This window comes from Bacillus sp. P4_E1 (assembly GCF_056401715.1).
The window spans coordinates 56,281-171,623 of record NZ_JBFUIV010000005.1; the positions used below are offsets into that span (position 1 = coordinate 56,281).

Here is a 115,343-nt window from a genome sequence, read left to right on the forward strand (position 1 = left end):
AAAATATTAGTAGCAGGGAAAATTCCAGAAATCGGATTAGAATTATTGAAAAATCATGATGTAGAAATGTACAATAAAGAAGAATTAATTAGTGTAGAAGAGTTAGCAGAACGTGTAAAAGATAAAGATGCACTTTTAAGCTTACTTTCTACGAAGGTATCGAAAGAGGTTATTGACGCAGCACCAAACTTGAAAATTATCGCAAATTATGGTGCTGGTTACGATAATATTGATTACACATATGCTGGAGAAAAGGGTATTGCTGTTACAAATACGCCGAAAGTATCTACAGAGGCAACAGCAGAATTAACGTTTGCACTGCTTTTAGCAGCGGCACGTAGAATTCCTGAAGGTGATACGTTATGTCGTACAACTGGATTTAACGGATGGGCACCGTTATTCTTCTTGGGCCGCGAAGTACACGGTAAGACAATCGGAATTATTGGCCTTGGAGAAATCGGGAAGGCAGTTGCAAAGCGTGCGAGAGCATTTGGAATGAATGTTATATATACAGGACCAAATCGAAAGCCTGAAGCTGAAAGTGAGCTGGAAGCGACATACGTAACGTTGGAAGAATTATTACAAACAGCGGACTTTATTACAATTAACTGTGCTTATAATCCGAAATTACATCATATGATTGATGAAGAACAGTTTAAAATGATGAAGAAAACAGCATATATTATAAATGCTTCACGTGGACCAATTATGAATGAATCAGCACTTGCTCATGCACTAAAAACGAATGAAATTGAAGGTGCAGCTCTTGACGTATTTGAATTTGAACCGAAAATTACAGAAGAGCTAAAAGGATTAAAGAATGTAGTACTTGCTCCTCACGTAGGAAATGCAACATTCGAAACACGTGATGCAATGGCTGAAATGGCAGTAAGAAATATTTTAGCTGTATTAAATGGTGAAGAACCTGTAACACCTGTAAATCAAAAAGTATTAGTTACAAAATAAAAAAGAAACCTTCCGAAATACGGAAGGTTTCTTTTTTATTTTTCTTTATTCGCTTTTTTAGAAGGTCTTTGTCTAATAAATTGAGATAACATATACAAAATGTATAGTGGAATGGCAATGAATAAGAAAACAGAAATGTTGCCAAAACTTGTTTGGTACATTGTGATAATAATTCCAACTAAAAATAGTGTAATAATTATGCTATATCGTGGAATTGGTACATCTTTTAAACTTGGGATACGAACACGGCTCACCATTAAAAATGCGAACGTTACAAATACGGTAATGAGAACGATTTTTGGAATGGTATGTGAAAATAATGTTAAGAAAGCAACAAGCCCTCCTGCTGCAGTAATCGGAACTCCAGTGAAATATTTCATAGAAGTAGAAGATGGTGTTACATTAAATCGTGCTAAGCGATATGCTCCGAACAGAGGGAATAATCCCGCTATGTATAGTCCAATGATTCCGTAGTTGGAAAAAGATGTGTAATACATTAAAACAGCAGGTGCTGCGCCAAATGTTACAACATCCGCGAGTGAATCAAGCTCTTTTCCCATTTGTGAATCAACGCGTAATAAACGAGCGACACGACCATCAAGACTATCTAACATCATCCCGATCAGTACTAAAATAGCAGCTGATTTATAATATCCTAAAGATGCATAGCCGATTGACAAAAATCCGCTATATAAATTCCCGAGCGTAAATAAGTTTGGAATAGCTGCTCTATACAAAATCTGATCCCTTGCTTTCTGTTATAAATTCTTAATTAGTGTATGAAAGTTTACTTATTTTATCATACCATAAATTTCTTTCTCAGACGAAAAAAATTCCCAATTTGTGAAAGATTGTATAGAAGAGAGATTTGAAAAATAAGTAAAAAAAGGAAGCAACTTTTGTAAAGTTGCTTCCTACACTATTCAAATTTCGTTGTCATCGTTCCGGTTTTATATCGATTGTTAGGATCAAATCTTAATAAATCTCCATAAATGAGTTTGTCGGATAATTTTAATTCTGTTTTTGCTTTTTCAATATAAGGCTGACATAGTGTTAAATCAGCTTCTTCACCTGTGCTTCTTTTATAGCACATATTTTTTGTATAAACATAATCTTCCGAAACAAAACTGCCGTCCCGCATTACCATAAGAGGGTCTTTTTCTTTCGTAAATAAGTCTGTTCCAAATTCTACGGATTGATTTGTTTTAATACCAAGTAAATGAAGTAACGTTGGTTTAATATCAATTTGACCAGATACTTTAGAGATGACCTTTCCTTCTTGGCCAGGCACATGAATAATGAGAGGGACGCGTTGTAATTGCATAGAATCAAACGGTGTAATAGCGTCTTTCCCAAGGAACTGAGCCATAGCTGTATTATGGTTTTCAGAAATGCCGTAATGATCACCATAAATGACAATAACGGAATTATCATATAGTCCTTCGTCTTTCAATTGTTTAATAAATAATTTAAGAGCTTCATCCGTGTAACGAACGGTTGGGAAGTAGCGATTTAAAACACCACTTTCGGAATTAAATTCATCAACATATTGATCTTCTGGATTTAGAAGAAATGGAAAATGGTTTGTTAACGTAATGAATTTTGTATAGAACGGTTGTGGTAAAGATTTTAACTTTGGAATAGATTGCTCAAAGAACTCTTTATCTTTTAATCCCCAACCGACAGACATTTGTTCCGTTCCTACGTAATCATTTAAATTAAAGTAACGATCATATCCAAGCGCAGGATACATTATGTCACGATTCCAAAACGTTTTATCGTTTGAATGGAAGACAGCAGAAGAATATCCGTATTTCTTTAATTGTTCTGGTGTGGCAGTGTATTCATTTGTTGCATGAGTAAAGAATACAGAACCACGGTCTAACGGATAAAGGGAATTTTCAACGATAAATTCAGCATCAGAAGTTTTACCTTGTCCCGTTTGATGATAGAAGTTATCGAAATAAAAACTATCTTTAATAAACTCATTTAAAAATGGAGTAATCTCTTTTCCATTTATTTTTTTATTAATAACAAAACTTTGTGTAGATTCCATTGAAATTAAAATTACATTTTTACCCTTTGCAGCTCCAAATAAGTTTTTATCAACTTGTTTATCTTTTGAGTCTGTATAGTTTTTAATTTCAGAGAACCCGTCTCCACTTGCAAATACACGCTCAGCTGAAGACTTAGATTGAAGTGTAATATCAAATAGATGATATGTGTATAACCCTAAATTTTTCACGACAGTTTGACGATCAAATGAGCGTGAGAACATTTGTGGTTTATATATAACTGAAACAACAATTTGTAGTGCTAATAATACTGTTACACCGCTAAAGAAAGTTCGCTTCTCAGAGCGAGAAAGGGGTGTTTTATCACCAAATGATGGGAATTTACGCGAAATAAACATTAAAATAATTGCGTCTGCAAATAAAAGTAATGTTTTATACGTAAATAGTTCTTTTATACTCGTCCCTAAGTCAGCCATATTATTTGTTTGGAATAAAACAGGGAAAGTAACAAAATCGTTATAGAACCCGTAAAACATTGCATTTCCAAATAAAATAAATGACAGTATAAAACTAATTACAATAATAATTCGGTTTCGGTACTTAGATGCAAGTAAAGCGAAACCAAAAAATAAAAGTAACGAAGCTAGTGGGTTAATAAAAAGCATAAACTCTTCAAAGAAGTTATCAATTCTAATATCAAATGCTAGCTTGTACACAATATATGTTTTTATCCATAATAAAACGACTGCAACTAGTGCAAATCGCAGTTTTGGAAACAGATTTTGTAGCATAATATACTCCTCTCCTAAAAGCATGACGGTTCTTGTGAGCCGGTTTGATTAGCGCCTCATTTTATATATACGAACAGTCCTTTATTATTATGTTTATTATACTATGAGTATCATTATACGAAAATAAAAGAGAGTTGTGGGCTTTTTTATAATAATTGAGTAGAAAAAGGGCAGTGGGAGACAATAAAACGGAGTTTCTATGTATGATAATTATCGTGCGCAAAAAGAATCGAGTAATAAAACGGAGGTTATAATGCGAAAATTATTATATTTTATAGTATGCAGTAGTGTTATACTTTTTGCTTCACCGAGTGTGTCGGTAGCACAATATGATGCACCCCTTATGGAAGATGCCCTTTATTCTGTTTTATTTCCAAAAATAAATAAGGCAATTGAAAAACAATATGGGAGCTTGAAGTCTTATCAATGTCCTAAAATTATTAGTTTAAAAAAAGTGTATAGTGGTACATATTTATTTCAAGCGAGTATTGAAGTAACGAAGTATGAACAGGTTGGTGGGAAAATTGTTCCACCATTTGAGAAGGTAACGATTACATTTAATAACGAAGAGGGCGAATGGGAAGTGACAAAGGTTTCAGTAAAGCGCTTACCAAATGATACAAAATTAAACTGTAAAAAAACAATATAAAAAATTGTTTGACAAATAAAATGGTCCTTTGGTATTGTTAATAGCAACAATTAGATGTTTGAAAATTAAATAGACTTACCTCATCTACTCTCAAAGGTAGAGGCCGCGATAGGAAAGAGTAAGCTATGGGAGATTTAATGGAATCTGTGATCATAGGTTGAAAGGGACTATTGCCGAAATATAAGAATAACCATCTTATTCATATATTGGGACTGCATTGAATAAATGTAGTACTGTCATAAGATTTATTTTATGAAGAGCTATTTGGAGATGTTGATGCGGTTTCTTATTTTGAGGAGATAACAACTCGTTTATTTTTTCAATATATATTTTTCCTAATAAGAAACGCGTGTGAACATTGTTCCGCGCGTTTTTTGTCTATCTAAAAGCGTGCTGCAATGAATAGAAGATTGGGGTTATGAGTTTTAGAGGAAATAAGGGAGGAATTTAAATGTATTTACACGGCACAAGCCGAATCAATGGGCAAGGACACTTAGAAATTGGTGGGTGCGATACGACGCAACTAGCAAAACAATACGGAACACCACTTTATGTATACGATGAAGAGTCTATTCGAGGAAAGTGCCGCGCGTTTCATCGTGCTTTTAAAGAAAGTGGTTTCTCTTATCAAGTAGCATATGCAAGCAAGGCGTTCTTGTGCATGGAGATGTGCCGAGTAGCTCGTGAAGAGAATATGTCTTTAGATGTTGTTTCTGGAGGAGAATTATATACTGCGCTCCAAGCTGGTTTTCCGGCATCGCGTATTCATTTTCACGGAAATAATAAAACAGAAGAAGAAATGATTATGGCTCTTCAGGCGAATATCGGTTGTTTTGTAGTAGATAATTTCTTAGAATTAGAAATCTTACATGATTTAGCAATGCAACATGGGAAATTTGTGAACATATTAATCCGTGTAACGCCTGGAGTAGAGGCACATACACACGAATATATAACAACAGGTCAAGAGGATTCGAAATTTGGATTTGGTGTTTCAAATGGTCAAGCGATGCAAGCAATTGAGCTTGCCTTGCAAAAATCAAATTATAATGTGCTAGGAATTCACTCGCACATCGGATCACAAATATTTGAAACGGCTGGATTTGTTCGAGCAATTGAAGTACTCCGCCAATTTTTAGAAGAAGTGAGAGAGCGAACACATTATGTGATGAAAGTATTAAATGTGGGCGGAGGTTTCGGTATACGTTATACGGATTCAGATACACCGTTAACACTTGAAACGTATGTGCACGCTGTAACAAGTACGATAAGAGAACAATTTACATTATGTGAATATCCGCTTCCAGAAATATGGGTTGAACCAGGTCGTAGTATCGTAGGTGATGCGGGAACAACACTTTATACAGTCGGAGCGGTGAAAGAGATTCCTGGCATTCGGAAATATGTTTCAGTCGATGGTGGAATGACAGATAATTTAAGACCAGCTCTATACGGAGCCCGTTATGAGGCGATGTTGGCGAATCGAGGGAATGATGAGAATGAGGAACTCGTTTCGATTGCTGGGAAATGCTGTGAAAGTGGAGATATGCTGATTTGGGATATTAACTTACCGCAAGTTGCTTCTTCTGATTTACTAGCAATTTCTTGTACGGGGGCATATGGGTACTCGATGGCGAATAATTATAATCGTATTCGTAGACCAGCTGTCGTCTTTGCAAAAGGCGGGACGTCACAAATTGTCGTAGAACGTGAAACATATGAAAATATCATTGGGAACGATCGCATACGTATTAAAGAGCTGGTGTGAATGAGAAAGAAGGAGTTGTCTAGTAAAGGCAACTCCTTTTAAAAAAAGAAAAATAATTAAATATATCGGAAAACTAGGATTGAAAAAAATCAGAATTGTGATAAAATACAAATACAAAGCTTATCAAGAGAAGCTGAGGGAACTGGCCCTACGAAGCTCGGCAACCTGCTTATAGAAAGCAAGGTGCTAAATCCAGCAAAATGGAATCCATTTTGAAAGATAAGGTAAAATATATTACCGAACAGTCTTTTCGAAATGGGAAAGATTTTTTTTATGAATAAAAAGGGGGGCTGTTTGCGTGAGCGTACGGGAGCATTTTGATGAAGTATCTGAGAAAATTCAAGCGATGCTTGCTGATATGAAATATGGTTCCATTACAATTGTTGTGCAAGATGGAAAAGTGATTCAATTAGAAAAAAGTGAAAAGGTTCGTTTAAAGTAAAAAGCGCTGACTAGAAAAACTAGAGGCGGTTTTAATCTATTTTTAATAGGTTAAAGCCGTCTTTTTGCTTTTACAGGGGGAAAAAACATGTTGACGTACGAAACGTGGAAAGAAAATAGTGTTTCATTTTCTGAAGAAGATGAAACGAAAGGCGCGCTATCAGTATTAAGTTGGGCTTATAACGAATATAAAGATGAAATTGTATATGCATGTAGCTTTGGGGTGGAGGGAATGGTTTTATTGCATCTTATAAACCAAGTAAATCCATCTGCTAAAGTTGTATTTTTGGATACAAATGTTCATTTTCAAGAAACGTACGAATTAATTAAGAAGGTACGCGAGAGATTTCCTTCATTAAATATTATAGAAAAACAGCCAGAACTTACACTCGATGAACAAGCGAAGCTTCATGGAGAGAAGTTATGGGAAAGTAATCCGAATCTTTGCTGTAGTATTAGAAAAATTTTACCGTTAGAAAAATCATTAGCAGCGGAAAAAGCGTGGATATCAGGCTTAAGAAGGGAACAATCAGAAACGCGTAAGCATACACAGTTTATAAATCAAGATCGTCGTTTTCAATCTATTAAAGTTTGTCCGCTCATTCATTGGACTTGGAAAGAAGTTTGGCGATATGTATATAAACATAGTTTGCCGTATAACCCATTGCATGATGTTGGCTATCCGAGTATTGGGTGTGAGAAATGTACATTACCTGTAGGTGATGGTGGCAACTCAAGAGATGGAAGATGGGCTGGGAAAATGAAGACGGAATGTGGCCTTCACTTTCAATGAGATAGATTTTGAAATAAAGCTAAGAAGGGATATAAGAAGATGAGTACAACAAATGAATTAGTAAACCGCATTGATGAAACATATGAAATATCGAACATTGTAAAGGAAATCGAGATAGACAAAATTGCACTTAGTGATTTAGAACTTTTGGCGACAGGAGGATATAGCCCTCTTACAGGATTTTTAGGGAAGAGAGATTATGATTCAGTAGTAGAAACGCTGCGTTTAGCAAATGGTAGCGTATGGAGTATACCGATTACACTACCGGTAACAGAAGAAGTAGCCGAGAAACTGCAGGCTGGAGAGGAAGTAAAACTTGTCAACGCAGGAAATGTATATGGTGTTATTCAAATAGAAGATATTTTTGTACCAGATAAAGAAAAAGAAGCGTTACTTGTATATAAAACGACGGATGAAGCACATCCAGGTGTGAAAAAATTATATGAACGACCAAACGTTTACGTTGGAGGAGCTATTATTCTTACAAAACGCTTTGGAAATAATCCGTTTCCTTCTTATCATTTAGATCCAATTGAAACGAGAGAAGAATTTAAAAAACGCGGTTGGAAAACAGTAGTTGGATTTCAAACGAGAAACCCAGTACATCGTGCCCATGAGTATATTCAAAAATCTGCCCTTGAAATTGTAGATGGTCTCTTTTTAAATCCGCTCGTTGGGGAAACGAAGTCAGATGATATTCCTGCTGATGTAAGGATGGAAAGCTATGAAGTATTACTTCAAAACTATTATCCGAAAGATCGTGTCTTTTTAGGTGTATTTCCTGCAGCAATGCGTTACGCAGGACCAAGGGAAGCGATATTTCATGCACTAGTAAGAAAGAACTTTGGTTGTACCCACTTTATTGTAGGGCGTGATCATGCTGGGGTAGGGGACTATTACGGAACATATGAAGCGCAGGAAATCTTTACGAATTTTACAGTAGAAGAGTTAGGGATTACGCCGTTATTTTTTGAACATAGTTTTTACTGCACGAAATGTGAAGCAATGGCTTCAACGAAAACATGTCCGCATGGAAAAGAAGACCGTGTCATCTTATCGGGTACGAAAGTACGAGAAATGTTAAGAAATGGTGAGATTCCGCCAAGTACATTTAGTCGTAAAGAAGTAGTGGAAGTGCTAATTAAAGGTTTGAAAAAAGAAGTAGTAACAGAATAGGGAGAGAATGAGATGGATACGAATATTACTTGGCATACAGCTTCTGTTTCAAAAGATGAGAGAAGAGTGAAGAATGGGCATCACAGTTTTGTAGTTTGGTTTACTGGTTTATCAGCTTCGGGCAAATCTACAGTAGCGAATGCGGTTGCTCGTAAACTATTTGAAAAGAATATCGGAAATTATGTGCTAGATGGGGATAACATTCGGCACGGTTTAAATAAAGACTTAGGTTTTTCTGAAAGTGATCGTATGGAAAATATAAGACGTATTGGCGAAGTGGCGAAGCTATTTGTAGATCAAGGTACTGTTGTCCTTACAGCGTTTATTTCACCATTTCAAGTAGATCGAAAACAAGTTAGGGATTTATTAGCGGCAGATGAGTTTATAGAAGTGTTTGTAAAATGTCCAATTGAAGAGTGTGAAAAACGTGATCCAAAAGGGTTATACAAAAAAGCGAGACAAGGTGATATTAAAGAGTTTACTGGTGTTGATTCACCGTATGAGGAACCAAAACAAGCAGAATTAATTGTAGAAACGCACAAGGATTCTATTGAAGAATGTGCAGAGCAAATTGTGAAGTACTTGCAAGAGCGTAGTTTCATATAGGGGGATAAAAGATGAGTTATGAAAAAGTGTGGGCTAATAATGAAAAATTAAATCAAACAGAGAAAAAGAAATTAGAGAAAGACGGATTAGAAATCTTTAATGATATTCCTTACTATGCGGAGAATGGATTTGAATCTATTCCGAAAGAAGAGTGGGACGCTTTTAAATGGGCGGGATTGTATTTGCAAAGACCGAAAGAAGCGGGCTATTTTATGATGCGTGTCAACATTCCTTCTGGAATTATTACAAATGCACAGGCAGAAGCACTTGCTTCTATCGCTGAAGATTATGGGCGTGATGTGTTAGATATTACGACAAGACAGGCGATTCAGTTTCATTGGTTAGAAATTGGGCAAATTCCGGATATTTTTAAAAGATTAGCGAGAGTTGGTTTATCTTCAGCAGGGGCATGTGGTGATATTACGCGTAATATTACAGGTAATCCACTTGCTGGAATTGATGCGAATGAACTATTTGATACAACATCGATTGTTAAAGAAATATACGATTACTTCCAACATAATGAAGAGTTTTCTAATCTACCACGTAAATTCAAAATGTCTATTAGTTCTAACATTTATAATTCAGCAAATGCAGAGATTAACTGTGTGGCATTTACACCCGCTACGAAAGAAATAGATGGTGAGAAAAAAATTGGTTTTCATATAAAAGTAGGGGGAGGCTTATCAGCTCGTCCGTACTTAGCGGAAGAATTAGATGTATTCGTTTTACCAGAAGAAGTGAAGGGGATAGCAATTGCAATTGCTACTATATTCCGTGATTTTGGATATCGTGAAAAGCGTCATTTAGCACGTTTGAAATTTCTTGTTGCTGACTGGGGTGCGGAGAAATTTAAAGAGAAACTAATAGAGTATACAGGCCCATTGCAAAGTAAAGGGGAAAGTGCTCTCAAAGGCTGGAATGCAGGATACTTTTATGGCGTTCAAGATCAAAAACAAGCAGGATTAAAGTATGTCGGCTTTAATGTACCAGTAGGGCGTTTACACGCAAAGGAAATGTTTGAGATTGCAAGAATTGCAAAGAAATATGGAAACGGGCAAATTCGAACTTGTAACTCGCAAAACTTCATTATTCCGAATGTTCCGCCAGAAAATGTTGCAGGATTATTAAGTGAACCGTTGTTTGAAGCAATTTCAGCAAATCCGAAATCGTTTATCGGTCATGCGGTTTCATGTACTGGCATTGAGTATTGCAATCTTGCGTTAGTAGAAACGAAAGAAAGATTACGCAAAATCGCAGAGTACTTAGATACACAAATTGCACTCGATGTTCCAGTTCGAATTCATATGGTAGGATGCCCGAACTCATGTGGTCAACGTCAAATTGCTGATATTGGTTTGCAAGGGATAAAACTGAAAACGAAGGAAAAGGGAATCGTTGAGGCGTTTGAAATATATGTGGGCGGAACACTATTAGACGGAGGAGCATATAACGAAAAGTTAAAAGGGAAAATAGATGGAGAAGATTTGCCGGATGTTCTCGTGTCCTTTTTAAGTTATTTCCAAAAGAATAAATTACTAGCCGAAACGTTTTATGATTTCGTAGGACGTGTTGGAGTGGAAGAATTACAAATTGTACTAAATCGTGTATTAGAAGAAGTAATAGCATCTTAGGAGGGGCAATATGGACTTATATCGATTTGAAGCTGTATTAGTAAATAGTATTGTTCCAATTGTTGTCGTTGCTCAGAGTGAAGAACAGGCATTTAAGCTTGCGGAAATTGAGCTTGAAAAACATTTTTTACCGTTACCAGAAGTGAAAGAGATTTCTTTGTTTGAAAAAAAGAAGATTCGAAAAGGGGCGGCATTTGTTATTCATGAGTAGAGAACATGTAATACGAAATAATAGTAACTTCCATTCGTGATTAAGAGTGGAAGTTTCATTTTATAGTAGAAATGAGGAGAGATTATGGGGAAGGTTTATATCGTCGGGGCGGGTCCTGGTGATCCGGATTTAATTACTGTTAAAGGGTTGAGATGCATCGAGAAGGCTGATGTTATATTGTACGACCGTCTCGTAAATAAAGAATTGCTTTCTCATGCAAAGCCTGAAGCGGATTTAATTTATTGCGGGAAACTTCCAAATTATCACATGATGAAGCAAGAGACAATTAACACATTTCTTATTAAATATGCGAAAAAAGGAAAAGTTGTAACGAGACTTAAGGGCGGAGATCCATTTGTATTTGGAAGAGGTGGAGAAGAAGCTGAAGCGTTAGCGAAGCAAAGTATCCCATTTGAAATTATTCCTGGTATTTCAGCTGGTATAGCTGCTCCTGCTTATGCTGGAATTCCAGTAACGCATCGCGATGCAAGTGCAAGTTTTGCTGTTGTGACAGGGCACCGGAAAGAAGGGGCTGAAGAGGAAGTGAAGTGGGAAAGTTTAGCGAAAGGTGTAGATACATTAGCGGTCTATATGGGGGTTAGTAATTTACCTTACATATGTGAACAACTAATAAAACATGGAAAAGATCAAAGTACACCTGCCGCTATCATTGAGTGGGGAACGACATCTATGCAACGTACTGTTACAGCGACGTTAGGAACAATTGTAGATGTTGCCAAAAAAGAACGAATTCAAAATCCAAGTATGATTGTTATTGGAGAAGTTGTCCGTTTTAGAGAAAAGATACATTGGTTTGAGAAACAAACGGAAAATGCATATCAAGTAAGCGGAGTATTGTAAAATGAAGGCTGTTATATATATATGTCATGGAAGCCGTTTGAAAGCAGCAAAAGAAGAAGCGGTTGCATTTATTACGTCATGTATGAACCGTGTAGAGGCAAATATTCAAGAAATTTGTTTTTTAGAGCTAGCGAATCCTTCTATTGAAGAAGGATTTCGTACATGTGTGAAGCGTGGTGCTACAGAGATTGTCGCTATTCCTGTTTTTTTATTAGCGGCAGGACATGTAAAGAAAGATATTCCGTTTGAATTACGAAAGTTAAACGAGGAATATCCGGATATCAAAATAGTGTATGGTAATCCATTTGGTGTATCAGAAGTGCTTGTAAAAGCGGTATATAACGGAAGTGGTATTAAAGACTATAAAGAAGAAGTAACACTTTTGCTCGTTGCAAGAGGGAGTAGTGATCCGGAAACTTTACAAGACATAAAGTGGATTTCTTCTTTATTTCAAAAAGAAGAGAACATTAAAGAGGTGGAAGTTTGTTATTTAGCAGCCGCGGAGCCGAAGTTTGATGAGAGGTTGAAAGAAATTGTAGAACAAAAAGAACGGAACATTGTTGTGTTACCTTACTTATTATTTACAGGCTTACTCATGAAACATGTTGAGAAAGAAGTGCGTCAATATGAGTCGGAAGAGATAAAAATAAGTCCCTATTTAGGAAAGAATGTAGCGTTTCGAGAGATGTTAATTCAGAAAACAGAGGAAATATTGAAGGGAGATCAATATGTATCCACTTACAGTGCGAGTTGATAAGAAACGTGTTGTTGTCATTGGTGGAGGGAAAGTAGCGGGGTTTAAAATTATTCCTTTACTAAAACAAGGTGCGGATATTGTTGTAGTAAGTACAGAATTAGATGCAAATTTAGTGAAACTTGTAGAAGAAAAGCAAATTCGTTGGTATCAAAGAGAGTATGAGAAAAGTGATATTAAAGATGCTTTTTTAGTAGTTGCAGCGACTAGTAATTCGGTACTAAATGAACAAATTGCTGAAGATGCCGCAGTGAATCAATTGGTAAATGTTATTACGAATCCGGAAAGTGGAAATGTTCATTTTCCGGCGGCAATTCATCGTGGATTGCTTAATGTAGCTGTTTCTACTGGAGGGGCAAGTCCGAAACTTGCAAAAAAAATTCGTGATGATATCGCAAATAAATATGATGAGAAGTATGAATCGTATCTTGATTTTTTATATGAAGTTAGACTAAAAGTGAAAGAATTACAAGTAGAGAAAAGGCAAAAAAATATATTGTTACAAGAAGTATTAAAGTCGATATATGTTCAAAGTGAACAAAAAAGAGAGCTTTTTTTACAAGAATTAGAGAGGGGAATTTATATAGGATAGTGAGCGAATTGTGCTTTACAAATATAAAAATATAATTTATAATCACAAGTAACTTCAAAAGATGAAATCGATGAGCAAGAAGAGTACGTATATTTGATGCGTTCAGAGAGCTGGGGTAAGGTGTGAGCCCGGTACGATAAAATATACAGAATGGGCTTGCGAGAGGTATGCTGAACATTGCAGTAGGCAACCCGGGTTCCGCCGTTAAAAGGATAGGGTATCGGAATTTTCCTGTACCTGAACAAGTGGGATTTATTGATCCAATTGAGGTGGTACCACGGTATTCTATTACATATATCGTCCTCTACATGCATATTTGCGTGTAGGGGACTTTTTTATTTTCTAAAGGAGGTGTGCGAGTATGAAATGAAAGTGTATAATTGATAAAAGTTATAATATTCAGAAAAGGAGAATTTATGATGAAAGAAACACAGCAATGGACGTCGAAAATTGGCTTTGTACTCGCAGCAGCCGGAGCCGCAGTAGGTCTTGGTGCAATATGGAAGTTTCCATATGTTGCAGGTAATGGTGGGGGAGGCGCATTCTTCCTTGTATTCTTACTATTAACTTTATTTATTGGTATGCCTCTTCTTTTAGCTGAATTTGTTATTGGCCGTAGTACTCAAAAAGAGGCCGTTACAGCTTATAAAGTATTAGTACCGAATAGCAAGTTATATCCTTGGATTGGTCGTATGGGGGTTGTTACTTGTTTTAGCGTACTATCTTTTTATAGTGTTGTAGGTGGATGGATTTTACTTTATTTATACTATAGTGTCACAGGTAGTTTCTGGAACGGAGTAGTTGATTATGGACAATTGTTTGCTGAAACAATTTCAAATCCAGTAAGTGCGATTGGGGCGCAATTCATCTTTATGCTTTGTACCATTTTTGTTGTTAGTAAAGGTGTGGAAAAAGGCATAGAAAAAGCAAGTAAGTACATGATGCCGCTATTATTCATTTTATTTATTGCTATCATTATTCGTGCGTTAACACTTGATGGTGCTATGGCTGGGGTAGAGTTCTTCTTAAAACCAGATTTTTCAAAGCTTACAGCAGATACTATTTTATATGCGATGGGGCAATCGTTCTTCTCACTAACGGTAGGTGCCTCGGTAATGGTAACGTATAGTTCGTATTTAAAGAAAGAAGAGCATTTAGCTAAATCAGCAACATCTATTGTAAGTTTAACTGTATTTATTACAGTACTTGCAGGATTAGCGATTTTTCCGGCGATTTTCGCATTAGGAGTTAAACCGACAGAAGGACCAGGGCTACTGTTTATCGTTCTTCCTGCTGTCTTTGCAAAAATTCCATTTGGACAATTTTTCTTCATTATGTTTTTAGTTTTATTCTTCTTTGCGACTTTAACATCTGCGATTTCAATGCTTGAAATTGTAGTAGCATCTGTTGCGAAAGATAATGAGAAGAAGCGTCCGTCAGCTTCGTTATTAATTGGTATTCTTATTTTTGCAGTTGGAATTCCATCAGCGTTATCGTTTGGAATTATGAGTGATGTAAAAATATTTGGTAAGACATTCTTTGATTTCGTCGATTTTTCGGTAAGTAATGTATTACTGCCACTCGGAGTGCTAGCCATTTCGCTATTCGTACCAAATAAAATGAGTAAAGAGTTATTAATGAAAGAATTAGAAGTTACGGAAACGAAAGGGAAAACATTATTTAACATTTGGTTCTTCTTACTTCGTTATGTTATTCCGGTAACTGTAATTATCGTATTTTTAAATGCGATAGGCGTATTTAAAATGTTTGCATAATAAAAAGACGGAGATTTCTCCGTCTTTTTATTATGTTGTAGCAGTATTTAATAAGCGATTATATGCTTTATAAGCTGTGACAACTGCGATAAATGATCCAATTAAAAATAACGCTGAGCCGCCGAATGTAAATAGCCGGCCAATGTATGTTTCTCTAGCTTCTTCTATTTCTTCTTGTAATTGTGTATTCATATTTATCACCCCGCAAAATATAGGCATTTAGTTGTAGTTTATGTAAAACGCCTAAAAAGTGTGAAGTAGTAAAAAAAACTCGGTATGCACCGAGTTTTTTATAATCCGATATAAGGAGACGGATCAACTGCGTTTGTCTTACCAACATTCCATTCCCCAAGGTGAAGTTCGAAGTGTAAATGTTGTCCGTATGATTGGCCAGTGTTCCCCATAAAGCCAAGTTGAGTGCCTTGTTTTACAGTTTGTCCATTAGATACAGAACGGCTACTCATATGTGCATATACAGTTGTATATGTTTTTCCGTTTATACGGTGAGATAAGTATACAACATTTCCGTAACTAGATGATAATTCTGAACGGATAACGACGCCATCTGCAGCGGCAATAATTGGCACTGTTCCTGAAGCTGCGATATCGATTCCTTTATGGTTATCTAAAGAACGTGTACCAAATCCTGAAGTTTTCGATCCAGCGGCAGGTTTAATAAATCCACCTTTGTTCGTATCTTGCGGTGTTGGTGCGGATTGTGTGCTTTCTTTAGCAGAAGCGGCGGCTTGTTTTTTTGCTTCCTCAGCCTTACGTGCCTCTTCAGCTTTACGCGCTTCTTCTGCACGTTTTTCTTCTTCAATTGCTTTTTGAACAGCTTGACGCTGGTTTTCTAAAATGCCTTTTGATTCTTCTAACCCTTCAATCTCTGAATCTACTTTTGCTACTTTCGTATGTAGATCGTTAATAAAAGTTTGTTGCTGTTGCTGATTACTTTGTAACTCTTGTTGTTTTTGTACTAATTTTTGCTCGGATTCTTTCAATTGTTGCTCTTTTTTCTCAACAGCTTCTTTTTCTGTCGTCACAGCATTTTGATCGCTTGTTTGTTTTTTCACAATATCTGTATCGTTATTTAAAATTAAACTTACAGAATACATATTATCAACAAGATCGGCAATATTTGCAGAACTTGTTATTACTTCTGTAATGATACTCGTACGAGGCTTTTCTTGCATAGATTGTAGTCGTTGTTTAATAACTTCCTGCCGTGTATCTATGTTCGTTTGTAATTGCTCTATATGTTTCTTTTTTTCAGTAATAACTTGCTGTGTGTTGCTAATTTCTTTTTTTGTATCGTTTAATTCAGCTTCGTTTTTATTAATAGAAGTAGTTAATTCGTCGATTTTCTTTTGTAATTCCTGGATTTCTTTTTCTATTTGTTCTTTCTCAGCTGATTTATTTTGTAAGTCATTTTGTTTGCCTTCTAATTCGGATTGAATATTAGATAATTTATTCTCATTCGTTTCAGCGTATACGGGTGAAAGTAACGGGGAAACGAAAATCGTTCCAGCTGCTAAAACACTAAATGCTGCAAATTTCTTTTTCATGGTTGTCTTGCTCCTTTCCCTATGAATGTTATATATCATAAGAAGAAGAGTGTCTATCGTTGTAATCATAATGTAAAGAAAATTTTATAATTTTGCTAAGTTTTGTCGGAATTTAGTATCTTTTCGTAGTGTTTGTCATAAAGTTAAAATTCTTGAATGTATAGAAAAAGATATCAATTTCTATATTTTTAAAAAAAACATGGGAAATGATGGAGTTTTCCATAATGAAACAGTATTTTAAAAACCTATCAATCACTAGTAAGGAATCGATTTCATGTGAGGTTTTCTGACATGGAGTTTGTTTTTGTCAAGAAAATTATTTGCATTCGTGCAAACTTATTTTGTTGTCAGATTTTAAATTTTGATTTATGATTTTCAACAGGGACAAAATGTAGTGAATTGTCGAATAATATGTAATACTCTTAATTTCAAGTTTTATAGAGATAGAATGAGAGATAGAGTGACACATCGAAGAGGGGGTTACCACAAGTATGAAAAGAATAGGACTTGCATGGCAAATTTTAATAGGACTTGCGCTTGGTATTACAGTTGGGGCGATTTTCTTTGGCAATCAGGAAGTGGTGAAGTACTTACAACCAATTGGTGATATTTTCATCCGATTAATTAAGATGATTGTTGTACCGATTGTTGTAGCGAGTATTGTTGTTGGGGTTGCTGGTGTTGGCGATATTAAAAAGTTAGGTCGACTAGGCGGAAAAACAATTATTTACTTTGAAATTATTACAACACTTGCAATTGTTGTTGGTTTATTAATAGCAAACATTTTCCAACCTGGAAAAGGCGTTGATATGGATAAGTTAACAAAAACAGATATTTCTAAATATACACATACGACAGAGCAAGTACAAAGTCATTCGTTCGCGGATACGTTTGTAAATATTGTTCCGACGAACATTATGAAATCATTAGCTGAAGGTGATATGCTTGCTATTATCTTCTTCTCGGTATTATTTGGTTTAGGTGTAGCAGCAATTGGTGAGCGTGGTAAACCAGTTCTACAATTTTTCCAAGGTGTAGCAGATGCAATGTTTTATGTAACGAACCAAGTTATGAAGTTTGCACCATTTGGTGTATTCGCATTAATTGGTGTTACAGTTTCTACATTCGGATTAGCTTCATTAATTCCATTAGGGAAATTACTCATTGTAGTATACGGAGCAATGATCTTCTTCGTTGTAGTTGTATTAGGACTTACAGCGAAAATATTTGGAATAAACATTTTCCAATTCTTTAAGATTTTAAAAGACGAGCTGATCTTAGCGTATTCTACAGCAAGTTCAGAAACGGTTTTACCGAAAATTATGGAGAAAATGGAGAAATTCGGTTGTCCGAAAGCAATTACATCTTTCGTTATTCCAACAGGTTATTCATTTAACTTAGATGGATCAACTTTATATCAAGCAATTGCGGCAATTTTCTTAGCGCAAATGTACGGTATTGAATTATCCATTACACAACAAATTACGTTATTACTTGTATTAATGGTTACATCAAAAGGTATCGCGGGTGTACCGGGCGTATCATTCGTTGTATTATTAGCAACACTTGGTACAGTAGGTATTCCAGCTGAAGGTTTAGCGTTTATTGCAGGTATTGACCGTATTCTTGATATGGCTCGTACAGCAGTTAACGTTGTAGGTAACTCTTTAGCGGCTGTAGTTATGTCTAAGTGGGAAGGTCAATATGACGCTGAAAAAGGACAAGCCTATTTAAAAGAGATATCTGAAAAGGGTCAAGCAGCTTAATTATAATATGAACAAGCTCTCACATAATATGTGGGGGCTTTTCTATATATAGAAGAGGAGCGGACGTAATGAAACGTAAATATGGTGACGGTTCTTCGTGGAAGCGACTAATAGAGAAGGATTATAGGGTTAAGCAAGTAGAGGATGGAATGTTAGGAATACTGGACATAAAAAAAGTGAGAGAACCTAGTTATAAAGAATACAATGGTAAACAGCTTTGCATTGCAGGTGATGGGTATACATGGATGCAATATTTTATAAACGGGGAAAACTTTGCAATTACAGCTATGTTAGACAATCAAAAACAATTAGTACAATATTATATCGACGTGACGAAAGAATATAAAATAGACGAGCGTGGTTTACCTTATTTTGATGATTTATATTTAGATGTAGTATTGTTACCGAACGGTGAGATCTATGTACTGGATGAAGACGAGTTAGAGGATGCCTATAAAATTGGTGATGTTACAAAAGAAGAATATGAGTTAGCATGGAATACAACAAAATGGATTATCGCGACGATAAAAAATAGAAAATTTTATTGGATCTCAATATTGGATAAAGAAATCGAAAAGTTAAAATGATTGGTTTATTCATATTTTTGTATAATTACCAAAAAAATCTATACAAAAAATAATTGACTTTTGTTTTGTAAGCGAGTAAAGTTAGGAAAGAAATTATTATTAAAAAATAAATATGAAACCTTCTTATAAAGAGAGGCGGAGGGACTGGCCCTACGATGCCTCGGCAGCGGACTCGATTTCAGAGTGCTGTGCCAAATCCAGCAAGCATGTGCTTGAAAGATGAGAAGAGTGTTTCTTATAGATGTATAAGACCTCTTCTCATCGGAAGAGGTCTTTTGTTGTTCATTAGAAAAGGTTGAAAACTAGGGAGAGATGATACTTTGAAAGAAACGAGAGGAAATGGTTTAGCGTTATTACCACTTGGAATATTTTTGGCGCTATTTATTGGTTCTGGAATTATTACAGGTGATTTCTATAAATTGCCGATACTTGTAGCAATTTCAATTGCCGTAGGAATTGCTTTAGTGATGAATCGTAAGGAAAGCTTTAATGTGAAAGTAGAACGATTTGCTAAAGGTGCAGGAAACCCTGATATTATGATTATGGTATTAATTTTTGTACTTGCAGGGGCGTTTTCTGAAACAGCAAAAGGAATGGGCGGAGTTGATTCCACTGTTAACTTAGCGTTATCTATTTTGCCACCAGGATTTATCGTTGCTGGAATTTTTGTTATAGGGGCATTTATTTCATTAGCGATGGGAACTTCAATGGGAACAATTGCAGCACTAGCACCGATTGCTGTAGGTATTAGTGGGCAAACTGATATCTCAATAGCACTTGCGATGGCTACTGTTGTGGGCGGAGCGATGTTTGGTGATAATTTATCATTTATTTCAGATACGACAATTGCTGCTGTTCGTTCACAAGGAACAGAAATGAAAGATAAGTTTAAAACGAACTTTTTAATTGTATTACCAGCCGCTATTATTACAATTGTACTATTAGTAATAATTACTTTAGGAAGTGATACACAAGTTAAAGCCCATAGTTTTGACTGGATAAAGATTTTACCGTATGCAGGAGTACTTATTACAGCACTACTTGGCTGGAATGTACTTATTGTGTTAACTGGTGGAACAATATTATCAGGTGCTATCGGCCTTATAGATGGAAGTTACACGTTAGAGAGTTTCTTTAAAAGTGTAACGACTGGAATGGGCGGTATGATGGAGCTAGTACTACTTGCTATATTAATCGGTGGTATGGTTGAACTTATCCAATATAATGGTGGCATTCAATATTTAATGAATCTTTTAACACGTAATATTCGTTCGAAAAAAGGAGCAGAGTTTGGTATTGCTGGCTTAGTGAGTATGACGAATATGTGTACAGCAAATAATACAATTTCTATCATTTTTACAGGTCCGCTTGCGAAAAATATTGCGGATCAGTATGAAATTGATCCCCGTAAATCAGCGAGTGTACTGGATCTTTTCTCTTGCTGTGTACAGGGGTTAATCCCATATGGTGCTCAAATGTTAACAGCGGCAGGATTTGCTGCGTTATCTCCGGTCGAATTGTTACCATATGCATTTTATCCAATTTTAGTTGGAGTATGTGGAATCATTTCTATATTAATTGGTTTCCCGAGATTTTCTAAAGTGGCGGAAAAAAAAGAGTATCATAAAACTGCATAACATAAAGAGATATTTATTATTAGCAGTTGAAAACGCTCGGAGAACATTCTCTGAGCGTTTTTTATTATTTATAAATCCTTTTTCAAATAGTAGTGTTTATAATCTCTTCCTACGTTATCGAGGATACCATACTCTTTATAACCATATTTTTTATAGAAATCTAATGCTTGAAAGCTTAAAGTGTCAACTTTTATAAAATCACAATTTCTTTCTAAAGCGATTTTTTCTACTTCTAATAACAGTTTAGTTCCATACCCTAATGCACGTATATCTTCATCGATGATAAAAGAGTGAATCTCTAACCAATTCCAACAGACTTCACCTAATATTCCCCCGCATATTTTACCATTTTCATCTTTAAGAAATAAATGAATCTCTAAGTATCTGTCTCTTAAATCAGATGGAAAGTGCTTTAAATTATATTCATAAAGCTGATTGTTTATATAGTTTTTAGCGGCGGTATTGATTTCTTTCGTAATGTGTAAATTCATGATATATCCCCTTTAATTTAAATGTAGCCTTCTGATTTATTTTAACATAATTTTCTTAATAATATATTTAATGTAATTTAATAAACGTTTGTATGTATTGCTAATTTTTTGGACGCGCAAGTTGAGATTTTCATCCGTTATTGAATAAGAATTTTTCTGTATCTATACGCATCGCATACATGTTCGTTTTGCAAAAGGCTGAATTTAACTCAGTCTTAAGTCTGAGTTAAAAACGGTTCTTAAGCTCGTTATGAAAAAATGAAAAAATAGTTAAGATAAGAGTATCAAATCGAAGGGAGGCAAGCACAAGATGAAACAATTTCTAGCGTTTATCGCAGCCGGTATTTTGGCTTTAATTGCTCTTGGTAGTCTTGCTGGTATTGTAGGATTCGCCATTGGAGTAGGAGTTGTGTACTGGAGCTATAAATCATTTGTGCGAGCTAAATCATTCTTTGGAAAGTTAGCTTGGGGTATTGTTGGTTTAATCGGTTTGTCCATTGCACTTTCTCATTCCCCAGCATTAATCGGTATCGCAGCATTAGTAGTTTTATACTACGGATACCGTGAGTGGAAAAAAGGAAAAAATGTAGTTGTTGATTCTGCTCCAGAAAGTGCTAAATCATATAGCAACTTTGAAGATGAGTGGAACAAGTTAATGAAAAACTAATATAAAATAAATCAAATTATAAAGTAGAAGAGAGGAAGATTATAATGAAACAATCTTTATTCGGACGTGTACGCGATGCAATTTTAGCTGATTTTCATAATGTGTTAGATGAGAAAGAAAGAAAAAATCCAATTGCTATGTTAAACCAATATTTACGAGATAGTGAGCGTGAAATAACAAAAATTGAGAAGTTAATTCAGCGTCATAAAACATTAAAATCTAACTTTGCTCGTGAGCTTGAGCAAGCACGTTATTTCGTTAATAAAAGATCAAAGCAAGCTATCATCGCACAAGAAGCAGGCGAATTGCAATTGCATGAACGTGCATTAGAAGAAGTAGCGTATTATGAAGGGCAAGTAACTCGCTTAGAAGAAATGTATGCTGGTGTTGTAGAGCAAATTGATGAGTTAGAGCGTCGTCTTTCAGAAATGAAAAATAAATTAAAAGAAATGAACGCAAAGCGTATGGAATTAATGGCACGTGAAAATATGGCGCATGCAAACCGCCGTATGAATACTGCTATGCATAAAATGGATGAAAATAATCCGTTCTTACGATTCGAAGAAATTGAAGATCACATTCGTGACATAGAGCTTCGTATAAATGAAGAGCATGAGCGTGATACATTTGATATGAAAATTGCAAAACTAGAGAGTGAAATGAAAGAGAAAAATGAAGTATCGTTAACGAAAGAAGTAACAAAATAATTGTAGTATATAATAAAACAGGCTTATGATATAGTGATAGGAGAAAAGGTGTTGGAAAGCAATGCCTTTTCTTCTATGTATATGTGACAAGGAGGGGGGAGCTGAAATGAAGAAGCAATTTTCAAAAACACAATTTATGGGGATGCTCCTCATCATATTTGGATTCGGTCTTTTTCTTGATATGATACTTGGACATTTTGAACCAGGTGGTCTAATATTTGCATTTATTATGATTATGTTTGGAAGACATTATCGAAAGAAGAACCGTTATGTAAGAGGGAATGTATTTTTATTTGTCGGTGGTATTGTCTTCTTATTCTTCTTATTTTCATCAGCGGCATTCGTACTTGTTGTGTTTGCTTGTTTAGCTTTAATTGGTTATCAACTTATTCAACAAGGACATCGGCAAAAAGCAATGAAAGTTGAAATTAAAGAAAAAGGATATATAAATGAAGAAAAACAAATATATCGTACAGAACCGTATATAAAAAATATGTTTGTAGGTAATGTACGAATGATGGATCATATTTATGAAATAGAGGATATTAACGTCCAATATGGTGCTTGTGACGTCGAGATTGATTTAACAACTGCTATGATTCCAGAGGGAGAAACAGTTATTGTGATTCGGGGCGTCATTGGTAATATTCGCTTATATGTACCATATGATATTGAATTGTCTTTAAATCATTCTGTTATTGTTGGGCGAGTGCTCCTGCCAGGACATGAAGAAACTGGATTTAACCGTAATGTTACGTTTAGAACAGAACAGTATAAAGAAGCCCCTCGTCGTATTAAAATTATTTCTTCGCTTGTCGTAGGCGATACGGAAGTGAGGAAAGTATAATGAAAAAACAAAGGAATATTTCGTGGATGTATATTCGTTATTCTATGTTGTCCTCTGTGAGTATCGCACTTATTTGTACAATTGTATATGTATGGAAAAGCGAGCAACAAGTTTATGATTTACTCTGGAAAGAATCCATTGCTTCTGTTCCAATTGGCTTGTTTATTATGAGTACGAGTCTTCTTATCGGAGGAATTGTAGGATATGCAATCGGTTATTATATAGAACAGCGTATACAAGGATTAAATACTTTTCTATTTGAAGTAGAGCGAGGGAATTTTCCGAGTGATGTTTCATTTACTGCGGACGATGAATTTCATGAAGTGGAACGAAAAGTAATTGGTCTTGCTCGGCGCTTAGAGGAGCAAGCTGGGCTATTTCAAAAAGTAACGAATGAACGAGCCCATTGGAATGAAGAGATGAGACAAGAAGCGATTTCTCAAGAAAGGCATCGATTAGCGAGAGAGCTGCACGATTCTGTAAGTCAGCAGCTTTTTGCAATGTCGATGATGATGTCAGCCATTAATGAGCAAGCAGCTGAAATTCCAGATACGACGAAAAAACAGTTGCAGCTTGTTGAGAATATGGTTGTAAATGCACAATCAGAAATGAGAGCATTGCTCCTTCATTTACGCCCAGTGCAGTTAGAAGGTAAGAAACTAACAGAGGGTATAGAAGAATTATTAACAGAACTGTCTAGAAAGCAACATATGAAAATTGAATGGTTAATTGAACCGATTCAATTAAAAAAAGGTGTAGAGGATCATTTATTCCGTATTGTACAAGAGGCGTTGTCTAATACTTTACGGCATGCGAAGGCAAAGAAAACCGAAGTACGCCTTCGGAAAATTGATCAATATGCGATTTTGAAAATTATTGATGACGGTGTTGGGTTTAAAGTTGGTGTTAATAAGGCTGGTTCATATGGTTTAAGGTCAATGCAAGAGCGAGTTCATGAAATTGGTGGTACATTAAAAGTTCTTAGTTTTCCGAATAAAGGTACGCAAATAGAAGTGAAAGTACCTATTATGATTGAGAGAGGGGGAGAATCATGATAAAAGTATTACTAGTTGATGATCATGAAATGGTTCGAATGGGTGTATCAGCATATTTATCAACGCAGCCAGATATTGAAGTAGTTGGAGAAGCTGAAAATGGAAGAAAAGGTTCAGAGTTAGCTTTGCAATTAAGACCGGATATTATTTTAATGGACCTTGTTATGGATGAGATGGATGGGGTTGAAGCGACACGTGCTATTATTCAAGAATGGCCAGAAGCGAAAATTGTAGTTGTCACGAGCTTTTTAGATGATGAAAAGTTATATCCTGTTATTGAGGCGGGGGCGACAAGTTATTTATTAAAAACATCAAGAGCGAGTGATATTGCAGATGCTGTAAGAGCTACTTATGATGGGGAAACGGTATTAGAGCCGAAAGTTACTGGCAAAATGATGTCTCGTATGCGTCAGAAGAAAGAACAACCTTTGCATGAGGAGTTAACAGAAAGAGAGTCTGAAATTTTGTTATTAATTGCAGAGGGGAAAAGTAATCAAGAGATTGCAGATGAGTTGTTTATTGCCCTTAAAACAGTAAAGACACATGTGAGTAATATATTAAATAAGCTAAATGTAAGTGACCGGACACAGGCGGTTATTTATGCGTTTAGACACCAATTGACGAAATAAGAAGGAAGCTTTGACTATATATGGTCAAAGCTTTTTATTGACGGTTATTTATGTAAGCGTTATCATTAAGGTGTTAACAGTACATACAAAGGGGAGAGAGTGTATGTTAGTTCAAACGATATTTGGAATGGATGAAACGAAAAAATTAGGTAACTATGTGAATGCGTTGCAAGCACTTTGTGAACAATATGATATTGAAACAGATCGTATTGCAATTATTGAGGCGACAGAAGAATATTATTTATTTCTAGTGAAGCAAGAAGATTGCTATGATGTTGTAAAAGTAGAAACAGTGGATACGAATATTGATTACTATACGAAAGCTTATAAAGTAAGTAGCTTTAATCATACTTCTTATCAAATGTAAAAAACTCCCGAAATGGGAGTTTTTTTATGATACTTTCGATTCAGGTGAATGATCCGTTAATGGTACTGCTTTGGCGCCACTTAATTTTGCGATAGCAAAACCGATAATAGCCCCAACTAACGCTGGTACTAACCAGCCAATTCCTTCATTATATAATGGAATAAACTCAAAATAAGATGTGATAAATGAAACAGGAATATTCCCTTGTTTTAATCCGTCAAAAACGCTAACAACTGCTGTTCCGATTAAAGCACATACATAAACAGATCGATAGCCACCGAAATATTTATGAAGTAATGATAATAACACGAGTACAATTGCAACTGGATATACAACAAGTAAAATAGGAACAGAGATGGCGATAATTTTTGTTAAACCTAAGTTGGCAACTAATAATCCTAACAAGCAAATGACACTTGCTAACATTTTGTATGAAAATTTTGTCAATAATGTTGAGAAGTATTGACTGCACGCAGATACAAGTCCAACGCATGTTGTTAAGCAAGCAAGTGTAACGATAAGAGATAACAGAATTAGACCATATGGACCGAATAATTGTTGTACGATAACGGTAAGTAGCTGTCCTCCATTTTTTGCGTATCCGAGAGAGACACTAGTTGTACCGAGCCAGCCAAGTGCACCATATACAAGTACGAGACCAGTAGCGGCAATAAGTCCTGCTTTTGCTGTAGCGATGGCAATTGATTTACGATCACTCACACCTTTTGAGCGAATTGCATTTACAACGATAATCCCAAATGCAAGTGCTGAAATGGTATCCATCGTTAAGTATCCTTCCATAAAACCTTTGAAAATTGGAGAAGTTTGATACTCTTGCATGGCTGGTCCAGATTGCCCGAGGGGTGTAAATACACTCTTAACGAATAATAAAAAAATAGAGAGTAATAAAATAGGTGTTAATACACTTCCGATACGATCGACGAGCTTAGAAGGGTTTAAACTAAGCCAAAATACGATAGAAAAGAAGATGACTGTGTATAAAAATAGCACTAGGCTGCTAGAGCGAATAGTTTCTGGTAAGAAAGAACTAACCCCCATTTCATAAGCGACATTAGCAACACGTGGGATGCCCATAGATGGACCGATTGCAATGTATACAACCACCGTAAAGAATATTCCGAATAATGGGTGAACATGACTTGCAAGTTGTTGCATTCCATTTCCTGATAGAGAAATAGCGATAACAGTAAGTAGTGGTAAGCCGACTCCTGTTAGTAAAAAGCCAATCATTGCTGGCCAAAAGTTTTCACCAGCATTTTGTCCAAGCATTGGAGGGAAAATTAAATTTCCTGCCCCAAAAAATAAAGAAAATAGCATAAGGCCTGTGAAAAAAACATGTTTTTTTGATACAGTGTTCATTGTTTTTCCTCCTTTTTTGTAAATTCATTGTAAGAACACAAAAAACTCGTCCCTAAAGAAAGGGACGAGTTATATTTACCCGCGATACCACCCTAATTTATACATGTAGAAATAAATCTATATGTATACGGCTTTGCAACGTACAACATGATACGTGTTCCTTGTAACGGGGGACATCCGGTAAGAACTTACTTTAGCATTCGGTTCTACTTCTCGGAGATGATTTTCGGTTAAGCACTGAACGTTGGCTTTCAGCAAATCGCCAACTCTCTGGGGAACAGTCCTATAACGTACTCGTTCTCGTCAATGAATTTTAATTCAAGTATTCTGACAGTATTTTCACATGTTTTTTTTAGAAAGTCAACATATTTTTTGGGAAATACACTTTCCTGTAGAAATATAGCTGAGAATATAAGGGTTAATACTATTTGTAAAAATGCTGTAAAACATTATAGAGAATTGTAAAGTTTATGGAGAAAATCGATATTTATAGGAGTAAGGAAGGAATTGTTTGAATTTGCAGAGAATAATACAACAATCCACTTGCTGGAAAGAACAAACCAAAAGAGGTGACTGAAATGCTTGCGATGGGAGTATTATTTGGCATTATTGCTATAATTGGTTTTATGTGGTTATATTATTCGCGTTCGTTTAAACAAGCAGAAGTTTTACTCTTTCAAAAAGGTAGTTTGTTGACAAATCAGTCTAGATATTTAGTATGTCCGAAGTGTGGAAGTGCACAGGCCAGGAGTGGAGGATATCAAGAGTGTTGTAAAATTAGATTATGAAAGAAGGAAGCCTCACATTACTTTGTGAGGCTTCCTTCCTTACAATTTTTTCGCGCTCCAAATGGTCCAACGATCTCTTTCGATGATAGGAGAGACGTTTTGTAATGCCGTTTGGATATGATGTAGAAGTTGAGAAAGTTCATTATCTGTTAGTTCATATAGAATGGATCGGCCTGTTCGAGGAGATAAATCTTGTAGCAAAGCCTCTACAGAATCATGTACTTTTCGTACTTCCCATTGTGTTTGTGTGGGGAACGCTTGAAGAGAATATTGTTGTAATTCTTGCTGAATAGTAGTGGTTTTTGGTCTTCTTTTCGCTTCTGTTTCAATGAGTTTTGGAAAGACAGAGAAAAAATATCCACGAAGGTGTTCAGGACTTCCTGGGATTATACAATCTTCAATGGTCCGGTCTTGTAAAATAAGTAGACCGTCTTTTTTTAATATACGAGAAGCCTCTCGTATAAATGTGGGAATATCATGCAAATGATGAATGACTGCACGAGAAATGACAAGGTCGAATGTTTCATTAGGGAATGAGATATTATGTGCATCACCGTGAATGAATGAAATGTTTGGGAAGGCATTACAATTTTCTTTTGCAGCTTGTAATATTTCTTTTGAAAAATCAAGCCCAACAACACTTTTGGCTCCCATAAGAGCAAGTTCTTTCGTGTAAATGCCGCCACCACAACCTATATCAATTACTTGTTTATTTTGCACATCTACAATATTGTTTATTGTTTCCTGCCATGAAATATGTGCGTTACGATTTGCATACGTATACTTATTATTTGCATCATGAAAATTAATGGACATTGTAAAATCCTCCCTTCAGTTTATAGTATAGCTCATTCTATATAATGTAACGTTTTTGTTTTATGCATGAGGGTTATAAGAATTTCTTATTGGAAAAGGAGAATCGATTTGAAAGGGAAATATTTAATGTTTTTATGTGTTATTTTACTCGCGTCGTGTGGTCAATCCGAGCAAAAGAAAGAACCGAAACAAGTAGAGGAGACAGTGAATGAAATGAGAGAACCATTACAAGTAACTGTTATGCAAAAAGGTAAAGAAGAAAAAAATTTAAAGAAAATGGATGCGGAGTTGGTGGTGGATATTATAGACAAAGCGGAAAAACAAGAAGTAACGGGTAGTTTTGGTGAACCGGAATATGAAATACAAATTAGTAGTGATGGAAAAAAAGAAACATATTATGCATGGTTAAGAGGAGAAGATCGCCGAGGATGGATTCAATATAAGAAAGATATGTATATGCTTAACGAAAAAGATACGGAAAAGCTTTTGGCTATCTTTCCAAAGATTCCAGAACAAAAAGAAGATGAGATGCAGGTAGGTACTTTAACGGAAGTAACAAAAAAAGACATGCAGATTACTGCGTTTCATATTAAAGCAGGTGATCAAAAAATGAATTATACAGTACGTTATACGATTTCACAATCACTATATAATAAGTTAGCAAAGGAACAAGAATATTATTTGCAATTAATTTTCCCTGAAAAGGTTCAAAAATTAATTGGCGCAAAAGAGAGTGAGATAATTTCAGCTGAAAAAGTAAAGGAAGGGTATAAACAGTATGAGTTGAATGTTACTGTTCCGATAAAAGATGCTTCAGAATCACAATTAAAATCACTAGAAACCTATTATGATAATCACGATTTACAAATATTAAATAGTAAGAAAGAAAAAGTAGGAGCATTTCAAAACATTATTCAAATTGTTAAAGAGTATGGTGAAAAAATGAATTTACAAAGATAAAGTGAAATTTTAATCAGTGGGGGCATCCCCCGCTGATTATTAGCACGACTCCTACCTAAATTCTTTGCTCCAGCCGAATTTTGAGGTGGGATTCTTACTGCCCGTAAATAGCGGGCAGTAAGAATCATAAAGTCTATATGGCCTTTCCTAGGAAATGATAATAGAGGGGAAAGATCCCCTCTATTATTTTGCTTTTGCAGATGGCTCATTCATTGATTTTCGTGTAATTAGAAAGGAAATCATAAGAGCAGAAAGAATAATAAGGGCTATAAATAAGTGATTTGGCAACCAATCTAATAATAATACGTAGCTGACGGTATAAAAAATAAGAGTTGAAGCTAAAAACGATAGAGCGCCTATCATAAGAGATTGTAATTTCATTTGTATTTACCTCCTTTTATTTTTATTTTTGGCTAAAAATGGATGGAATAAACATTATTTCTAACAATAGAAAAAAATATGTCATAATAGAGAAAAAGAATAAGTTTTGATGAGTGTATATGGCTCAATAAAGCGAGATAAAGGAGAGGAATATGAAAAATAATAAAAAAGGATTATGGGGAGTTATCGTTGCAATAGGGTTATTTTTACTATCTAAGTTAAAATGGGTATTTGCAATTTTTAAGTTAGCAAAATTTTCAACAGTATTTAGTATGTTTTTATCGCTTGGTGCATACGCAGTCATATATGGTTGGAAGTTTGGGGTAGCACTCGTATATTTATTGTTTGTACATGAGATGGGGCATTTATGGGCAGCGAGAAAGAAAGGGATACCAACATCGCCAGCAATCTTCATACCATTTATGGGAGCTCTTATTGGGATGAAAGAGATGCCGAAAAATGCAAAAGATGAAGCTTACATTGCATATATGGGACCTCTTTTCGGATTGTTGTCATTTTTACCTGCGATTCCACTTTATATAATAACGAAAGAGCCGTTTTGGGCGCTTATTATTTTACTTGGAAGTATGATTAATTTCTTTAACTTAATTCCAGTTTCTCCATTAGATGGTGGACGAATAATTTCAGTTGTAAGCACGAAAATTTGGGGAGCAGGGCTAGTTTTACTACTCGGCTATTCTATTTACTTCAAAAGTATTTTAGGAGGATTTATTTTTATTATCGGCTGTATGGAACTATATAGAGTAATAAAGAGAGATGAGCCGATTAAGGAATTAGGATATAAAATCGATGGAATGAAAGAATATGCTGCTAGGCTTGAAGAGGAATTAAAAGAAACTGGTGCGGTGCATCGAACGATTTATATGATTCACCATGAAATGAACGTATTAAGACAAAGAGAACGTGAAAAAGAATTAAAAACAGGAGAACTTCAAAAGATTGAAGTGCTAGAGTACCTTTTACCAAAATTTGAGCCACTTGATTATGTCCCATATGAAGATGAAAAAGAAATGCATACAATTCATATAAGAGAAGCATTTGAAATGTCAGAAAGAAAATTAAATGAATGGGAAACAGAAAAGGAACAACAAGAAAATTATTATAAAGTCGATACGAAAACGAAATGGACAGTATTTGCTTGTTATATCGGATTAATGGCTATACTCGGTTATACAGCTTATGAAGGTTATGTTGTTTTACAAGAGCATTTACCAAGGAGAAGTTTGTAGAAAAATAGTGTCGAAATGAAAAGGGGGATTTAAACAGGAATTACATTTCTACGAGAGAATGTTACAAGTGTAACAGTACATTGTAATATTCATAGTAGAAAAGGGGTTCTGTATATGAAGAAATTGTTAAGTGTATTGGTAACTATTACTGTGATGGCAATAGCGAGCTATAGTCTTATGAAAGTACTATTATATTATGCGAATAAGTCTGCTGGAGTAAATACAGTAGCACAAATAGAAGAGGTGCAAGAGAAGAAGAAGACACTCGATTTTGTTCGTACGACACATGAAAGTTATAATAATTTCTTGAATTATGGCAAGGCAGAGAAATATACAGATGGGGATTGGAAACATTTTAAACAATGGTTTCAAGAGCAAGAAGCCTCTTTAAAAAATATACATAAAGAAATAAAAAATGAAAAAATAAAACGCGATGTGAATAGAAGTTATGAAATTGTAAAAAAAGGTGTGGAGCTTCAGAATATGGAGTATGTAATCTATGCTCATCGCGTATATCATGACTTGGATATACTTGTAAATAAATATAAAGGTGAGACGAATGTATGGGGGTATACCGAGTTTGGAGATGGGCAGAATATACAAGTAATTGAACAAGCAATACAAACGAAGTAGTAGGCTAGCTAGAATTCTAGTTAGCTTTTTTTTGAGCACTATTAATGATGGCTAATTAAAATTTACTTAATATGTGCATTGTTCATATATTTTTCACAAAAACACCATGTTAATAGTGATTAAAATCACAATATGAATTATACAATTCAGTTAAACTAAAAACAGTTAAGGAAATAGAGGAGTGGGATACAATGTTAAGTGCAAAAACAATTGAAATCGTAAAGTCAACAGTACCGTTATTACAAGAAAAAGGCGTTGAGATTACAACGAGATTTTATCAAATTTTATTTTCGGAACATCCGGAGTTATTGAATATTTTCAACCATACGAACCAGAAAAAAGGAAGACAACAACAAGCATTAGCAAATGCTGTTTATGCAGCTGCAATGTACATTGATAATTTAGAAGCTATTATTCCAGTTGTAAAACAAATCGGTCATAAGCATAGAAGTTTAGGTATTAAAGCAGAGCATTATCCAATAGTAGGTACATGCTTACTACGAGCGATTAAAGAGGTCGCAGGCGCACCTGATGAAGTTTTAAATGCATGGGGAGAAGCGTATGGCGTCATTGCTGATGCATTCATTAGCATTGAAGCGGGTATGTATGAAGAAGCTGCACATAAAGAAGGTGGATGGAAAGATTTCCGCAACTTTGTGATTGTTAAAAAAGTGAAGGAAAGCGACGTTATTACATCATTTTATTTAAAACCTGAAGATGGCGGGAAAGTTTCTTCATTCATCCCAGGACAATATGTAACGATTCAAATAAATATTAAAGGTGAGACATATACACATAATCGTCAATATAGCTTGTCTGATGCTCCAGGAAAAGAATATTATCGTATTAGTGTAAAGGAAGAAAAAGGTGTAGATACACCAGATGGTAAAGTATCTAATTACTTACATGATCATGTAGGGGAAGGAGATGTCTTACCAGTAAGTGCACCAGCGGGAGATTTCGTTTTAAATATGGATTCAACATTACCTGTTGTACTAATTAGTGGTGGGGTAGGTATTACACCGATGATGAGCATGTTAAATACGCTAATTGAACAAGAATCAAAGCGTAATGTATGCTTTGTTCATGCGGCGATAAATAGTAATACACATGCGATGAAAGAGCATGTTGAGACAGTAGAAAAAGAGTATGAACAAGTTAAAGCATATACTTGCTATTCTTCACCGACAGAGCAAGATGTGGAAATGAAGAATTTTGATCAAGAAGGATTCATTGAACGTGAATGGTTACAAACTATTATTCCAACAACTGAAGCAGAATTTTATTTTTGCGGTCCAGTACCATTTATGAAGCATATAAATGCTGCATTAATTGATTTGGGTGTTAAACAAGAGAACATTCATTATGAATTTTTCGGTCCCGCAGCAAGCTTACAATAGATTAATGTTGCCAAGCAAAAAACGAGGTATTATTTTACCTCGTTTTTTGCTTGTTCTCTTAATAAGCGATTAACTGTTTCGCGGCGTACACCTATGAGCTGACCAATTTCAGTTTGTGTTAATATTTCATAAATAGGGATGTCACCTAAATATAAGGTGAACCACTCTTGTAAACGATGAAGGCGCTCTTTAGGAGAGACAGTTGTCAATTGATCGATACGCTGTTGCATCATTCTTAACTTCGATTGTAATTGTATAGCGATATTTTCATATGATGCAGGATTTGCCTGAAGTTTGTCGTACCATTCATTGCTAATTATAGGCTCCACTTCTGTTTTCATTAAAGCGATAGCTGTACCGTGATATTCCTTCGGTGAAATTAAAGAATGGTGAGGTATCGTTTCACCAGGAACGATAATATTAAATAAAAATGGTGTTCCGTCTTCTTCTAACCGAATCACTTTTAATAAACCTGTTTTTATAAAATATAATGGACCGTCCTCACCTTGACGGAATAATACATCTCCCTTATGTAGAATCAATGTTAGCCCCCCATTAAAACATTTCTATTTCTTATATTTTAGCGTATATGTATAAAGACAATATGCTTTTTAAACAGCAATTTCATTGACGAAATGTATGCTATTACAGTAGTATACTATTTAGTGTGTAATAGTACTAGCAATGAATACGCTGTAGGGGGTTTAGTATATTGTTAGATGCGATGAAGATGACGGATATGAGAATTCCGGCGAATGCTATCATTCATGTGGAAGAGATGAAAGGTGGAGTCGTTTTATCCGTTGAAATAGACGGCCAAATTATTTATACGATGGCTTATGATGAAGAAACAGATAGTTATGCTGAATTATATGATCGAAACGATAAGAGGGCGTGCCAGGTACATGAAGACTTTATGGGATGGTCACTTCTTCACTAAAAAGATGTCAATATGACATCTTTTTTTATTGAATCGATAGATTGTACAAAGAAATGAAATATAAGGATAAAATTTGTAATAAATGATTTTGCATTGTTAGCGCTTTGTAACTGTAAGATAACTGTTTTTTCGCTATCATAAAGATAACAGTCATAGCTATAGGAGTGATCAACTTGAAGAAATTACATATTTCAAATTTTATGCTATTAAGTGTTTGTTTAGTTTTATTTGTTCTCCTAGGAGCCTTTTTATATTCATGTGTATAAGAAAAAACGCATTCTAGAAAGAACGCGTTATAAAAATGAAGTAATGATTAATCTAGTTCCAAGAATAATTAATGTGATACGTAATAAATTAATTACTGCATTACCGCTTAATTTTGTGTTAATATAAGCCCCGATTTTTCCGCCAATCCATGCACCAGGAATAAGAATTAATGCATAAGCCCAGCTGACATTTCCTAGAGAGATGTGAGTTAAAGAGCTTACAATTGCTGAGAGAAATACGATAAACATTGAAGTTGCTACAGCAATGTGTGCTGGGAACGCAAAAAGGAGCATCATCGCTGGCACAAGTAAGGCACCACCACCGATTCCAAATAATCCGGATATAAATCCAACTATAAAGGCAATAAAGATAGCGAGAAATGGTGGAAATTGATAGTCTACAGTATTTCCTTCGTTATCTGTAAAAGATCGCTTAATTACAGTCATATTTGATAGGGAAAGAGGTTTCAATTTGTCTCGTAGTATAAGAAGAATGGAGACGAATATAAGAAAAATCCCAAAGTATAGAGAAAATGTATCTTGGTTTAAAAATTTGTTTGCCCATGATCCGATAATACCACCAGGGCCACTCCCGATAAATAAAATAAGTCCACTTTTATAATCTACCCGTTTATGTTTCATATAAGTAAGGGTAGAAGCCAGCCCTGTAAAAACGACTGTTACCATAGAAGTTCCTACTGCGAGTTGTGGTGATAAACTGTGTAATCCAATTAATAACGGAACGATAATAATTCCGCCTCCAAGTCCGACTAGGCTCCCGACTGTCCCGGCGATTAATCCGATGAAAAGTAACATGATGTATTCCAAAATTGCCAACTCCTCTATATAACTTATCCATCAATCATTATACACGCTTTTTAATAAGAAATAGGCTTGTTCACAAAAAAGTCGTCTTCCTAGAAAAATAAGGAAGACGACTTTTGATTAAAAGATTAAGTGTAATAAGTAGTAAAATAATGCAGCTAAAGAAGCTGAAATAGGAAGTGTAATAACCCATGTAATTAACATGCGTTTTGCAGTTCCCCATTTTACACCTTTCACGCGATGTGAAGCACCAACCCCTAAAATAGAAGAAGAGATAACGTGCGTCGTACTAACCGGTAAGTGAATAAATGTTGCGCCGAAAATAACAAGTGATGATGATAAATCGGCAGCTACACCATTTACAGGACGAATTTTCATAATTTGTCCACCGACAGTTTTAATAATTTTCCAACCACCGACAGAAGTACCAAGACCCATTGCGATTGCACAAGATAATTGTACCCAGAAAGGGATATCGCCAGAAGTATGATAGTTATTGGCCATAAGAGCCATCGTAATGATTCCCATTGCTTTTTGTGCATCATTCGTACCGTGCGTATAAGCTTGTAATGCAGCGGTGAAAATCTGGAATATACGGAAGTTCTTGTTCGTTTTCGTTAAGTTAAAGTTTTTAAATACCACTTTAAAAATACTATATACGATGTAACCAATAACAAAAGCGATGATCGGTGAAATGATTAAAGCTTCAAGAATTTTTATAAACCCTTTATAGTTTAATGAGCTAATACCAGCAGCAGCAATTGCTGCACCAGCGATTGCGCCAATGATTGCATGCGAAGAACTACTTGGAATGCCATAGTACCAAGTGATCAAATTCCAGACTATTGCCGCAAGCAAAGCAGCTAAAATTACAAGAGAACCATTTTGCAAAGCAAACGGGTCAACAATATCTTTTGTAATCGTTTTTGCTACACCTGTAAATGTCATCGCACCTAAAAAGTTCATAATAGCTGCCATAACAATTGCATGTCTAGGCTTTAGAGCTTTCGTTGAAACAGCCGTTGCAATAGCGTTTGCTGTATCGTGAAATCCATTGATAAAGTCAAAAGCTAAAGCGCAAATGACTACTAAAACGGTCAGTATCAAGAGTGTATCCATGATCAAACTCCTTACGCGTTCTTCATAATGATTGTTTCTAATACGTTTGCAACGCTTTGACAGCTATCAGCTACTTCTTCAAGCTCTTCGTAAATCTCTTTAAATTGAATAATCTTAATCGGATCTTTCTCACGAGAGAATAAGTGCTTAATCGCATGACGGCGAATATCATCACATTGTGACTCGTAATCCTTAATCTTGATCGCATTTGTACGAATATCGACTAATTTCTTTTTAGAAAGTAGTTCAACAGAATTTGCAATCTCAATCGCACATTGATTAATTGCTTCAACGAATTTAATCATGTATTCATCAGCTTCTGTAATAGAATACATTTCGAATAGACTAGCACTGTGATCTAATCCGTCTAATACATCATCCATACTCATTGCAAGTTGTAGGATGTCTTCACGTTCAATAGGAGTAATAAACGCTTTGTTTAGCTCCATAATGATTTCGTGAATGAATGAGTCACCTTTTGACTCATACTCTTTCATGCGCATAGAAAACTCTTTTAAATCGCTAGCATTTTTAATTTTATACTCCACGAAAAACTGCGCGCCTTCTTTTAAATTTTCGGAAACGTTCATAAGCATTTCAGAAAATTTATCTTTTTTTGATTTAAAGACCATTATTGTTACCCCCACAAAAGTAATATATGTAAAATATATTGGCTAATCAATTCTAACAAAAAACTGTCGTTTTTTAAAACATTTTATCGAAAAGTTTACAAAAACTTAACATAACTCTCATTGTTGTATTAATAATATTAATACTCAACAATGAATATCTTACTTGTAGAATGTCCTTTTCTTGCAAAAAGTATGAATGTGAAAGAAAAGCTTTACACTATAGGAACGACTACGTTATTATAATAAATTTAAAAGGAGGTATATTCTTCCTTTTAAAAAGAAGAGTGTAAACAAATGAAGGAAGTGAACCAATGAAATTGAAGAACACTCACTTTAAAAAAACGCTTGAGTGGTTCAATAAGAGGAAGAAACTACGCAATTCATTAATTGTATTGGGAAGTTTACTTGCTACTCTATTTATTGTTGTAAATATAATAATTTCCATTCAAGATATATCTGAATTAAAACAAGCTGTTCCACAACCGACTTTAATTTATGATGCAAATAATGAAGTTGCGACTAAATTAGCTTCTTCTAAAACAGAAGGGGTCAAAAGGAAAGATATTCCTGATATTATGGTTCAAGCAATTGTTGCAGTAGAAGATAAGGAATTTTTTAGTCATCATGGTATTTACTATAGTGGAATTATAAGTGCTGTATTTAAGAACATTACAGCTGGTGAAGTTGTGGCAGGTGGTAGTACAATTACACAACAACTTGCGAAAAATGTATTTTTAACGCAAGACCGTACATTCTCTCGTAAAATAAAGGAATACTTTCTAACGAAAAAAATAGAACGTACTTATACGAAAGATGAAATTGTTGAAATGTATATGAATCAAATTTATTTTGGTGAAGGTGCTTGGGGGATAAAAAGAGCAGCTAAATCTTATTTTGATAAAGAAGTAAAAGACTTAACGATTTCAGAAGCTGCAACGATTGCAGGATTAATTAAAGCGCCATCTGCGTATTCGCCGTATAAAAACTTTAATAAATCAATTGAAAGACGTAATGTCGTATTAGGTTTAATGAAGGAGCAAGGATATATTTCTGAAGAACAATTTAACCAGGAGAAAGAATCAGGTCTTGTATTACGACGTGGTGTTGACGATAAATATAAGGGAAAATATTCTCAATACGTAGATTATATTGTTAGAGAAGCGATGGACAAGTATGAATTAACACAAAATGAAATTTTAGCAGGTGGCTATCGTATTTATACGGAACTTGACTCGAAAAAACAACAAGCGGTTGAAGATGTTGTGAATAATGATAGTTATTTTAAAGATAGTGGCTCAGATCAGCTTATGCAAACTGGAGTGGTCCTTATGAATCCAAAAACTGGCGGTGTTCCGGCTTTAGTTGGAGGCAGAGGTCCTTATCAATTTTTACAGTTTAATCATGCAACACAATTAAAAAGACAGCCAGGTTCAACGTTAAAGCCTCTTGCAGTGTATGTACCAGCGTTAGAACAAGGATATGAAGTATACGATGTCTTAAAAGATGAACCGTTTAATATTAAAGAATATGCACCACAAAATAGTGATCATACGTTCCATGGTAATGTGACGATGTATGAAGCGGTGGCAAAGTCATATAATGTTTCAGCAGTTTGGCTATTAGAGAAAATTGGATTAGATAAAGGATTGAAATCTTTAGAGCGGTTTGGTATTCCATTAGAGCCTGAAGACCATACGTATCCGATTGCTTTAGGAGGTATGCATGTAGGGACTTCACCATTTGTAATGGCTCAAGCGTATAGCGCACTTGCAAATGATGGTGTCCAAGTAGAAGCTCATGCCATTAGAGAAATCCAAAATGCTGAAGGGGAAACAATTGGAAAATGGTATAAGAAAGAAACTCGTGTGACGAACGAGAAAGTTGCCCAAAAGATGACATACTTATTAAAAGGTGTTATTGAAAGGGGAACAGGTGAAAAAGCGAAAGTTAATAATATCGATACCGCAGGCAAGACAGGGACTACCCAGCTTGTAAATGGACCAAGCACTGGTGCGAAGGATTCGTGGTTTGTTGGATACACACCGGATTTAGTAGGTGCGATTTGGGTAGGGTATGATAAAACGGATAGTGAGCATTATGTGCCAGGAGGCAGCCAAATTACAACGACAATGTTCCGGGATATTATGAAGAAAGCGAATGGAAATCCAACTCAAAAGGCATTTCAGTTATCACTAATACCTGAGGCGGATTATACAAAACAATTAAAAACGATTGAGGAAGAAAAACGAAGGAAAGAAGAAGAGAAAAAACGAAAAGAAGAGGAACAACAAAGAAAAGAACAGCAAAATGAATGGATAGATAAAGTGAAAGAGTGGATTCCATTTTGGTAAAAAAAGAGGCGAATAACGAGTTCGCCTCTTTTTTATGAGAAATGAGCGGTTTTATCTCGGTTCAAAATGTGGCAACAGAAAAGAAGTTAGGTGAGAATCGAGCTGCCTATAAAAATTTGATGGGTTTAACTTAATAATCCGTGGGGATGGGAAAAGCGCCACGGATTAAAGCTTCAGCTTATTTATTTAGCGTAACATTGGTCCTACCGAAGGATTGAGAATCATACGTGACGGTTATTATTCCTTTACTAATGGGTTCATATGGCAATTCCTCTTCGAAATTTCCAGTATTTTCATTATGGATAGAGAGTGTTATTTCATCAACGTCTTTATTTTTATATTGATCTTTAATCGTTTCAGCGATTTGAAGTAGGTTTTCATAACTAGAAGCTTCTGTAATAAGCATTCCTTTTATAACTTTTTTTTCATTTTGTGTGGAAGAGGAATACGGGATGTTGTTTTGTTTTGTATACAGAAGTTCGTATGGAATTGTTTTTCTTTCTGCTTTTGAAACATTTGAATAGTTTAGAGTTAAAAGAAACCCTATACATAAAATTATGCATACCATAAGAACAAACCAAAAACGTGTCAGTGATATAATTCGCATTGTCATCCCTCTTTCATGTCTTTGTCTTCACTATTCATCATACAAAAAGAGGATTAAGCTAGAGTAAATTTGAAGTAAAGAAACGTAAAGAAGGAGCACTTATCCTCCAAAATAAGTGCTCCTTTTTATTAAAAGAAAGATTTAACATACAATCAAAATAATACAAATTACTATAAATCAAACATTCTTGGTCGTTCAAAAATAAAATGAAAACTAAAATTAGTAAATTCGGAAGACTGATAGTGTAGCTGTTGTGTCACCAGTGTTAGGGATGGAAATAGTATTTACTGTAGGTTGTACAGAGATTGTTGTACCAGCTGTTAAAGTAACAATTGTGGAGAAAGAAACCGCACTACCGATAACGTTAGTTGAAAAATTACGAGTAGGTGGTTGACCGTTGAATGAAATACCGAATCCAAATGGTGAAGAACCCGGGAAGGTTGTAGATGCTGAGAAACTAATATCGTATACTCCTGTTTCTAAAATAGTTAAAGTATCTGAAGTGTCATTAAAAATGAGATTATTTAGTTCGAAAACTTGATTAAATTGGATATTCGTTCCAGGTGATATAGTTTGTGGATTAGAATTTCCTATTGCTGCTATAGTTACAGGGAGTGGTTTGCCCGATGGTCCAGTARCSCCACGAAGTCCTTGAGGTCCAGTAGCGCCGGTAGCGCCAGTAACGCCACGAAGTCCTTGAGGTCCAGTAGCGCCGGTAGCRCCAGTARCSCCACGAAGTCCTTGAGGTCCAGTAGCGCCGGTAGCGCCAGTARCSCCACGAAGTCCTTGAGGTCCAGTAGCGCCGGTAGCRCCAGTAGCACCTCCACCAAGGCAACCAGAGCCATATTTAACTAAAATGGTTTGGATTTCTATAATCAGCTTAATAAGTTTGTCTATAGTACAGCAATTAACTTTAAATAACTTAGCGATATACAGTAAAAAATTAAGCAGGCTTTGCAGTTCAACGTATAATGCTCCGCACGAGAAAGGTTTTGTTTTTAGAATAGTTAATAGGTGAGTAATAATAGAAGTTCCGATTTTTTCTTGTGCAGGTGATAAGTCTAAACATTTGAGGGATTTTTGTAGATTATCTAGGGTAGCTATAAGTTTATCAATATTACTTTGAGAAGGATTTTGGAATATATCTTTAATATTTTGTCCAAGAGCTTGAAGGATTTTAATAAATTCTTTAAGTTCAGATTTAGAGATGTTAATAAAACTACAAGCCCGGACTTCGCAACAATCGTTACCGAAGAATACTTTCCCTCTATTTTTATTGTTCATCTTTTCATTCCTTTCTTTTATAGAATAAATAGTCTCAATATAATAAAATGAAAATAAAACTAAATTCGTGATGGACAAACTACTATTTCAAAAAAAATAAGGGTTTTACCTACTTAGTAAGGGGAATTAAAGAGATTGAAAGATTTCTATCTAGCAAAAGGCTGATTAGTTAGGGTTAATAAGCAGTAGGAGATGCAAAAAACGCTGATTAAAGTTTCATTTTGTATAGTTTTTTAGGAAAATGATGAGTTAAACAAAAACAGTGGGGGCAGTTAAAAACTGCCCCCACTGTTTTTGTTTATCGACACTTTAACTATCTCTTTTGGGCAACGATGGGATAGATATTGTAAAAGTTGTCCCACTGTGATTACTAGTAACTTTTAATGTACCGTTATGATTTTGAATAATTTTCTTCGTTACTGACAAGCCCAGTCCTGTTCCTGAATCTTTTGTTGAGAAGAATGGATCAAAGATATATTCTTGAATAGCTGGAGGAACCCCAGTTCCGTTATCTGTGAAAGTAATCCGAACAAAGTTATCTAGGCGATAACTAGAGATTTGAATGGAAAGAGGTCTTTCGCCTCGAGCATCGATAGCATTTTGAAATAAATTTAAAAAAACTTGCACAAGTTCATGACGATCGATATTGACAAGTACACCATCTAATTCCGTAGAAAATTCATAGTCAATAGAAATATTGTGTAAAAAAACTTCACTAGCAAGTAGTTGTTGAATATATTCGCGTAAAAACGTATTGATGGGAAAAGGTTCTCTAGTAAATTCACGTGTTTTTGAAATGGCTAAAAATTTTGTGATAATACTATTTGCACGATCTAGTTCAGGAATGAGTAGACTTTTAAACAATTCTTTATTGGATGGAGAAACGTTATCTTGTAGAAATTGCAAGTATCCACGTACCGTTGTAAGGGGATTTCGTACTTCATGAGCAATCCCAGCTGCGATTCGTCCTGCTAATGAAAATTTTTCTGCATCACGTTCTGTGTTTAAATAATGGAAGACACTAATAACTCTAAAAATCTCTCCGTTATAATCCCGAATAATTCGATTGTTTAAAATACCATAGTTTTTGTCTAACACTTCTTCATTATATATTTCTGTTCCTGTTCTTAATGTTTCAATCGCTTTAATTTGTTCTTCTGGCAAGTTTAGTAATTGTTGAATTGGCTTTCCAATTATATCATTTCGTACTACACCAAAATCATCTGCTGCAGCTTGATTACATAAAGTTATATTTCCTTTACTATCAACAAAGGTGACATGATGTGAAAAAGCATCAAAAATATGAACAAAGTATGTTTCAAGTTGTTCAAATAAAAATAATGAATCGCAAGTAAGTTGAAAATCAGCCTTTTTATTCTCTTTTTGTATGTTTTGAATGGAGTGAGTCGTTCTCGTTTTCTTTATTTGTAAACCAATATGTGGATTTTTGTATGTGAAATGATGTGGTAATTGATTCACAAGCTCTTCATATAACCGCACTTTATTTTCTAGTTCTTCTATTCGTTTTTCATGAGATACAATATCATCGTTTGGAAGCATAAATAAATAACCCCTCAATTTAAAAATTTTTCCATTTAGTATATCATATTTTTATACGGATACTCTTAAAGAAGGGGCTACTTAATGAAATTGATTAGCTGAAATGTCCGGGAAGTGAGTAGAATGGATAGAAGGTGAAGTTAAAAAGGGAGGGATATATTTGCTTTTCATTGGAGTGACAGGGTGGGGAGATCATGATTCTTTATATATAAATCCCTATGAAAATAGAAATAAATTGCGAACTTATAGTGAACATTTTCCCATTGTGGAAGTAGATAGTTCATTTTATGCGATACAACCTGCGCGGAATTATACAAAATGGGCGATGGAAACGCCGAAAGATTTTTCTTTTATAGTAAAAGCCTATCAAGGAATGACAGGACATATGAAAGGGGAAATCCCTTTTTCTACGTTCGATGAGATGTTTGATGTGTATAAACAATCCATTCTTCCTTTAATAGAAACAAATAAATTAAAAATGATTTTATTTCAATATCCACCATGGTTTGATTGTAAAGTGAAAAATGTAGATTTACTTCGATACACGAAAGAAAAAATGGAAGATTTACCATGTGCAATAGAATTTCGAAATCAAACATGGTTTTATCCAGAAATGAGAGATAAGACGTTACAGTTTTTAGAAAAAGAAAACTGGATTCATACAATTTGCGATGAGCCTCAGGCTGGAATAGGATCAGTACCGCTTATATTAGATGCAACAAACTCGGACATGGCGTTAATACGTTTTCATGGCCGAAATGTTCATGGTTGGCTGGATAAAGGAGAAAATTGGAGATCGGTTCGCTGTTTATATCGTTATAATAGTAAAGAATTGGCGGAATGGGTAGAACGATTAGAGCGATTGAAAAAGAAGACGAAGGATATATTTGTATTGTTTAATAATAATTCGGGTGGAGATGCAGCGGATAATGCGAAACAGCTTATGAAAATGATGAACATTACATACGGTGAGCCGAAGCCTGAGCAATTAAATTTGTTTGAATGATGATAAACAAGAAAGGCACTGTACAAACAGGGGGAATGTACAGTGCCTTTCTATATGAAAAAGAGGGGTAACAATGTTACTGAGCGTTTGGTTGATTCATCAATTGTTGGCTTCATAATAAATGATAATGGTTATCATTATCATTGTCAATGGTTTTTCGGAAAATAAGTAAAAAAATTTTTATCCCGCTATTTGCGGCAGTAAAACCCCCACTGATTAAAGTTTCATTTTATATTTTAAATAGTAATAAAAAAAGAACAGCAATTACTGCTGTTCTTTTCCATTGATGATTTGTTGTAAATCAAAAGGAGTTATCGCTTGGATAAATTCCTTTGAGATAAGTGTTTGAACGAGAGTGCTTTCAGAAATTGTAGCACCTGTTTTCTTTTCATAAGATTTCTTTAATAAATCAAGTTTTTCAGCCGTTTCTTTCGGTAATTCAATTGTTAATGTGTTCATAATTTCTCCCCCTTACTATTAGAGTACCACTACAGTATAGGAGAGACAAGACAAGAAAAGAGAATATGAAACATAAAAAAGGTTACCAAATTTACAAATGGTAACCTTTTTATGTATAAGAGTTATTAAGCAATACCGATATACTTTAAAGTTTTGGATGGAGTACTGTGATCAAAGAAGTGTTGTAAAAATGCAATATCAACACCTGATTTGTATGCACAATAGCCCCAAGTTTTTCGAAGTGTATGTGAGCTAATCCCTTCTAATCCAACTTCTTTTGCAGCTTTGTTTAAAATGTACCATGCATGTTGTCTCGTAATAGACTTTGTTCCTTTTTGAGACTTTAATAATGGTTCATTACGTTTCCAAGTTTTACGTTCTTTCATGTAGTCTTCGATTGCGTGCTGTAAGTCTTCATTTACAGCAAACCATTTATGTTTCTTTACTTTTTCATTGTAAAATAAAATGGAATGGCGAACATTTTCGTCTTCATCGATTACATCACTAACTTTTAATTGTAAGATTTCACTTACTTTTAAGCCAGAATTTACAGCTAATACGAATAATAAGCCATCACGTTTCGAAGATTGTAAAAGTATATTTTTGATAGTTTCTAATTGTTTTTCATTTTGAATAGGTTGTCCTGCTTGTTTCATTTCACGCACTCTCCTCTTTTATATGTGTAAAGGAAAGGATTAACTTGTTTCTTACTATAAAGGGAGAGTGTGAATTTCATGTGAACTCCTAGTGAAATTAAGACAAATTATTTGACTTCTTTTACTTTTTGTAAATTAAAATAAAATACAACGCTATTAGTGGTATTATACACGCCGTATTCAGCGTGATGGAGATCTAAAATGTTTTTCACAATGGATAACCCAAGGCCAGTACCTCCAGTATGACGGCTACGAGAAGCGTCTAAACGGTAGAAGCGATCCCAAATTTTTTCAAGGCTTTCTTCTGGAATAGGATTACCTGTGTTTTCAATTTTGATTTTCACTGTATCTTCCGTTTCTATAATAGAGACGTGTATTTTTTCACCATCTGGAGTATATCGAATTGCATTGCTAAGTAAGTTTACAACGACTTGCTCAATACGGCTACGATTTGCTTTAACAAATAGAGAAGAGTCAGCATGGATGTCCACTTGTAAATGTTTTTCCTCCATGCTAAATAATAATTTTGTATAGACTTGTTGAATTAATTCACCGATCGAGAATGTCGACATTTCTAGTTTGTACGTACCTGATTCTAGTTTTGCTAATTCTAACATTTCAACAATGAGCCTGTTCATATTATCTGTCTCTTCCAAAATAACATTTGTATAATATGTCGTATCTTTACTTACGCCATCTTGAATACCTTCAGCGAAGCTACGAATAACACTAAGTGGTGTTTTTAATTCATGAGATACACCAGAAATGAATTCTTTTCTCGTTTTTTCCAATTGACGTTCGCGTTCAATATCTTGTTGTAATTTTGTATTAGCAACATTTAATCGGTCGATTCGATCTTTTAAATTTACAGAGAGTGTATTAATACCACTTGATAACCCGCCAATTTCATCGTCTGCTGTAACAGGTAACTTCTCGCTAAAATCAAAGTTGGCCATTTTTTTTGTAACACGATTTATCTTAATTAATGGTTTAACAATGATTTTTGAGTAGTAGAAGGATAACAAAATAATAACGAGAAACACGATAATTAAGGCATAGACATAATAATCTTTTAAAACGAGCATCGCTTCATTCACAGGTTGTAAAGATGCTATCACAAAAGCGTACTCCTTAGTTTTTCCGTTTTCCATAATAGGCTTTACAAAGACACTGTTTTTTATATTTTCCCCACTATCTAAAATATACGTGTTTAATTGATTTGAATTAGAAGTACCTTGTCTAATAGTGCTTGCAAAATATTCAACAGCTTGTAATGTTTCAAAATCATTTGCAAGGCGAACCTCAGATTTGGAAGGGATATGTAATTTAGATATCACACCGGTAAAACTGATCTGAGACGTAGTTTTATATCGATTTGTGAGTCTATTTTTAGAGGGGTTACCACTAATTGTTTGAAAATCCGAATTGACATTTTCATTTCGCCATCGATTATAATTAGTCGTCAGTTCTAGTGGCGTTATTATATTATCTTGTAAAAATCCCTCTACGTGAATCATGCCCTCTTTTTTTAAGCCTAAATTTTCGAATTTATTATATTCTTCGGGTGTTAAAAGATTATTAAGTGGGATGGAATAGGTTTTATTGTTATTAGGGTTAATTACCTCAATGTAGTAATTGTTTTCACTTTTAATAATGCCGTTAGAATCTAAAAATTGCATTTCAGCATTCGTTTTATCGTGAAATTCTTGTTTTAGCTTTCTGATTTCCTCAAAACTTTTGTCGCTTTTTTCATAATTATCTACGAATTTTTCAAAAGCCGTTTGAACGGTTTTTACTTTTTTATTAATATAAAACTTCTCTAAAAATAGAGATTGTCCAAGGAAAAAAAGGAGAAATATGATTGTAAATAAAGTTGATGTTAATAAAAATAGTTTAAAGACGATGCTTCTGTTCTTCACTGTTTCACCTCGTATGAAAAATACTGTAATATAAATGATTTCTTAATTATAACAAAGGTTACAAAAAAGTAGAGGGGATAAATCTGTCTCTCTCTAAAGTAGTTTTTTATAGAAAGTCACATAAAGAGAAGGTGCAGTGACTATAGAAGTATTTTAGCATAAAAAAGAACTCGCCAGACGTATGACGAGTTCTTTAGTGTACTATTGCTGAATTGCTGCATCTAAAGCGATTTCAATCATTTCGTTAAATGTAGTTTGACGCTCTTCAGATGTAGTTTCTTCACCAGTGAAGATATGGTCGCTTACTGTTAATACAGATAATGCATTTACACCATATTTAGCTGCTAATGTGTAAAGAGCAGTCGTTTCCATCTCTACTGCTAATACACCGTAATCTGCAAGTTTTTTAACCATGTCCATGCTCTCACGATAAAATACATCTGCTGTTAATACGTTACCAACACGAACGTGTAATCCTTTTTCTGTTCCAGCATCGTAGGCTTTCTTTAAAAGATCAAAGTTTGCAGCAGGAGCAAAATCAAAACCCGGGAATGTTAAGCGATTCATATTAGAATCTGTACAAGCCGTCATCGCAATAATAACGTCACGTACCTTAACATCTTTTTGAATTGCACCACATGTCCCAACACGAATTAAATTTTTCACTCCGTAGCTTTGAATTAATTCGTTTACATAAATAGAAATAGAAGGAACACCCATGCCTGTACCTTGAACAGATACACGCTTTCCTTTGTAAGTTCCAGTGAAACCTAACATGCCACGCACGTTATTATAACAAGTAACATCCTCTAAAAATGTTTCAGCAATATATTTTGCACGTAATGGATCACCAGGTAATAGAATAGATTCAGCAATTTCGCCTTGTTTTGCTTCAATATGTACACTCATGAAAAATCCTCCTTATAATGTATTGATAGAAATCAATATCATTTGCATTATACACTACGACTCCTTTCAATTAAAATCTTTTTTATTTGTAATATGTGCAAAAGAGGAGGATTTCATAAATCATAATCTAGAATATATATTTAAGAGGTTTTGCATGGATAAAGAAAATAAAAATGGTAGGTGATATTTTGAAAAATCTTGTCATTGGGCTTATTGCACTAGTACTTATTGTGGCAGGAGGATTTTACATAAAAAAATATCAAGAAACTGTAGAAACGACCGGAGATGTTCAAGAAGTGAAATGGGATGTGAAGAATAAAGAAGGAAATGAAAAAGTCGATATTTCGTTTCAATTGCTAAATAAAATGAATAATGAAGTTCGTGGTGTGAACGATCAAATTCGAGCAGTGATAGTGGATGGGAATTTGAAAAACATACAACAAACGAAGCCTATATTTGCTGGAAATGGATCGTATAAGCTATCTTCAGATGTAGCAAAAGGTGAAGAGCACACGATATTTTTGTATGAAGATGAAAACAAGTCCGTGGAATCATTTTCTAAGCAAGATTTTGGTGAAGAGAAAAAGGAGACAAACAAGGACAAGAATAAAAAGAAGCTACCTGTCGATACTGTACTTACAAAAAATATAGGAGAGCATCAAGTGTCTCTTTTATTTGGTGCATTACATCCGAATGAGGCAACGACATTAACATTTCAGTTTCAAGCGAAAAAGGGAGAAAAGCTGAAATTAAATTCAGGGAGAGGCGAAGTCAACGCGCTATATATCGTTGATGAAACGAGGGGACATTTTTTATATGCCATTCCTGTTGATACGGATGAGCAATTACAATATCGTATTACATTTCCAGAAGAAGGAACATATAAAATATGGGGGGATTTCTATATAAATGGTAAGAAGTATGAAAAGGAGTTTAGTATACAAGTGCAAAAACGAAAAAACAGCTAAGTACTTAGCTGTTTTTTCGTTTTCCTATTAATTTTGTTACAGAGAGCATTGTAATTGGTAAAGAATGATTCTTTCGAAATGCTAAATACTTTCCACTCCATGCAGGTTTGTATTTTTCTTTAAAATTTCGTAAACCGCTGAAGCTATATGTGTAACGAACGTTATTAAATATTGCAGCAGCAACTCGTTCAGACCAGAACGATTGCGTTGATAAACCGACATTTGAGAGTGGTGCCATACCAATATTAAAGGAATGGTATTCATTTTCTTTTGCCCAGTGGAATAAGTGGATAAAAATTGCATCCATAATTCCGCTAGGGGCATCTGGATAATAACGCATTAAATCAACAGATAATATGCCACTTTGATATACTGGCATAAAGGTTGTGAATGCAATGATTTTTCCTTCTGCATCAGATAATGTAGCGATAGGGGCACGACTAATATACTCACGATCGAAGTACCCAAGTGAAAATCCTTTCTCTTTTTTTCCGCCGAGCCAAGCATCAGAAACTTTCTTTAATTCCTCGTATAATTCGTCTGAGAATGGTGGCTGATGAATAGAGAATGTATAACCTTCTCGTTCAAAACGGTTGAAAGTGGCTCGCATACCAGCACGTTTCTTTCCTGTTATTGTAAACGTATTTAAATCAACGACAGCCTCTTCACCAAGTTTAAAGAAGTTGTAGCCAAAATCGTGGTATAAGCTCATCCATTTGCTTTCAATTTGATAGAATACGCAAATATACCCAAATCGATCAGCTTCAGTTAAAAATTCTTGCAACACAGTGCGGTAGGAGGATGGATCACCAATTGGATCACCTAGTACAACAAGACGTTTTCCAGTAATTGAAAAGAGAAGAAGTGCTTTTCCGTCACTACTGAAGAAGAACTGTTTATCTCCTAAAAAACCTAAATGACTAAGTACATTCCCGCCATGTTCATCTAAGAAGTTTTCTAACCTTTTATCATTAGCTGGTTGCCCAGGAAATTGACTACGGTAACGATTGGCAATTAGTGAGCCGATAAGTAAAAAAGTAGGAACGAAAAAGGCTGCTGCTAATGCACTTCGTTTAACTTGTGTAATATTTCGAACGACAAAATCAGGTTGGAACGCTTCTTTTGCACCCGCAAATAAAATACCTAAGTTTTTATATAAATATAGCGTAAGTAATAAGAAGATAAATACTTTTACGATATCAGAAAGTGAGACTTCCATTTTCTCGCGTATAAATCTTTTACGAAGCATATACAACACAGCAAGTACGATTAATAAAATAAAGGTTTCTTCAATGTCAATTCCTTTTAGGGTATTAAAGATTGCTGCTCCAATTAAAGAAACAATCGTCATATAGTAAGAACGCTTTGTTCCATAATATATGCCTCGCGAAAGAATCAGGAGGAGAATACCGAATGTTAATGATAAGCTAAAAGAAAATTGAATAAGGTGCTTTGGAGCTAAAATATGTAAGGCGTGAGCTCGATTTATACTAGTCGGTAAAATTGTTGATAGAATAACCATTAAGCCAGCGAATACTGTTAAAGCGGCGGATGCCCATGAACCTAATTTCCCTAAAAAATCACGTTGTAAAGTCCAAATTACACCAGTTGTTTCTAACGCAGGTGCAATAAATGGTTTATCTTCAATTTTTTTTATGGCAGCTCCTGTCATTTCAAAGGCTGCAAAAATGAGACCTAGGCAGAATGGTAAGATGTAATAGACAAGTCGGTATAATAACATAGCAGGTAGTAATACGCCTGTATCAACGCCGTATTGTCCTAGTCCAGTTAAGAAAACAAGGTCAAATGAACCAAGGCCACCAGGAACAAGACTTACGACACCAGCTAAAGCAGCAATTACGTAAACACCTAAAAACTTTTGAAATTCGATATCAATTCCAAACAATATTAAAATGACGTACATAACGATACCGGCAGATACCCACTCGACTAATGAAACTAATGAATATAAAACAGTTGGATTTTTCTCTTCTTCTTCTTCCTCTTGTCCGTCTAGCTGTTTTGTTTTTCTATTTTTAATTTTAGAAAACCCAATATATATAGGAACGAAAAGAGCAAAGAAGATAAGAACAGGCCATAACCACGGTTTTTCGTGCAGAATAAAACTAGTGTCTAATATTCCAATAAGGCCGAGGAATGACAGAATGGCTAATCCGTTAATAAAAGCGGTTGTCATCCAAGCAATACTTTTAATAAGTTTTCCATTATCTTTTATATGCGGACGATATAGCATTGTACGTACACCGGCACCAACAAGACCACCAAAACCGATAAATCCATTTAAAGTGTTTGCAATCCATGAGATACGGAAAATCTTTTGTACAGGTATATCTGCTTTTAAGTAACGAAGCATAACAAAGTCATAAAAGAACATTGTTGAAACGGCAAATGCACCGAGTGTAATCGCTAAAAATACCCCACCAGTTGGAATGTTTTTAATTGTTTCAATTGCTTCTAAAAAAGAAATGCCTGCTAATTCTTTTTTAGCTTGAAAGAAAACAATTGTTAAGACAACAAATGGGAAGATTATTTTCCCGATTTGTAAGAAACGTTTCCATGAAAACGACATAAATACAACTCTCCTTGTGTAAGAAAACTGAGACAATAATATTATTATGACAAACTTCAAGAAAAATAAAAAGGTAAATTCCTGTATAGGGAAGCTATTTTTTATATAGGTTATATTTAAAAGAATATTTCGTTTATTAGAAAATTAAGTTAAGATAAGATGAAAGAAGGAAGAGAGGGGAAGTAGATGATTATAATAGGTTATGCAGGATATGAGTTAGAAAAAGCAAAACCGAATACATCAGAAGATTTTTTTAATAGATCTGAAGTGACATATATATTAAATAATCAAGAGAAAACCTTTTCTGTCTTATATGTTCGATATTTTGAAGAAATTTTACAAGAAATTACCCCTTTTGAAGGAAATCCAGTTTATAAAGTAGAAGAACAAGACGTATATTTACGAGATATTGTAGCGATCGCTTGTTTACTGAAAGATAAAGAGCTACGCGCGCAGAAGCGCTTGTATCTCAATGAAGTAACAGACTTTCAACGATACTTTGATGAGGGAACAGTGGTGAAAGTACAAGAAATATTAGCTGAATTACATAAAAATAAAAGAGTAGAAATAGTGTAAAACGGCAAAGGAGAGAGAAGCCATGTCTAATTTGATGGTTGAAAATCAAACAGAACAAGTTTCTATATTTTTAGAAGATGTAATTTCCTTGATAACTAATTATGTAAATTATCATACGTTACCTTCTTTATTGGAGGAGACACCAACAGGAAACGAGCAATACTATAAAGGGATATTAGCATCAATAAGAAGACTTCTTGTTTTTTGTGAAGAAGGACTTGATGCATGTTTTGTTTTGCTGAATAGCCAACCATTTCGAAAGACCGCAGCTGAAACAGTTTTATATAAGATTTACCATCAAGTAATTGCAGAGTTTTTTTCGCCAAAGAATGATCATTGGTATGAAAATAGTCGTTCTGCTTATACAGGGAAAAATTCTATTGTTTTTCAGCAAATCCCCCCTAGATCTATAGAACGAATGATGAAGGATTTAGAAGGGAAATTTCAATTGATGCGTGAAGAACTAGAATATTATGAGACAGATTACCAAACAAAAATGTTGCACAAATATTAATTAAGGAAAAGAAGCTAAGGATACTTAGCTTCTTTTCCTTTTGTCCAGTTATATAAGGGATTTTAATTGAATATAGTTAAAGTGGATAGCATCAAGGAGGTGTGACATGAGTCAGCAAGGTGTATTTACAGATTACTTTCATGAAGTAGAAAGCTGGTGTGAAAGTGTTCTTCAAGTATTAGATAGCCGTGCAATGGAAGTGTATGATGTCCATATGCTTGCTTATAAAATTCAAACGTTATTAGAGCGTATGAAAGAGCATGAATACGACACAGATGCCGAGTTTATGTATGAAATAAGTGATGATGTAGAACATATTCAACACCATTTACAGGAAGTATTTATGCAAGAAGGAGAGGAATATGAACTATGTGAAAGAGGGGATAGCGAACGAGCTGTTCCGATTGGGGGGCATACCCTTCCGCCATTACCTTATCCATATAATGCGCTAGAACCGTACATTTCACGAGAAATTATGATGTTACACCATGATAAACACCATCGTAGTTACGTGGAAGGATTAAATAAAGCAGAGAAGATGATGGAAGAAGCGAGAAAAACAAATCAATTTGATTTAATTAAGCATTGGGAAAGAGAAGCGGCTTTTCATGGATCAGGTCATTACTTACACACGATATTTTGGAATAACATGAAAAAAGATGGTGGTGGAAGTCCGAGAGGGGCTTTTTCACAACAAATTGAGCAAGATTTCGGAAGTTTTTTACGTTTTCAAAAGCATTTCACGGAAGCCGCTTCTAAAGTGGAAGGTTCAGGATGGGCAATTCTTGTATGGGTACCCCGTTCAGGAAGGTTAGAAATTTTGCAAAGTACGCTTCATCAATTGTTTACACAGTGGGATACGATACCACTCCTTGTACTGGATGTATGGGAACATGCGTATTATTTACAATATCAAAATCGAAAAGATGAATATATTAAAAATTGGTGGAATGTTGTAAATTGGCCAGATGTAGAAAAGAGATTTGAAAGTGCGAAGCAAATTGAATGGACACCGTATTAGACGCATATCTCATGCGTCTTTTTTAGTGGAGGTGGAAGGAAGATTTCGTTCATATTTTAAAAGGCCAAGCATACACTTGTACAAAAAGTGCCAAAAGGACGTGGGGGGAAATATGAGACGAATTTGTATAATAATTACGCTAATTATAATGTACGCAAGCGTTATGCCAATTCCTGCATATGCAAAAATGAACGGTGGTGTCAGTGCTCGTAACGCAGTCTTAATGGAACAACAATCCGGTCGTGTGCTATATGGGAAATTAGAACATGAGCCACAAAAAATTGCTAGTATAACAAAAATTATGACAGCATTGTTAGCTGCTGAATCAGGAAAAATGAAAGAATTAGTATCGGTTAGTAATGAAGCGGTACGAGTAGAAGGATCGGCAATTTATTTAAAACCTGGACAAAAAGTTAAGTTAGAAGATTTAGTTTACGGATTAATGCTTAGATCTGGTAATGATGCAGCACAAGTAATTGCTGAAAATGTGGGAGGGAGTATAGAAGGATTTGTATATTTAATGAATGAAAAGGCGAAAGAAATCGGAATGAAAGATACGCATTTCTCAAACCCGCATGGCTTGGATGGGGATGGATCGCATTATTCGTCGGCTTATGACATGGCATTATTAACGAAATATGCAATGGGGAACGAGACCTTTAAGAAAATTTTTGGAACAAAAACGTATAAATCAGATTCTTGGGATTATCCGTGGAAAAATAAACATAAGCTTGTGACATCTTATTATGAATTTGCAACAGGGGGAAAGACAGGTTTTACGAAGAAAGCAGGACGGACGCTTGTCACAACAGCTTCAAAAGATGGATTAGATTTAATTGTCGTAACTTTGAGTGCTTCTAGTGACTGGGATGATCATATGAATTTGTTTGATAAAGGCTTTGAACGCTATAAGCAAGCGAAAGTTTTAGGACAAGGCGCACTCGCTGAAATAAATGAAAAGAAATATGCCAATCATGTTTATACGAAAAATAGTTTTTCTGTACCTTTAACTGAAGAGGAAAGAAAGAGCGTGTTATTGAAAGTTGAGCTCGATAAAAGTGCAAAACTTACGGATGGAGTAAAGATTGGGAAGACAGAAATTTATGTAGGGAACGAGAAAGTTGGAGAACGAAATTTGTTTTACAGTAAACGAAAGTTAGTAGCTACAACGGGAATGTATTGGAATAACGTAAAAGAAATCTTCTCTTACATGATAGGTGTTGGGATAGATGGTTAATCTCGTATGGGCAGCGATGGCAGTTATAGGGATTGTGTATGCCATGATAAATGGAACGATGGAAGAAGTGACCAAAGCAGTGTTTGAAGGGTCAAAAGATGCTGTAACGATTTGTATTGGACTTATTAGTGTTTTAGTATTTTGGCTCGGTTTAATGAAAATTGCTGAGGAAGCTGGATTGTTAAAGAAGTTAGTATCACTTTTTATGCCGATAGTAAAAAGATTATTTCCAGAAATACCGAAGGATCACCCGTCAATGGGATTCATTTTATCAAATATGATGGCGAACTTTTTTGGGTTAGGTAATGCAGCAACACCTTTAGGTATTAAAGCAATGGAACAACTGAAAGAGTTAAATGGTGGAAAGGATTCAGCAAGTCGTTCTATGGTGACGTTTCTAGCATTAAATACTTCAGCGATTACATTAATTCCGACTACTGTCATTTCGATTCGAATGACTTATGAATCAGCAAACCCTACTGAAATCGTTGGCGTAACATTTATAGCACAAGTGTTATCGATGATTGGAGCGATTTGGATTGACCGCTATTTTTACCGGAGAAGGAGTAGAAAGGGGCGGAAAAAATGAGTATTGTAAATACAGTTTCATTATGGGTAATTCCTTGTGTAATTGGTTTTATCCTTTTGTATGGCACGATAAAGAAAGTTCCAACGTACGAATCGTTCGTTGAGGGCGGAAAAGAAGGGATTCAAATTGCGGTTTCCATTTTGCCGTTTATGGTTGGAATGCTTGTATCTATTTCTATTTTCAGGGCATCAGGTGCTCTAGATGCGATGATATCGGTAATGAAGCCGATGTTAGACCTTATTCATGTACCAGCCGAAATCGTTCCACTTGCACTTATACGTCCGATTTCGGGATCTGCTGGTTTAAGTATTACGACCGACTTAATCGCTACATATGGGCCAGACTCGTTTATTGGTAGGTTAGCTTCAACGATGCAAGGTAGCACAGATACGACTTTTTATATATTAACAGTATACTTTGGGGCTGTCGGTATTAGAAAAATGGGAGATGCATTAAAGGTAGGACTTTTTGCAGATTTAATCGGAATTATTTGTTCAATTGTGTTTGTTTCCCTATTGTTTCAGTAATGCTATTCATTTTTTGCGCTATTTAGCTTATAATACGTATACGACCACTATTAACGTGTAGTTTAATAGTGGTTTTTTTATGCGGTGTTTTTGACAAAATGATGAACTTTTATCGTGGACAACATGAAAAAGTGTAAATAATAATAAAGGGTGAAAACGTGATATAGCCTTTATACGTTTATTATCATTGCTATGTTGTTAAAGGTAGGCGAAGTAAATGGCATAAAGCTTAGGCGGTTGCCAAGTCTTTCTAATGTAAGGTAAGATAAATTTGAGGTGAAAAAAAGAAATGGAACGATTACAAAAAGTGATTGCGCAAGCAGGTATTGCATCGAGAAGAAAGGCTGAGGAATTAATTCAGCAAGGGAAAGTGAAAGTTAATGGGAAAATAGTGAAGGAGTTAGGAACAAAAGTAACTCCTCAAGATAAAGTGGAAGTAAATAACATCCCTCTTGAAAAAGAAGAACCTGTTTATTTTTTACTATATAAACCAACTGGTGTAATTTCAAGTGTATCAGATGATAAAGGAAGAAATGTTGTAACAGACTTTTTCCCTGAAATTAGACAACGTTTATTCCCAATCGGACGCTTAGATTATGATACGTCTGGCGTATTATTGATGACAAATGATGGTGAATTTGCAAATGTATTAATGCATCCGAGATATAAAGTTGAAAAAACGTATGTTGCAAAAATTAAAGGGCCATTAACAGGTGAGAAAATTCGCATGTTAGAACGAGGTGTTGCATTAGAAGATGGGAAAACAGCACCAGCACAAGCGAAAATTATTTCTTGGGACAAGCGTAAAGAGATGGCAATTGTACAATTAACGATTCATGAAGGACGTAATCGTCAAGTACGCCGCATGTTTGAAGCGTTAGATTGTAAAGTAGTGAAACTAAAGCGTGAACGCTACGCCTTTTTAGAAGTAGGTAGCTTGCGACCTGGTGATGCAAGAGAATTGACACCACATGAGGTGAAACAATTACGTGCATTGGCTTCTACAAAGCCGCGCTAATCGATAGTGTGAAACTTTCACCAGTGGAATGCTCCGCTGGTGATTTATTAAAAAATACATATATTCATCACTCGTCGAAGAGAGGGGAGACAATATGAAAAAAAATCGCTTATTATTTCGTGTTATTATTCTACTCATTTTATGCGGTGCTGTAGGATTTACACTTTATCAAGGATTTTTTGCTGATAAAGAGAAAATGCAAATTGGAAAAGAAGCACCTAACTTTGTTGTGACAGATTTAGAAGGAAAGAAAATTGAACTGAAAGATTTAAAGGGAAAAGGTGTATTTTTAAATTTTTGGGGCACTTGGTGTAAACCGTGTGAAAAAGAAATGCCTTATATGAACGAATTATATCCAAAGTATAAAGAAAAAGGCGTTGAAATTATTGCGTTAGATGCAGATGAAACAGATATTGCTGTTAAGAACTTTGTGAAACAATATGATTTGAAATTCCCAGTTGCTATTGATAAAGGAACAAAAATCATAAGCACATATGGGGTAGGACCATTACCGACAAGCTTTTTGATTGATAAAGATGGAATAGTAGTCGAACAAATTATAGGTGAACAAACGAAAGAACAGTTAGAAGGATATTTAAAGAAAATTACTCCGTAATAAAGAAAGCCTTTACATATGAGGTGCATCCTTATAGTGCCTCTGATTTAAAAATTCTGAGTATTGCGGTAACTTGAGGTTAGAATATACAATAGTACATATAGATATAGGGGCGGTGAGAGTGTTGAAAGAAATTAAGTGTGAATGTGGACATGTTAATCCGATAGGAACCATTTTTTGTGAAGCATGTGGGAAACCATTTGAAAGTAATGAAAATATAAAATTATTGGATATGAGATATGAGGGGAGTGCTCGGAGATCTCTCACACATACAAAAACGATAGTCGATAAAATTTGGAGTTTTTTCTCTTCTGTAAAAGTAGGTGTATGGTTAATCGTAATAACTTTAGCTGCATCGGCAATAGGAACTATCTTTCCCCAAGAAATGTACATAACTCCAGGAATCGAACCAGCTGAATATTATAAGACCGAGTATGGATTTTTAGGACAATTATACTATCAATTAGGATTTAATAATTTATATGGATCATGGTGGTACATGATTTTAATTGCTTCCATTGGTATTTCACTTGTTATATGTAGTTTAGACCGTGTCATTCCTCTTTATAAAGCTTTAAAAAAACAAGGGGTGAAAAGACACCCAAGTTTTTTGAAAAGACAGAGAGTGCACGGGACTGGTACGCCGCATGAAGGTGACTTAGAACGAGTTCAAATTAATTTAAAGAAACGTAATTATAATGTGAAAGTGGAAGACGGTAACATTTTAGCTGAAAAGGGACGGTTTTCACGCTGGGGTCCATATGTGAATCATATTGGTCTCATTATCTTTTTATTCGGTGCAATGCTCCGTTTTTTACCGAGTATGTACGTAGACGAAGCCCTTTGGTTACGTGACGGTGAAACGAAAGAAATACCAGGAACGGATGGTCAATACTATTTAAAAAACGAGAAATTTATTAAGGAAGTTTATGATAAAAGTAAGGACAAGGAAGTTTTTGATGAAGCGATTGATCGTGTAGGCGATAAAATGATTGCGAAAAACTTCCAAACGAATGCTGTATTATATAAAGCGGTCGGCGAAAATATAGCAGGACAAAAACCGAAATTAGAAAAAGTAAAAGAAGCGGAAATTCGAGTGAATGAACCGCTGAAATTTGATCAATTTGCTGTATATCAAGTGGATTACAAAGAAAGTGAATTTAAAAGCATGTCATTCCATTTGCAAAACAAAGAAAATAATCAAAAGTGGGGACCGATTAAAGTAGATTTAACGAATCCTACAGAAAAATTTGATTTAGGAAATGGTTATTCTTTAGAACTATTAAGCTATTTTCCAGATTTTTATTTTGACGAGAATGGAAGACCAAATACGAAAACGAAATTACCAAACAACCCTGCATTTGTGTTTAAAATGTTTACGCCTGAAACACCAGATGGTGAAGTGAGTTTTGTCGGTATTCAGCAAAATATAGAACCAGATGGGAATAACAAATATAAAATGTCCTTTGCAGGTGTGGAAATGCAAAATGCAACAGCACTTACTGTAAGGAAAGATTTAACGCTTTGGATTCTCGGTATTGGAGGATTTATATTTATGGTTGGTGTGATTCAAGGGATGTATTGGAATCATCGCCGTATTTGGATACAACGCGTTAATGATGAATGGTGGATTGCAGGACATACGAATAAAAATTGGTTCGGTTTAAAGAAAGATATTGAAAGAGTACTAGAAGGTACAGCAATTCCGCAGCCAAGCGATAAAGTAGTGGATAAAAAAATTAGTTAAGGTGGGGAAACGATATGGTGCAAATAAGTAGTAACTTTCTCTTTACCGCATTTATTTTATATTTAATTGCAACTCTATTTTTCGGGGGAGCAATTAAAGAAAAAGGTCATAAATGGGCAAATATAGGAATAACGATTACAATTTTAGGGTTTATTGCACAAACAGTATATTTTGTTACAAGATGGATTGCATCAGGACATGCACCAGTTAGTAACTTTTTTGAATTCGGTACGTTTTTCGGCATGATGCTTGTTGGAGCATTTATTGTCATGTATTTTATGTACCGCGTAAGTATAATTGGACTCTTTGCATTACCAGTTGCGCTTTTATTAATTGCATATGCGAGTATGTTTCCGAGGGAAATATCTCCGCTTATTCCATCTTTAAAAAGTAATTGGTTACATATTCACGTGACGACTGCAGCAGCAGGACAAGCAATTTTAGCAATTAGTTTTATTACGGGCGTTATGTATTTATTGAAGAATGTAGATCAATCAACGAGAAGCAAACGTACATTTTGGTTAGAGACAGTAGTTTTCACACTTGTTTGTACAGTTGGGTTTATTGGAATAACAACGGTATTTTCTAGTATGAAATACGAAGCGAAGTTTCAATGGATTGATAAAAATGAACAACAAGTTGAAATGAAGTATAATCTCCCTGCTTTAGTTGGACCGCATGAAGGGAAGTTAATGACAGAAAATAAATTAGAGCCAACAGTTGAAGTTCCAGCGATTGTAAATGCGAAAAAATTAAATACTGTTATTTGGTCAGTGTTAGTGGGAACGCTACTTTATATTGTATTAAGACTTGTTTTACGTAAGCGAGTGTCAGCGGCACTTCAGCCGTTAGTAAAGAATACGAATAGTGATTTATTAGATGAAATCGGATATCGTTCTATTGCGATAGGATTCCCGGTGTTTACATTAGGAGCATTAATCTTTGCAATGATCTGGGCTCAAATCGCTTGGACGCGCTTTTGGGGTTGGGATCCAAAAGAAGTTTGGGCGCTTATTACTTGGCTCTTTTATGCTGCGGTATTACATTTACGTTTATCTAAAGGATGGCATGGAGAAAAATCCGCCTGGCTTGCAGTGATTGGTTTTGCAATCATTATGTTTAACTTTATTGTAGTAAACTTAATTATCGCGGGTTTACATTCATATGCATAGAGAAATAAAATAGGAAAGTGTATGTCACTTTCCTATTTTATTTTTGTCAAATTTTCTTCTTTTTTGAGAAAAACATGACAAAGTAGCGGTTGATTCTGTAAAATGATGTCGAGGACCAAATATACTGTTCAAAAAAAATACATAGTTTTGGAAAAAAAATGAACAAACTTTATTATTCTTGTGAAGCATAATATGGGAAGTGGAACGTTAAAAAATGCTTAATTAAACGAGGATAGGTGCAACATTATATTGTAGAAGGGTAGGTGTAAACCGTTGTGGTAAAAGTACGCAGCGGGTAGAAATGGAAAATGAATCAAGAATTTTAATTGTAGACGATGAGGATCGTATTCGTCGTTTATTAAAGATGTATTTAGAAAGAGAGCAATACACAATTGAAGAAGCGGATAATGGTGATACAGCTTTAGAAATGGCGTTACAAAATGATTATGATTTAATCCTACTGGATATTATGATGCCTGGTAAAGATGGTATCGAAGTGTGTAAAGGGATTCGTGAGAAGAAAGCGACGCCAATTATTATGCTGACAGCAAAAGGTGAAGAAGTAAATAGGGTACAAGGGTTTGAAGTTGGAACTGATGATTATATTGTAAAGCCGTTTAGCCCGCGTGAAGTAGTACTTCGTGTGAAAGCGGTATTACGCCGCGCTGTACCAACGACATTCTTTACACAAGATACAACGACGAAAGATGTTACTGTTTTCCCTCATTTAACAATTGATAATGATGCGCACCGCGTTACAGCGGATGGTAATGAAGTAAACTTAACACCGAAAGAATATGAATTACTATTATTCTTAGCGAAATCCCCGGATAAAGTTTTTGACCGTGAGCAATTGTTAAAAGAAGTATGGCAATATGAGTTCTTCGGAGATTTACGTACAGTTGATACGCATGTAAAGCGTTTACGTGAAAAGTTAAGTAAACAATCACCAGATGCAGCGAAAATGATTGTTACCGTTTGGGGCGTAGGTTACAAGTTTGAGGTTGTGAACGACTGATGCTTTGGAGAAGTGTAGTAGGGAAGTTATGGATGACCATATTACTTCTCGTTTCGTTTGTTCTTGGATTTGTTGCTATTTTACTTTCACAGTTTTTTAGAACGTATTATGTTGATATGAGTGAAGCTAGGCTTCAGAAAGTTGCAACAAGTGTCACGGAATTAATTGAAGAAGGTGCCGATGTAAAAACGATTGAGGATATTGCTTACAAATTTTCTGATCCACTTTCAAGGATTATCATTGTAGAAGACGGTAAGGAAATTTCTTCTTCGCCGAAACAAGAAGGATTAGTTACTCTTACAATAGATGATTTGAAAAATGATAAAGAATTAGCAGCTGTTTTTACAGATAAAAAGGATATTAAGAATAATATTAGAAAAGCTTCTAATAGTAGGAAGAATAAAAATACTGAAAATGATATTATGATCGTCGGGAAACCAGTACAGTCAAAAAATCAAAGTGCAGTGTTTGTATATGAATCATTGCAAGTTCCAATACAAGGTATGGAGAGAACGACTGATTTTATTTTCTTATCAGCCGGGATTGCGATTATTTTAACAACTTTCTTTGCATTTTTCTTATCTACTCGAATTACGGCACCGCTTCGTAAAATGCGTGAGGTTGCATTTGAGGTAGCGCGCGGGAAATTTGATACGAAAGCCCCTATGGTGTCTCAGGACGAAATTGGTGAGCTTGCAACTGCTTTAAATCAAATGGGAAAACAGTTGAAGTTTAATATGAATGCCCTGCAGCAAGAAAAAGAGCAGTTAGCTAGCATTTTGAGTAGTATGGCAGATGGTGTTGTTACGTTAAATCAAGAAGGTGAAGTCGTTGTTATCAACCCACCGGCAGAACACTTCTTACAAGTTTGGCAAGAAGAAAAAGAAGTAGAGTTAATTAAAAAACTGCCTTCTGAACTTGTTGAACTATTCCATCTCGTTGTAGAAAGTGAGCAACAACAAGTTGTTGAAATTAATTTGCAAAAAGGTAACTACGTAGTTCTTATGACACCGCTTTACAATCAAACAAAAATTCGTGGAGCTGTAGCAGTATTGCGAGATATGACGGAGGAGCGTCGTCTTGAGAAAATGCGTCAAGACTTTATTGCGAATGTATCACATGAACTTCGTACACCGATGGTAATGCTTCAAGGATATAGTGAAGCAATTTTAGATGATATTGTGCAAACGAAAGAAGAAATTAATGAGTTTGTTCAAATTATTTATGATGAATCTGTTCGTTTAGGTAAACTTGTAAATGAGTTATTAGATTTAGCCCGTATGGAAAGTGGACATGTAGAGTTACATATAGGTGAAGTAGATATTCATCCATTTGTCGAAAAAATTGGCCGTAAATTCCAGGGGATTGCAAAGGATAAAGAAGTCCAATTAACAGTGGATTTCCAAAGTCCAATTGAACAATATCCGTTTGATGCAGACCGTATGGAACAGGTACTGACGAATTTAATTGATAATGCAATCCGTCATACAAATGCAGGTGGACATGTTACACTTGTAATTAATACGAAAAATAGTGGCCTTACTTTCGAAGTGCAAGATTCAGGTGCTGGTATTCCAGAAGAAGATATTCCGTTCTTGTTCGATCGATTCTATAAAGCTGATAAAGCAAGAACGCGAGGGAAAAAAGTTGGAACAGGACTCGGGCTTGCGATTGCTAAAAATATTGTTCAAGGTCATGACGGGAAAATTTCTGTATCAAGTGTCGTTGGAGAAGGAACTACATTCTCTGTATATTTACCAAATCGTATAATTTAGATATATATGTTTTTTAAAAGTTGATCATGAATAAAAGCTTTACTGTTTTTTTATTTTTTTGTAAGTGCAATTAAATAAAGAATGGTGGAGTTTTTTTTCTTTAATAATCAGAATGAAAATAAAAAGAGAGGTGTCATAATGAAATGAAACTTTATACAAAAACAGGTGATAAAGGGGAAACGAGTGTCATAGGTGGCCGAGTGGATAAAGATCATATACGTGTAGAAGCTTATGGAACAATTGATGAGGCGAATTCTCATATCGGATATGCCATGTCTAAATTACAAGAGGAATGTTTTCGTAACATTTATAACGAACTTGAAAATATTCAACATGAACTATTTGATTGTGGAGGGGATTTAGCAATAGTAGAGAAGAAAATCCCTTATAAAGTAACGATAGAGATGGTCGAGTATTTAGAGAGACGAATTGATTCGTATACAGAAGAAGCGCCACCTTTAGAGCGTTTTATTTTACCAGGCGGTAGCGAGATATCGGCTGCACTACACATTGCACGTACAGTTATAAGAAGAGCAGAACGTTGTATAGTGTCATTGCAAAAAGAAGGAGAAACCAATGAAATTGTTCTAAAGTATATAAATAGGTTATCTGATTATTTATTTGCGCTTGCTAGAGTAATAAATGCGCGTTTACAAGTGAAAGATGTGGAGTATAACCGCAGTGCACTTGTTTTTCGTAATAAAGAAGAGAAGGAAGTGGAGTAATACACTTTCTTTTTTTTGTATACTTTTTTCTGTAATATCCCACAATAGAGAAGGTATGACGGCTATTAGAAAACGGAGGATGTATATGAAAGCGTTAAAATGTGGCGTGGTGATATTGAGTGTATTATTTTTATCTCAATTACATGTTTACGCTGAAGGGAATCAGTGGATATGGCCTGTTGATGGGCAGATAAGTGATTATTTTGGGACAAGACATGGGAAACACTATGGTATTGATATAGCTGCGCCTATTGGAACGCCTGTTGCAGCTATTCAAAATGGTAAGGTGACAAAGTCTTATTTTTCAAGTAGTTATGGAAATGTTGTGTTTATTAAACATGGAGAATATGAGGCTGTTTATGCGCATTTAAATAAGAGATATGTAGTTCAAGGTGATAACATTTCAAAAGGAGAGCTAATTGGAGAGGTAGGGAATACAGGAGAATCGCGAGGAGCGCATTTACATTTAGAAGTGCATCAAGGGAGATGGACGATGGAGAAAAGGAATGCGATGAATCCGTTGCTTGTTTTAAATGAACAAAAAAATCAAGTTGTGTCATCATCACTATATATTGTACAAAAAGGTGATACTTTAGTTGGTATTGCCCGGAAATTTAGTATGACAGTTGAGGAAATTAAAGTGAGGAATGGATTGCGACAAGAGCAAATCTATCCGAACCAACAACTATACGTCAAGTAAAGGCAACGTCCCAAAAGCATAACTTTTGAATAAATTTATTTTCTTCTTATTTAAGATTTCGATAGTAAATGAAATTATATCGAACATAGCTCTTATTATATCGACATTTCGACAAGAAATGTCGACTAACAATAAAATACGACAATAAGAGCAACCTATTCCTAACGAAAAACCGTCCCAAAAAGATCTTTTGGGACGGCTTCTTTTACCAAAAAATAAAGACACATATAAATCCAGTAATAGCTAAGTAGCTATATAAGTAAAAGACTTTTGTTCTTGTTTTTTCTTTTGTCCGAAATAGTACGATAGTTGGTTCGATTAGACCAATTGTAAGACAAAGTAAACCAAGAAGCATAAAGCCAATTGAAAGAGAATACAGGGCGATTTGTGGTGCTTGAAATGGAATCATCCATTTTAATAAAAATGCAATAAGTGCAGTGTAACAAATGCAACCGATGTATTTATTCAATGGTGTATCAGAACGGAAACCAGGAAGTTTCTTGGAAAACGGACGGGAAACAACTTCCGTTTGTAAAGATGTATGTTCTTCAATTATTTTTTGAGCTTCTTTTCCTTTTTGGAAAAGGGATAAAATCCAATTTCGCTCACCTTGGAAAATAAATTGAGAAGTTGTTAAATAGTGATCAACTTTTACCTTATTCCAACTCTTCCATGGATGACGCTCACACAATTTTAATTTACTTTCTGTTTTTTTATCATACTGATAAATACTTATGCCATCTTGGTCAAAAGTAGCGTAGTATGTCTCTCTTGAGAATGTGCCTAGATCAATTGGACAGTAGAAAAGTAATTCTTTTTTCAAATAAAAGTATTCTTTTCTTAAGTTCTTTTTCATTGCTTCTCGAATAGAGTGTCTTTTATCTTTCTTCATGACATTTCCTCCATAACTCAGAAAATGTTCTTATCTTAACAATTCAACATCTTATCACTTTTGACGACATATGACTAGGGGGATTCATAAGAGAAATACCGAATTATAAAAAATATGGGTTGTATTGTAAAATATAGTGATCGTTTCTTTAATTATATAAAATTAATAACTTATTTTTAGTAAGTTACACTTTTTTTGTTCACAATACGATCATGTTGTTGTATAATGAAGTGGAAAATAGAATATCGGTCTATCTTCGGGGCAGGGTGAAAATCCCGACCGGCGGTGATGAACATTTAATAATTTCGTTCTAAGCCCGCGAGCCGTTAAGGCAGGATTTGGTGTGATTCCAAAGCCGACAGTACAGTCTGGATGGGAGAAGATGGAGGTTCAAGCGTTCAAAAAAGATAAGTATTTGAACGTCTGTTTGATGTGCCTTAAAATTCTCCCTTTGTGTAAATCACAAAGGGTTTTTTCGTTCTATGAAAAAATAGGCATAGCAGAACCTTTCCACTTTCCATGAGAAGATCGATGGAAAAGGAGAGAGAAAGATGAAACAAAAAAACAGTGTAGTGCAGATGGTGAGTGTAGCGATGCTAAGTAGTATTGCGTATTTACTAATGATGTTGGATTTTCCATTCCCAGGGCTTCCGCCATTTTTAAAAATTGATTTTAGTGATGTGCCAGCTTTAATTGCGGCGATAATTTTTAGTCCAATTGCAGGTGTAATTGTAGAAGCGATAAAAAATATTTTGCATTACGGAATTCAAGGAAGTTTAACGGGAGTACCAGTAGGAGAAGTAGCAAACTTTATAGCCGGATGTTTATTTATTGGTCCAGCAGCATTCTTATTCCGAAAGTATCGCACAGTAAAAAGTTTAACGACAGGATTAATGCTAGGTACAATTACTATGACAGTTATTATGAGTGTGTTAAACTACTTTATTATTTTACCAGCGTACACTTGGTTTTTAAATTCACCAGCTATGTCTAGTGATATTATGCGACAAACTATTGTAACGGCGATATTACCGTTTAATGTAATTAAAGGAATTGTTGTAACAATTGTATTTGTAGCACTATTTTCACGCTTGAAAGTATGGGTATTTGCAAAAATGAAAAATGCTTAAAAATATTAAACCATTGGCAGCGTAACTGCTAATGGTTTTTTTGTTAGTGAGAATGAAAAAGAGTGCAAAAAATCCCCCTCATACTTATGAGGGGGATTTTTTGAAGTTAATAAAGGACTATTCGAATTTTAAAGAGTCGCCATCAAATGATTCGTCAGCAACTTTAATTGAGTCAGTTGGACAACCTTCGAATGCATCCATCATATCTTCAATTAATACATCTGGAATTTCAACGATACCTTGGTTATCGTCTAATGTTACAAATGCAATGCCTTCATCATCATAGTCATAAATGTCTGGTGCAGCAGCACCACAAGCACCGCATGCAATACAAGTATCTTTGTCAACGATTGTATATTTTGCCATATTTTTTCCCTCCTGATAATATGTATGTGAAAAGTTCGCCAAAAAATTATAATCTTATTGTAAAACGGTTTTAAAAACTTTTCAACATAAAATTATAATGATAATGCTTATCAATTAGAGTGTCAACTTATTTTTGAATTATTTCATAAGATTTTCAAAATACTTAAATGTTATTTCGTTTGATACAATAGAATATATACAAGCATGTAGTGTGAATATGATAAGTTAAATGAATAGCAGTTAATGTGCAATCGTATTGAAAAAGGAATGAAGTTAGACTGAGAGGTGGAAGCGGTAATGCAGCTACAATATACTTTATTATATTGTTTAAAACAATTGAATGGTGAAAGAACCGTTTCTTCGATTTATTATTTATTAAAAGGAAAGAGATCGTCGCAAACATTACAAGATGGGAATATGTTTCAAATTTCTTTTTTGTTTGGGATTTATAAGTCATTAAATAGAGCTGATTATGATCAAGAAGTAGCAAAGTTGTTACAAACGGATTTAGTTCAAGGTATACATGATAATACATATGTGTTAACGACGGCTGGTAACGTGCAATTAAACAAATGGGAAGGTGACTTTGCCTTTCCGACATATTTAAATGGTTTACACTATGGTGAAATAGGTGAAACGTTTTGGAAGAGGTTATCATTGATCGTTCAAACTATTTCGAATTTACAACAGGCGAATACGAAATTTATTCCAATTCAACAGGATACAGAAATAATGATGTGGGTGAAACGTTTTCTCACTGGAATACCGTATATGAGAAGTGAATTGGCTAAAAGATTATGGAAGGAAATGCATACTCTTTTACAAAAAAATAATCCAGTAGAGGCGACAATCGTAATATATCGGTTAACTGGGTATAAACGTATTGGGTGTACTTTACAACAATTAGCGGAAATTATGAAACAAGATATATTTCGAGTGTATTTTTTATTTTGGGGTACAATCCATTTCCTTATTCAAGAAGTTCGCAATAAAGAAAATGAGTTTCCATTATTAGCTGAAATTGTATCTTATCCAAATGAGAAAGCTGATTTATTTAGTTTATCAACGAAAAAAACATATAATCTTTGGAGACAAGGACGCTCTTTAGAAGAAATAGCAACAATTCGGAATTTGAAGGTTGCCACGATAGAAGACCATTTTGTAGAAATTGCTTTACGAGAAAAAGAATTTTCTATTGAAATGTTTATGGAAAAAGAAAAAATGGAAAAAGTAACAAAAGTAATTGAAGCATTACAAACACGTAAATTGCGTGTGTTGAAGCAAGCGGTTGGAGAGGAAATCTCTTATTTTGAAGTACGTCTTGTATTGGCACGGATGGAGGGTATAAATGAAGCTTGAGGAATATTTATATAAGTGGTTTGGATATTCTGAATTTCGTCCGGGGCAAAAAGGAGTTATTACGGACTTATTGGAAGGAAAAGATGTTGTAGCAATGCTTCCGACTGGAAGGGGAAAGTCAATGTGTTATCAACTTCCGGGGCTTCTGCAAGAGGGTACGGTGCTTGTTGTATCACCATTATTATCTTTAATGGAAGACCAAGTTACGCAATTAAAGTATGTCGTGAAAAATCGAGTTATTGCATTGAATAGTTTTCGGACGTTAATTGAAAAAAGAGAAGCAATGAAAAAGCTATCTTTTTATAAATTTGTTTTCGTATCGCCAGAGATGTTGCAGTCGGAACTTCTAATAAGAGAATTGAAAAAAATTCATATTTCATTATTTGTCGTAGATGAAGCGCATTGTATTTCACAATGGGGCTATGATTTTCGGCCAGATTATAAAAAATTAGATAAAGTAATTGAGAGTATCGGATCTCCGACAGTATTAGCATTAACAGCAACTGCGACAAAGGATGTATTGCGAGATATAGCGGAAAGTTTAAATCTAAAAAATATTGCTGAGCATGTGTACTCAATTGATCGTCCAAATATTGCGATGGAAGTGCAATTTGTGGAAACAATAGAAGAAAAAAAAGAGGCGCTTTTTGAGCATGTAATGTATTTGCAAGGGCCTGGTATTGTTTATTGTTCAAGTAGGGCCTGGACAGAGCGTTTAACCGAGTATTTAAGAGGAAAAGGAATTACAGGTGTAGCTTTTTATCATGGTGGTATGGAACATGAAGAGCGTATGTTAATTCAACAACAGTTTATGAATGACCAGTTGCAAATTGTAATATGTACAAGTGCTTTTGGGATGGGGGTAAATAAGGCGAATACAAGATATATTATTCATTTTCAATATCCGACAAATGTAGCTTCATATTTACAAGAAATTGGAAGAGCGGGAAGAGATGGAGAATTGAGTATAGCCATTTTATTATGTAGTCCATTGGATCACGATTTGCCAATTTCAATCATTGAAGATGAATTACCAAGTAAATCGCAAATACAATTTTTATTTTCGTTACTACAAGAAAGAATGTTTCAAACGAAAGTATTACCATTAGAAGATGTAGAAGAAATTTGTTATAATGCAGCAAGATTTAATGAACAGTATTGGCGCTTTACACGTTATCATCTCGAACATCTTGGAATCATACAACAGCGAAATCTCATGTTAGAGAGCTTGTCAGATGAAATAATGCACAGATTAATAGCGGAAGTGGAAGTGAGAATGCGTAATAAATATAGTGAGCTAGAAAATATGAAGTCATGGATACAAGTTCAAGGATGTAGACGTGAATATTTATTACAACAATTCGGTTATAGAAAAGAAAAAGAGATAGAAAACTGTTGTGATTACTGTGGTATTACAAAAACGGATTATAAAAAAAGACGAGCGCAACAGTTAGTTTTCGACTATAATTGGGAAACAGAGTTACAAAAGCTTTTCGGCCTAAGAAAGATGGAGGAATGATGAACATTCAAAGGCATAATGTTGAAGATATGAGTCCGAGAGAAATAAGACTGAATCTCTACATAACACAACTAATCATTATTGGTATCGGTTGTTTACTAGCATATATATTATTTCAAGATAAAAGAGAAGTTTATAGTTTATGGAAATGGGAACCGGTTTCTATACTTTTAATAGGTAGCTTGTTAGCGATTTGTATTGTGTTATTAGATTATGTTGCAATGCGAGTGTTTCCAGAATCTTGGTTTGATGATGGTGGCATTAACGATAGAATGTTTCAAGGGATTTCTGTCATGCATTTACTCGTTATCACGTTTATTATTGGCTTTGCGGAAGAGTTTTTATTTAGAGGTGTAGTGCAGACTCATTTCGGAATTGTAATAGCGAGTTTAATTTTTGCTGTGTTACATATTCGGTATATAACGAAGCCTTTTTTGTTTTGTTTCGTCTGCTTTATTAGTTTTGTTTTTGGTTATGTATTCGAGTGGACAGGAAATTTGTTTATAACAATCTTTGCACACTTTCTTGTTGATTTTATAATGGGGCTCCAATTAAGAAAATAAATGGAAGGTGGTGGTGAACAACATGAGAAAACGAATTCCTGATTTTGAAGAGGAGTTAGAAGTTGAGCAAGTGGAAGAAGATGAAAGTTTACCGCCGCGTAGTGAAATTCATAGAAATAAAGAGAACAAACCAAAGTTTAAAATGAATCACATTTTCGTCCGAGTGTTAACATTTTTGTTCATATTGTTACCTATTAGTATCCTATGGTATACAGATAAGTATATACAAGTAAAAAGTGATAGTAATAATGCTGAGAAAAGTGCGTTTGAAGTAATTTTCTTTGATTCCGCTAAGACTGAATCAAAGAAGCAGTCTGAGAAAGTAGCAACTCATGTTGTGAAAGATGGAGAAACTTTAGAAAGTATAGCGAAGCAATATTTCTCAGATGAAGATGGGATAGAAATCATAAAAAAGTATAATGATTTACAAGAAGACGAAGTGAAGGTAGGACAAGAATTGAAAATTCCTATAAAAGATAAGTCCACGAAGTATGAGAGCTAGCTAAATGAGTGATATATAGCTCCACATAAAATTAAGGACTATACTTTACGAGGAGGGAGAGTAAAAAATATATGTCATGGATTATATTATTATGTACTCTCATATGCATTGGTTTTGTATGTCTTCTTGGAATGTATAAAGAAGCGATGCGTAATACAGTGTTGGAACATACTTTAGTATTCGAAGAATTTCCGGAAAGTTTTCAAAAAGTTAAAGTTTTTTTTATTTCGGATATTCATAGAAGGATCATTTCTAGCTCGCTAATTGAACGAGTGAAAGGAAAAGCAGATATCGTAATTATTGGCGGTGATTTAGCTGAAAAAGGAGTACCTTTATCGCAAATCTCTTTAAATATTCAAAAGTTAAGAGAAATAGCCCCTGTATATTTTGTATGGGGAAATAATGACTATGAAATTGAATATCACGAATTAGATGCTTTATTAATAGAAAATAATGTGAAGGTATTAGATAATACAAGAGTTGTATTTGAATCTGAATTAGGAGAGAAAATTTGCTTACTCGGTATCGATGATGTTGGATTAGAACGAGATCGTTTAGATTTAGCGTTGTCTGATTGTAAAGAAGAAGGTTTTCGCATTTTAATTAGTCACAACCCAGATATAATAAAGAAAATGTCTGGTAATGAACAAATTTCGCTCGTATTAAGTGGACATACACATGGAGGCCAGATTCGGTTGTTTCCATCTGAAAAGTATTTAAAGGGTGGCGTATATAAGCATTCTAATACGACTCTCTTTGTTAGTAATGGGTATGGAACAACATTGTTCCCTCTTCGTTTTCGGGCACCTTCCCAAACACATATCATTACGTTATGCGGAGGGAAATAATGCCGAATTCAAATGGAAAATATAATATAAAAGCTGTCTCAAATATACTCGGAATTCAACCGAGTACACTTCGCGCATGGGAAAGACGCTATCATATTATTGCCCCAAAGAGAAATCGTGCGGGGCATCGTTTATATACAGAAGAGCATATTCATATTTTGAAATGGTTAATGAACAAAGTTTCTGAGGGGATGATGATTGGACAAGCAGTTCAGTTATTAGAAGGGAATCGGTTGCAGAACAACGTTCAAAAAGAAAAAATTACTGATACAGAAGTTGTTTTAGTGGACGATATACTACAAGCTTTGTTAGAATTTGATGAAATTACAATTTCTGCATTATTAAACGAGGTTTTTAGTATATATTCAACGGAAAAGGTTGTTGCAAGCATCATTCTTCAAGTGGCAAACAAGTTGTTAACTTTAAAAAGTAATAATGAGATTACAATGTCGCAATTCAAATATGTTGTATCATTCTTACAAACACGTTTAGGGATGATCTATCATAATGCGTCGGTGTATTCTTCCGTTAACAAAGTTTTCGTTTTAGAAAATAATATATTAAAAGGATTTATTTTCGCGACGTATTTACGACTAAAAGGATATCAAACAATGTATATGGGGACAAGTTTAGATGAAGAAGGTATTTTACTAGCTATTGAACAATTACAACCTAAATATTTGTTTATATCTTTTGATGATGAACGAGAACTTGAAGAGGCAGTAGAATTTATTGACTTGTTGCAAGAAAAAAATGAAAACATTTCTGGTGGTTTTATAGGAAGAAAAGGCATTGGAGATGAATTAAATCTTCAAAATATCCTAATTGGTAACACGAAAGAAGAATGGGATGGATGGTTAAAGATGCCGGAATAGTCGTTCGAAAAGAACCATCTATTTTATATTTCATATAATAAAAATTAGATGCAATGGTTACGTAGGGAGGGTATGAGATGAGACTGGAACGTTTAAATTATAATAAGATTAAAATTTTCCTAACATTTGATGATTTATCTGAACGAGGATTAACGAAAGAAGATTTGTGGAGAAATGCACCGAAAGTACAGCAACTATTCCGTGATATGATGCAAGAAGCAAATACAGAATTAGGGTTTGAAGCGGATGGACCGATTGCTGTTGAAGTATTTTCTCTACAAGCTCAAGGTATGGTTGTAATTGTAACAAAAGAAAATCACGAAGTGGACACAGAAGATGAGTTCCGTGACGAGTTTATTGAAATGCAAGTGACTCTTGATGAAAGTGAACATATACTTTACGAGTTTGCTACATTAGATGATGTAATCAATTTGTCAAATCGCTTATATAACCTTGGTGTAACTGATGGGAAGTTGTATACGTGGGATGATCGTTTTTATCTTTGGATAGAAGAAGAAGAGCAATTTCAATTATTGAAGGCGGATTTTATAGCTATTTTAGCGGAGTACGGTAATCCGTCAACAGCAACAATTTACCGCGTAATGGAATATGGTAAAGAATTAATGGATTCTCAAGCGATTGAACAAATATACAATTACTTTGTGAAAAAACAAAACCTCAGCTAATGTAACGTAGCTTGAGGTTTTATTTTTATTCAGCTGAAAATCTAAAATCTATAAAACGAAGTGTAGGTAACAAGACTAGCCGATCTGTATGTTAAAATGTAATCAGTATTTCTTGATGAAATAATGGTTTTATCGAATGTATTTTGATGAAAATAAAAAATATTTAAATATTTAAGTATTTTACTTTTCTAAAAGCAATAAAAGGACTATAATAATAGTGAAAACGCTTGCAATACAAAATAGTTTGTATATATTTGTTAGCGTTTTCTATTGCATTCCAAATTTAACGGTGTATACTAGGCAATGAAGGTTTACTAAACAAGTGAAATTACAGGGGGTTTACTTACTATGGTAGCCGAAAAGGGAACTCAAACGAAAACACAACAACAAGGGGAACAACATTTTGAATTGTTAAATTCAACACAAATTGTAATTAATGAAGCATTAGAAAAATTGGGTTATCCAAACGAAGTATATGAATTATTGAAAGAACCAATTCGTATGATGACAGTGAAAATTCCAGTTCGTATGGATGACGGGACTGTTAAAATATTTACAGGATATCGTGCACAACATAATGATGCTGTTGGTCCAACGAAAGGTGGAATTCGCTTCCATCCAAACGTAACAGAAAATGAAGTGAAAGCACTTTCTATTTGGATGAGTTTAAAATGTGGTATTGTTGATTTACCATATGGTGGAGGTAAAGGTGGAATCATTTGTGACCCACGTGAGATGTCTTTCCGTGAATTAGAAAGATTAAGCCGCGGTTATGTACGAGCAATTAGCCAAATTGTTGGTCCGACAAAAGATATTCCGGCTCCAGATGTATTTACAAACTCACAAATTATGGCATGGATGATGGATGAGTATAGCCGTATCGATGAATTTAATTCACCAGGATTTATTACAGGTAAACCACTTGTATTAGGTGGATCACACGGACGTGAAACAGCGACTGCAAAAGGTGTAACAATTTGTATTCGTGAAGCTGCGAAAAAACGTGACATTGATATTAAAGGTGCACGCGTTGTTGTTCAAGGATTTGGTAATGCGGGTAGCTTCTTAGCTAAATTTATGCATGATGCAGGCGCGAAAGTAATTGCAATTTCAGATGCTTACGGTGCATTACATGATCCGAATGGATTAGATATTGACTACTTACTAGATCGTCGCGATAGCTTTGGTACTGTAACAAAACTATTTAATAATACAATTTCAAATACAGAACTGTTAGAACTTGATTGCGACATTTTAGTTCCTGCTGCAATTGAGAACCAAATTACAGAAGAAAATGCTGATAAGATTAAAGCGAAAATTGTGGTTGAAGCTGCAAATGGTCCAACTACATTAGAAGCAACAAAAATCTTAACAGATCGTGGTATCTTACTTGTTCCAGACGTATTAGCAAGTGCTGGTGGCGTTACGGTATCTTACTTTGAGTGGGTACAAAATAACCAAGGTTACTACTGGACTGAAGAAGAAGTAGAACAACGTTTAGAAAAAGTAATGGTAAAATCATTCGATTCAATTTATGAAACATCACAAGTTCGTAAAGTGAACATGCGCTTAGCTGCATACATGATTGGTGTTCGTAAAATGGCTGAGGCTAGTCGCTTCAGAGGTTGGGTATAATATATAATGTTTTGAGAAAACGTGATTTCCTTTCGAGGGAATCGCGTTTTTTTGTTGAAGTATTAAATGAGGTGTTGTATATGGGGAATGAAATAATGGAACGAGTAGACCAATTAGAAGAAAAGGTTAAGGTGTTAGAGGGTGAACTTGCAAGAGCTAAGAGAGCCCGAAAAACAAGTGCCGTTCGGGTGTTCGGCGAAGGATTATTATTCTTAATATTTGGTGCAGTTGTAGTTGGACCGATTATCGCGTTAATATTCACAATTATTACTTGGTTTGGTGAAAAATAGAATAAAAAATAAAAAAGAACGCTTGTTCTGTACGAACAAACGTGCTATACTTTCCTTAGATAAGCAAAACGGAAATGATTTTAAGGAGAGATAAATGATGAAAATGACAGTAGACCAAAGATTTATGATGCCAGCAGATGTTGTAGAACGAGTGGAAGTATTACGAAATAAACAAAGCAAGCGTGGCACATTATTACAATCGGTAAATAAATTTTTCGGTTTAGATACGAAAGAAGATTGTATTTGGTTTTACGGTTTTTACGGAGTGGCTGTAAGTATTGTATTATTTATGGTATTCACATCAAATATTTTCGATGTTCTCTTCGCATAAGAAATATGCCATAAGGACATTGCCACCGAATACATATATAAGGAAGTAAGGTAATTTTTTAGAGCGGGAGTTGGTAGTAATGGCGATGTTCCCTATAGAGCGTAACTATATTGGGTATGGAAATTCACGACCAGGAATTCCTCTTTCAAAAGTAAGATTTATTGTAAGTCATGACACGGGGAACCCTGGTAGCAATGCGATAGGAAATCGGGATTACTTTAATGAAATACAACCGAAAGCTTCAGCGCATACATTTATTGATGATAAAACAATATTAGAAATTGTCCCTATAAATGAAGTTGCGTACCATGTTCGATACAATGTGCCAACGGATAATGAGTTATTCGGTTATGATGCGAATAAGGCTGCAATTGGGGTTGAACTTTGCTATGGTGGCGACGTAAACTTTTGGGAGGCGTATACTCGTTTTACGTGGTATCACGCTTATTTATGTCAAAATTTCGGTTTAAATCCTAAAAAGGCTATTGTGTCACACAAAACGTTGGATCCTACTCGGAAAATCGATCCTGAGAATGTATTAGGGCAACAAGGAATTAAATTTCAGCAGTTTTTAGCAGATGTCTATCGGATGTATGTTTCGTTTAGATGACAAATATATGAAAAATGAATACAATAAAGATAGATGCCTACTGCTGTAAGTAGGTTTTTTCTTGTTTATATAAATAGAGCAGAGGTAGAAGACTAGGAGTGAACTAAGTATGCAAAAAGAAACAGTTATTATTATCGGAGGCGGTCCATGCGGATTAGCAGCGGCGATTTCGTTGCAAAAAGTGGGGTTAAATCCGTTAGTAATCGAAAAAGGAAACATTGTAAATGCAATTTATAATTATCCAACTCATCAAACATTTTTCTCCTCTAGTGAAAAATTAGAAATTGGTGAAGTTGCTTTTATTACAGAAAATCGTAAGCCATTTCGTAATCAGGCGCTTGCGTATTATCGTGAAGTAGTAAAGCGTAAATCTATACGTGTAAATGCATTTGAACGAGTGGAACAAGTTCAAAAAGATGGTGATGTTTTTAAAGTTGAAACGACGAAGCGTGACGGAAACAAAGAAATATATGTTGCGAAATACATTGTTGTCGCAACTGGATATTATGATAATCCGAATTATATGAATGTACCTGGTGAGAAACTTGAGAAAGTAGCTCATTATTTCAAAGAAGGACACCCTTATTTTGATCGAGATGTCGTTGTAATAGGTGGTAAAAATTCAAGTATAGATGCAGCGTTAGAGCTTGTTAAATCGGGTGCACGTGTAACAGTTCTATACCGTGGTGGGGAATACTCGCCAAGTATTAAGCCATGGATTTTGCCGGAATTTGAGGCGTTAGTACGAAATGGGACAATTCAAATGCATTTCCATGCGCATGTAAAAGAAATTACTGAGCATGCGTTGACGTATACAGTAGATGGTGAGGCAAATACAATTCAAAACGATTTTGTATTTGCTATGACGGGTTACCATCCAGACCACAGCTTCTTAACAAAAATGGGAGTTCGGATTGATGAAGAAACAGGGCGCCCGATTTATATAGAGGGTAGTATGGAAACAAACGCTGAAAATATTTTTATTGCAGGTGTAATTGCTGCGGGGAATAACGCAAATGAAATATTTATCGAGAACGGTAGATTCCATGGAGATGCGATTGCGCAAACCATTGCATCAAGAGAAGAATAAAAAGAAGCTGTCGAAATCTTCGACAGCTTCTTTTTAATCGTGCATAAACATATGTTGGATTGTTTCGTGAGAGTTTGTGTTTTCTAGTGCGACTAGTAATTTAATTCGCGCCTTTTGAGCGTTTAAACCGTAGGTGAAAACAATGCCCATATCTTTTAATTGTTTTCCGCCACCTTCATAAGAGTATACGTCTTGAACGATACCGTTAAAGCAGCGTGAAACTAATACAATTGGAATGCCTTTTTCTATTAATCGCCCTAGACTAGGAAGTGTTCTTGGAGGTAAATTACCTTGTCCAAGTGCTTCAATAACAATTCCGTCTACTGGTATTGTTTCGATTGCTGATAATAATGTATCATCCATACCTGCGTATGCTTTTAGAACGACAACGTTTTTAGAAATCTGTCGTACTGTGCATGTTTCGTGATGCACTAAAGCATGATGGAAAACAACACCACGTTTTGTTACCATGCCAATTGGTCCGTACTGTGGACTTTGGAATGTCGCGACATTACTTGTGTGCGTTTTTGTTACATTTGTAGCACAATGTATTTCGTCATTTAATACGACTAGAACGCCTTTTTCAGCAGCTTCATTACTACTAGCAACTTTTACAGCTGATAAGAAATTATATAGACCATCGGCACCTAATTCATTACTAGAACGCATTGCCCCTGTCACAACGATTGGGATAGTTGCTTGAACTGTTAAATCAAGAAAATAAGCTGTCTCTTCTAATGTATCGGTACCATGCGTAATGACTACGCCGTGAATATCGTCTTGTTTTACTCTTTCGTCAATGATGACTTGCAATTGTAGCATTTCGCTAGGAGTCATGTGAGGAGATGGAAGATGGAACACATCTTCGACAATTAAATCAACATCGCCTTCTAAATCAGGAATGAATTTTAAAAGAGGATTCTTTTTACCTGGTTGTACGACCCCAGTTTCTTTATCTTCCTCCATTGCAATTGTTCCACCTGTGTGTAAAACTAGGATTCTTTTCAATGCTTATACCCCTTTCAAGTTGAAAAATACATTTAGAACATAACATGTTTTGAGTAAATTCGACAATGAAAATGTATAAAAGTATGCTTAGAAAATGACAATAAAATAAATTACCTTAAGTGTGCTCCGGTAAGTGGTTATTAGGTTAGGTTTTGTTTATGGAAATTTATGAGAGTGGATGTGTAAGTGTAGAGAGGGAAGGAGTGAGTTTTTTTGAAAAAAGTGGAGAAAATTATAATTCGTATATTACTGATTCAATTTATTTTTCTTTCTGTCGTCCAACTGCTTTTTATACATAAATCTTCAGTGAAATATTTATCGAAAATTGTTTATTACGAAGGTGTCGTCACGAAAAATAAGGCGGAAATCTTACAGGTGAATAAGTAGTTTTCATTTTCTTCTATGATGGATTATGCTACAATTATTGAGGATTTAATGACGTGAGGCAAATGAGAAGAAGCAGGGGGAAAATACCTGCTTTTCGTTTTGTTTTATAAGTGAAAAATGAGGTGTTACAATGGATAAACGAATTTCGATTGCTATAGATGGTCCAGCGGCTGCTGGGAAAAGTACAGTGGCAAAAGTTGTTGCAAAAAAACTTTCATATGTTTACATTGATACAGGCGCAATGTACCGTACTATTACATATGCAGCCCTTGAACAAAAAGTGGATATTGAAAATGAAGAAAAGTTAATGGAAGTTGTAAAAAATGTAAATATTGAATTTCAGCAAGGGGAAAATACACAACTTGTATTTTTAAATGGACAAGATGTTTCTGAAGTGATTCGTACGCCAGATGTGACGAATCGTGTATCTATTGTAGCAAAGCATCGTCTTGTTCGTGAAGAAATGGTACGTCGTCAACAAGGATTAGCTAAAAAAGGCGGCGTAGTAATGGATGGCCGTGATATTGGTACACATGTACTACCGGATGCTGAAGTGAAAATCTTTATGCTTGCTTCTGTAGAAGAAAGAGCGGAAAGAAGACATTTAGAAAATATGAATAAAGGTTTCGATTCTAATTTAGAGCAGTTAAGAGAAGAAATTGCTAGGCGTGATAAATTAGATTCAGAACGCGAAGTTTCTCCTTTGAAAAAAGCTGATGATGCATTGGAATTAGATACAACTTCTTTATCAATTGAAGAAGTTGTCCAAAAAATTATGGGTATTGTTTCAGGAGTATTTGCGAAATAAAGAAAGAGGACTATCCTCTTTCTTTTTTTTTTTTGAAATGTAAAGGATAAGTGAATTATAAGTCTCTTTTCTTGACAAATGGGCTAATTTGTAAGAAGTTAGTTACATAGGGGAAAAAATGTCAGAATATATTCGCTATTATATTTCAAATCATACTTTCTTCAAGATGATTTTGCTGTATACTATTTATATAGATTTAATATAGTTTCTTGTGAACTGTATTGAAACAGAATATGTGATGATAAATTCTTAAACATGCAAATGAAAACATTTGTTTTCATTTCGTATATACATAAAAATGCTTTGTCAATTCTGTAGGGAGGTATTTCCATGGTAGAGAAAATGAATGAAGAAGTTATGAATTCAAAAGAATTACAAGTTGGTGACGTTGTTACAGGTTCTGTAACGAAAGTTGAAGAGAAACAAGTTCTTGTAAATGTTGGATACAAAACAGATGGCGTAATTCCGATTAGTGAATTAGCTAACGTTCATATTGAAAAAGCAAGCGATGTTGTAGAATTAGATCAAACACTTGAATTGAAAATTATTAAATTAGAAGATGATGATCTTGTTTTATCTAAGAGAGCTGTTGACGCAGAAAAAGCGTGGGTAGAATTACAAGAAAAATTTAATTCTGGTCATGTATTTGATGTTATTGTAAAAGATATCGTGAATGGTGGGTTAGTTGTGGACCTTGGTGTTCGTGGTTTTATCCCAGCTTCACTTGTAGAAGTACATTATGTAGAAGACTTTGCTGACTATAAAGGAAAAACATTAGCGGTGAAAATTGTTGAATTAGACCGTGAAAAAAATCGTGTTATTCTTTCACATAAAGCGGTAGTAGAACTAGAACTAGATTCTAAGAAAAAAGAAGCAATCTCTTCGTTAAAAGAAGGGGACATTGTTGAAGGAACAGTACAACGATTAACGGATTTTGGTGCTTTCGTTAACGTTGGTGGTGTGGACGGTTTAGTTCACATTTCACAAATTTCACACGAACGTGTAGAGCAACCTTCTGAGGTATTAGAGCAAGGTCAAAAGGTAAAGGTAAAAGTGTTATCTGTTGATGCTGATACGCAACGTATTTCTTTATCAATTAAAGCAGCTCAGCCAGGACCTTGGGAAAATGTTGCTGGCGAAATAAAAGCTGGAGATATTCGTGAGGGAGTAGTAAAACGCCTTGTTACATTCGGTGCGTTTGTTGAAATTTTACCTGGTGTTGAAGGGCTTGTACATGTATCTCAAATTGCAAATCGTCACGTGAAAAATCCAAATGAAGTATTGGAAATGGGACAAGAAGTAAAAGTGAAAGTACTTGAAGTCCATGTAGCAGAAAAACGTATTTCTTTAAGCATAAAAGAAACGCTTGAAGAAAATAATGTAACAGAAGATTATAGCCAATATGAGCCAAATGCTGATTCGGCTACTTTCCAGTTAAGTGATATTATTGGTGAACAACTGAAAAAATTAAAGAAATAAAGAGGGGTACAAGTGGTAAGGGCAAAACGTAAATTAGATCATATTGAATATGCTCTTTCTACTGGTCAGTCTCGTACGCATGGCTTTCATGATATTGATTTTGTGCATCAAAGCTTGCCAAATTCAAGTTATGACACTATAACATGTGAAACAAAAATCGGCGAACTTTCACTAAGTTCGCCGATTTTTATCAATGCGATGACTGGTGGTGGAGGAGAGCAAACATTACATATTAATGAGCAATTAGCATATGTAGCGAAACATCATAACCTTGCTATGGCTGTAGGTTCGCAAATGGCAGCTTTAAAAGATGAAAGTGAAGCGGCTTCGTATAAAGTTGTTAGGAAAGTAAATCCGAATGGGATTTTTTTCGCAAACTTAGGAAGTGAGGCAACTGTCGAACAGGCAGAGCGTGCCGTTGATATGATTGAAGCGAATGCACTGCAAATTCATTTAAATGTCATACAGGAGTTAACGATGCCAGAAGGAGACCGTGATTTTACTGGTGTACTTCAGCGGATTGAGAAAATAGTTTTAAAAAGTAAAGTACCTGTCATCGTAAAAGAAGTCGGTTTTGGAATGAGTAAGGAAACAGTACAACAGTTAGCGAATATAGGTATAACAGCAATTGATATTGGCGGACAAGGTGGTACGAATTTTGCTGCTGTTGAAAATGAAAGAAGACAGCGAATGCTTTCTTATTTTAATAACTGGGGCATACAAACAGCTACCTCGATTATTGAAGCAACCTCTACAAATAATAACCTCTCTTTTATTGCATCTGGGGGTATACAAACAGCACTTGACGTGGCGAAGGCAATCGCATTAGGGGCGAATACAACTGCGTTTGCTGGATACTTTTTACGTATTTTAATGCAAGATGGTGTTGAGAATTTAGTGGATGAAATTGATCTTTTACATACAGATTTAAAATTTATTATGACAGCTCTTGGCGTGAAGACGATAGAAGAGTTACAATCTGTACCTCTTGTTGTAAAAGGTGAAACGTACCATTGGTTAGCGCAGCGAGGGATTGACACTGTACATTATAGTAGGCGATAAAAAATCAACCATCCGGTTGATTTTTTTGCGTTTTATTTTCGTAAAATGAAGAGGGAGGGCGAGAAGTTATCGTTCTATATAATTCTATAAATGGAAAAAAGAGAGAATTTACATTATAATAAAAGTATATATAAATATCTTGTAGAAAAGCTAAAATTGAAAAAAAGGGGTTATAAAAATGAAGAAATGTAGAAAATATGTTGCTGAATTATTGGAGGATTCTCACTTTTTCCATGTTTGTGGAGAGAAACATGGCAAAAGTAAGAAAGTATTCCTCTCTATATAGCTGGTTAGCGATAAAACAAGATAAGAGATTGCTATTTAAGAGTCAAAAGAAACAAGGGAAAATTTACGATAATTTTGGGGATGAGGATGTTAATAAAAAAGGAGATAATGTATCTTCAAATAGTAAAAATTCAATAGGACGCATTACATATAATAGTGAATATTTTAACATCCATGCACGAAATATAAGAGAAGATACAGCGGTTTCTGGATATAATAAAAAGGTTGAAATTTCATTAACTTCAAATGTAAGAGAAGGAGATTCTAGTTCAACAACAGCGCAATCAGCAATTAAAACGGCGAATATTGCAATCGCAGTCGGGAATAAATTGTATAGGAATCCAACGGTGAATGCAGGAAGTGGAATAGAAGCACTAATTTTGCCGAGGGAATTAGGAGAAGACAAAAATCCATCGGAAGATTCGTATGTAATTTATTATTTTAATATACCAAATGAAGCGAGTTTAAGTAATGCTGAAGTAGTATTACTTTCTGATCAAGGAAATACCATTGTGAGTAGGGAAATTAAAGGAGAAAAAGAAGATATTGTAGGTGCGAAAAAAGAGGTTGAGCGAAAGTTAAATGAGATAGGAGAGATGGATTATGTACGTGTAGAGGGAAAGAGTAAAGATCCTTCTCTACATACGTATTATGTTATTACATATTCTAAAAACCAACAGGTGTAGTTACGATTGACGCCTCGTTGAGTGATAGGGTTTATAATGCAAAAACAAAAGAATTATATTACGAGTAGAAATAAATAAAATAATTGTGTAAAAAGACGGTTTCGTACAATATCGAAACCGTCTTTTTGTATTGCCTATTTGAGGGCAACTTGATTGGTGTGAGCTAATAATCAGTGGGGATGGATACCCCCCCACTGAGGTTTCACTTTATTTAATGCTGATTCTGCTTTCGAGCTTGCTCCGGTGTATCAAGACTTGTTGCACCGGGATATTGAAGTGATTGGTCGCGATCAGATTCAACGCGGCGTGATTCTCTTAGCTTTCGTTCTTGGCGATCTTTACCCATTGTGAGTTACACCTCCTTATTAAAAGTTTTGCTGTTATGAGAAAAACTATGCACAAAGAAAAGGAGGATTAACTTTCATAAAAAGTTCCCATAATGGAAATCATAGGAGGTGAAATGATGGATGGGAGTACTTTTTATTTTGTTGCTTGGATAGGGTGGATTGTCGTGACCTTTTTTATGAAAAAGGAATCTATTCGTTGGAAAATAAGTGCTTGTATATTAATTTTTATTATTTGTTCTCAGTTAAATGTGACGATTGCTTCTTTCACGATATCGGTAAATGCCCTTTTGCTTTGTATTATTTCTTTTGTAGGTATCGCGTTATATTCTATTTGGAAAAAATTATATACCTTACTTTCGGCACTTATTATTGCAATGTTATATACAAGCTTTCATTTGTTAGAAGTATATGATCCAATTTGGATTGTGGTTGATAGGTTGTTGCTGTTAAGTGGTGCACTTGTGTATGCATCGGTTTTATTGCACGGGGATCGCATATTACGATTATGCTCCTTATATATAGGGATGTTACAAGGAGAATTATTGGTGACGCTTATTTTTCGTAAATTACATTTTCCTTATGAATACGGCAGTTTAGCTTTTTTAGATGTTGCTGCTGTTTCCACTTTATTTATGGCGATTTTACTTTGGATTACAAAGGCATCGGTATATATGGAACAATTTAAGAGGAAAACACGTAAAAGAAAGGCGAGGGTAATACATGACTGAATATACACCAGCTATTTTATGTGGCGTAATTGCAGGTACAATAACTAGGTTGTTAATGCTTCGTACCGATACGAGGCAATATCCGACGAGGCTTCACGGGAAAATTATTCATATCGCGATGGGATTAATTGCGGCTGCCTTAGGAGCAATTGCGATTCCGTCTGTTTTGAAAAAAGATTTCTCTGCAATTACATTTCTTACGTTAGCAGCGACGCAATTTCGTGATGTGCGCAATATGGAAAGAAATACGCTTCAACAATTAGATGGATATGAGCTCGTACCACGTGGTAATACATACATTGAAGGAATTGCATTAGTATTTGAAAGTCGTAACTACTTGGCGATGTTAACGTCGTTTGTAACAACGTTTGCGTATATAGGATTCGATTCATGGATTGCCGGGGTAATTACTGGTATAGTAAGTTTTTTCATTGCGAAAAAATTAATGTCAGGTAAAAGACTTCATGACCTTGTAGAAATAGAGCACGTTCCACTTCGTTTTGAAGGAGCGGGACTTTATATTGATAATATTTACATTATGAATATTGGATTGCCAGCAAGGCAAGAAGAAATTATGAAATATGGAATGGGATTTATTTTAAAACCGAAATCGATAGATGCGATGGTTACAATCTCAAACTTAGGACAACGGCAAGCTATTTTACATGATGTTTCGGTTGCTTTAGGAATATATAGAGATTCTGGAACGCCGGCACTTGTACCGTTAGCGAAGCGTGATTTAGAGGATGGGAGAGTTGGGATTTTTGTTCTGCCGCAAGATCAAGATGCAGAAAAAGCGATAGGGGTAATCGGAAATGTACCAACATTAGAGAGTGCTGTTCATATGTCATCAGAAGCTCCGAAAGGAAGGGGAGATAAGAGATGATGTTAGAAAGTGTTATTCTCGCAGTCATTACAACAACACCAGAGAAATTTGCAGGTGGTGCCCCTTTATTTATTTGCGAGTCGACAGAGGAACTGGAATTTGTTGCAAATAATTTAGAGGCTATTTTAGATGGTATTGCACATCGCTTACAAGATAATGTATATATTATTGTGAAACATTAGTAACGTGTGGTATAATGTGAGGTGTTTTGATACGTTGAGAAATATTCTGGAATGCAAATCCCTTCTTGCACAAAGAAGGGTTTTTTACATAATAAACAGAAGCAAGTTGAAAGGATGAAAGTATATGCCGAAACCAGTAATAGCGATAGTAGGCCGCCCGAACGTAGGGAAATCTACTATTTTCAATAGAATTGTTGGAGAAAGAGTTTCAATCGTAGAAGATATACCAGGTATAACGCGAGACCGTATTTATAGTGCGGGAGAATGGTTAAATCATGAGTTTAACATTATTGATACAGGTGGAATTGATATTGGAGACGAGCCGTTCTTGACACAAATTCGTCAACAGGCGGAAGTAGCGATTGATGAAGCAGATGTTATCATTTTTATGACGAATGGTCGCGATGGTGTAACTGCAGCAGATGAAGAAGTTGCTAAAATTTTATACCGTTCTAAAAAACCAATTGTACTTGCGGTAAATAAGGTTGATAATCCAGACATGCGTAGTGATATTTATGATTTTTATGCATTAGGATTTGGCGAGCCATTCCCGATTTCAGGTACACACGGTTTAGGACTTGGTGATTTGTTAGATGAAGCTGCAAATCATTTTCCAAAGATTGAAGAAGAAGCGTATGACGATGAAACAATCCGTTTCTCTTTAATTGGACGTCCAAACGTAGGGAAATCATCACTTGTAAATGCACTTCTTGGTCAAGAACGTGTAATTGTAAGTAATATAGCGGGAACGACACGTGATGCTGTTGATACACCATATAGTAAAGATGATCAAGATTATGTAATCATCGATACAGCTGGTATGCGTAAAAAAGGGAAAGTATACGAAAGTACAGAAAAGTATAGTGTACTTCGTGCACTTAGAGCGATTGAACGTTCTGACGTTGTTTTAGTCGTTTTAGACGGAGAAGAAGGAATTATTGAGCAAGATAAAAAAATCGCTGGATATGCTCATGATTCAGGACGAGCTGTTATTATCGTTGTAAACAAATGGGATGCAGTGAAAAAAGATGAAAAAACAATGAAAGCATTTGAAGAAAACATCCGTGCTCATTTCCAATTTTTAGAGTATGCACCGATTGTATTCTTATCTGCGAAAACGAAAAAGCGTACACAAACGTTATTACCGGTTATCAATGAGGTAAATGAAAGCCATAGCATCCGTGTACAAACGAATGTATTAAATGATGTAATTATGGATGCGGTAGCGATGAATCCAACGCCGACACATAATGGTAGCCGTCTGAAAATCTTCTATGCGACACAAGTTGCGGTAAAACCACCAACATTTGTTATATTTGTAAACGATACAGAATTAATGCACTTTTCATATGAGCGCTTCTTAAAGAACCGTTTACGTGAAGCGTTCGGTTTTGTAGGAACGCCGATTCACATTATCGCTAGAGCAAGAGACTAATGGAGAGGATGTGATTTTATGACAAAAATCACAGTAATAGGAGCAGGTAGCTGGGGAACAGCGTTAGCGATGGTATTAGCTGACAATGGGCATGATGTACGTATTTGGGGAAACCGTCCTGAACTCATGAATGAAATTAATACGAAGCGTGAGAACAGTAGATATCTTCCAGGGATTACATTGCCAAGCACAATCGTAGCCTACTCTTCTTTAGAAGAAGCATTAGTAGATGTAAATACAGTACTGCTAGTAGTACCGACGAAAGCGTACCGAGACGTATTGCAAGAGATGAAAGAAATTGTCACAGAGCCAATTACTTGGATTCATGCAAGTAAAGGAATCGAACCAGGTACGTCAAAACGTATTTCGGAAGTGATTGAGGAAGAAATTCCAGAGAGCTTGATTAAGGATGTTGTTGTACTATCTGGGCCGAGTCACGCTGAAGAAGTTGGATTGCGTCAAGCGACAACTGTTACGTCTGCAGCAAAGCGTATGGAAGCGGCTGAGGGAGTACAAGATTTGTTTATGAATAGCTATTTCCGTGTATATACAAACCCAGATATCGTTGGAGTTGAACTTGGTGGTGCTTTAAAAAATATTATTGCACTAGCTGCGGGGATATCTGACGGGCTTGGATTAGGTGATAATGCGAAAGCGGCATTAATGACACGTGGTTTAACAGAGATTGCTCGTTTAGGAAGAAAAATGGGCGGAAATCCGTTAACGTTTGCTGGTCTAACTGGTATGGGAGACTTAATTGTAACTTGTACAAGTGTGCATAGCCGAAATTGGCGCGCTGGAAATATGCTTGGAAAAGGGCACTCTTTAAAAGAAGTGCTAGAAAGTATGGGTATGGTTGTAGAAGGTGTAAGAACAACGAAAGCTGCTCATGAATTGGCAGAGAAAATGGAAGTTGAAATGCCGATTACAGCTGCTTTATATGACGTGCTGTTCAATGGGAATAATGTGAAAGATGCAGTAGGCTCATTGATGGGACGTGTTCGAAAACATGAAGTTGAAGCGATACCTGATTTGTTATAAAGAAAGCGGTAGAAGTACATTTCGTACTTCTACCGTTTTTTATTTTTTATGGGTCTTTTCACCAATTTTTCATCTCTGCATAGGATGAAGAGTAACTTGAGGAGAGGGTGAAAAGAATGGATAACAACATTTTTAATAACATTGAAAAAGAAGCGAAAGTGAACAAAGAAGATATTTTTAAATTAGCGTCGTCTGTTCAAAATGCGAACTTACGTGATGAGACAGTGCTTCGCCAATTGATTCATCAAGTTGCTCTAATGGCAGGACGCGAAGTGCCGAAAGAGCAAGAGGATCAAATTGTAAAAGCGATTATTAACAATAATATGCCGGCGGATTTTGGTTCGTTAAGTAAAATGTTTAAAAAATAAATTATGAGAAACAAAGAGTTTAGAGAATGCATATGATAGTTATGAAAGAATGGGAATAGAGCTGTTAAGGGCATATTTGGTCAACCGAAGCGCATTATTTCGTGCTTCGGTTTTATTATTTTAAATAAAAATCATCAATTCACGGAAAAATGATGATTTTTATTTGTTTAAAGATTTTAATTTGTTAAAATAGTATAAAAATAGATTGAAAGTAAAGGGGTGTATATATGTCGGAAGGGCTTATGAAAATGTGGTTTGCTTTAGGGGCAATTGGATTTATGTTTCTTGCAGTAAGTTTTATTTTATTGAGTAGGCATAAAATGAAGAATAAATTTTTGAAAGGGATTACAGCTTTAGTAGCGTACACCCTCATGATTGTATCGGGAATTGTTATTTTCCTTGTTGTATTTAGTGGCCCTATTGAGCAATAAAGGATGTGTAGTCGGTAAATGTTACAAAAGCAACAGTCCATACTAGCATGAAAAGGTGATTGTCAGTGAAAAAAATCCATATTATTTTAATATTTTGTTGCATGAGCATTTTAACAGGGTGTATGTATCCAAGAGAAAATATGAAACAAAGTGCTATTCCTTATGAAGACCAGTTGCAAGTTGTACAAAAAGCCATTAATACATATAAGGAGCAAACGGATGGTTTATTACCAATTAAGACGCGTGATATGAGTACGCCGATTTATCAGAAGTATCCAATTGATTTTCAAAAAATTGCTCCAAGGTACATACAAGAGGCACCAGGGAATGCGTATGAAAGTGGTGGAGTATATCAATATGTATTAATAGATGTTGAAAAAAATCCGACAGTAAAGTTAATTGATGTGAGAATGGCGGAACAAATTCAAGAAGTGGCATTGAAGCTAAGAATGTATCGTGATGAACATCAATATCCACCTTTTAAAAAAGTGATCACAGATGGTGTTTATGAATTAGACTTCAAAAAACTAGGATATAAAGATGTACCACAAGTGACAAGTCCGTACTCAGGAAAAGGTCTCCCTCTTGTAATTAATGAAAAAGGAGAATTGTTTGTTGATTATAGAATCGACTTATATGAAGCGTTGAAAAAAAATGAAGGACAATTTAAAGAAGGTGAAGATATCCGGAGTATACTATCGAAGGATTCCCCGTTTGTTCCTGCATATTCTTTGCCGTACACAGTAAAAAATGGAGAACCAATTTTTTTGAAATCATAAGTCATGAACCTTTCTTTTAGTGAATAAGTTCTAGAAGAAAGGTTTTTTATGTTATACAACTTGCGATGCAAACAAAAGGTATTTTTAAATAGTCATATGAAATTGGACAAAATTATATGATATATTGTCCGAACTTCTAGAATACCATTATATTATATCAGATATTATAGGCAACATTAGAGAAGGTATTAGTTGACTATAAACGTGGAATTATTCCCAAAAATATTGAGGGAGGGAATCACTTGGAAAAGGTAGATATTTTTAAAGATATTGCGGAACGCACAGGCGGTGATATTTATTTTGGAGTTGTAGGAGCTGTTCGAACAGGGAAATCAACATTTATTAAAAAATTTATGGAACTTGTTGTTATTCCCAATATTGAAAATGAGTCAGACCGTCAAAGAGCGCAGGATGAACTGCCTCAAAGTGCTGCTGGTCGTACAATAATGACGACGGAACCGAAGTTTGTTCCAAACCAAGCGGTTTCTATCGAAGTAGATGAAGGTCTTGAAGTAAATATTCGATTAGTAGATTGTGTTGGATATACGGTTCCAGGAGCAAAAGGCTATGAAGATGAGAATGGTCCGCGCATGATTAATACTCCTTGGTATGAAGAGCCTATTCCATTCCATGAAGCTGCAGAAATCGGAACACGTAAAGTAATTCAAGAGCATTCAACAATTGGTGTCGTTATTACAACAGATGGAACAATTGGTGAAATTCCAAGAAGAGATTATATAGAGGCAGAAGAACGCGTTGTAAATGAGTTAAAAGAAGTAGGAAAGCCTTTCATTATGATTATCAATACTGTACAGCCATACCATCCAGATACGGAGCAGTTACGTCAAAGTTTATCAGAAGAATATGATATCCCAGTAATTGCGATGAGTGTAGAGAGTTTAAGAGAAACAGATGTGTATAACGTACTGCGAGAAGCATTATTCGAGTTCCCGGTTTTAGAAGTGAATGTAAACCTTCCGAGCTGGGTAATGGTGCTAAATGAAGGGCATTGGTTACGCCAAAGTTATCAGGAAGCGGTTCAAGAGACTGTAAAGGATATAAAACGTCTTCGTGATGTGGACCGTGTCGTTTGGCAGTTTAGTCAATATGAATTTATTGATCGAGCAAGTCTAGCTGGCATCGATATGGGGCAAGGTGTGGCAGAGATTGATTTATATGCGCCAGATGAATTGTATGATCAAATTTTAAAAGAAGTAGTAGGAGTAGAGATTCGAGGGAAAGATCATTTATTAAAGCTTATGCTCGATTTATCTCATGCGAAAACAGAGTATGACCAAGTGGCGGATGCCCTGCGGATGGTAAAACAAACCGGATATGGAGTAGCAGCGCCTGCATTAGCTGATATGAGCTTAGATGAACCGGAAATTATTCGTCACGGCTCAAGGTTCGGTGTTAAATTAAAAGCGGTTGCGCCGTCTATTCATATGATTAAAGTGGATGTAGAATCAACATTTGAACCAATTATCGGTACTGAAAAACAAAGTGAAGAACTAGTTCGTTACTTGATGCAAGATTTTGAAGATGACCCGCTATCAATTTGGAATTCTGATATATTTGGGCGCTCTCTTAGCTCTATTGTTAGAGAAGGAATTCAAGCGAAGTTATCTCTAATGCCAGAAAACGCTCGTTATAAATTAAAAGAAACGCTAGAAAGAATTATTAATGAAGGATCTGGCGGATTAATTGCGATTATATTATAAGAAAAAAATCCCTCTAATTGCAGAGGGATTTTTTTCTTTTTGAGTACGTAATAGAAAAATAAACAGTCATTATCTAATATTTTGTTGTAAATTGTCAAGTTTCATCAGAATTTCACATTTTTAGAGTAACAATTTCCTTAAAAATATTGAATTATAAAGGAGAATCGTATAATATAGGCGTTGATAATGATTTATCTACATCTTTGTAGTATAGAATTTGTAAAAATTGCCTACAAATGAAAGTAAGACTCATTTTATGATCATTATACAGTCTTATCTTTGGGAGGAGGTGAATGGCATGAACAAGACAGATTTAATCAATGCTGTTGCAGAAGCAAGTTCCCTTTCTAAAAAGGACGCAACAAAAGCAGTGGACGCTGTTTTTGATTCTATCTTAGAAGCTTTAAAACAAGGTGATAAAGTACAACTAATCGGATTCGGTAACTTCGAAGTTCGTGAGCGTGCGGCTCGTAAAGGTCGTAACCCACAAACAGGTGAGGAGATTGAAATCGCTGCAAGTAAAGTACCTGCATTCAAACCTGGTAAAGCGTTAAAAGATGCGGTTAAATAATCCTTACATATTAACAGGGAAGAAGAGTTTCCTTTTTGGAAACTCTTCTTTTTGCTTTTAAAAACATAAATATGCTAGAATGTGTTCGTATCACTTTTAGGTTTTTCGGGAGGGCTAGCGGATGGCAAAAGTTAATTTAGAACAAATTGAACATGCAGTACGTCTTATTTTAGAGGCAATCGGAGATGACCCAAATCGCGAGGGAGTACTTGATACACCGAAACGTGTTGCGAAAATGTACGCAGAAGTATTCTCAGGAATGCATGAGGATCCGAAAGAGCATTTACACAAAGTATTCGGAGAAGAACACGAAGAGCTTGTGCTAGTAAAAGATATACCATTCTATTCGATGTGTGAGCATCATCTTGTTCCGTTTTATGGAGTTGCTCACGTTGCATATATTCCGCAAGGTGGAAAAGTAACGGGACTAAGTAAATTAGCTCGTACTGTAGACACAATTGCGCGTCGTCCGCAACTACAAGAACGTATTACATCAACAGTAGCTAACTCTATTATGGAAGTACTAGAGCCGCATGGTGTAATGGTAGTAGTAGAAGCAGAGCATATGTGTATGACGATGCGTGGTGTGAAAAAGCCTGGTGCGAAAACAGTAACGACTGCAGTGCGCGGCGTGTTAGAAAATGATGCAGCAGCACGTAGTGAAATTTTATCGTTTATTAAGACGAATTAAAGAAGAGCGGGAAACTGCTTTTCTTTTTTTTATATACAAAAAAATGATATAGTTTTAATGTTAAAGAGCAAGAATATAAAGGTTGAAAATTACTTCTGCCTTTTGTGTAAATGAATGTTTGTAGTTGTTAGAGACGAAGATAACTTGTATGAATAAAAGTTGAGGCTTTATTCGGTGGCAGTTTGGCAGAAGTAGCCAAGTTTTGATTATAGAAAATAGAATGTATGTGTTATAATAAATTTTATGAATTAGAAAACAAGGGTGATTTTTTGTGTGTGACATCTACGGAGGGTATGCGGGTATTAAAGAGAAATTGATGGAGAAATTACGCCATCCTTATTTTATAAACTATATTGAAGAACCATTTATTGATGAAGAAAAAATAGCGCTGTTATACGGTGCATTAAAAAGTGCAAATATACATAAAGAACAAATTGATCATTATGTCGTAACGATTATGCTTGTACAAATTGCTCTTGATACACATGAAAAAGTATCAAATAAAGCAAACGAAGAGACGAGTGGATTCCATAAGCGTCGTCAATTGACAGTTCTTGCAGGGGATTATTATAGTGGTCTATACTATTACTTATTGTCAATGAATTGTGATATTATCTTAATTCGTGCACTTGCTGAAGGAATTAAGGAGATTAATGAACATAAAATTATGCTATATCAAAAAGCACATGTGGCGATTCAAGACATAATGGAAAGTGTAGTAATAATTGAATCTGCGCTTTTGCAAAAAACATGTGATCATTTTCAGTTATCTAATTGGAAACCATATATAACTTATGTGTTAGGAAAAAATCGTCTTCAAAAAGAGTGTCAATTGTATGCTGATAAACAAAATTCACCTGTTTTTCAAGCAGTCCAAAAAATCTCATTGGATGATGATAAAAATTTGGAAACAGTTATTAATGAATGGCTTATGGAAATGAGAAAGCAAGAAGAAAATTTTTTAGAGAATCATACAGAAGTTAATGAGATAATTTCTATGTTAAGAGATAAATCAAGGAAATAAGCAACTTTACATTGGAAGAAGGTACGAGCATGCAACAATCAAAAGAAGAAAGAGTACATGACGTATTTGAGAAAATTTCTGATAAATACGATGTGATGAATTCTGTAATTAGTTTTCAAAGGCATAAGGCATGGCGCAAAGAAACGATGCGAATTATGGATGTGAAACCCGGGAGTAAGGCACTTGACGTATGCTGCGGGACGGCAGATTGGACAATTGCACTAGCGGGAGCTGTAGGTGAAGATGGGAAGGTTTACGGTTTAGACTTTAGCGAAAATATGCTAGCTGTCGGTAAACAAAAGGTAGAAGCTTTAGAATTAAAGCAAGTAGAACTTATGCATGGAAATGCAATGGAACTTCCTTATGAAGATAATACGTTTGATTATGTAACGATTGGTTTTGGGTTACGTAACGTTCCGGATTACATGCAAGTATTAAAAGAAATGACGCGTGTAGTAAAGCCTGGTGGAAAAGTAATTTGCCTGGAAACATCTCAACCAACGATGATAGGTTTTCGTCAAGGATATGTCTTATACTTTAAATATATCATGCCGTTATTTGGAAAGATGTTTGCGAAAAGTTATAAAGAATATTCATGGCTTCAGGAATCTGCTAGTACATTCCCTGGGATGAAAGAGTTAGCACGTATGTTTGAAGAAGCTGGGCTTAAGAATGTGCAAGTGAAACCATTTACTTTTGGTGTAGCAGCTATGCATTTAGGTATTAAACCAGAATCAAAATAGAAAATAGAAAAAAGACGTTTTAGGTTAAGGTGAACAATATGAAGTTACAACTTATGTACTCTTTTTTACGATCGGATATTAATGTTATAGAAAAAGAATTGAAGAAGACAGTTGCTTCGGAGCAGCCGTTAGTAGAAGAAGCGGCATTACAGCTTATTGAAGCAGGCGGGAAGCGGATTCGCCCTGTTTTTGTTTTGCTTGCAGGGAAATTTGGGGATTATAAGTTAGATGCAATTAAGCATGTTGCGGTTGCATTAGAACTAATTCATATGGCTTCGCTTGTTCACGATGATGTCATTGATGCTGCGTTTTTACGACGCGGTAGCGCAACAGTGAATGCGAAATGGGGAGATCGTATTGCAATGTATACAGGAGACTACTTGTTTGCGAAGTCTCTTGAATGTATAACAAATATAGAAATTCCAGATGCACATCAAGCGTTGTCTCATACAATTTTAGAAGTTTGTAAAGGTGAAATCGAACAAATTAAAGATAAGTATAACTATGATCAAAATTTAAGAACGTATTTAAGAAGGATAAAACGAAAAACAGCATTGTTAATCGCCGCAAGTTGTCAGTTGGGAGCGATTGCTGCTGGTGCTAATCGTGATACTGTAAATCGTCTATTTTGGTACGGATATTTTGTTGGTATGTCTTATCAAATTATTGATGATATTTTAGATTTCGTATCGACAGAAGAGAAGCTTGGAAAGCCTGCTGGTGGTGATTTATTACAAGGTAACATTACATTACCTGTTTTGTATGCCATGGAAGATCCAGTTCTTCGTCAAAAAATTACATCTGTGCATGAAAATACAACAGCAAGTGAAATGAAAGAAATTATTGATGATATTAAAGCGAGCGAAGCTATTGATAAAGCATTTTCGTTTAGTGAACGTTATTTACATAAAGCATTAGAAATAATAAAACCACTCCCTCGTGGACAGGCGAAGTATGCGTTGCAAAATGTCGCAAAGTATATTGGAAAACGAAAATTTTAGTGTTTTGTCTAAAAAATAAAATAATCTCTCTATTTCAAAACTATTGCGCAATTGTGATAAGGGTGTTAATATGTGTGTGGGGATATACAATTACATACATAATTCAGAAGTGGAGAGATTTTTTATGGAAAAAACATTTCTAATGGTAAAACCAGACGGTGTACAACGTGCCTTCATTGGGGAAATTGTAGCTCGTTTTGAGAAAAAGGGCTTTCAATTAGTTGGTGCAAAATTAATGCAAGTTACTCCGGAAATTGCTGAACAACACTACGGTGAGCATAAAGAAAGACCTTTCTTTGGTGAATTAGTAGACTTTATTACATCTGGTCCTGTATTCGCAATGGTATGGCAAGGTGAAGGTGTAGTAGATACAGCACGCAATATGATGGGTAAAACACGACCACATGAAGCTGCTCCTGGAACAATTCGTGGAGATTTCGGTGTAACTGTTGCGAAAAACATTATCCACGGTTCGGATTCTTTAGAAAGTGCAGAACGCGAGATTGCTATTTTCTTTAAGGAAGAAGAATTAGTAGACTACTCAAAATTAATGAATCAATGGATTTACTAATTATTTTGAAATAATTTGTAAACGCTTTAATAACTGTGATAATAGTAAAAAGTGTGAGAAGAATAGGGGTATTCTTCTTGCACTTTTTTTATTTCGATCAGTTACGAAGTTAGGGCTGTTATGATATATTGGTATGTAAAGTAAAAGGTTTACTATTATGAAAATAATCGAACAATTACAAGTAGGGAAAGCAAACATTCGATTTACTATATAATTTCTTTGTATTTTAAAGAGTGATGGAAGATAATATAGCTGCTTTATGTAGCGGGATAAATACATATGCGAAAAGAGGAATAACGTATGCGATATATTACAGCTGGTGAATCCCACGGTCCGCAACTTACGACAATTTTAGAAGGTGTTCCGGCAGGGGTATCTTTAGTAGCGAATGATATAAATGAAGAATTAGCTAGAAGACAAAAAGGATATGGACGCGGTAGACGCATGCAAATTGAGAAAGACCAAGTGCAAATTGTAAGTGGTGTTAGGCATGGGAAGACGATGGGGTCACCGATTGCACTTGTTGTTGAAAATCGTGATTTTACACATTGGACAAAGGTTATGGGTGCAGAGCCGTTAACTGAGCAGGAAGAGAAAGAACTGAAAAGGAAAGTTACGAAACCTAGACCTGGACACGCAGATTTAAATGGTGCGATTAAATATGGTCATAGAGATATGAGGAATGTATTAGAGCGTTCTTCAGCACGTGAAACGACAGTTCGTGTTGCAGCTGGTGCAGTTGCAAAAAAAATATTAGCGGAATTAGGTATACAAGTAGCGGGACATGTTATCGAGATTGGTGGTGTACAGGCAGCAAATATTAAATATAACTCTATTGTGGAATTACAAAGTACTACAGAAGCATCTCCTGTACGTTGTTTAGATGAAGAGGCCGGTAAAAAGATGATGCAAGCAATTGATGATGCGAAGGCAAATGGTGATTCTATCGGTGGTATTGTTGAAGTAGTTGTAGAAGGAATGCCAATTGGAGTAGGTAGCTATGTACATTATGATAGAAAATTAGATGCAAAATTAGCAGCGGCAATTATGAGTATTAACGCTTTTAAAGGTGTTGAAATTGGAATTGGTTTTGAAGCAGCACATAGACCAGGAAGTGAAGTGCATGATGAAATCCTTTGGGATGAAGTGCAAGGGTACAGAAGACAAACGAACAATGCAGGTGGATTAGAAGGTGGCATGACAACTGGTATGCCGGTTGTTGTGCGCGGTGTTATGAAACCGATACCGACATTATATAAACCGCTTCAAAGTGTTGATATTGATACGAAAGAACCTTTTACAGCGAGTATTGAACGTTCAGATAGTTGTGCAGTGCCAGCAGCTAGCGTTGTGGCTGAAGCTGTTGTGGCTTGGGAGCTCGCAACAGCTTTAATTGAACAATTTGGATTAGATCGTATCGATCTTATACGTGAAAATATTGAGAAACATAATGAATATGCGAGGGGATTTTAATGGAGAACATACATATTCAAACGAAATCAAAAGAATATGATGTACATGTTGGAAGGGAGGCGTTGTCACACTTAACAACGCTTATTCAAAAAATGAATCCTGCAGTATCTAACATAATGATCATTTCTGATGAAGCTGTTGCATCACTGCATTTACAGACAGTTGTTGATGCATTGCAAGTAGAGCAAAAAGTATTTTCGTTTGTTGTACCGAGTGGCGAAAAAGAGAAGTCTTTTGAAAATTTCTATGAGGCTCACACTTCGGCTCTTGAAAATAAATTAGATAGAAATTCTTTAATCATCGCACTTGGAGGCGGAATGATTGGAGATTTGGCTGGATTTGTTGCCGCGTCGTTTATGCGTGGTATTCGCTTTGTCCAAGTTCCAACGACTTTATTAGCTCACGATAGCGCAGTAGGCGGGAAAGTAGCAATTAACCATCCACTAGGAAAAAATATGATTGGAGCGTTTCATCAGCCAGAAGCTGTTGTATATCATACGCCATTTTTACATTCACTTCCTGAAAAAGAGTGGCGATCAGGTTATGCAGAAGTGATAAAGCATGCTCTTATTGGTGATGTAGAGCTATATCATTGGTTAAAAGAAGAAGTGCAAACGTTAACGGATCTTCGTGATGAAAAGTTAATTCATATATTAACGAAGGCGATTCCTGTGAAAGCGAATATTGTGTCGCAAGACGAAACAGAAAAAGGTGTACGTGCCCATTTGAATTTTGGGCATACGTTAGGACATGCTCTTGAAAAAGAGTTAGGATATGGGAATATTACTCACGGTGATGGAGTAGCGGTTGGCATGCTATTTGCTATGTTTTTAAGTGAGCAAGTGTACAAAGTTGATCTTTCTTATGAAGAAATGAAGCAGTGGTTCTTGAAATACGGTTATCCAAAAATGCCAAGTGACTTGAATGTAGAACGTCTCGTTCAGTTGATGAAACAAGATAAAAAAGCAAATGCTGGAACAATTCATATGGTGCTTATGCAGGAATATGGGGGAGTGAATGTCGTATCTATTTCAGATGAGACTGTTCATATTGCGTTAGAAGCATTTCAAAAGGATATGGTGTAAAAAAGTCGTAGAACAGGTATGAAATGCATATTTAAAGGTATTCTCGTAATGGTGACGGTTATGATTAAAGGTGACAGTAAGACATTATAAATCATATCAATGACTGGGGGAAGAAAAGTGAGAGTAAAAGAGCAATTGTTAACTTTGAGAGCATATGTACCTGGGAAAAATATTGAAGAAGTAAAAAGAGAATATGGATTGTCAAAAATTGTGAAGTTAGCGTCGAATGAAAACCCATTTGGCTGCTCTGCGCGTGTGACAGAAGCATTAACTTCGTTAGCTAATCAATATGCACTCTATCCGGACGGGGCGGCATTTGAGCTTCGTGAGAAAGTAGCAGAGCATTTAGGTGTAAAAGCGGAACAACTTTTATTTGGTAGTGGGCTAGATGAAGTTATTCAAATGATTAGTCGTGCTTTGCTACATAATGGAACAAATGTTGTAATGGCGAACCCTACGTTCTCGCAATACCATCACCATGCTGTTATTGAAGGAGCAGAAGTTCGTGAAGTACCACTTAAAGATGGCATTCACGATTTAGATGCAATGTTACAACAAGTAGATGAGAAAACGAAGATTGTATGGGTTTGTAATCCGAATAATCCGACAGGTACATATGTAGAAAAACAAAAATTACTTTCATTTTTAGAATCAGTTCCAAAGTCAGCGCTCGTTATTATGGACGAAGCATATTATGAATATGCTGGGGCAGAAGATTATCCGCAAACATTACCTCTTCTTGAAAAGTACGAAAATCTTATGGTGCTACGCACATTCTCAAAAGCATATGGATTAGCTGCTTTTCGTATTGGATATGCGATTGGTGATGCAAAGCTTATTGGGCAGCTAGAGGTAGCGAGACTACCATTTAACACATCAACTATCGCCCAAGCGGTAGCATTAGCGGCAATAGAGGATCAACAGTTTTTACAAGAGTGTGTGAAGAAAAATGCCGGAGGATTAAATCAATATTATGCATTTTGTAAGGAATATAACGTATTCTACTATCCATCTCAAACGAATTTCATTTTCTTGAAACTTGGTATACCTGGTAATGAAGCTTTCGAACGATTAATGAAAAAAGGATATATCGTTCGTTCTGGTGCAGCATTTGGTATGCATGATGGTATTCGTATTACTGTTGGATTAAAAGAAGAAAATGATGAGATTATTGAATTACTTACGGAACTTGTAAAAGAACAAGTGAAGAAAGAAGAAACGTATTCTTAAGAAATGGTGGAGGCTCCTGTTACAGGAGCCTTTTTCATTTGAACTGCAATAAGGGGAGTTGTTTGCACGTTCAAGAAAGAAAACGTTACAATAGAAGTAGACGTATAAGAAGAACTATTGTACATATAACTTATTTAAAATGTGAGGAGGATACAGTTTGAAACTAGTAGGACGAAAAAATAGTTTGAATGGGAAAATTGTTGTTCCAGGAGATAAATCTATTTCGCATCGCTCTGTTATGTTTGGAGCGATAGCGGAAGGGACGACGAAAGTATCAAATTTTTTATTAGGAGAAGATTGTTTAAGTACAATTGCATGTTTTCAAAAACTAGGTGTCCAGATTGAACAGTTTGGTAACGATGTCACGATTTACGGTAAAGGATTACATAATTTACAAGAACCGAAAGAAGTATTAGATGTGGGGAATTCAGGGACGACTATTCGTCTTATGCTTGGGATTTTAGCAAATACACCGTTCCATAGTACGATAATTGGTGATGCATCAATTGGAAAACGTCCTATGAAACGTGTTACAGACCCGCTTAGTAAGATGAATGCTCAAATTGATGGTAGAGAAAACGGACAATATACACCTTTATCTATTCGCGGTGGTAAGGTAAAAGGGATGCATTACCATTCACCAGTAGCAAGCGCACAAGTGAAGTCAGCAGTTTTACTTGCGGGTTTGCAAGGGGAAGGGATTACTACGGTAACAGAGCCTATGCAATCTCGTGATCATACGGAAAGAATGTTGCGTGCATTCGGTTGTACCGTAGATGTTAATGGACGGACCGTTTCATTACAAGGTGGACAACAACTTAAAGGTGCAGACATAGAAGTTCCAGGAGATATTTCTTCGGCGGCATTTTTCTTAGTAGCTGGTGCAATTGTCCAAAATAGTAAGCTTGTATTGGAAAACGTTGGTTTAAATCCGACGAGAACAGGGATTTTAGATGTATTAACAAAGATGGGTGCACTTATTTCTATCGATCATATTAGAAATGAAGAGTTTGAACCGTGCGGGGATATTACGATTGAAACATCTAAACTAAAAGGAATAGAAATTGGTGGAACTCTTATTCCAAGATTAATTGATGAAATTCCTGTAATTGCTTTATTGGCAACGCAGGCAGAAGGAATTACTGTTATTAAAAACGCTGAGGAGTTAAAAGTAAAAGAAACAAATCGTATCGATACGGTTGTAGATGAATTAGGAAAATTAGGTGCGAAGATTGAAGCTACACCAGATGGTATGATTATATATGGTAAACAAAGTTTAAAAGGAAATACTGTTAATAGTCACGGCGATCATCGTATTGGGATGATGCTTGCAATCGCATCGTGTATTATAGATGGAGAAGTGAAAATAGAGAATAGTGATGCGGTCGCTGTATCGTATCCGGAATTTTTCGAACAATTAGCTGCGCTATGAGAGAAAGTATAGGAAGAGGTAGCTCACTCAAAAGGTTGCGTTCTTACACCTAGTTGCTTATGATAAATGAACAGAAGAGAATATTTTTTGAATTAAAGGAGACGTTTATGCAAAAGTTTGAACAGGCTGTTTCTTATATTGAAAACGGTGAAGCAGAAAAAGGATTACAATTATTAAAAGAACAACTACGAGTTGCTAATGATGAAGAGAAGTATGATATCGCTCGTTACTATCATACACTTGGGTTTATGGATGAGGCGTTAGCAATTACTGAAGACTTACGCTTGCTATATCCGGAAGAAAGTGAATTTACGGTATTTTTAGCAGAATTATATATTGATTTAGATAAAGAAGATGAAGCGATTGAAGTGCTTCATGATATTCCAGAAAACGATGATTTATATGTTCAATCGTTATTACTTGTAGCGGATTTATTCCAAATGCAAGGTTTTGATGATGTAGCAGAACAAAAACTATTAAAGGCGAAAGAAATGATGCCAGACGAACCTGTTATTACGTTTGGGTTAGCAGAATTATATAGTAGTAAAGGTGAAGAGCAAAAGGCGATCACTTATTATGAATCGTTACTAGCAGAACATAAAGTTATGGGTGGTGTTGTCATTGCGCTTCGTCTAGCAGAAACTTTAAGTGCTATTGGAAACTGGGAAGAGGCAATCTCTTACTATGAAGCGGGGTTAGAAGAGCAAAAAGATATTCACTCATTATTTGGATATGCCTTCACATTATACCAAGGAGAAGAATATCAAAGAGCAATTGGTGCTTGGCAAGAATTAAAAGAATTAGATCCTGAATACGCATCGTTATACATGTATTTAGCGAAAAGCTATGAAAAAGAAGGCATGCTTCAAGAAAGCTATGAAACACTTCAAGAAGGAATTAAAGTAGATGAGCTGTCTGTTCCTTTCTATGTAGAATTAGCGAATATTGCGGCGAAATTAGGTAAAATAGCGGAGGCAGAAGAAGTGCTTCAAAAAGCACTGGAGCTAGATCCGGGACATTTAGGTGCGATATTAAAATATGCGTATATTTTAAAAGAACAAGAGAAATACGAAGAGCTAATTGCAGTTGTAGAGCGTGCAATTGACAGTGGAGAACCAGATACACAACTACTTTGGGATCTTGCATTTGCAAAAAAACAATTAGAAATGTATTCGGATGCATTAAAACACTATGAAAGTGCATATACTTCTTTTAAGAATCATCCAGATTTCTTGGAAGAGTACGGTTATTTCTTATTAGAAGAAGGAATGCGAAAAGAGGCGAAAGAAGTATTTACGCAGTTAATACAACTAGACCCGACACAAATTCATATTGAAGAATTGTTATATAATTTAGAGGATTTTTCATAAGTTGGAAGGAAACTGAATGCCGCTTCTTGAATCTAAAAAGAAAAGAGAAAGACAGAGGAGGGACTTAATCGCTATGAATACCCCTGTTTCTGTAAACGAGAAGAAGGATTTTGTAAAATGGTTTTTGAATAATTACCAACTGAAACAGCGTGAATGTGTATGGATTTTGAATTATTTAATGAGTCACGATCAATTAATGCATAAAGTCCACTTCGTAGAACATGCAAAATATTGTCCGCGTGGCTTAGTAATGTCAGCAAATTGTGTGAAAGACACACCGTTTCACTTTTTCAAACAAAATGTAATGACAACAGATGCAGAAAAATCGTTTCATGATATTCGTTTGAATCGAGATGAGGATATTTATATTCAGCTTAATTTTAAATCATCGTTCCAAAATGCAAACTATGTAGCTGTATTAGAAGAAAACCCATATTTGCCAAAGCATATTGAAGTGAATGAAAAAGATCGATTGCTTGCAGAACGATTTTTAGAAGAAAGTGTATTCTCATTTAGAAGAGAACGTCTTTTGAAACAAATTGATGAAGCTTTGGATAAGCAAGATAAGGAAGCATTTCATAGGTTAACAGCAGAGTTGAAAATTTTATAGAATTCATTTTGATTATGTAATCTTTACGAAATTCAGACTTTTTAAGAAAAACTACTTAATAATAGGTAGTTTTTCTTTTTTTACCTCTTTTAGTATGGTTTAATATATATAAAGTGAAAGTTCTGTTATTTCGAATGGAGGAGGGGAGAAAAGGTGAAATGGATTGTAAAAGATGTAGAACAGTTTGAGCAAGCGAGGGAGTATGTAGATACAGGGATTATACCCCTTTTGTCTATTTCGGCAGCAAAAGAGATGAAAATGGTTGTAGAGCAAGGTGAATTTATTGAGGCTTTGAGTATGGAGTTGGAAAGGGAGTATAAAGGAAGAGTGCTTTTACTGCCCGCATTTACGTATTTGGTAGAGAGCCAAAAGAATGAAAAAGACCGTTTGCAAGAATGGACAGATCATTTAAAAAGGCAAGGTTTTAAGCATATTGCCTATGTGACAAGTGACTTTTCATGGAAAGAAGATATGAGAGATGTGCAGGGTGATTTATTTTGGTTTCCATCGTTATCATTAGAGCAATTTAGTGACCAAGCGAAAAGGGAAGTTATTCGTGCACACATAAAAAATATTATGGAAATGTTGGAAGAAAGATGGATAAAATAATAATAAACAGAAAGTTCTTATTATTATGAGTAGTATGATATTGACCTATGCAAGAGGGTATTATATCATGATAGTGTCCTAGTTTTTATTTTTTATATAATTTTTTCACGAGGGGACAATTTCTGATAGAGGGGGGAAATTTTCGTGAGCGAGAAAGAACATCGTGTGTCAAGAAGACAGTTTTTAAATTACACACTTACAGGGGTAGGAGGCTTTATGGCGGCGGGTATTTTAATGCCGATGACGAGGTTTGCGCTTGATCCGGTGTTAAGAAAAGAAGTGGGAACAGATATGGTTGCTGTTGGACAAGTAAAGGATATTACAACAGAGCCGAAGCGCTTCGATTTTAAGGTGAAGCAGGTTGACGGATGGTACAAGTCTGAAGAGCCAAAATCTGCTTGGGTGCATAAAGATGAAAGCGGAGACATTGTTGCATTTTCTCCAGTGTGTAAACATTTAGGTTGCACAGTGAACTGGAATTCGGACAAAGCACATCCTAATCAATTCTTTTGCCCATGTCACGGGGGACGTTACACAAAAGATGGGATGAACATTAAAGGCACACCGCCTCTTGCTCCGCTTGATGTGTACGAGTCTAAAGTGAAAGATGGAACGCTGTATTTAGGAAAAGCGAAGCCAAGAGGGGGTGCAAAGTAGATGTTAAATAAAATTTATGATTGGGTGGACGAACGTTTAGATATTACACCGATATGGCGTGATATCGCTGATCATGAAGTACCTGAGCATGTTAACCCGGCACATCACTTTTCTGCATTCGTCTATTGCTTTGGAGGACTTACCTTTTTCGTTACAGTAATTCAAATTTTGTCCGGAATGTTTTTGACGATGTATTATGTGCCGGATATTAAAAATGCTTGGGAGTCGGTTTATTATTTACAAAATGAAGTAGCTTACGGGCAAATTGTTCGTGGTATGCATCACTGGGGTGCTAGTCTCGTAATTGTAATGATGTTTTTACATACACTCAGAGTTTTCTTCCAAGGTGCGTATAAAAAGCCTCGTGAGTTAAACTGGATTGTTGGTGTTCTTATTTTCTTTGTTATGTTAGGTCTTGGTTTTACCGGATATTTATTACCGTGGGATATGAAAGCGTTATTTGCTACGAAAGTAGGGATTCAAATTGCAGAGCAAACGCCGCTCATTGGTCCTTATATTAAAACATTACTCGCTGGTCATTCCGAAATCGTTGGCGCTCAAACATTAACTCGCTTCTTTGCTATTCACGTCTTCTTCTTACCAGCAGCACTTCTAGGTTTAATGGCCTTCCACTTCATCATGATTCGCAAACAAGGTATTTCCGGTCCGCTATAAGAGATTGCTAAATTAAAGGGGAAAGAACAAAAGGAGGGAGATTATGCATCGCGGCAAAGGGATGAAGTTTGTAGGAGATTCTCGGGTACCAGTAGCCCGGAAACCAAATATTCCAAAAGATTATTCTGAATATCCAGGGAAAACAGAAGCGTTTTGGCCGAATTTCTTGTTAAAAGAATGGATGGTTGGTGCAGTTTTTTTAGTCGGTTATTTATGTTTAACAGTGGCGCATCCGTCACCGCTTGAGAGAATGGCGGATCCTACAGATGCAGGATATATACCACTTCCAGATTGGTATTTCTTATTCTTGTATCAGTTATTAAAGTATTCGTATGCTTCAGGCTCATTTACTGTAATTGGTGCGTTTATTATGCCGGGGATTGCGTTTGGAGCGTTACTATTAGCTCCGTTTCTAGATCGAGGCCCAGAAAGAGCACCATTGAAGCGTCCTGTAGCAACGGGGTTTATGCTTTTAGCAATTGCATCGATTATTTTTTTAACTTGGGAATCTGTAGCACACCACGATTGGGAAGCTGCAAAAAAACAAGGAGCAATTGTAAAAACAGCACCAGTTGATAAAAATGATGACGGCTACAAGTTGATGCAAAAAAATACTTGTTTAACATGTCATGGTGACAATTTACAGGGCGGAGCGGCAGCACCGGCTTTACAAAACTTAACTTTAAAACCAGAAGAGATCGCTAAAATTGCGAAAGATGGAAAAGGTTCAATGCCTAAAGGTGTATTTAAAGGTACAGATGAGGAACTGAAAAAGCTTTCGGAATTCGTTGCAAAGTATAATAAAAAATAATAGAAAAGCTGACTACAAAATCTGTAGTCAGCTTTTTATTTTGCGTGCCCAGCTAAGCTGGGCACTGTTTGATGGTGAAAGGTTTAAATAGAATTCTACAAGGATTCAAAAATTATTATAGCCTATCTTCAATTGGACAGAAGTGGCTCGGTAAAATAGATTGGTACGTCTTAGAACGGCTTAACCTTTTTTGGAATAAGAAAAGAAATGTTCGAAAGAAACATGGTCGTATCAAGGACTTGATGAAGAAAATAACATACACACTCGTGAAAGTAGGAAGCTAGAACAAACTGAAAGCTAAAGAAGGAAGAGCATCGGAAAGCCGTATGAGGGAAAACCTCACGTACGGTTTGATGAGGGGAAGCTGAAACAGAAAAGGGATAGCAAAGCCATCCCTAAAGAAAATTTAATCTGTTTTAGTTTTCTACTCTACGATGACGGAAAGTTTGCTATATAATAGAGTAGAGTTCGATGAAAGAATTACTTTGCTTGAAAGGTGTTGGACATACAGATTGGCTTACTTGTATGCAATGTTAAGGCAACGTTCGGTACTATTATTTTTATTGGTTGTTAACATATTAGGTACAATTTACGGATTCATATGGTATGGAAATCAATTAAAAGAAACCTCACCTATATTTTGGCCGTTTGTACCAGATAGCCCTATGGCGACTCTCTTTTTTGTCTTTGTTTTAATTGCTTTTTTGATGAAGAAGAACTGGGGGTTAATAGAAGCGCTAGCGATAGTTACTTTAATAAAATATGGTGTTTGGGCTGTTGTTGTAAATGCAATTATGATTTATGTAAAAGGCCCTATTGGCCTTATGGGATATATGTTAATGTTATCTCATTTTGCGATGGCAGTGCAGGGAATGTTATATGCTCCGTTTTATCGGATAAAAAAATGGCACTTCACTGTAGCTGGCATATGGACATTACATAATGATGCAATTGATTATTTATTTTGGCAAATGCCGAGATATGGGATTATGCATTTATTTGTAGAGAAAATTGGTTATTTTACGTTTTGGTTAAGTATTGCTGTACTGTGTATTACATATTATTATTGCTTACGTGAGAACCGAAAACAGTTTTCTTTATGATGGTGAGGACATTTAGGGGGAGAAAATGAAGAAAAATAAGAGCGGTATAAACATATTGGATCGATTGATCACTTTAGTAGTTTCCTATAGCATAGCATTTTCTGTTTTCGCTCTCGCGACAACGGTAGTTGTATATGGAAAATGGTTGTATTATTTTGAAATTGATTTTTTAAATATTCCAGATTTAGCGGATATGACGAAAGATGAAATTAAGAGAAACTATGATGTGCTTATTACATATTTATCGCCGTTTTATGAAGGTGCATTACAATTGCCGACATTAGATATGTCCACAAATGGACGCATTCATTTTGTAGATGTTAAAAATATTTTAGTAAAGATTCAATATATAATGTATGGAACGATTGTAATTGCTGTATTAGGAGGAGCGTATTTATTAAAAAAGAAAAAAGAAAAGTTTTTACTTCACGGAGCGATTCTTACAATTATTTTTCCAATAGCTCTTACGTTACCAATTGCTATTAATTTTGAAAAGAGTTTCGTATTATTTCATAAGCTTTTATTTAGCAATGATTATTGGATGTTTGATATTGAAACAGATCCGGTTATTTTAATGTTACCGGAAGAATTCTTTATGCATGCTGCATGTATTATTTTATTATTGATTTTAGGTGGTAGCATGCTTTGCTACGGTGTGTATAAATATTTAGTGAAAAAGAAAAGGGTTTCAAAGAAAAAATTCTCTGTTTAAAGAGAATTTTTTTGTTTTCATAGAGATAATATATTTTTTGGTTTTGTTCTGTTCTATTCTTGTCCAATTCCACATATTTTGTACTAGTAGTTATAGGGGGGACCGGGATGAAGAGAACATTAATTGGACTGATAGCATTTCTAATTATAATGTTTCCAGTACGTATATATGCTGAAGAGTGGAGTGAACTAACTGGATTGCTAGATGACTCTTTGCAGTTAGTGAAGAAAAAAGAAGATGAAAAGGCAATACAAGTACTGTACCATTTCTCAGAGCAATTTCTATCAAAGGAGAATGAAAATAATTCAAAAGTAACTCCGGGACAAATTAGAGTCGTTTCTTTAGCATACGATAAGGCGAAACAATCTCTCGCGGAAGATTMAGATAGGCAAGTTAAAGTGGATAATATGTTAGCGTTACAACTTGCTGTTGATGCACAAGTATCTAAATATCAGCCACTTTGGATGGAAAGAGAAAGAAAGATAATGAATGCTTTTTCTCAAGTAGAAAAGGCGATGGAAAAAGAAGATGATGGACAGTTCCAACAGACGCTAAATACATTTTTAAATGAATTTAATATTATTTATCCTAGTTTAATGATTGCTCTGCCAGAAAACGAAGCGCAGCGTGTAAATGCACATTTATCTTATTTGGATGAATTTCGTAACGTTATGTTAAAAACGAAAGGTGGACAAATGCAACTAGGGATTATTAAAGGTGATTTGCAAAAAATATTTCATACAGTAAAAAAAGATGAGATTGCTCCCTCTCTCATTTGGTTTATGACAATTACTGGAGGACTTATTTTGTTCACTTTAACGTATGTTGGATGGAGAAAGTATAAAGGGGAGAGAGAGAAGCGGAGAAGCAACTTGCATTCTAAAGATAGATAATATGCATAAATAAAGATACGGATTGTAAGGTTTATTTATTGACAACGGTGGAAGAAAAAAATAGAATGAGAAGTACTATAATTAAAACTTCAATGGAGGTTTATGATGTTTTATTTAATTTACTTCGCGATCATTTTGATCATACCGTTGTATGCACAGTCAAAAGTACGTAGTGCCTATAGCAAGTATTCACAAGTTTATTCAACATCAGGTATGACAGGAGCGGAAGTGGCTCGAAAAATTTTAGATGAAAATGGATTGTACAATGTAGCCGTAGAAGAAACGCCAGGTCATTTGTCAGATCATTATGACCCGCGTGTAAAGACGGTTAGATTATCGACAGATAACTATTATGGTCATTCAGTTGCTGGTACAGCTGTAGCAGCACATGAAGTAGGACACGCAATTCAAGATGCGAAAGATTATAACTTTATGCGTGTACGCCATTCGTTAGTGCCAGTTGCTAATTTTGGTTCAAACATGTCATGGGTTTTTGTCCTAATTGGTGTATTTGCACAAATGTCTGGTTTGTTGTTACTAGGAATTATTTTAATGGCAGCAGGTGTTATTTTCCAACTTGTTACATTACCAGTTGAGTTTGATGCATCAAAACGCGCAATGCAACAAATTGAAGCACTTGGTATCGTATCAACAGATGAGTACGGTCAAGCTCGTAAAGTATTAAATGCGGCAGCATTAACATATGTAGCAGCAGCTGCTGTAGCAGTATTTGAATTATTACGTCTCGTATTAATTTATACTGGTATGCAGCGTAGCGACGATTAAAGACTATCAATTTTGATAGTCTTTTTTTGTTTTGTGGATTGAATCTTATAATATGTTACAAATGGAAATAATAGAGAGAATATGGGGTATAGAACTAGTTAAAATAAAGATAAGTATGGAATGATGAAAGAAGGTGACGGACATAGAATATCCATATTATTTAGTTAAACAAGTGAAGGAGCGTAGTGCTACATACCAATTAGAAGGTTTTTTAAGTGGACAGGGCCCTAAAAACCCGAAATTAATGCTTGTTGGAGAAGCACCTGGTGAAACAGAAATTCATAATGGGATTCCATTTAGTGGGAGAGCGGGAAAACATTTAATGGAATTTTTAGAACGTATTCACGTTACAAGGGAAGAAGTATATATTACGAGTGCGGTCCGGAGTAGACCTTATAAATGGAGAGAGAAAAGGGAACGAAATGGCGAAATAATACAGAAGAAGTACAATAGAACACCGAATCAAGGTGAGATACTTGCACATGCACCTTTGCTAGATTATGAACTGGAATTTATACAGCAGCCGGTTATTGTCACACTTGGTAATATTGCATTACAGCGTTTAGTTGGTAAAAATAATAAAATTACGGATGTTCATGGAGAATTGTTAAAGCAACCTGTGCAGCGATTGAAAGATAGCAGCAGTACAGAATTTATTTGGTCAGAAAAAGAATATCATATTTTTCCGACCTTTCATCCAGCTTCTATTTTCTATAATCGGAGTTTGTTGGAGCTTATTTATGAGGATTTGGAGAAACTTAAAAGATTTATAATAAAAAACTAGAAAAGCTACAGAGCTTTTCTAGCTGAATTTAATTATGTAACGGTTTTTTATTTTCATCTAATGTAAATCCTTCACCAACAACATCGTGTACATCACTTACAGCGACAAAGGCATGTGGATCTACTGAAATAATGATATTTTTTAATTTTACGATTTCATTTTTAGCAACAACACAATATAGTACATTACGTTCTATTTTTGTATAGGATCCAACTGCTTTTAAAAAGGTTGCTCCGCGCTCCATTTCTGATAAAATTTTTGAAGCAATTTCATCGTTTTTATCAGAAATAATAGTTGCTCCTTTTGCTGCATAAGCACCTTCTTGCATGAAATCAATAACCTTAGCCCCGATAAAAACAGCAACTAACGTATACATGCCCTCGCGATATGATAAATATGTAAGAATAGAGATAATGATAACGACCGCATCAAACATAAACATCGTTTTTCCCATACTCCAGCCAACATATTTGTGAGCTAGCCTTGCGATAATATCAACACCGCCAGTAGTCCCGCCGTATTTGAATATAATTCCAAGTCCTATGCCGATAAATGCCCCAGCGAATAAAGCAGCCAGTGTCATATCATTTTGCAAGTTTAAATGTAAGTTGAGAACCTCGTAGCGCTGAAACACCCAAAGGAATAAAGAGACGCTAAATGTACCGATTAATGTGTATAAAAATGTTGTTCGGCCGAGTAATTTCCAGCCAATGAAAAATAGGGGGACGTTTAAAATTAAGTTTGTATAGGAAGGATCAAGTGAAAATTTAAAATATAATAATAGCGTAATGCCGGTAAATCCACCCTCTGCAAGATGGTTTTCAATATTGATATTCACAATACCGAAAGAAAAAATAGCGGAACCGATTAAAATAAAAATGATATTCCGAATCTTCAAATTTGATGTCATTTAGAAATCCCCCTAATTATGTAATGATTGCATTGCTCCTCTTAAACGATAGAACATAATAATAAGTTATTTCTAGTTGATAGTAAAAATAGAGAATGGTATAAGAGCTTAATTAGTTCAGCCTGATATTGTGCGGAAAAACTGCAAAAGAAAGTTTCACTTTATCCCGTCCCAACGGCTGGTAGAGGGAAAAGCAAAGAAGAAAAGGTCGAACCAGCCGCAGGGACCCGATTGGTTCAGGCTGATCTTTTGCAAAAAACCGCAAAAGAAAGTTTCACTTTATTATAGTCTATCCTAAAAAGAGTCGTAAATAGTGATATGAGGGAATAATATTTGTCAAATCGCGATGAATTGGCTAACATGAAAGAGGAAGGAATAAGAGGTGACTAGTATGGAAGCAAAAACGATGAAAGATATGCAGAAAGAAGTAGATGCATATATCGGTCAATTTAAAGAAGGTTATTTTAGTCCGCTTGCAATGATGGCTCGTTTAACTGAAGAAATGGGAGAGCTTGCAAGAGAGGTTAATCATTATTATGGTGAGAAACCAAAGAAAACGACTGAGAAAGAACGAAGTGTTGAGGAAGAGCTTGGAGATGTTTTATTTGTTATGATTTGTATGGCAAATAGTTTAAATATTGATTTAGAAACAGCGCATAACATTGTAATGAATAAATTTAATACACGTGATAAAGATCGTTGGACACGTATTGATGAGGGAGAGAAAGACGCATGAAAGAAATTAAAGTAATTATCGCTGGACCACGAGGACGCATGGGATATGAAGCAGTCCTTCTTATGGAAAGAACAGCGCATTTCAATTTAGTAGCAGCAATTGATTATAAGCATGGCGGAGAAAAAATTTCTGATTTACCGGGAATGCCAGCGCTAGATGCACCTATTTACGCGGATTTACATACTTGTTTAGATGAAGTAGAAGCAGATGTATTGTTAGATTTAACAACACCAGAAATTGGAAAGAAACATGTGACACTTGCAGTTGAACGTGGACTTAGATCAGTTATTGGTACAACTGGATTTACTGAAGAAGAACTAAAGCAATTAACAGAAAATGCAAAAGAAAAAGAAGTAGGAACAATTATCGCTCCAAATTTTGCGATTGGTGCAGTTCTTATGATGAAGTTCTCTCAAATGGCAGCGAAGTACTTCCAAGATGTTGAAGTAATTGAATTACACCATGATCAAAAATTAGACGCACCATCTGGTACAGCTGTAAAAACAGTAGAATTAATCCGTCAAAATCGTGTACCAAAAGAGCAAGGGCACCCTAATGAAACGGAACAATTAGAAGGGGCACGTGGTGCAAATGTAGACGGTATTCACATTCATAGCGTACGTCTACCAGGGCTTATTGCACACCAAGAAGTAATGTTCGGCGGAGATGGACAAATGTTAACAGTTCGTCATGATTCATTCAACCGTGCATCATTTATGTCAGGTGTAAAACTATCAATTGAAACAGTAATGAGCCTTGATCATCTTGTGTACGGTTTAGAAAATATTATCGACTAAAGGGGAGACAACGGATGAAAATTGCCTTAATCGCACATGACAAAAAGAAAGATGATATGGTTTCGTTCGCATACGCATATAAACCAATTTTTGAAAAACATGAACTTTTTGCAACAGGAACGACAGGACTTCGTATTATGGAGGCAACTGGTTTAGTTGTAACAAGATATCAATCCGGTCCTCTTGGTGGCGATCAAGAAATTGGTGCAATGATTGCAAAAAATGAGATGGATATGGTGATTTTTTTCCGGGATCCACTAACAGCCCAGCCGCATGAACCAGATGTTAATGCGTTACTTCGTTTATGTGATGTATACGCCATCCCATTAGCAACAAATATGGCAAGTGCTGAAATGCTAATGCATGCATTAGAGCGGGGAGATTTAGATTACCGAAAGTTAAGAAAATGAGGGGAACAATTATGAGTGGATTACATATATTAGCGTTTGGTGCTCATGCCGATGATGTTGAAATCGGCATGGCAGGTACCATTGCAAAGTATACGAAGCAAGGATATGAAGTAGGCATTTGCGATTTAACAGAAGCTGATCTTTCTTCAAATGGAACGGTAGAACTAAGAAAAGAAGAAGCAAAGGCTGCAGCTCGTATTATGGGAGTAAAAACGAGAATTAATTTAGCAATGCCAGACCGTGGTTTGTATATGAAAGAAGAATATATACGTGAAATTGTAAAGATTATTCGTACATATAAACCAACACTAATTTTCGCACCATATTACGAAGATCGTCATCCAGACCATGCTAATTGCGCGAAACTTGTGGAAGAAGCTATCTTTTCAGCGGGAATTCGTAAATATATGCCTGAACTTCCGCCGCACCGTGTAGAGTCTTTTTATAATTATATGATTAATGGTTTTCATAAACCGAATTTTTGTATAGATATTAGTGAATACCTTTCTAAAAAGGTGGAAGCGTTAGAAGCGTATGAAAGTCAGTTTTCAACAGGGAGTGATGGTGTTAAGACGCCATTAACCGAAGGATACGTTGAAACTGTAATCGCTCGGGAGAAGATGTTTGGGAAAGAAGTTGGAGTGCTGTATGCCGAAGGATTTATGAGTAAGAAACCGGTTTTATTACATGCTGATTTAATAGGGGGATGTAAATGAAATTGAAAATAGGTATTACATGTTATCCTTCTGTAGGTGGTTCTGGGGTTGTTGGGACAGAGTTAGGAAAGCAATTGGCGGAACGCGGGCATGAAATTCATTTTATTACATCGGGTGTACCATTTCGGTTGAATAAAGTGTACCCGAACATTTATTTTCACGAAGTAACAGTAAATCAATATTCTGTTTTTCAATATCCACCATACGATTTAGCATTAGCGAGTAAAATGGCAGAGGTTGCTCAAAGAGAAAACCTTGATATTTTACATGTGCATTATGCAATCCCGCATGCTATTTGTGCATATTTAGCAAAACAAATGATTGGGGAGCGTATTAAAATTGTTACGACCTTACATGGAACGGATATTACTGTGTTAGGTTCCGACCCTTCGTTAAATAATTTAATTCGCTTTGGTATTGAACAATCTGATGTTGTTACAGCTGTGTCACATTCGTTAATTGAAGAAACAAATGAACTTGTAAAACCAGATAAAGAAATTGAGACGGTATACAATTTTGTAGATGAACGTGTTTATTTCAAACGTGATATGTCTCAATTAAAAAAAGAATATGGTATACGAGAAAATGAAAAAGTGTTGATTCATATTTCAAATTTCCGAAAGGTTAAGCGTGTACAGGATGTTGTGCAGTCATTTGCCAAAATTGTAAAGGAAGTAGATGCGAAATTGCTTCTTGTTGGTGATGGACCAGAGTTCTGTACTATTTTACAATTGGTGAAAAGTTTACATATTGAGGAACGTGTCTTATTCCTAGGAAAGCAAGATAATGTTGCAGAGCTTCTTGCGATGAGTGATTTAATGCTACTTTTATCAGAAAAGGAAAGTTTTGGTCTTGTTATATTAGAAGCGATGGCGTGTGGTGTGCCTAGTATCGGAACGAGGGTTGGGGGCATTCCAGAGGTCATTCAACATGGTGAAACAGGATATATATGTGAAGTTGGAGATACAGACGGAATAGCTAAGCAAGCAATTCAGCTACTAGAAAATGAAGAACTTCACCGTAATATGGGAGAGCGAGCGATGAAATCTGTATATGAGCAGTTTCGTTCGGAAAAAATCGTTTCACAGTATGAGGCGATTTATTATGACATACTAAGGGATGACAAGAATGGAAAGATTTAAAAAAGCTAGTTCAATTATTGAGATGTTAAAACAGCACGGACATGAGGCTTACTTCGTTGGTGGAAGTGTACGCGATCTTATTATCGATAGACCGATTGGAGATATCGATATCGCAACATCTGCTTTACCAGAAGAAGTAATGGCTATTTTCCCAAGACATGTTCCGGTTGGTCTTGAGCATGGAACTGTAATTGTTGTAGAAAATGGTGAACCGTATGAGGTAACTACTTTTCGAACAGAAAGCGAATATGAAGATTTTCGAAGACCTAGTAGTGTTCAATTTGTCCGTTCATTAGAAGAGGATTTAAAACGACGTGATTTCACGATGAATGCAATTGCAATGACAGAGGAAGGCGAAATGGTTGATTTATTTGCTGGGAAAGAAGCGATTCGTCTGAAGGAAATTACAACGGTTGGAGATGCTGCAGACCGTTTTCAAGAAGATGCACTGCGAATGATGCGTGGTATTCGGTTCGTAAGTACGTTAGGTTTCTCTTTGGAAATAAAGACGAAACAAGCAATTGAAACGTATGGGCATTTGCTCGAACATATAGCGATTGAAAGAATTACAGTTGAATTTGAAAAATTGTTGACCGGTACATATTGTGTGAATGGTCTTCAAGAGTTAGTAGAAACTAAGCTATTTTCTCATCTGCCATATTTGCAAATGTCAGAAGAAAGACTCTTGAAAGCTACGCAGTATAAATGGGATTCTTTCGAAACAGACGTTGAGGCGTGGGCATTTTTCCTATATTGTATCGGAGAAGAGCATCCATCTGTCTTTCTGCGTCAATGGAAGTTCTCGAATAAAAAGATTAAAGATATCGTAGCGGTTTTATTAGCAATTCGTTCTAGAAAGGAGAAGGAGTGGGATACAATCCTTCTTTATAAAACTGGGATTCGCATCGCTGAGATGGCGGAAAGAGTATATGAAGCGATAATAGAAAGTTATAATAGTGCGTCTGTTAAGCAAGTACAATCATTATTTCATGCATTGCCGATAAAAAATCGTCAAGAAATGAATGTGACTGGTAATGATTTATTAAGCTGGACAGATAAAAAGCCAGGTCCGTGGGTTGCCGAAATGCTTCAAAATATTGAAGAAGCAATCGTACAAGGAGATTTAGTTAATAAGAAAGAGGATATAAGGGAGTGGCTACAAAGATGCAATCTACTATAAGAAAGCAG

General features: G+C 35.4%; 125 protein-coding genes, 4 riboswitches and 2 other annotated features (2 of these 131 only partly in view). Of the genes, 100 read left to right on the forward strand and 25 right to left on the reverse strand.

The window, feature by feature from the left end; translation table 11 throughout:
* A protein-coding gene (locus tag AC1DS7_RS08740) for a 2-hydroxyacid dehydrogenase family protein (RefSeq protein WP_215588872.1) crosses the window boundary here: on the forward strand, window positions 1-966 show its 3' portion. The gene continues 15 nt to the left of window position 1, outside the view; only the last 966 of its 981 coding nucleotides appear in the window; the start codon falls outside the window, past its left edge; its stop codon occupies window positions 964-966.
* A 35-nt stretch (window positions 967-1,001) separates the two neighbouring features.
* Here AC1DS7_RS08740 and pssA read toward each other — a convergent pair whose 3' ends face one another.
* A complete protein-coding gene (gene pssA / locus AC1DS7_RS08745) occupies window positions 1,002-1,703 on the reverse strand; it encodes a CDP-diacylglycerol--serine O-phosphatidyltransferase (protein WP_002011698.1) in 702 nt (233 codons plus the stop codon).
* A 182-nt stretch (window positions 1,704-1,885) separates the two neighbouring features.
* Entirely contained in the window at window positions 1,886-3,772 is a 1,887-nt protein-coding gene (locus AC1DS7_RS08750; RefSeq protein ID WP_201051650.1) for an LTA synthase family protein, read from the reverse strand.
* Between the two features lie 253 nt (window positions 3,773-4,025).
* Between AC1DS7_RS08750 and AC1DS7_RS08755 the strand changes: the two genes are divergently transcribed.
* From AC1DS7_RS08755 to AC1DS7_RS08810, 12 genes are all read left to right on the forward strand, one after another.
* Window positions 4,026-4,421, forward strand: a complete 396-nt coding sequence (locus AC1DS7_RS08755) for a DUF3888 domain-containing protein (RefSeq protein ID WP_193339761.1) — start codon at window positions 4,026-4,028, stop codon at window positions 4,419-4,421.
* An 89-nt stretch (window positions 4,422-4,510) separates the two neighbouring features.
* A riboswitch (Lysine riboswitch) is annotated at window positions 4,511-4,692 on the forward strand.
* A gap of 180 nt (window positions 4,693-4,872) precedes the next feature.
* Window positions 4,873-6,189 carry a diaminopimelate decarboxylase gene (lysA, locus tag AC1DS7_RS08760; RefSeq protein ID WP_002030676.1) on the forward strand — a complete coding sequence of 439 codons (1,317 nt, stop codon included), beginning with the start codon at window positions 4,873-4,875 and terminating at the stop codon, window positions 6,187-6,189.
* Between the two features lie 117 nt (window positions 6,190-6,306).
* A riboswitch (SAM riboswitch) is annotated at window positions 6,307-6,415 on the forward strand.
* 72 nt (window positions 6,416-6,487) lie between these two features.
* Window positions 6,488-6,631, forward strand: coding sequence for a YezD family protein (locus tag AC1DS7_RS08765; RefSeq protein WP_000116159.1), 144 nt, complete (start codon window positions 6,488-6,490; stop codon window positions 6,629-6,631).
* Window positions 6,632-6,718: 87 nt separating this feature from the next.
* Window positions 6,719-7,423: a phosphoadenylyl-sulfate reductase gene (locus AC1DS7_RS08770; protein WP_002011694.1), complete on the forward strand. Its 705-nt coding sequence runs from the start codon at window positions 6,719-6,721 to the stop codon at window positions 7,421-7,423.
* A 39-nt stretch (window positions 7,424-7,462) separates the two neighbouring features.
* A complete protein-coding gene (gene sat / locus AC1DS7_RS08775) occupies window positions 7,463-8,599 on the forward strand; it encodes a sulfate adenylyltransferase (RefSeq protein WP_002011693.1) in 1,137 nt (378 codons plus the stop codon).
* A 12-nt stretch (window positions 8,600-8,611) separates the two neighbouring features.
* A complete protein-coding gene (cysC, locus tag AC1DS7_RS08780) occupies window positions 8,612-9,205 on the forward strand; it encodes an adenylyl-sulfate kinase (RefSeq protein WP_016119893.1) in 594 nt (197 codons plus the stop codon).
* A gap of 11 nt (window positions 9,206-9,216) precedes the next feature.
* A complete protein-coding gene (locus AC1DS7_RS08785; RefSeq protein ID WP_016119894.1) occupies window positions 9,217-10,839 on the forward strand; it encodes a nitrite/sulfite reductase in 1,623 nt (540 codons plus the stop codon).
* Window positions 10,840-10,849: 10 nt separating this feature from the next.
* Entirely contained in the window at window positions 10,850-11,050 is a 201-nt protein-coding gene (locus AC1DS7_RS08790) for a DUF3906 family protein (RefSeq protein WP_000366913.1), read from the forward strand.
* Window positions 11,051-11,134: 84 nt separating this feature from the next.
* The gene (gene cobA, locus AC1DS7_RS08795) at window positions 11,135-11,911 is read left to right on the forward strand and encodes a uroporphyrinogen-III C-methyltransferase (RefSeq protein WP_016119895.1); all 777 of its coding nucleotides are present in this window, start codon (window positions 11,135-11,137) and stop codon (window positions 11,909-11,911) included.
* Between the two features lies 1 nt (window position 11,912).
* Window positions 11,913-12,665, forward strand: coding sequence for a sirohydrochlorin chelatase (locus AC1DS7_RS08800; RefSeq protein WP_002030685.1), 753 nt, complete (start codon window positions 11,913-11,915; stop codon window positions 12,663-12,665).
* Window positions 12,640-13,257 (forward strand): NAD(P)-binding protein, encoded by a 618-nt coding sequence (locus tag AC1DS7_RS08805; protein WP_002140988.1) that lies wholly within the window; start codon window positions 12,640-12,642, stop codon window positions 13,255-13,257. Before AC1DS7_RS08800 ends, AC1DS7_RS08805 begins: the two co-directional genes overlap by 26 nt.
* A 61-nt stretch (window positions 13,258-13,318) precedes the next feature.
* Window positions 13,319-13,565, forward strand: a binding site (T-box leader).
* A gap of 111 nt (window positions 13,566-13,676) precedes the next feature.
* Entirely contained in the window at window positions 13,677-15,032 is a 1,356-nt protein-coding gene (locus tag AC1DS7_RS08810; protein ID WP_002140989.1) for a sodium-dependent transporter, read from the forward strand.
* A 30-nt stretch (window positions 15,033-15,062) separates the two neighbouring features.
* Here the strand turns inward: AC1DS7_RS08810 and AC1DS7_RS08815 are convergent, their stop codons facing one another.
* Window positions 15,063-15,224: a hypothetical protein gene (locus tag AC1DS7_RS08815; protein ID WP_002188935.1), complete on the reverse strand. Its 162-nt coding sequence runs from the start codon at window positions 15,222-15,224 to the stop codon at window positions 15,063-15,065.
* Window positions 15,225-15,322: 98 nt separating this feature from the next.
* A complete protein-coding gene (locus AC1DS7_RS08820) occupies window positions 15,323-16,597 on the reverse strand; it encodes a murein hydrolase activator EnvC family protein (protein WP_002030690.1) in 1,275 nt (424 codons plus the stop codon).
* Window positions 16,598-17,088: 491 nt separating this feature from the next.
* Between AC1DS7_RS08820 and gltP the strand changes: the two genes are divergently transcribed.
* The 3 genes from gltP (at window position 17,089) to AC1DS7_RS08835 (ending at window position 20,587) form a co-directional block, all read left to right on the forward strand.
* Entirely contained in the window at window positions 17,089-18,363 is a 1,275-nt protein-coding gene (gene gltP, locus AC1DS7_RS08825; RefSeq protein ID WP_002011680.1) for a glutamate/aspartate:proton symporter GltP, read from the forward strand.
* A 68-nt stretch (window positions 18,364-18,431) separates the two neighbouring features.
* Window positions 18,432-18,950 (forward strand): ribonuclease FAU-1 family protein, encoded by a 519-nt coding sequence (locus tag AC1DS7_RS08830; RefSeq protein ID WP_002030693.1) that lies wholly within the window; start codon window positions 18,432-18,434, stop codon window positions 18,948-18,950.
* A 120-nt stretch (window positions 18,951-19,070) separates the two neighbouring features.
* Window positions 19,071-19,176: riboswitch (SAM riboswitch) on the forward strand.
* A gap of 94 nt (window positions 19,177-19,270) precedes the next feature.
* Window positions 19,271-20,587 carry a Na+/H+ antiporter NhaC family protein gene (locus AC1DS7_RS08835; protein WP_033709769.1) on the forward strand — a complete coding sequence of 439 codons (1,317 nt, stop codon included), beginning with the start codon at window positions 19,271-19,273 and terminating at the stop codon, window positions 20,585-20,587.
* A gap of 68 nt (window positions 20,588-20,655) precedes the next feature.
* Here the strand turns inward: AC1DS7_RS08835 and AC1DS7_RS08840 are convergent, their stop codons facing one another.
* Window positions 20,656-21,078 carry a GNAT family N-acetyltransferase gene (locus AC1DS7_RS08840; protein WP_002011677.1) on the reverse strand — a complete coding sequence of 141 codons (423 nt, stop codon included), beginning with the start codon at window positions 21,076-21,078 and terminating at the stop codon, window positions 20,656-20,658.
* Window positions 21,079-21,388: 310 nt separating this feature from the next.
* Here AC1DS7_RS08840 and AC1DS7_RS08845 point away from each other — a divergent pair, with 310 nt between their 5' ends.
* From AC1DS7_RS08845 to AC1DS7_RS08870, 6 genes are all read left to right on the forward strand, one after another.
* Window positions 21,389-21,745, forward strand: coding sequence for a lmo0954 family membrane protein (locus AC1DS7_RS08845; RefSeq protein WP_215588873.1), 357 nt, complete (start codon window positions 21,389-21,391; stop codon window positions 21,743-21,745).
* A 44-nt stretch (window positions 21,746-21,789) separates the two neighbouring features.
* Window positions 21,790-22,452 carry a PspA/IM30 family protein gene (locus AC1DS7_RS08850; protein WP_002011675.1) on the forward strand — a complete coding sequence of 221 codons (663 nt, stop codon included), beginning with the start codon at window positions 21,790-21,792 and terminating at the stop codon, window positions 22,450-22,452.
* Between the two features lie 106 nt (window positions 22,453-22,558).
* Window positions 22,559-23,299 (forward strand): cell wall-active antibiotics response protein LiaF, encoded by a 741-nt coding sequence (gene liaF, locus AC1DS7_RS08855; protein WP_002126337.1) that lies wholly within the window; start codon window positions 22,559-22,561, stop codon window positions 23,297-23,299.
* The gene (locus tag AC1DS7_RS08860; RefSeq protein ID WP_002011673.1) at window positions 23,299-24,354 is read left to right on the forward strand and encodes a sensor histidine kinase; all 1,056 of its coding nucleotides are present in this window, start codon (window positions 23,299-23,301) and stop codon (window positions 24,352-24,354) included. The genes liaF and AC1DS7_RS08860 overlap by 1 nt, the downstream gene beginning before the upstream one ends.
* Window positions 24,351-24,983, forward strand: a complete 633-nt coding sequence (locus tag AC1DS7_RS08865) for a response regulator (RefSeq protein ID WP_000598709.1) — start codon at window positions 24,351-24,353, stop codon at window positions 24,981-24,983. The genes AC1DS7_RS08860 and AC1DS7_RS08865 overlap by 4 nt, the downstream gene beginning before the upstream one ends.
* Before the next feature lie 10 nt (window positions 24,984-24,993).
* Window positions 24,994-25,350 (forward strand): DUF3992 domain-containing protein, encoded by a 357-nt coding sequence (locus tag AC1DS7_RS08870; protein WP_002126339.1) that lies wholly within the window; start codon window positions 24,994-24,996, stop codon window positions 25,348-25,350.
* Window positions 25,351-25,374: 24 nt separating this feature from the next.
* Here AC1DS7_RS08870 and brnQ3 read toward each other — a convergent pair whose 3' ends face one another.
* Window positions 25,375-26,730, reverse strand: a complete 1,356-nt coding sequence (brnQ3, locus tag AC1DS7_RS08875; RefSeq protein ID WP_002140993.1) for a branched-chain amino acid transport system II carrier protein BrnQ3 — start codon at window positions 26,728-26,730, stop codon at window positions 25,375-25,377.
* A 57-nt stretch (window positions 26,731-26,787) separates the two neighbouring features.
* Window positions 26,788-27,046: a binding site (T-box leader), on the reverse strand.
* 262 nt (window positions 27,047-27,308) lie between these two features.
* Between brnQ3 and AC1DS7_RS08880 the strand changes: the two genes are divergently transcribed.
* Entirely contained in the window at window positions 27,309-27,518 is a 210-nt protein-coding gene (locus tag AC1DS7_RS08880) for a hypothetical protein (RefSeq protein ID WP_000880630.1), read from the forward strand.
* A 39-nt stretch (window positions 27,519-27,557) separates the two neighbouring features.
* Here the strand turns inward: AC1DS7_RS08880 and AC1DS7_RS08885 are convergent, their stop codons facing one another.
* Window positions 27,558-28,334, reverse strand: a complete 777-nt coding sequence (locus AC1DS7_RS08885) for a class I SAM-dependent methyltransferase (protein ID WP_215588874.1) — start codon at window positions 28,332-28,334, stop codon at window positions 27,558-27,560.
* 108 nt (window positions 28,335-28,442) lie between these two features.
* On the opposite strand from AC1DS7_RS08885, the gene AC1DS7_RS08890 reads away from it, so the two are divergent.
* Window positions 28,443-29,294, forward strand: a complete 852-nt coding sequence (locus AC1DS7_RS08890; protein ID WP_215588875.1) for a YhfM domain-containing protein — start codon at window positions 28,443-28,445, stop codon at window positions 29,292-29,294.
* Window positions 29,295-29,477: 183 nt separating this feature from the next.
* On the opposite strand, the gene AC1DS7_RS08895 is transcribed toward AC1DS7_RS08890, so the two are convergent.
* Complete coding sequence (locus AC1DS7_RS08895) at window positions 29,478-29,675, reverse strand: hypothetical protein (protein WP_000776287.1); 198 nt, start codon at window positions 29,673-29,675, stop codon at window positions 29,478-29,480.
* Between the two features lie 152 nt (window positions 29,676-29,827).
* Between AC1DS7_RS08895 and AC1DS7_RS08900 the strand changes: the two genes are divergently transcribed.
* The 3 genes from AC1DS7_RS08900 (at window position 29,828) to hmpA (ending at window position 32,958) form a co-directional block, all read left to right on the forward strand.
* The gene (locus AC1DS7_RS08900) at window positions 29,828-30,925 is read left to right on the forward strand and encodes a site-2 protease family protein (RefSeq protein ID WP_002126346.1); all 1,098 of its coding nucleotides are present in this window, start codon (window positions 29,828-29,830) and stop codon (window positions 30,923-30,925) included.
* Window positions 30,926-31,039: 114 nt separating this feature from the next.
* Window positions 31,040-31,558, forward strand: a complete 519-nt coding sequence (locus tag AC1DS7_RS08905) for a hypothetical protein (RefSeq protein WP_061688841.1) — start codon at window positions 31,040-31,042, stop codon at window positions 31,556-31,558.
* A 191-nt stretch (window positions 31,559-31,749) separates the two neighbouring features.
* Window positions 31,750-32,958 (forward strand): NO-inducible flavohemoprotein, encoded by a 1,209-nt coding sequence (gene hmpA / locus AC1DS7_RS08910; RefSeq protein ID WP_215588877.1) that lies wholly within the window; start codon window positions 31,750-31,752, stop codon window positions 32,956-32,958.
* Between the two features lie 29 nt (window positions 32,959-32,987).
* On the opposite strand, the gene AC1DS7_RS08915 is transcribed toward hmpA, so the two are convergent.
* Entirely contained in the window at window positions 32,988-33,500 is a 513-nt protein-coding gene (locus AC1DS7_RS08915) for a Crp/Fnr family transcriptional regulator (protein WP_002149445.1), read from the reverse strand.
* A gap of 170 nt (window positions 33,501-33,670) precedes the next feature.
* On the opposite strand from AC1DS7_RS08915, the gene AC1DS7_RS08920 reads away from it, so the two are divergent.
* The gene (locus AC1DS7_RS08920) at window positions 33,671-33,898 is read left to right on the forward strand and encodes a hypothetical protein (RefSeq protein ID WP_000883004.1); all 228 of its coding nucleotides are present in this window, start codon (window positions 33,671-33,673) and stop codon (window positions 33,896-33,898) included.
* Window positions 33,899-34,191: 293 nt separating this feature from the next.
* Here the strand turns inward: AC1DS7_RS08920 and AC1DS7_RS08925 are convergent, their stop codons facing one another.
* The 3 genes from AC1DS7_RS08925 to AC1DS7_RS08935 form a co-directional block, all read right to left on the reverse strand.
* A complete protein-coding gene (locus tag AC1DS7_RS08925; RefSeq protein WP_002086690.1) occupies window positions 34,192-34,992 on the reverse strand; it encodes a sulfite exporter TauE/SafE family protein in 801 nt (266 codons plus the stop codon).
* Window positions 34,993-35,109: 117 nt separating this feature from the next.
* Window positions 35,110-36,108 carry an inorganic phosphate transporter gene (locus tag AC1DS7_RS08930; protein WP_002126356.1) on the reverse strand — a complete coding sequence of 333 codons (999 nt, stop codon included), beginning with the start codon at window positions 36,106-36,108 and terminating at the stop codon, window positions 35,110-35,112.
* A gap of 11 nt (window positions 36,109-36,119) precedes the next feature.
* Window positions 36,120-36,740, reverse strand: coding sequence for a DUF47 domain-containing protein (locus tag AC1DS7_RS08935; RefSeq protein ID WP_002086688.1), 621 nt, complete (start codon window positions 36,738-36,740; stop codon window positions 36,120-36,122).
* Window positions 36,741-37,051: 311 nt separating this feature from the next.
* On the opposite strand from AC1DS7_RS08935, the gene AC1DS7_RS08940 reads away from it, so the two are divergent.
* Window positions 37,052-39,091 carry a transglycosylase domain-containing protein gene (locus AC1DS7_RS08940; RefSeq protein WP_113770089.1) on the forward strand — a complete coding sequence of 680 codons (2,040 nt, stop codon included), beginning with the start codon at window positions 37,052-37,054 and terminating at the stop codon, window positions 39,089-39,091.
* 178 nt (window positions 39,092-39,269) lie between these two features.
* On the opposite strand, the gene AC1DS7_RS08945 is transcribed toward AC1DS7_RS08940, so the two are convergent.
* The 3 genes from AC1DS7_RS08945 to AC1DS7_RS08955 form a co-directional block, all read right to left on the reverse strand.
* Window positions 39,270-39,698: a hypothetical protein gene (locus AC1DS7_RS08945; RefSeq protein WP_002168802.1), complete on the reverse strand. Its 429-nt coding sequence runs from the start codon at window positions 39,696-39,698 to the stop codon at window positions 39,270-39,272.
* Window positions 39,699-39,917: 219 nt separating this feature from the next.
* Window positions 39,918-40,982 carry a Gly-Xaa-Xaa repeat protein gene (locus tag AC1DS7_RS08950; RefSeq protein WP_476998922.1) on the reverse strand — a complete coding sequence of 355 codons (1,065 nt, stop codon included), beginning with the start codon at window positions 40,980-40,982 and terminating at the stop codon, window positions 39,918-39,920.
* Between the two features lie 309 nt (window positions 40,983-41,291).
* A complete protein-coding gene (locus AC1DS7_RS08955) occupies window positions 41,292-42,542 on the reverse strand; it encodes an ATP-binding protein (protein ID WP_002030719.1) in 1,251 nt (416 codons plus the stop codon).
* Window positions 42,543-42,702: 160 nt separating this feature from the next.
* On the opposite strand from AC1DS7_RS08955, the gene AC1DS7_RS08960 reads away from it, so the two are divergent.
* The gene (locus tag AC1DS7_RS08960; RefSeq protein ID WP_033708932.1) at window positions 42,703-43,548 is read left to right on the forward strand and encodes a DUF72 domain-containing protein; all 846 of its coding nucleotides are present in this window, start codon (window positions 42,703-42,705) and stop codon (window positions 43,546-43,548) included.
* A 264-nt stretch (window positions 43,549-43,812) separates the two neighbouring features.
* On the opposite strand, the gene AC1DS7_RS08965 is transcribed toward AC1DS7_RS08960, so the two are convergent.
* The 4 genes from AC1DS7_RS08965 to deoD all read right to left on the reverse strand — a co-directional run bounded on the left by AC1DS7_RS08965 (window position 43,813) and on the right by deoD (window position 47,491).
* Window positions 43,813-44,007: a DUF3924 family protein gene (locus AC1DS7_RS08965; protein WP_002011737.1), complete on the reverse strand. Its 195-nt coding sequence runs from the start codon at window positions 44,005-44,007 to the stop codon at window positions 43,813-43,815.
* A gap of 125 nt (window positions 44,008-44,132) precedes the next feature.
* The gene (locus AC1DS7_RS08970; RefSeq protein ID WP_000806230.1) at window positions 44,133-44,663 is read right to left on the reverse strand and encodes a tyrosine-type recombinase/integrase; all 531 of its coding nucleotides are present in this window, start codon (window positions 44,661-44,663) and stop codon (window positions 44,133-44,135) included.
* Between the two features lie 107 nt (window positions 44,664-44,770).
* Window positions 44,771-46,582 (reverse strand): sensor histidine kinase, encoded by a 1,812-nt coding sequence (locus AC1DS7_RS08975; RefSeq protein ID WP_002141011.1) that lies wholly within the window; start codon window positions 46,580-46,582, stop codon window positions 44,771-44,773.
* Between the two features lie 201 nt (window positions 46,583-46,783).
* A complete protein-coding gene (deoD, locus tag AC1DS7_RS08980; protein ID WP_000110704.1) occupies window positions 46,784-47,491 on the reverse strand; it encodes a purine-nucleoside phosphorylase in 708 nt (235 codons plus the stop codon).
* 173 nt (window positions 47,492-47,664) lie between these two features.
* On the opposite strand from deoD, the gene AC1DS7_RS08985 reads away from it, so the two are divergent.
* Window positions 47,665-48,459 carry a hypothetical protein gene (locus AC1DS7_RS08985; protein WP_063218628.1) on the forward strand — a complete coding sequence of 265 codons (795 nt, stop codon included), beginning with the start codon at window positions 47,665-47,667 and terminating at the stop codon, window positions 48,457-48,459.
* Between the two features lie 4 nt (window positions 48,460-48,463).
* Here AC1DS7_RS08985 and mprF read toward each other — a convergent pair whose 3' ends face one another.
* A complete protein-coding gene (gene mprF / locus AC1DS7_RS08990) occupies window positions 48,464-51,049 on the reverse strand; it encodes a bifunctional lysylphosphatidylglycerol flippase/synthetase MprF (RefSeq protein WP_476998923.1) in 2,586 nt (861 codons plus the stop codon).
* A 186-nt stretch (window positions 51,050-51,235) separates the two neighbouring features.
* Between mprF and AC1DS7_RS08995 the strand changes: the two genes are divergently transcribed.
* The 14 genes from AC1DS7_RS08995 (at window position 51,236) to AC1DS7_RS09060 (ending at window position 64,284) form a co-directional block, all read left to right on the forward strand.
* On the forward strand, window positions 51,236-51,625 hold the full coding sequence (locus tag AC1DS7_RS08995; RefSeq protein WP_256484627.1) for a hypothetical protein: 390 nt from the start codon (window positions 51,236-51,238) through the stop codon (window positions 51,623-51,625).
* A 22-nt stretch (window positions 51,626-51,647) separates the two neighbouring features.
* Window positions 51,648-52,139 carry a YpuI family protein gene (locus AC1DS7_RS09000; RefSeq protein ID WP_002135239.1) on the forward strand — a complete coding sequence of 164 codons (492 nt, stop codon included), beginning with the start codon at window positions 51,648-51,650 and terminating at the stop codon, window positions 52,137-52,139.
* A gap of 106 nt (window positions 52,140-52,245) precedes the next feature.
* Window positions 52,246-53,160, forward strand: a complete 915-nt coding sequence (locus tag AC1DS7_RS09005) for a superoxide dismutase (RefSeq protein WP_002030730.1) — start codon at window positions 52,246-52,248, stop codon at window positions 53,158-53,160.
* A 112-nt stretch (window positions 53,161-53,272) separates the two neighbouring features.
* Window positions 53,273-54,397, forward strand: coding sequence for a D-alanyl-D-alanine carboxypeptidase family protein (locus AC1DS7_RS09010; RefSeq protein WP_002086664.1), 1,125 nt, complete (start codon window positions 53,273-53,275; stop codon window positions 54,395-54,397).
* The gene (gene spmA / locus AC1DS7_RS09015) at window positions 54,390-54,986 is read left to right on the forward strand and encodes a spore maturation protein SpmA (RefSeq protein WP_002086662.1); all 597 of its coding nucleotides are present in this window, start codon (window positions 54,390-54,392) and stop codon (window positions 54,984-54,986) included. Before AC1DS7_RS09010 ends, spmA begins: the two co-directional genes overlap by 8 nt.
* The gene (gene spmB / locus AC1DS7_RS09020) at window positions 54,983-55,513 is read left to right on the forward strand and encodes a spore maturation protein SpmB (RefSeq protein ID WP_305927255.1); all 531 of its coding nucleotides are present in this window, start codon (window positions 54,983-54,985) and stop codon (window positions 55,511-55,513) included. Before spmA ends, spmB begins: the two co-directional genes overlap by 4 nt.
* 289 nt (window positions 55,514-55,802) lie before the next feature.
* Window positions 55,803-56,531 (forward strand): 23S rRNA pseudouridine(2605) synthase RluB, encoded by a 729-nt coding sequence (rluB, locus tag AC1DS7_RS09025; protein ID WP_002011753.1) that lies wholly within the window; start codon window positions 55,803-55,805, stop codon window positions 56,529-56,531.
* Window positions 56,532-56,625: 94 nt separating this feature from the next.
* Window positions 56,626-57,147: a thiol-disulfide oxidoreductase ResA gene (gene resA / locus AC1DS7_RS09030; RefSeq protein ID WP_002141016.1), complete on the forward strand. Its 522-nt coding sequence runs from the start codon at window positions 56,626-56,628 to the stop codon at window positions 57,145-57,147.
* A 121-nt stretch (window positions 57,148-57,268) separates the two neighbouring features.
* Window positions 57,269-58,894 carry a cytochrome c biogenesis protein ResB gene (gene resB, locus AC1DS7_RS09035; protein ID WP_061675123.1) on the forward strand — a complete coding sequence of 542 codons (1,626 nt, stop codon included), beginning with the start codon at window positions 57,269-57,271 and terminating at the stop codon, window positions 58,892-58,894.
* A 14-nt stretch (window positions 58,895-58,908) separates the two neighbouring features.
* Window positions 58,909-60,066, forward strand: coding sequence for a cytochrome c biogenesis protein ResC (gene resC / locus AC1DS7_RS09040; RefSeq protein ID WP_061675124.1), 1,158 nt, complete (start codon window positions 58,909-58,911; stop codon window positions 60,064-60,066).
* Window positions 60,067-60,367: 301 nt separating this feature from the next.
* Entirely contained in the window at window positions 60,368-61,084 is a 717-nt protein-coding gene (gene resD / locus AC1DS7_RS09045; RefSeq protein ID WP_002011758.1) for a DNA-binding response regulator ResD, read from the forward strand.
* Entirely contained in the window at window positions 61,084-62,859 is a 1,776-nt protein-coding gene (resE, locus tag AC1DS7_RS09050) for a sensor histidine kinase ResE (protein WP_085963310.1), read from the forward strand. The genes resD and resE overlap by 1 nt, the downstream gene beginning before the upstream one ends.
* 143 nt (window positions 62,860-63,002) lie before the next feature.
* Window positions 63,003-63,584 (forward strand): cob(I)yrinic acid a,c-diamide adenosyltransferase, encoded by a 582-nt coding sequence (locus AC1DS7_RS09055; protein WP_002086651.1) that lies wholly within the window; start codon window positions 63,003-63,005, stop codon window positions 63,582-63,584.
* 85 nt (window positions 63,585-63,669) lie between these two features.
* Window positions 63,670-64,284: a peptidoglycan DD-metalloendopeptidase family protein gene (locus AC1DS7_RS09060; RefSeq protein ID WP_002141020.1), complete on the forward strand. Its 615-nt coding sequence runs from the start codon at window positions 63,670-63,672 to the stop codon at window positions 64,282-64,284.
* A 205-nt stretch (window positions 64,285-64,489) separates the two neighbouring features.
* Here the strand turns inward: AC1DS7_RS09060 and AC1DS7_RS09065 are convergent, their stop codons facing one another.
* A complete protein-coding gene (locus tag AC1DS7_RS09065) occupies window positions 64,490-65,176 on the reverse strand; it encodes a hypothetical protein (RefSeq protein ID WP_002030740.1) in 687 nt (228 codons plus the stop codon).
* Between the two features lie 248 nt (window positions 65,177-65,424).
* A riboswitch (FMN riboswitch) is annotated at window positions 65,425-65,564 on the forward strand.
* Between the two features lie 163 nt (window positions 65,565-65,727).
* Here AC1DS7_RS09065 and AC1DS7_RS09070 point away from each other — a divergent pair.
* The gene (locus AC1DS7_RS09070; RefSeq protein ID WP_002011769.1) at window positions 65,728-66,306 is read left to right on the forward strand and encodes an ECF transporter S component; all 579 of its coding nucleotides are present in this window, start codon (window positions 65,728-65,730) and stop codon (window positions 66,304-66,306) included.
* 117 nt (window positions 66,307-66,423) lie between these two features.
* Here AC1DS7_RS09070 and AC1DS7_RS09075 read toward each other — a convergent pair whose 3' ends face one another.
* On the reverse strand, window positions 66,424-66,672 hold the full coding sequence (locus AC1DS7_RS09075) for a ferredoxin (protein ID WP_001151994.1): 249 nt from the start codon (window positions 66,670-66,672) through the stop codon (window positions 66,424-66,426).
* 297 nt (window positions 66,673-66,969) lie between these two features.
* Between AC1DS7_RS09075 and AC1DS7_RS09080 the strand changes: the two genes are divergently transcribed.
* The 12 genes from AC1DS7_RS09080 to AC1DS7_RS09135 all read left to right on the forward strand — a co-directional run bounded on the left by AC1DS7_RS09080 (window position 66,970) and on the right by AC1DS7_RS09135 (window position 76,980).
* The gene (locus AC1DS7_RS09080; protein ID WP_476998924.1) at window positions 66,970-68,031 is read left to right on the forward strand and encodes a YpbB family protein; all 1,062 of its coding nucleotides are present in this window, start codon (window positions 66,970-66,972) and stop codon (window positions 68,029-68,031) included.
* Window positions 68,021-69,550, forward strand: a complete 1,530-nt coding sequence (locus tag AC1DS7_RS09085) for a RecQ family ATP-dependent DNA helicase (RefSeq protein WP_002188974.1) — start codon at window positions 68,021-68,023, stop codon at window positions 69,548-69,550. The genes AC1DS7_RS09080 and AC1DS7_RS09085 overlap by 11 nt, the downstream gene beginning before the upstream one ends.
* The gene (locus AC1DS7_RS09090; protein WP_002064506.1) at window positions 69,550-70,113 is read left to right on the forward strand and encodes a CPBP family intramembrane glutamic endopeptidase; all 564 of its coding nucleotides are present in this window, start codon (window positions 69,550-69,552) and stop codon (window positions 70,111-70,113) included. Before AC1DS7_RS09085 ends, AC1DS7_RS09090 begins: the two co-directional genes overlap by 1 nt.
* 22 nt (window positions 70,114-70,135) lie before the next feature.
* The gene (locus AC1DS7_RS09095) at window positions 70,136-70,615 is read left to right on the forward strand and encodes a LysM peptidoglycan-binding domain-containing protein (protein ID WP_002030746.1); all 480 of its coding nucleotides are present in this window, start codon (window positions 70,136-70,138) and stop codon (window positions 70,613-70,615) included.
* Window positions 70,616-70,686: 71 nt separating this feature from the next.
* Window positions 70,687-71,463: a metallophosphoesterase gene (locus AC1DS7_RS09100; protein ID WP_002126398.1), complete on the forward strand. Its 777-nt coding sequence runs from the start codon at window positions 70,687-70,689 to the stop codon at window positions 71,461-71,463.
* Window positions 71,463-72,338, forward strand: coding sequence for a MerR family transcriptional regulator (locus tag AC1DS7_RS09105; RefSeq protein ID WP_063218620.1), 876 nt, complete (start codon window positions 71,463-71,465; stop codon window positions 72,336-72,338). Before AC1DS7_RS09100 ends, AC1DS7_RS09105 begins: the two co-directional genes overlap by 1 nt.
* Before the next feature lie 77 nt (window positions 72,339-72,415).
* Window positions 72,416-73,024, forward strand: a complete 609-nt coding sequence (locus AC1DS7_RS09110; protein WP_002011786.1) for a genetic competence negative regulator — start codon at window positions 72,416-72,418, stop codon at window positions 73,022-73,024.
* Window positions 73,025-73,372: 348 nt separating this feature from the next.
* Entirely contained in the window at window positions 73,373-74,659 is a 1,287-nt protein-coding gene (gene gudB / locus AC1DS7_RS09115) for an NAD-specific glutamate dehydrogenase (protein ID WP_000225168.1), read from the forward strand.
* An 80-nt stretch (window positions 74,660-74,739) separates the two neighbouring features.
* Window positions 74,740-74,949: a hypothetical protein gene (locus tag AC1DS7_RS09120; protein ID WP_215588882.1), complete on the forward strand. Its 210-nt coding sequence runs from the start codon at window positions 74,740-74,742 to the stop codon at window positions 74,947-74,949.
* Window positions 74,950-75,043: 94 nt separating this feature from the next.
* On the forward strand, window positions 75,044-75,280 hold the full coding sequence (locus AC1DS7_RS09125; protein WP_002011789.1) for a DUF3961 domain-containing protein: 237 nt from the start codon (window positions 75,044-75,046) through the stop codon (window positions 75,278-75,280).
* A gap of 79 nt (window positions 75,281-75,359) precedes the next feature.
* Window positions 75,360-75,890 carry a peptidoglycan recognition protein family protein gene (locus AC1DS7_RS09130; RefSeq protein WP_002011791.1) on the forward strand — a complete coding sequence of 177 codons (531 nt, stop codon included), beginning with the start codon at window positions 75,360-75,362 and terminating at the stop codon, window positions 75,888-75,890.
* A 109-nt stretch (window positions 75,891-75,999) separates the two neighbouring features.
* The gene (locus tag AC1DS7_RS09135) at window positions 76,000-76,980 is read left to right on the forward strand and encodes a YpdA family putative bacillithiol disulfide reductase (protein WP_215588883.1); all 981 of its coding nucleotides are present in this window, start codon (window positions 76,000-76,002) and stop codon (window positions 76,978-76,980) included.
* 33 nt (window positions 76,981-77,013) lie between these two features.
* Here the strand turns inward: AC1DS7_RS09135 and ansA are convergent, their stop codons facing one another.
* Complete coding sequence (gene ansA, locus AC1DS7_RS09140) at window positions 77,014-77,988, reverse strand: asparaginase (RefSeq protein WP_215588884.1); 975 nt, start codon at window positions 77,986-77,988, stop codon at window positions 77,014-77,016.
* A 213-nt stretch (window positions 77,989-78,201) separates the two neighbouring features.
* On the opposite strand from ansA, the gene AC1DS7_RS09145 reads away from it, so the two are divergent.
* The 5 genes from AC1DS7_RS09145 to AC1DS7_RS09165 all read left to right on the forward strand — a co-directional run bounded on the left by AC1DS7_RS09145 (window position 78,202) and on the right by AC1DS7_RS09165 (window position 82,695).
* Window positions 78,202-78,375 (forward strand): DUF5359 family protein, encoded by a 174-nt coding sequence (locus AC1DS7_RS09145; RefSeq protein ID WP_002135263.1) that lies wholly within the window; start codon window positions 78,202-78,204, stop codon window positions 78,373-78,375.
* Window positions 78,376-78,505: 130 nt separating this feature from the next.
* Window positions 78,506-79,183, forward strand: a complete 678-nt coding sequence (gene cmk, locus AC1DS7_RS09150) for a (d)CMP kinase (protein ID WP_002011798.1) — start codon at window positions 78,506-78,508, stop codon at window positions 79,181-79,183.
* 330 nt (window positions 79,184-79,513) lie between these two features.
* Window positions 79,514-80,662: a 30S ribosomal protein S1 gene (rpsA, locus tag AC1DS7_RS09155; RefSeq protein WP_002126412.1), complete on the forward strand. Its 1,149-nt coding sequence runs from the start codon at window positions 79,514-79,516 to the stop codon at window positions 80,660-80,662.
* A 12-nt stretch (window positions 80,663-80,674) separates the two neighbouring features.
* Entirely contained in the window at window positions 80,675-81,724 is a 1,050-nt protein-coding gene (locus tag AC1DS7_RS09160) for a type 2 isopentenyl-diphosphate Delta-isomerase (RefSeq protein ID WP_002141028.1), read from the forward strand.
* 251 nt (window positions 81,725-81,975) lie between these two features.
* Window positions 81,976-82,695, forward strand: a complete 720-nt coding sequence (locus AC1DS7_RS09165) for a hypothetical protein (protein ID WP_252188818.1) — start codon at window positions 81,976-81,978, stop codon at window positions 82,693-82,695.
* A gap of 211 nt (window positions 82,696-82,906) precedes the next feature.
* Here AC1DS7_RS09165 and AC1DS7_RS09170 read toward each other — a convergent pair whose 3' ends face one another.
* Window positions 82,907-83,041: a YpzI family protein gene (locus AC1DS7_RS09170; RefSeq protein WP_000513901.1), complete on the reverse strand. Its 135-nt coding sequence runs from the start codon at window positions 83,039-83,041 to the stop codon at window positions 82,907-82,909.
* 117 nt (window positions 83,042-83,158) lie between these two features.
* Here AC1DS7_RS09170 and AC1DS7_RS09175 point away from each other — a divergent pair, with 117 nt between their 5' ends.
* The 30 genes from AC1DS7_RS09175 (at window position 83,159) to AC1DS7_RS09320 (ending at window position 109,444) form a co-directional block, all read left to right on the forward strand.
* Window positions 83,159-83,770 carry a YphA family membrane protein gene (locus tag AC1DS7_RS09175; protein ID WP_193652579.1) on the forward strand — a complete coding sequence of 204 codons (612 nt, stop codon included), beginning with the start codon at window positions 83,159-83,161 and terminating at the stop codon, window positions 83,768-83,770.
* Window positions 83,763-84,656: a YIEGIA family protein gene (locus tag AC1DS7_RS09180; protein WP_002086625.1), complete on the forward strand. Its 894-nt coding sequence runs from the start codon at window positions 83,763-83,765 to the stop codon at window positions 84,654-84,656. The genes AC1DS7_RS09175 and AC1DS7_RS09180 overlap by 8 nt, the downstream gene beginning before the upstream one ends.
* Window positions 84,653-84,838, forward strand: a complete 186-nt coding sequence (locus AC1DS7_RS09185; RefSeq protein WP_002086624.1) for a capping complex subunit for YIEGIA — start codon at window positions 84,653-84,655, stop codon at window positions 84,836-84,838. Before AC1DS7_RS09180 ends, AC1DS7_RS09185 begins: the two co-directional genes overlap by 4 nt.
* Window positions 84,839-84,962: 124 nt before the next feature.
* Complete coding sequence (gene der, locus AC1DS7_RS09190; protein ID WP_002011811.1) at window positions 84,963-86,273, forward strand: ribosome biogenesis GTPase Der; 1,311 nt, start codon at window positions 84,963-84,965, stop codon at window positions 86,271-86,273.
* Window positions 86,274-86,291: 18 nt separating this feature from the next.
* Window positions 86,292-87,314 (forward strand): NAD(P)H-dependent glycerol-3-phosphate dehydrogenase, encoded by a 1,023-nt coding sequence (locus tag AC1DS7_RS09195; protein WP_476998925.1) that lies wholly within the window; start codon window positions 86,292-86,294, stop codon window positions 87,312-87,314.
* Window positions 87,315-87,430: 116 nt separating this feature from the next.
* The gene (locus AC1DS7_RS09200) at window positions 87,431-87,682 is read left to right on the forward strand and encodes a stage VI sporulation protein F (protein ID WP_000369753.1); all 252 of its coding nucleotides are present in this window, start codon (window positions 87,431-87,433) and stop codon (window positions 87,680-87,682) included.
* A gap of 227 nt (window positions 87,683-87,909) precedes the next feature.
* Window positions 87,910-88,113 carry a DUF2768 domain-containing protein gene (locus AC1DS7_RS09205; RefSeq protein ID WP_002011815.1) on the forward strand — a complete coding sequence of 68 codons (204 nt, stop codon included), beginning with the start codon at window positions 87,910-87,912 and terminating at the stop codon, window positions 88,111-88,113.
* A 65-nt stretch (window positions 88,114-88,178) separates the two neighbouring features.
* Window positions 88,179-88,892, forward strand: a complete 714-nt coding sequence (locus AC1DS7_RS09210) for a hypothetical protein (RefSeq protein ID WP_002126422.1) — start codon at window positions 88,179-88,181, stop codon at window positions 88,890-88,892.
* A 242-nt stretch (window positions 88,893-89,134) separates the two neighbouring features.
* A complete protein-coding gene (gene spoIVA, locus AC1DS7_RS09215; protein ID WP_000416521.1) occupies window positions 89,135-90,613 on the forward strand; it encodes a stage IV sporulation protein A in 1,479 nt (492 codons plus the stop codon).
* Window positions 90,614-90,911: 298 nt separating this feature from the next.
* Entirely contained in the window at window positions 90,912-91,184 is a 273-nt protein-coding gene (locus AC1DS7_RS09220; protein ID WP_001043860.1) for an HU family DNA-binding protein, read from the forward strand.
* Window positions 91,185-91,305: 121 nt separating this feature from the next.
* Window positions 91,306-91,875, forward strand: a complete 570-nt coding sequence (folE, locus tag AC1DS7_RS09225) for a GTP cyclohydrolase I FolE (protein ID WP_476998926.1) — start codon at window positions 91,306-91,308, stop codon at window positions 91,873-91,875.
* A gap of 271 nt (window positions 91,876-92,146) precedes the next feature.
* On the forward strand, window positions 92,147-92,899 hold the full coding sequence (locus tag AC1DS7_RS09230) for a heptaprenyl diphosphate synthase component 1 (protein ID WP_215587527.1): 753 nt from the start codon (window positions 92,147-92,149) through the stop codon (window positions 92,897-92,899).
* A 29-nt stretch (window positions 92,900-92,928) separates the two neighbouring features.
* Window positions 92,929-93,642, forward strand: coding sequence for a 2-heptaprenyl-1,4-naphthoquinone methyltransferase (gene menG / locus AC1DS7_RS09235; protein WP_002086620.1), 714 nt, complete (start codon window positions 92,929-92,931; stop codon window positions 93,640-93,642).
* A 38-nt stretch (window positions 93,643-93,680) separates the two neighbouring features.
* Window positions 93,681-94,643, forward strand: coding sequence for a heptaprenyl diphosphate synthase component II (hepT, locus tag AC1DS7_RS09240; RefSeq protein ID WP_002011823.1), 963 nt, complete (start codon window positions 93,681-93,683; stop codon window positions 94,641-94,643).
* Between the two features lie 124 nt (window positions 94,644-94,767).
* Complete coding sequence (ndk, locus tag AC1DS7_RS09245) at window positions 94,768-95,214, forward strand: nucleoside-diphosphate kinase (RefSeq protein ID WP_000415879.1); 447 nt, start codon at window positions 94,768-94,770, stop codon at window positions 95,212-95,214.
* A gap of 300 nt (window positions 95,215-95,514) precedes the next feature.
* On the forward strand, window positions 95,515-96,687 hold the full coding sequence (aroC, locus tag AC1DS7_RS09250) for a chorismate synthase (protein ID WP_476998927.1): 1,173 nt from the start codon (window positions 95,515-95,517) through the stop codon (window positions 96,685-96,687).
* Window positions 96,687-97,772 carry a 3-dehydroquinate synthase gene (gene aroB, locus AC1DS7_RS09255; protein WP_002011826.1) on the forward strand — a complete coding sequence of 362 codons (1,086 nt, stop codon included), beginning with the start codon at window positions 96,687-96,689 and terminating at the stop codon, window positions 97,770-97,772. The genes aroC and aroB overlap by 1 nt, the downstream gene beginning before the upstream one ends.
* Window positions 97,773-97,889: 117 nt before the next feature.
* Window positions 97,890-99,002 (forward strand): histidinol-phosphate transaminase, encoded by a 1,113-nt coding sequence (gene hisC, locus AC1DS7_RS09260; RefSeq protein WP_002188988.1) that lies wholly within the window; start codon window positions 97,890-97,892, stop codon window positions 99,000-99,002.
* 157 nt (window positions 99,003-99,159) lie between these two features.
* Window positions 99,160-100,434, forward strand: coding sequence for a 3-phosphoshikimate 1-carboxyvinyltransferase (gene aroA / locus AC1DS7_RS09265; protein ID WP_215587529.1), 1,275 nt, complete (start codon window positions 99,160-99,162; stop codon window positions 100,432-100,434).
* A gap of 107 nt (window positions 100,435-100,541) precedes the next feature.
* Window positions 100,542-101,804: a tetratricopeptide repeat protein gene (locus AC1DS7_RS09270; RefSeq protein ID WP_002086616.1), complete on the forward strand. Its 1,263-nt coding sequence runs from the start codon at window positions 100,542-100,544 to the stop codon at window positions 101,802-101,804.
* Window positions 101,805-101,877: 73 nt separating this feature from the next.
* Entirely contained in the window at window positions 101,878-102,414 is a 537-nt protein-coding gene (locus AC1DS7_RS09275) for a ReoY family proteolytic degradation factor (RefSeq protein ID WP_002086615.1), read from the forward strand.
* Between the two features lie 153 nt (window positions 102,415-102,567).
* The gene (locus AC1DS7_RS09280) at window positions 102,568-103,023 is read left to right on the forward strand and encodes a YpiF family protein (protein ID WP_002030770.1); all 456 of its coding nucleotides are present in this window, start codon (window positions 102,568-102,570) and stop codon (window positions 103,021-103,023) included.
* A gap of 144 nt (window positions 103,024-103,167) precedes the next feature.
* Window positions 103,168-103,680 carry a menaquinol-cytochrome c reductase iron-sulfur subunit gene (gene qcrA, locus AC1DS7_RS09285; protein ID WP_002030772.1) on the forward strand — a complete coding sequence of 171 codons (513 nt, stop codon included), beginning with the start codon at window positions 103,168-103,170 and terminating at the stop codon, window positions 103,678-103,680.
* A complete protein-coding gene (qcrB, locus tag AC1DS7_RS09290; RefSeq protein WP_000932700.1) occupies window positions 103,681-104,355 on the forward strand; it encodes a menaquinol-cytochrome c reductase cytochrome b subunit in 675 nt (224 codons plus the stop codon). It begins immediately after the preceding gene.
* Between the two features lie 43 nt (window positions 104,356-104,398).
* Window positions 104,399-105,166: a menaquinol-cytochrome c reductase cytochrome b/c subunit gene (gene qcrC, locus AC1DS7_RS09295; RefSeq protein ID WP_002011836.1), complete on the forward strand. Its 768-nt coding sequence runs from the start codon at window positions 104,399-104,401 to the stop codon at window positions 105,164-105,166.
* A gap of 512 nt (window positions 105,167-105,678) precedes the next feature.
* Complete coding sequence (gene lhaT, locus AC1DS7_RS09300) at window positions 105,679-106,269, forward strand: lipoprotein heptaprenylglyceryl N-acetyltransferase LhaT (protein ID WP_002086612.1); 591 nt, start codon at window positions 105,679-105,681, stop codon at window positions 106,267-106,269.
* Between the two features lie 25 nt (window positions 106,270-106,294).
* Complete coding sequence (lit, locus tag AC1DS7_RS09305; protein ID WP_002064533.1) at window positions 106,295-106,981, forward strand: lipoprotein intramolecular transacylase Lit; 687 nt, start codon at window positions 106,295-106,297, stop codon at window positions 106,979-106,981.
* A 107-nt stretch (window positions 106,982-107,088) separates the two neighbouring features.
* Window positions 107,089-107,874, forward strand: a complete 786-nt coding sequence (gene ypjB / locus AC1DS7_RS09310; protein ID WP_476998928.1) for a sporulation protein YpjB — start codon at window positions 107,089-107,091, stop codon at window positions 107,872-107,874.
* 105 nt (window positions 107,875-107,979) lie between these two features.
* Window positions 107,980-108,660: a zinc metallopeptidase gene (locus tag AC1DS7_RS09315; protein ID WP_002086606.1), complete on the forward strand. Its 681-nt coding sequence runs from the start codon at window positions 107,980-107,982 to the stop codon at window positions 108,658-108,660.
* A 133-nt stretch (window positions 108,661-108,793) separates the two neighbouring features.
* Complete coding sequence (locus AC1DS7_RS09320) at window positions 108,794-109,444, forward strand: uracil-DNA glycosylase (RefSeq protein WP_002011844.1); 651 nt, start codon at window positions 108,794-108,796, stop codon at window positions 109,442-109,444.
* Between the two features lie 28 nt (window positions 109,445-109,472).
* On the opposite strand, the gene AC1DS7_RS09325 is transcribed toward AC1DS7_RS09320, so the two are convergent.
* Entirely contained in the window at window positions 109,473-110,354 is an 882-nt protein-coding gene (locus AC1DS7_RS09325) for a YitT family protein (protein WP_002011845.1), read from the reverse strand.
* Between the two features lie 391 nt (window positions 110,355-110,745).
* On the opposite strand from AC1DS7_RS09325, the gene AC1DS7_RS09330 reads away from it, so the two are divergent.
* The 7 genes in view from AC1DS7_RS09330 to AC1DS7_RS09360 are tightly spaced (at most 14 nt apart) and all read left to right on the forward strand, a layout consistent with a single transcriptional unit that may run on beyond the window.
* Entirely contained in the window at window positions 110,746-111,090 is a 345-nt protein-coding gene (locus tag AC1DS7_RS09330; RefSeq protein ID WP_002011846.1) for a nucleotide pyrophosphohydrolase, read from the forward strand.
* Window positions 111,087-111,887 (forward strand): dihydrodipicolinate reductase, encoded by an 801-nt coding sequence (dapB, locus tag AC1DS7_RS09335; protein ID WP_061675136.1) that lies wholly within the window; start codon window positions 111,087-111,089, stop codon window positions 111,885-111,887. Before AC1DS7_RS09330 ends, dapB begins: the two co-directional genes overlap by 4 nt.
* A gap of 14 nt (window positions 111,888-111,901) precedes the next feature.
* On the forward strand, window positions 111,902-112,297 hold the full coding sequence (gene mgsA, locus AC1DS7_RS09340; protein ID WP_000684753.1) for a methylglyoxal synthase: 396 nt from the start codon (window positions 111,902-111,904) through the stop codon (window positions 112,295-112,297).
* 11 nt (window positions 112,298-112,308) lie between these two features.
* Window positions 112,309-113,013 carry a bacillithiol biosynthesis deacetylase BshB1 gene (gene bshB1 / locus AC1DS7_RS09345; protein ID WP_002011848.1) on the forward strand — a complete coding sequence of 235 codons (705 nt, stop codon included), beginning with the start codon at window positions 112,309-112,311 and terminating at the stop codon, window positions 113,011-113,013.
* Entirely contained in the window at window positions 113,010-114,155 is a 1,146-nt protein-coding gene (bshA, locus tag AC1DS7_RS09350) for an N-acetyl-alpha-D-glucosaminyl L-malate synthase BshA (RefSeq protein ID WP_002086596.1), read from the forward strand. Before bshB1 ends, bshA begins: the two co-directional genes overlap by 4 nt.
* Window positions 114,142-115,335 (forward strand): CCA tRNA nucleotidyltransferase, encoded by a 1,194-nt coding sequence (locus tag AC1DS7_RS09355; protein ID WP_002086595.1) that lies wholly within the window; start codon window positions 114,142-114,144, stop codon window positions 115,333-115,335. The genes bshA and AC1DS7_RS09355 overlap by 14 nt, the downstream gene beginning before the upstream one ends.
* Window positions 115,320-115,343 carry the start of a biotin--[acetyl-CoA-carboxylase] ligase gene (locus tag AC1DS7_RS09360; protein WP_002086594.1) on the forward strand. It continues 957 nt past the right edge of the window, so only the first 24 of its 981 coding nucleotides appear in the window; the start codon lies at window positions 115,320-115,322; the stop codon falls past the right edge of the window. Before AC1DS7_RS09355 ends, AC1DS7_RS09360 begins: the two co-directional genes overlap by 16 nt.

Bases quoted from the DNA above. Each gene is read 5' to 3' on its own strand.
- AC1DS7_RS08750 (WP_201051650.1), bottom strand. From the start codon at position 3,772: ATGCTACAAAATCTGTTTCCAAAACTGCGATTTGCACTAGTTGCAGTC.
- AC1DS7_RS08755 (WP_193339761.1), top strand. From the start codon at position 4,026: ATGCGAAAATTATTATATTTTATAGTATGCAGTAGTGTTATACTTTTT.
- lysA (WP_002030676.1), top strand. From the start codon at position 4,873: ATGTATTTACACGGCACAAGCCGAATCAATGGGCAAGGACACTTAGAA.
- AC1DS7_RS08770 (WP_002011694.1), top strand. From the start codon at position 6,719: ATGTTGACGTACGAAACGTGGAAAGAAAATAGTGTTTCATTTTCTGAA.
- sat (WP_002011693.1), top strand. From the start codon at position 7,463: ATGAGTACAACAAATGAATTAGTAAACCGCATTGATGAAACATATGAA.
- cysC (WP_016119893.1), top strand. From the start codon at position 8,612: ATGGATACGAATATTACTTGGCATACAGCTTCTGTTTCAAAAGATGAG.
- AC1DS7_RS08785 (WP_016119894.1), top strand. From the start codon at position 9,217: ATGAGTTATGAAAAAGTGTGGGCTAATAATGAAAAATTAAATCAAACA.
- AC1DS7_RS08790 (WP_000366913.1), top strand. From the start codon at position 10,850: ATGGACTTATATCGATTTGAAGCTGTATTAGTAAATAGTATTGTTCCA.
- cobA (WP_016119895.1), top strand. From the start codon at position 11,135: ATGGGGAAGGTTTATATCGTCGGGGCGGGTCCTGGTGATCCGGATTTA.
- AC1DS7_RS08800 (WP_002030685.1), top strand. From the start codon at position 11,913: ATGAAGGCTGTTATATATATATGTCATGGAAGCCGTTTGAAAGCAGCA.
- AC1DS7_RS08805 (WP_002140988.1), top strand. From the start codon at position 12,640: ATGTATCCACTTACAGTGCGAGTTGATAAGAAACGTGTTGTTGTCATT.
- AC1DS7_RS08810 (WP_002140989.1), top strand. From the start codon at position 13,677: ATGAAAGAAACACAGCAATGGACGTCGAAAATTGGCTTTGTACTCGCA.
- AC1DS7_RS08815 (WP_002188935.1), bottom strand. From the start codon at position 15,224: ATGAATACACAATTACAAGAAGAAATAGAAGAAGCTAGAGAAACATAC.
- AC1DS7_RS08820 (WP_002030690.1), bottom strand. From the start codon at position 16,597: ATGAAAAAGAAATTTGCAGCATTTAGTGTTTTAGCAGCTGGAACGATT.
- gltP (WP_002011680.1), top strand. From the start codon at position 17,089: ATGAAAAGAATAGGACTTGCATGGCAAATTTTAATAGGACTTGCGCTT.
- AC1DS7_RS08830 (WP_002030693.1), top strand. From the start codon at position 18,432: ATGAAACGTAAATATGGTGACGGTTCTTCGTGGAAGCGACTAATAGAG.
- AC1DS7_RS08840 (WP_002011677.1), bottom strand. From the start codon at position 21,078: ATGAATTTACACATTACGAAAGAAATCAATACCGCCGCTAAAAACTAT.
- AC1DS7_RS08845 (WP_215588873.1), top strand. From the start codon at position 21,389: ATGAAACAATTTCTAGCGTTTATCGCAGCCGGTATTTTGGCTTTAATT.
- AC1DS7_RS08850 (WP_002011675.1), top strand. From the start codon at position 21,790: ATGAAACAATCTTTATTCGGACGTGTACGCGATGCAATTTTAGCTGAT.
- liaF (WP_002126337.1), top strand. From the start codon at position 22,559: ATGAAGAAGCAATTTTCAAAAACACAATTTATGGGGATGCTCCTCATC.
- AC1DS7_RS08860 (WP_002011673.1), top strand. From the start codon at position 23,299: ATGAAAAAACAAAGGAATATTTCGTGGATGTATATTCGTTATTCTATG.
- AC1DS7_RS08865 (WP_000598709.1), top strand. From the start codon at position 24,351: ATGATAAAAGTATTACTAGTTGATGATCATGAAATGGTTCGAATGGGT.
- brnQ3 (WP_002140993.1), bottom strand. From the start codon at position 26,730: ATGAACACTGTATCAAAAAAACATGTTTTTTTCACAGGCCTTATGCTA.
- AC1DS7_RS08880 (WP_000880630.1), top strand. From the start codon at position 27,309: ATGCTTGCGATGGGAGTATTATTTGGCATTATTGCTATAATTGGTTTT.
- AC1DS7_RS08885 (WP_215588874.1), bottom strand. From the start codon at position 28,334: ATGTCCATTAATTTTCATGATGCAAATAATAAGTATACGTATGCAAAT.
- AC1DS7_RS08895 (WP_000776287.1), bottom strand. From the start codon at position 29,675: ATGAAATTACAATCTCTTATGATAGGCGCTCTATCGTTTTTAGCTTCA.
- AC1DS7_RS08900 (WP_002126346.1), top strand. From the start codon at position 29,828: ATGAAAAATAATAAAAAAGGATTATGGGGAGTTATCGTTGCAATAGGG.
- AC1DS7_RS08905 (WP_061688841.1), top strand. From the start codon at position 31,040: ATGAAGAAATTGTTAAGTGTATTGGTAACTATTACTGTGATGGCAATA.
- hmpA (WP_215588877.1), top strand. From the start codon at position 31,750: ATGTTAAGTGCAAAAACAATTGAAATCGTAAAGTCAACAGTACCGTTA.
- AC1DS7_RS08930 (WP_002126356.1), bottom strand. From the start codon at position 36,108: ATGGATACACTCTTGATACTGACCGTTTTAGTAGTCATTTGCGCTTTA.
- AC1DS7_RS08935 (WP_002086688.1), bottom strand. From the start codon at position 36,740: ATGGTCTTTAAATCAAAAAAAGATAAATTTTCTGAAATGCTTATGAAC.
- AC1DS7_RS08940 (WP_113770089.1), top strand. From the start codon at position 37,052: ATGAAATTGAAGAACACTCACTTTAAAAAAACGCTTGAGTGGTTCAAT.
- AC1DS7_RS08945 (WP_002168802.1), bottom strand. From the start codon at position 39,698: ATGCGAATTATATCACTGACACGTTTTTGGTTTGTTCTTATGGTATGC.
- AC1DS7_RS08955 (WP_002030719.1), bottom strand. From the start codon at position 42,542: ATGCTTCCAAACGATGATATTGTATCTCATGAAAAACGAATAGAAGAA.
- AC1DS7_RS08965 (WP_002011737.1), bottom strand. From the start codon at position 44,007: ATGAACACATTAACAATTGAATTACCGAAAGAAACGGCTGAAAAACTT.
- AC1DS7_RS08970 (WP_000806230.1), bottom strand. From the start codon at position 44,663: ATGAAACAAGCAGGACAACCTATTCAAAATGAAAAACAATTAGAAACT.
- deoD (WP_000110704.1), bottom strand. From the start codon at position 47,491: ATGAGTGTACATATTGAAGCAAAACAAGGCGAAATTGCTGAATCTATT.
- AC1DS7_RS08985 (WP_063218628.1), top strand. From the start codon at position 47,665: ATGGTAGGTGATATTTTGAAAAATCTTGTCATTGGGCTTATTGCACTA.
- mprF (WP_476998923.1), bottom strand. From the start codon at position 51,049: ATGTCGTTTTCATGGAAACGTTTCTTACAAATCGGGAAAATAATCTTC.
- AC1DS7_RS08995 (WP_256484627.1), top strand. From the start codon at position 51,236: ATGATTATAATAGGTTATGCAGGATATGAGTTAGAAAAAGCAAAACCG.
- AC1DS7_RS09000 (WP_002135239.1), top strand. From the start codon at position 51,648: ATGTCTAATTTGATGGTTGAAAATCAAACAGAACAAGTTTCTATATTT.
- AC1DS7_RS09005 (WP_002030730.1), top strand. From the start codon at position 52,246: ATGAGTCAGCAAGGTGTATTTACAGATTACTTTCATGAAGTAGAAAGC.
- AC1DS7_RS09010 (WP_002086664.1), top strand. From the start codon at position 53,273: ATGAGACGAATTTGTATAATAATTACGCTAATTATAATGTACGCAAGC.
- spmA (WP_002086662.1), top strand. From the start codon at position 54,390: ATGGTTAATCTCGTATGGGCAGCGATGGCAGTTATAGGGATTGTGTAT.
- spmB (WP_305927255.1), top strand. From the start codon at position 54,983: ATGAGTATTGTAAATACAGTTTCATTATGGGTAATTCCTTGTGTAATT.
- rluB (WP_002011753.1), top strand. From the start codon at position 55,803: ATGGAACGATTACAAAAAGTGATTGCGCAAGCAGGTATTGCATCGAGA.
- resA (WP_002141016.1), top strand. From the start codon at position 56,626: ATGAAAAAAAATCGCTTATTATTTCGTGTTATTATTCTACTCATTTTA.
- resC (WP_061675124.1), top strand. From the start codon at position 58,909: ATGGTGCAAATAAGTAGTAACTTTCTCTTTACCGCATTTATTTTATAT.
- resD (WP_002011758.1), top strand. From the start codon at position 60,368: ATGGAAAATGAATCAAGAATTTTAATTGTAGACGATGAGGATCGTATT.
- resE (WP_085963310.1), top strand. From the start codon at position 61,084: ATGCTTTGGAGAAGTGTAGTAGGGAAGTTATGGATGACCATATTACTT.
- AC1DS7_RS09055 (WP_002086651.1), top strand. From the start codon at position 63,003: ATGAAACTTTATACAAAAACAGGTGATAAAGGGGAAACGAGTGTCATA.
- AC1DS7_RS09060 (WP_002141020.1), top strand. From the start codon at position 63,670: ATGAAAGCGTTAAAATGTGGCGTGGTGATATTGAGTGTATTATTTTTA.
- AC1DS7_RS09065 (WP_002030740.1), bottom strand. From the start codon at position 65,176: ATGAAGAAAGATAAAAGACACTCTATTCGAGAAGCAATGAAAAAGAAC.
- AC1DS7_RS09070 (WP_002011769.1), top strand. From the start codon at position 65,728: ATGAAACAAAAAAACAGTGTAGTGCAGATGGTGAGTGTAGCGATGCTA.
- AC1DS7_RS09075 (WP_001151994.1), bottom strand. From the start codon at position 66,672: ATGGCAAAATATACAATCGTTGACAAAGATACTTGTATTGCATGCGGT.
- AC1DS7_RS09080 (WP_476998924.1), top strand. From the start codon at position 66,970: ATGCAGCTACAATATACTTTATTATATTGTTTAAAACAATTGAATGGT.
- AC1DS7_RS09085 (WP_002188974.1), top strand. From the start codon at position 68,021: ATGAAGCTTGAGGAATATTTATATAAGTGGTTTGGATATTCTGAATTT.
- AC1DS7_RS09090 (WP_002064506.1), top strand. From the start codon at position 69,550: ATGAACATTCAAAGGCATAATGTTGAAGATATGAGTCCGAGAGAAATA.
- AC1DS7_RS09095 (WP_002030746.1), top strand. From the start codon at position 70,136: ATGAGAAAACGAATTCCTGATTTTGAAGAGGAGTTAGAAGTTGAGCAA.
- AC1DS7_RS09100 (WP_002126398.1), top strand. From the start codon at position 70,687: ATGTCATGGATTATATTATTATGTACTCTCATATGCATTGGTTTTGTA.
- AC1DS7_RS09105 (WP_063218620.1), top strand. From the start codon at position 71,463: ATGCCGAATTCAAATGGAAAATATAATATAAAAGCTGTCTCAAATATA.
- AC1DS7_RS09110 (WP_002011786.1), top strand. From the start codon at position 72,416: ATGAGACTGGAACGTTTAAATTATAATAAGATTAAAATTTTCCTAACA.
- gudB (WP_000225168.1), top strand. From the start codon at position 73,373: ATGGTAGCCGAAAAGGGAACTCAAACGAAAACACAACAACAAGGGGAA.
- AC1DS7_RS09120 (WP_215588882.1), top strand. From the start codon at position 74,740: ATGGGGAATGAAATAATGGAACGAGTAGACCAATTAGAAGAAAAGGTT.
- AC1DS7_RS09125 (WP_002011789.1), top strand. From the start codon at position 75,044: ATGATGAAAATGACAGTAGACCAAAGATTTATGATGCCAGCAGATGTT.
- AC1DS7_RS09130 (WP_002011791.1), top strand. From the start codon at position 75,360: ATGGCGATGTTCCCTATAGAGCGTAACTATATTGGGTATGGAAATTCA.
- AC1DS7_RS09135 (WP_215588883.1), top strand. From the start codon at position 76,000: ATGCAAAAAGAAACAGTTATTATTATCGGAGGCGGTCCATGCGGATTA.
- cmk (WP_002011798.1), top strand. From the start codon at position 78,506: ATGGATAAACGAATTTCGATTGCTATAGATGGTCCAGCGGCTGCTGGG.
- rpsA (WP_002126412.1), top strand. From the start codon at position 79,514: ATGGTAGAGAAAATGAATGAAGAAGTTATGAATTCAAAAGAATTACAA.
- AC1DS7_RS09165 (WP_252188818.1), top strand. From the start codon at position 81,976: ATGGCAAAAGTAAGAAAGTATTCCTCTCTATATAGCTGGTTAGCGATA.
- AC1DS7_RS09170 (WP_000513901.1), bottom strand. From the start codon at position 83,041: ATGGGTAAAGATCGCCAAGAACGAAAGCTAAGAGAATCACGCCGCGTT.
- AC1DS7_RS09175 (WP_193652579.1), top strand. From the start codon at position 83,159: ATGGATGGGAGTACTTTTTATTTTGTTGCTTGGATAGGGTGGATTGTC.
- AC1DS7_RS09180 (WP_002086625.1), top strand. From the start codon at position 83,763: ATGACTGAATATACACCAGCTATTTTATGTGGCGTAATTGCAGGTACA.
- AC1DS7_RS09185 (WP_002086624.1), top strand. From the start codon at position 84,653: ATGATGTTAGAAAGTGTTATTCTCGCAGTCATTACAACAACACCAGAG.
- der (WP_002011811.1), top strand. From the start codon at position 84,963: ATGCCGAAACCAGTAATAGCGATAGTAGGCCGCCCGAACGTAGGGAAA.
- AC1DS7_RS09195 (WP_476998925.1), top strand. From the start codon at position 86,292: ATGACAAAAATCACAGTAATAGGAGCAGGTAGCTGGGGAACAGCGTTA.
- AC1DS7_RS09200 (WP_000369753.1), top strand. From the start codon at position 87,431: ATGGATAACAACATTTTTAATAACATTGAAAAAGAAGCGAAAGTGAAC.
- AC1DS7_RS09205 (WP_002011815.1), top strand. From the start codon at position 87,910: ATGTCGGAAGGGCTTATGAAAATGTGGTTTGCTTTAGGGGCAATTGGA.
- AC1DS7_RS09220 (WP_001043860.1), top strand. From the start codon at position 90,912: ATGAACAAGACAGATTTAATCAATGCTGTTGCAGAAGCAAGTTCCCTT.
- folE (WP_476998926.1), top strand. From the start codon at position 91,306: ATGGCAAAAGTTAATTTAGAACAAATTGAACATGCAGTACGTCTTATT.
- menG (WP_002086620.1), top strand. From the start codon at position 92,929: ATGCAACAATCAAAAGAAGAAAGAGTACATGACGTATTTGAGAAAATT.
- hepT (WP_002011823.1), top strand. From the start codon at position 93,681: ATGAAGTTACAACTTATGTACTCTTTTTTACGATCGGATATTAATGTT.
- ndk (WP_000415879.1), top strand. From the start codon at position 94,768: ATGGAAAAAACATTTCTAATGGTAAAACCAGACGGTGTACAACGTGCC.
- aroC (WP_476998927.1), top strand. From the start codon at position 95,515: ATGCGATATATTACAGCTGGTGAATCCCACGGTCCGCAACTTACGACA.
- aroB (WP_002011826.1), top strand. From the start codon at position 96,687: ATGGAGAACATACATATTCAAACGAAATCAAAAGAATATGATGTACAT.
- AC1DS7_RS09270 (WP_002086616.1), top strand. From the start codon at position 100,542: ATGCAAAAGTTTGAACAGGCTGTTTCTTATATTGAAAACGGTGAAGCA.
- AC1DS7_RS09275 (WP_002086615.1), top strand. From the start codon at position 101,878: ATGAATACCCCTGTTTCTGTAAACGAGAAGAAGGATTTTGTAAAATGG.
- qcrB (WP_000932700.1), top strand. From the start codon at position 103,681: ATGTTAAATAAAATTTATGATTGGGTGGACGAACGTTTAGATATTACA.
- qcrC (WP_002011836.1), top strand. From the start codon at position 104,399: ATGCATCGCGGCAAAGGGATGAAGTTTGTAGGAGATTCTCGGGTACCA.
- lit (WP_002064533.1), top strand. From the start codon at position 106,295: ATGAAGAAAAATAAGAGCGGTATAAACATATTGGATCGATTGATCACT.
- AC1DS7_RS09315 (WP_002086606.1), top strand. From the start codon at position 107,980: ATGTTTTATTTAATTTACTTCGCGATCATTTTGATCATACCGTTGTAT.
- AC1DS7_RS09325 (WP_002011845.1), bottom strand. From the start codon at position 110,354: ATGACATCAAATTTGAAGATTCGGAATATCATTTTTATTTTAATCGGT.
- AC1DS7_RS09330 (WP_002011846.1), top strand. From the start codon at position 110,746: ATGGAAGCAAAAACGATGAAAGATATGCAGAAAGAAGTAGATGCATAT.
- dapB (WP_061675136.1), top strand. From the start codon at position 111,087: ATGAAAGAAATTAAAGTAATTATCGCTGGACCACGAGGACGCATGGGA.
- mgsA (WP_000684753.1), top strand. From the start codon at position 111,902: ATGAAAATTGCCTTAATCGCACATGACAAAAAGAAAGATGATATGGTT.
- bshB1 (WP_002011848.1), top strand. From the start codon at position 112,309: ATGAGTGGATTACATATATTAGCGTTTGGTGCTCATGCCGATGATGTT.
- bshA (WP_002086596.1), top strand. From the start codon at position 113,010: ATGAAATTGAAAATAGGTATTACATGTTATCCTTCTGTAGGTGGTTCT.
- AC1DS7_RS09355 (WP_002086595.1), top strand. From the start codon at position 114,142: ATGGAAAGATTTAAAAAAGCTAGTTCAATTATTGAGATGTTAAAACAG.